At 70.4% G+C, this 115,343-nt stretch carries 90 protein-coding genes and 2 tRNA genes (2 of these 92 cut by a window edge); 58 read left to right on the top strand and 34 right to left on the bottom strand.

Annotated features, from left to right (window positions below; all coding sequences use genetic code 11):
- The 3 genes from AC0Z9V_RS10340 to AC0Z9V_RS10330 form a co-directional block, all read left to right on the top strand.
- A protein-coding gene (locus tag AC0Z9V_RS10340) for an NAD(P)/FAD-dependent oxidoreductase (protein ID WP_485141440.1) crosses the window boundary here: on the top strand, positions 1 to 206 show its 3' portion. Its footprint begins 1,234 nt before the window's first position; only the last 206 of its 1,440 coding nucleotides appear in the window; its start codon lies beyond the left edge, outside the window; the stop codon is at positions 204 to 206.
- 116 nt (positions 207 to 322) lie between these two features.
- A tRNA-Leu gene (locus tag AC0Z9V_RS10335) sits at positions 323 to 395 on the top strand.
- 240 nt (positions 396 to 635) lie between these two features.
- Positions 636 to 2,033, top strand: a complete 1,398-nt coding sequence (locus AC0Z9V_RS10330) for an ABC transporter substrate-binding protein (RefSeq protein ID WP_133081984.1) — start codon at positions 636 to 638, stop codon at positions 2,031 to 2,033.
- A 146-nt stretch (positions 2,034 to 2,179) separates the two neighbouring features.
- Here AC0Z9V_RS10330 and AC0Z9V_RS10325 read toward each other — a convergent pair whose 3' ends face one another.
- The 5 genes from AC0Z9V_RS10325 to AC0Z9V_RS10305 form a co-directional block, all read right to left on the bottom strand.
- Entirely contained in the window at positions 2,180 to 2,890 is a 711-nt protein-coding gene (locus AC0Z9V_RS10325; protein WP_459288336.1) for a hypothetical protein, read from the bottom strand.
- Positions 2,891 to 3,040: 150 nt separating this feature from the next.
- A complete protein-coding gene (locus AC0Z9V_RS10320; protein ID WP_133081986.1) occupies positions 3,041 to 3,784 on the bottom strand; it encodes an ABC transporter ATP-binding protein in 744 nt (247 codons plus the stop codon).
- Complete coding sequence (locus AC0Z9V_RS10315) at positions 3,781 to 4,761, bottom strand: ABC transporter ATP-binding protein (protein WP_133082266.1); 981 nt, start codon at positions 4,759 to 4,761, stop codon at positions 3,781 to 3,783. Before AC0Z9V_RS10315 ends, AC0Z9V_RS10320 begins: the two co-directional genes overlap by 4 nt.
- A 140-nt stretch (positions 4,762 to 4,901) precedes the next feature.
- On the bottom strand, positions 4,902 to 5,882 hold the full coding sequence (locus AC0Z9V_RS10310; RefSeq protein ID WP_133081987.1) for a branched-chain amino acid ABC transporter permease: 981 nt from the start codon (positions 5,880 to 5,882) through the stop codon (positions 4,902 to 4,904).
- Positions 5,883 to 5,891: 9 nt separating this feature from the next.
- Entirely contained in the window at positions 5,892 to 7,232 is a 1,341-nt protein-coding gene (locus tag AC0Z9V_RS10305; RefSeq protein WP_133081988.1) for a branched-chain amino acid ABC transporter permease, read from the bottom strand.
- Between the two features lie 293 nt (positions 7,233 to 7,525).
- Between AC0Z9V_RS10305 and AC0Z9V_RS10300 the strand changes: the two genes are divergently transcribed.
- Complete coding sequence (locus AC0Z9V_RS10300; RefSeq protein WP_133081989.1) at positions 7,526 to 8,380, top strand: Bax inhibitor-1/YccA family protein; 855 nt, start codon at positions 7,526 to 7,528, stop codon at positions 8,378 to 8,380.
- Positions 8,381 to 8,477: 97 nt separating this feature from the next.
- Here AC0Z9V_RS10300 and galK read toward each other — a convergent pair whose 3' ends face one another.
- From galK to AC0Z9V_RS10285, 3 genes are read right to left on the bottom strand one after another with little or no spacing between them, the layout of a single operon-like run.
- Complete coding sequence (gene galK / locus AC0Z9V_RS10295; protein WP_485141439.1) at positions 8,478 to 9,632, bottom strand: galactokinase; 1,155 nt, start codon at positions 9,630 to 9,632, stop codon at positions 8,478 to 8,480.
- Entirely contained in the window at positions 9,629 to 10,753 is a 1,125-nt protein-coding gene (gene galT / locus AC0Z9V_RS10290) for a galactose-1-phosphate uridylyltransferase (RefSeq protein WP_485141438.1), read from the bottom strand. The genes galK and galT overlap by 4 nt, the downstream gene beginning before the upstream one ends.
- The gene (locus AC0Z9V_RS10285; RefSeq protein WP_133081992.1) at positions 10,750 to 11,547 is read right to left on the bottom strand and encodes a DeoR/GlpR family DNA-binding transcription regulator; all 798 of its coding nucleotides are present in this window, start codon (positions 11,545 to 11,547) and stop codon (positions 10,750 to 10,752) included. Before AC0Z9V_RS10285 ends, galT begins: the two co-directional genes overlap by 4 nt.
- 126 nt (positions 11,548 to 11,673) lie before the next feature.
- Between AC0Z9V_RS10285 and AC0Z9V_RS10280 the strand changes: the two genes are divergently transcribed.
- The 4 genes from AC0Z9V_RS10280 to AC0Z9V_RS10265 are packed head-to-tail and all read left to right on the top strand — an operon-like array spanning position 11,674 to position 15,867.
- Positions 11,674 to 12,585 (top strand): aldose epimerase family protein, encoded by a 912-nt coding sequence (locus AC0Z9V_RS10280; RefSeq protein WP_133081993.1) that lies wholly within the window; start codon positions 11,674 to 11,676, stop codon positions 12,583 to 12,585.
- 34 nt (positions 12,586 to 12,619) lie between these two features.
- Complete coding sequence (locus tag AC0Z9V_RS10275) at positions 12,620 to 13,951, top strand: AI-2E family transporter (protein ID WP_485141437.1); 1,332 nt, start codon at positions 12,620 to 12,622, stop codon at positions 13,949 to 13,951.
- 41 nt (positions 13,952 to 13,992) lie between these two features.
- Positions 13,993 to 15,252: a threonine ammonia-lyase gene (gene ilvA / locus AC0Z9V_RS10270; RefSeq protein ID WP_133082267.1), complete on the top strand. Its 1,260-nt coding sequence runs from the start codon at positions 13,993 to 13,995 to the stop codon at positions 15,250 to 15,252.
- A gap of 12 nt (positions 15,253 to 15,264) precedes the next feature.
- On the top strand, positions 15,265 to 15,867 hold the full coding sequence (locus tag AC0Z9V_RS10265; RefSeq protein WP_485141436.1) for a rhomboid family intramembrane serine protease: 603 nt from the start codon (positions 15,265 to 15,267) through the stop codon (positions 15,865 to 15,867).
- Positions 15,868 to 15,873: 6 nt separating this feature from the next.
- Here AC0Z9V_RS10265 and greA read toward each other — a convergent pair whose 3' ends face one another.
- Positions 15,874 to 16,365: a transcription elongation factor GreA gene (gene greA / locus AC0Z9V_RS10260; RefSeq protein ID WP_133081996.1), complete on the bottom strand. Its 492-nt coding sequence runs from the start codon at positions 16,363 to 16,365 to the stop codon at positions 15,874 to 15,876.
- A 204-nt stretch (positions 16,366 to 16,569) separates the two neighbouring features.
- A complete protein-coding gene (locus AC0Z9V_RS10255; RefSeq protein ID WP_459267593.1) occupies positions 16,570 to 17,004 on the bottom strand; it encodes a DUF4307 domain-containing protein in 435 nt (144 codons plus the stop codon).
- Positions 17,005 to 17,074: 70 nt separating this feature from the next.
- Between AC0Z9V_RS10255 and mca the strand changes: the two genes are divergently transcribed.
- Together mca and AC0Z9V_RS10245 are read left to right on the top strand one after the other, a co-directional pair.
- Entirely contained in the window at positions 17,075 to 17,998 is a 924-nt protein-coding gene (gene mca, locus AC0Z9V_RS10250) for a mycothiol conjugate amidase Mca (RefSeq protein WP_485141435.1), read from the top strand.
- A gap of 82 nt (positions 17,999 to 18,080) precedes the next feature.
- Positions 18,081 to 18,398, top strand: a complete 318-nt coding sequence (locus AC0Z9V_RS10245) for a hypothetical protein (protein WP_485141434.1) — start codon at positions 18,081 to 18,083, stop codon at positions 18,396 to 18,398.
- Between the two features lie 27 nt (positions 18,399 to 18,425).
- Here AC0Z9V_RS10245 and trhA read toward each other — a convergent pair whose 3' ends face one another.
- The gene (gene trhA, locus AC0Z9V_RS10240) at positions 18,426 to 19,178 is read right to left on the bottom strand and encodes a PAQR family membrane homeostasis protein TrhA (protein WP_208740665.1); all 753 of its coding nucleotides are present in this window, start codon (positions 19,176 to 19,178) and stop codon (positions 18,426 to 18,428) included.
- A gap of 182 nt (positions 19,179 to 19,360) precedes the next feature.
- Here trhA and AC0Z9V_RS10235 point away from each other — a divergent pair, with 182 nt between their 5' ends.
- Complete coding sequence (locus tag AC0Z9V_RS10235; RefSeq protein WP_133081999.1) at positions 19,361 to 20,128, top strand: isoprenyl transferase; 768 nt, start codon at positions 19,361 to 19,363, stop codon at positions 20,126 to 20,128.
- A gap of 279 nt (positions 20,129 to 20,407) precedes the next feature.
- Positions 20,408 to 21,718, top strand: a complete 1,311-nt coding sequence (gene phoH2, locus AC0Z9V_RS10230; protein WP_485141681.1) for an RNA 5'-3' helicase PhoH2 — start codon at positions 20,408 to 20,410, stop codon at positions 21,716 to 21,718.
- A 91-nt stretch (positions 21,719 to 21,809) separates the two neighbouring features.
- Here the strand turns inward: phoH2 and AC0Z9V_RS10225 are convergent, their stop codons facing one another.
- On the bottom strand, positions 21,810 to 22,565 hold the full coding sequence (locus AC0Z9V_RS10225; protein WP_485141433.1) for a hypothetical protein: 756 nt from the start codon (positions 22,563 to 22,565) through the stop codon (positions 21,810 to 21,812).
- A 57-nt stretch (positions 22,566 to 22,622) separates the two neighbouring features.
- Between AC0Z9V_RS10225 and AC0Z9V_RS10220 the strand changes: the two genes are divergently transcribed.
- Positions 22,623 to 23,129, top strand: coding sequence for a prepilin peptidase (locus AC0Z9V_RS10220; RefSeq protein ID WP_459267597.1), 507 nt, complete (start codon positions 22,623 to 22,625; stop codon positions 23,127 to 23,129).
- Positions 23,130 to 23,134: 5 nt separating this feature from the next.
- Positions 23,135 to 23,605 carry an NUDIX hydrolase gene (locus AC0Z9V_RS10215; RefSeq protein ID WP_459267598.1) on the top strand — a complete coding sequence of 157 codons (471 nt, stop codon included), beginning with the start codon at positions 23,135 to 23,137 and terminating at the stop codon, positions 23,603 to 23,605.
- A 79-nt stretch (positions 23,606 to 23,684) separates the two neighbouring features.
- On the opposite strand, the gene AC0Z9V_RS10210 is transcribed toward AC0Z9V_RS10215, so the two are convergent.
- The 5 genes from AC0Z9V_RS10210 to AC0Z9V_RS10190 all read right to left on the bottom strand — a co-directional run bounded on the left by AC0Z9V_RS10210 (position 23,685) and on the right by AC0Z9V_RS10190 (position 29,027).
- Entirely contained in the window at positions 23,685 to 25,385 is a 1,701-nt protein-coding gene (locus tag AC0Z9V_RS10210) for an MDR family MFS transporter (RefSeq protein ID WP_459288320.1), read from the bottom strand.
- Positions 25,382 to 26,044 (bottom strand): TetR/AcrR family transcriptional regulator, encoded by a 663-nt coding sequence (locus tag AC0Z9V_RS10205; RefSeq protein WP_485141432.1) that lies wholly within the window; start codon positions 26,042 to 26,044, stop codon positions 25,382 to 25,384. Before AC0Z9V_RS10205 ends, AC0Z9V_RS10210 begins: the two co-directional genes overlap by 4 nt.
- Positions 26,045 to 26,150: 106 nt before the next feature.
- Positions 26,151 to 27,626 carry a class II fumarate hydratase gene (locus AC0Z9V_RS10200; RefSeq protein ID WP_133082006.1) on the bottom strand — a complete coding sequence of 492 codons (1,476 nt, stop codon included), beginning with the start codon at positions 27,624 to 27,626 and terminating at the stop codon, positions 26,151 to 26,153.
- Between the two features lie 22 nt (positions 27,627 to 27,648).
- Positions 27,649 to 28,263: a carbonic anhydrase gene (locus tag AC0Z9V_RS10195; protein ID WP_485141431.1), complete on the bottom strand. Its 615-nt coding sequence runs from the start codon at positions 28,261 to 28,263 to the stop codon at positions 27,649 to 27,651.
- A gap of 26 nt (positions 28,264 to 28,289) precedes the next feature.
- On the bottom strand, positions 28,290 to 29,027 hold the full coding sequence (locus AC0Z9V_RS10190; protein WP_459288316.1) for a DUF4245 domain-containing protein: 738 nt from the start codon (positions 29,025 to 29,027) through the stop codon (positions 28,290 to 28,292).
- A 153-nt stretch (positions 29,028 to 29,180) separates the two neighbouring features.
- Between AC0Z9V_RS10190 and glpX the strand changes: the two genes are divergently transcribed.
- Both glpX and AC0Z9V_RS10180 read left to right on the top strand, forming a co-directional pair.
- The gene (gene glpX / locus AC0Z9V_RS10185; protein WP_133082009.1) at positions 29,181 to 30,233 is read left to right on the top strand and encodes a class II fructose-bisphosphatase; all 1,053 of its coding nucleotides are present in this window, start codon (positions 29,181 to 29,183) and stop codon (positions 30,231 to 30,233) included.
- Positions 30,234 to 30,290: 57 nt separating this feature from the next.
- Positions 30,291 to 31,334, top strand: coding sequence for a lipid II:glycine glycyltransferase FemX (locus AC0Z9V_RS10180; protein ID WP_485141430.1), 1,044 nt, complete (start codon positions 30,291 to 30,293; stop codon positions 31,332 to 31,334).
- Here AC0Z9V_RS10180 and manA read toward each other — a convergent pair.
- From manA to AC0Z9V_RS10160, 4 genes are read right to left on the bottom strand one after another with little or no spacing between them, the layout of a single operon-like run.
- Positions 31,331 to 32,686 (bottom strand): mannose-6-phosphate isomerase, class I, encoded by a 1,356-nt coding sequence (gene manA, locus AC0Z9V_RS10175; RefSeq protein WP_485141429.1) that lies wholly within the window; start codon positions 32,684 to 32,686, stop codon positions 31,331 to 31,333. The two genes, AC0Z9V_RS10180 and manA, sit on opposite strands and share 4 nt — an antisense overlap.
- 49 nt (positions 32,687 to 32,735) lie before the next feature.
- Positions 32,736 to 34,340: an LCP family glycopolymer transferase gene (locus AC0Z9V_RS10170; protein ID WP_485141428.1), complete on the bottom strand. Its 1,605-nt coding sequence runs from the start codon at positions 34,338 to 34,340 to the stop codon at positions 32,736 to 32,738.
- On the bottom strand, positions 34,337 to 34,840 hold the full coding sequence (gene purE / locus AC0Z9V_RS10165; protein ID WP_485141680.1) for a 5-(carboxyamino)imidazole ribonucleotide mutase: 504 nt from the start codon (positions 34,838 to 34,840) through the stop codon (positions 34,337 to 34,339). Before purE ends, AC0Z9V_RS10170 begins: the two co-directional genes overlap by 4 nt.
- 23 nt (positions 34,841 to 34,863) lie before the next feature.
- Positions 34,864 to 36,057, bottom strand: coding sequence for a 5-(carboxyamino)imidazole ribonucleotide synthase (locus tag AC0Z9V_RS10160; protein WP_244186169.1), 1,194 nt, complete (start codon positions 36,055 to 36,057; stop codon positions 34,864 to 34,866).
- Positions 36,058 to 36,374: 317 nt separating this feature from the next.
- Between AC0Z9V_RS10160 and AC0Z9V_RS10155 the strand changes: the two genes are divergently transcribed.
- On the top strand, positions 36,375 to 36,935 hold the full coding sequence (locus tag AC0Z9V_RS10155) for a GtrA family protein (RefSeq protein WP_485141427.1): 561 nt from the start codon (positions 36,375 to 36,377) through the stop codon (positions 36,933 to 36,935).
- On the opposite strand, the gene AC0Z9V_RS10150 is transcribed toward AC0Z9V_RS10155, so the two are convergent.
- Positions 36,910 to 37,644 (bottom strand): TIGR03089 family protein, encoded by a 735-nt coding sequence (locus AC0Z9V_RS10150; RefSeq protein WP_459267607.1) that lies wholly within the window; start codon positions 37,642 to 37,644, stop codon positions 36,910 to 36,912. The two genes, AC0Z9V_RS10155 and AC0Z9V_RS10150, sit on opposite strands and share 26 nt — an antisense overlap.
- 228 nt (positions 37,645 to 37,872) lie before the next feature.
- Here AC0Z9V_RS10150 and AC0Z9V_RS10145 point away from each other — a divergent pair, with 228 nt between their 5' ends.
- The 3 genes from AC0Z9V_RS10145 to AC0Z9V_RS10135 are packed head-to-tail and all read left to right on the top strand — an operon-like array spanning position 37,873 to position 43,735.
- Complete coding sequence (locus AC0Z9V_RS10145; protein ID WP_485141426.1) at positions 37,873 to 38,463, top strand: WhiB family transcriptional regulator; 591 nt, start codon at positions 37,873 to 37,875, stop codon at positions 38,461 to 38,463.
- Positions 38,460 to 41,882 (top strand): glycosyltransferase, encoded by a 3,423-nt coding sequence (locus AC0Z9V_RS10140; protein ID WP_485141679.1) that lies wholly within the window; start codon positions 38,460 to 38,462, stop codon positions 41,880 to 41,882. Before AC0Z9V_RS10145 ends, AC0Z9V_RS10140 begins: the two co-directional genes overlap by 4 nt.
- Positions 41,879 to 43,735: a DUF5719 family protein gene (locus tag AC0Z9V_RS10135; protein ID WP_485141425.1), complete on the top strand. Its 1,857-nt coding sequence runs from the start codon at positions 41,879 to 41,881 to the stop codon at positions 43,733 to 43,735. Before AC0Z9V_RS10140 ends, AC0Z9V_RS10135 begins: the two co-directional genes overlap by 4 nt.
- A 15-nt stretch (positions 43,736 to 43,750) precedes the next feature.
- Here AC0Z9V_RS10135 and AC0Z9V_RS10130 read toward each other — a convergent pair whose 3' ends face one another.
- A complete protein-coding gene (locus AC0Z9V_RS10130; RefSeq protein WP_133082017.1) occupies positions 43,751 to 44,245 on the bottom strand; it encodes a metallopeptidase family protein in 495 nt (164 codons plus the stop codon).
- A gap of 124 nt (positions 44,246 to 44,369) precedes the next feature.
- On the opposite strand from AC0Z9V_RS10130, the gene AC0Z9V_RS10125 reads away from it, so the two are divergent.
- From AC0Z9V_RS10125 to AC0Z9V_RS10110, 4 genes are all read left to right on the top strand, one after another.
- Entirely contained in the window at positions 44,370 to 44,756 is a 387-nt protein-coding gene (locus tag AC0Z9V_RS10125) for a DUF3499 domain-containing protein (RefSeq protein WP_133082018.1), read from the top strand.
- A gap of 108 nt (positions 44,757 to 44,864) precedes the next feature.
- On the top strand, positions 44,865 to 45,056 hold the full coding sequence (locus AC0Z9V_RS10120; protein WP_133082019.1) for a Trm112 family protein: 192 nt from the start codon (positions 44,865 to 44,867) through the stop codon (positions 45,054 to 45,056).
- 56 nt (positions 45,057 to 45,112) lie between these two features.
- Complete coding sequence (gene ahcY / locus AC0Z9V_RS10115; protein ID WP_208740674.1) at positions 45,113 to 46,612, top strand: adenosylhomocysteinase; 1,500 nt, start codon at positions 45,113 to 45,115, stop codon at positions 46,610 to 46,612.
- Positions 46,613 to 46,763: 151 nt separating this feature from the next.
- Positions 46,764 to 48,080, top strand: a complete 1,317-nt coding sequence (locus tag AC0Z9V_RS10110) for a L,D-transpeptidase (protein ID WP_485141424.1) — start codon at positions 46,764 to 46,766, stop codon at positions 48,078 to 48,080.
- 31 nt (positions 48,081 to 48,111) lie between these two features.
- Here the strand turns inward: AC0Z9V_RS10110 and AC0Z9V_RS10105 are convergent, their stop codons facing one another.
- The gene (locus AC0Z9V_RS10105; RefSeq protein WP_485141423.1) at positions 48,112 to 48,912 is read right to left on the bottom strand and encodes an RDD family protein; all 801 of its coding nucleotides are present in this window, start codon (positions 48,910 to 48,912) and stop codon (positions 48,112 to 48,114) included.
- A gap of 181 nt (positions 48,913 to 49,093) precedes the next feature.
- Here AC0Z9V_RS10105 and AC0Z9V_RS10100 point away from each other — a divergent pair, with 181 nt between their 5' ends.
- Together AC0Z9V_RS10100 and AC0Z9V_RS10095 are read left to right on the top strand one after the other, a co-directional pair.
- Positions 49,094 to 50,083, top strand: coding sequence for a stage II sporulation protein M (locus AC0Z9V_RS10100; protein WP_485141422.1), 990 nt, complete (start codon positions 49,094 to 49,096; stop codon positions 50,081 to 50,083).
- A 106-nt stretch (positions 50,084 to 50,189) separates the two neighbouring features.
- Positions 50,190 to 51,395: a TIGR01906 family membrane protein gene (locus AC0Z9V_RS10095; protein ID WP_485141421.1), complete on the top strand. Its 1,206-nt coding sequence runs from the start codon at positions 50,190 to 50,192 to the stop codon at positions 51,393 to 51,395.
- A 19-nt stretch (positions 51,396 to 51,414) separates the two neighbouring features.
- Here the strand turns inward: AC0Z9V_RS10095 and AC0Z9V_RS10090 are convergent, their stop codons facing one another.
- Complete coding sequence (locus AC0Z9V_RS10090) at positions 51,415 to 53,250, bottom strand: AMP-dependent synthetase/ligase (RefSeq protein WP_485141678.1); 1,836 nt, start codon at positions 53,248 to 53,250, stop codon at positions 51,415 to 51,417.
- 39 nt (positions 53,251 to 53,289) lie between these two features.
- Positions 53,290 to 54,921 carry a dolichyl-phosphate-mannose--protein mannosyltransferase gene (locus tag AC0Z9V_RS10085; RefSeq protein ID WP_485141420.1) on the bottom strand — a complete coding sequence of 544 codons (1,632 nt, stop codon included), beginning with the start codon at positions 54,919 to 54,921 and terminating at the stop codon, positions 53,290 to 53,292.
- A 284-nt stretch (positions 54,922 to 55,205) separates the two neighbouring features.
- Between AC0Z9V_RS10085 and rsmI the strand changes: the two genes are divergently transcribed.
- Both rsmI and AC0Z9V_RS10075 read left to right on the top strand, forming a co-directional pair.
- Positions 55,206 to 56,027: a 16S rRNA (cytidine(1402)-2'-O)-methyltransferase gene (gene rsmI / locus AC0Z9V_RS10080; protein WP_485141677.1), complete on the top strand. Its 822-nt coding sequence runs from the start codon at positions 55,206 to 55,208 to the stop codon at positions 56,025 to 56,027.
- A gap of 150 nt (positions 56,028 to 56,177) precedes the next feature.
- Positions 56,178 to 57,659 (top strand): NAD-dependent succinate-semialdehyde dehydrogenase, encoded by a 1,482-nt coding sequence (locus tag AC0Z9V_RS10075; protein WP_133082024.1) that lies wholly within the window; start codon positions 56,178 to 56,180, stop codon positions 57,657 to 57,659.
- Between the two features lie 88 nt (positions 57,660 to 57,747).
- Here the strand turns inward: AC0Z9V_RS10075 and AC0Z9V_RS10070 are convergent, their stop codons facing one another.
- From AC0Z9V_RS10070 to AC0Z9V_RS10060, 3 genes are all read right to left on the bottom strand, one after another.
- A complete protein-coding gene (locus AC0Z9V_RS10070) occupies positions 57,748 to 60,183 on the bottom strand; it encodes a transglutaminase TgpA family protein (RefSeq protein ID WP_485141419.1) in 2,436 nt (811 codons plus the stop codon).
- Positions 60,180 to 61,694 (bottom strand): DUF58 domain-containing protein, encoded by a 1,515-nt coding sequence (locus tag AC0Z9V_RS10065; RefSeq protein ID WP_485141418.1) that lies wholly within the window; start codon positions 61,692 to 61,694, stop codon positions 60,180 to 60,182. The genes AC0Z9V_RS10070 and AC0Z9V_RS10065 overlap by 4 nt, the downstream gene beginning before the upstream one ends.
- Positions 61,695 to 61,760: 66 nt before the next feature.
- Positions 61,761 to 62,780: an AAA family ATPase gene (locus AC0Z9V_RS10060; RefSeq protein ID WP_133082027.1), complete on the bottom strand. Its 1,020-nt coding sequence runs from the start codon at positions 62,778 to 62,780 to the stop codon at positions 61,761 to 61,763.
- A gap of 186 nt (positions 62,781 to 62,966) precedes the next feature.
- On the opposite strand from AC0Z9V_RS10060, the gene AC0Z9V_RS10055 reads away from it, so the two are divergent.
- The 9 genes from AC0Z9V_RS10055 to AC0Z9V_RS10015 all read left to right on the top strand — a co-directional run bounded on the left by AC0Z9V_RS10055 (position 62,967) and on the right by AC0Z9V_RS10015 (position 75,492).
- Complete coding sequence (locus AC0Z9V_RS10055; RefSeq protein WP_485141417.1) at positions 62,967 to 63,944, top strand: TatD family hydrolase; 978 nt, start codon at positions 62,967 to 62,969, stop codon at positions 63,942 to 63,944.
- 400 nt (positions 63,945 to 64,344) lie between these two features.
- Entirely contained in the window at positions 64,345 to 65,232 is an 888-nt protein-coding gene (rsmA, locus tag AC0Z9V_RS10050) for a 16S rRNA (adenine(1518)-N(6)/adenine(1519)-N(6))-dimethyltransferase RsmA (RefSeq protein WP_485141416.1), read from the top strand.
- Positions 65,233 to 65,260: 28 nt separating this feature from the next.
- Positions 65,261 to 66,232: a 4-(cytidine 5'-diphospho)-2-C-methyl-D-erythritol kinase gene (locus AC0Z9V_RS10045; protein WP_459288281.1), complete on the top strand. Its 972-nt coding sequence runs from the start codon at positions 65,261 to 65,263 to the stop codon at positions 66,230 to 66,232.
- A 36-nt stretch (positions 66,233 to 66,268) separates the two neighbouring features.
- The gene (locus tag AC0Z9V_RS10040; RefSeq protein WP_459267620.1) at positions 66,269 to 68,089 is read left to right on the top strand and encodes an ABC-F family ATP-binding cassette domain-containing protein; all 1,821 of its coding nucleotides are present in this window, start codon (positions 66,269 to 66,271) and stop codon (positions 68,087 to 68,089) included.
- 33 nt (positions 68,090 to 68,122) lie between these two features.
- Positions 68,123 to 69,193, top strand: coding sequence for a glycoside hydrolase family 26 protein (locus AC0Z9V_RS10035; protein WP_485141415.1), 1,071 nt, complete (start codon positions 68,123 to 68,125; stop codon positions 69,191 to 69,193).
- A 556-nt stretch (positions 69,194 to 69,749) separates the two neighbouring features.
- Positions 69,750 to 71,099: a glycosyltransferase gene (locus AC0Z9V_RS10030; protein WP_133082033.1), complete on the top strand. Its 1,350-nt coding sequence runs from the start codon at positions 69,750 to 69,752 to the stop codon at positions 71,097 to 71,099.
- Complete coding sequence (locus tag AC0Z9V_RS10025; protein ID WP_485141414.1) at positions 71,096 to 72,937, top strand: right-handed parallel beta-helix repeat-containing protein; 1,842 nt, start codon at positions 71,096 to 71,098, stop codon at positions 72,935 to 72,937. The genes AC0Z9V_RS10030 and AC0Z9V_RS10025 overlap by 4 nt, the downstream gene beginning before the upstream one ends.
- Positions 72,934 to 74,004, top strand: coding sequence for a right-handed parallel beta-helix repeat-containing protein (locus tag AC0Z9V_RS10020; RefSeq protein WP_208740685.1), 1,071 nt, complete (start codon positions 72,934 to 72,936; stop codon positions 74,002 to 74,004). Before AC0Z9V_RS10025 ends, AC0Z9V_RS10020 begins: the two co-directional genes overlap by 4 nt.
- Before the next feature lie 78 nt (positions 74,005 to 74,082).
- Positions 74,083 to 75,492, top strand: coding sequence for a UDP-glucose dehydrogenase family protein (locus tag AC0Z9V_RS10015; RefSeq protein WP_208740686.1), 1,410 nt, complete (start codon positions 74,083 to 74,085; stop codon positions 75,490 to 75,492).
- Positions 75,493 to 75,562: 70 nt separating this feature from the next.
- Here the strand turns inward: AC0Z9V_RS10015 and AC0Z9V_RS10010 are convergent, their stop codons facing one another.
- On the bottom strand, positions 75,563 to 76,924 hold the full coding sequence (locus AC0Z9V_RS10010; protein WP_485141413.1) for a right-handed parallel beta-helix repeat-containing protein: 1,362 nt from the start codon (positions 76,922 to 76,924) through the stop codon (positions 75,563 to 75,565).
- A 291-nt stretch (positions 76,925 to 77,215) separates the two neighbouring features.
- Here AC0Z9V_RS10010 and AC0Z9V_RS10005 point away from each other — a divergent pair.
- The 5 genes from AC0Z9V_RS10005 (at position 77,216) to AC0Z9V_RS09985 (ending at position 85,587) form a co-directional block, all read left to right on the top strand.
- A tRNA-Gln gene (locus AC0Z9V_RS10005) sits at positions 77,216 to 77,287 on the top strand.
- A gap of 173 nt (positions 77,288 to 77,460) precedes the next feature.
- On the top strand, positions 77,461 to 78,888 hold the full coding sequence (gene glmU / locus AC0Z9V_RS10000) for a bifunctional UDP-N-acetylglucosamine diphosphorylase/glucosamine-1-phosphate N-acetyltransferase GlmU (RefSeq protein WP_485141676.1): 1,428 nt from the start codon (positions 77,461 to 77,463) through the stop codon (positions 78,886 to 78,888).
- Positions 78,885 to 79,865: a ribose-phosphate diphosphokinase gene (locus AC0Z9V_RS09995; protein ID WP_133082039.1), complete on the top strand. Its 981-nt coding sequence runs from the start codon at positions 78,885 to 78,887 to the stop codon at positions 79,863 to 79,865. Before glmU ends, AC0Z9V_RS09995 begins: the two co-directional genes overlap by 4 nt.
- 257 nt (positions 79,866 to 80,122) lie before the next feature.
- A complete protein-coding gene (locus AC0Z9V_RS09990) occupies positions 80,123 to 82,873 on the top strand; it encodes a LuxR C-terminal-related transcriptional regulator (protein ID WP_485141412.1) in 2,751 nt (916 codons plus the stop codon).
- Positions 82,873 to 85,587: a helix-turn-helix transcriptional regulator gene (locus AC0Z9V_RS09985; protein ID WP_485141411.1), complete on the top strand. Its 2,715-nt coding sequence runs from the start codon at positions 82,873 to 82,875 to the stop codon at positions 85,585 to 85,587. The genes AC0Z9V_RS09990 and AC0Z9V_RS09985 overlap by 1 nt, the downstream gene beginning before the upstream one ends.
- A gap of 448 nt (positions 85,588 to 86,035) precedes the next feature.
- Here AC0Z9V_RS09985 and AC0Z9V_RS09980 read toward each other — a convergent pair whose 3' ends face one another.
- Positions 86,036 to 86,422: a VanZ family protein gene (locus AC0Z9V_RS09980; RefSeq protein ID WP_133082042.1), complete on the bottom strand. Its 387-nt coding sequence runs from the start codon at positions 86,420 to 86,422 to the stop codon at positions 86,036 to 86,038.
- Positions 86,423 to 86,786: 364 nt separating this feature from the next.
- Between AC0Z9V_RS09980 and AC0Z9V_RS09975 the strand changes: the two genes are divergently transcribed.
- From AC0Z9V_RS09975 to AC0Z9V_RS09915, 13 genes are all read left to right on the top strand, one after another.
- Positions 86,787 to 87,437, top strand: coding sequence for a 50S ribosomal protein L25/general stress protein Ctc (locus AC0Z9V_RS09975; RefSeq protein WP_133082043.1), 651 nt, complete (start codon positions 86,787 to 86,789; stop codon positions 87,435 to 87,437).
- A gap of 14 nt (positions 87,438 to 87,451) precedes the next feature.
- The gene (pth, locus tag AC0Z9V_RS09970) at positions 87,452 to 88,039 is read left to right on the top strand and encodes an aminoacyl-tRNA hydrolase (RefSeq protein WP_133082044.1); all 588 of its coding nucleotides are present in this window, start codon (positions 87,452 to 87,454) and stop codon (positions 88,037 to 88,039) included.
- A gap of 198 nt (positions 88,040 to 88,237) precedes the next feature.
- A complete protein-coding gene (locus tag AC0Z9V_RS09965) occupies positions 88,238 to 90,877 on the top strand; it encodes a LuxR C-terminal-related transcriptional regulator (RefSeq protein WP_485141410.1) in 2,640 nt (879 codons plus the stop codon).
- Between the two features lie 5 nt (positions 90,878 to 90,882).
- The gene (locus tag AC0Z9V_RS09960; RefSeq protein ID WP_485141409.1) at positions 90,883 to 93,552 is read left to right on the top strand and encodes a helix-turn-helix transcriptional regulator; all 2,670 of its coding nucleotides are present in this window, start codon (positions 90,883 to 90,885) and stop codon (positions 93,550 to 93,552) included.
- Between the two features lie 460 nt (positions 93,553 to 94,012).
- Positions 94,013 to 95,503: a sugar transferase gene (locus AC0Z9V_RS09955; protein WP_459288255.1), complete on the top strand. Its 1,491-nt coding sequence runs from the start codon at positions 94,013 to 94,015 to the stop codon at positions 95,501 to 95,503.
- An 80-nt stretch (positions 95,504 to 95,583) separates the two neighbouring features.
- A complete protein-coding gene (locus tag AC0Z9V_RS09950; RefSeq protein ID WP_133082048.1) occupies positions 95,584 to 96,030 on the top strand; it encodes an FAD synthase family protein in 447 nt (148 codons plus the stop codon).
- Positions 96,031 to 96,086: 56 nt separating this feature from the next.
- Positions 96,087 to 97,265, top strand: a complete 1,179-nt coding sequence (locus AC0Z9V_RS09945) for a DUF1972 domain-containing protein (RefSeq protein ID WP_459269286.1) — start codon at positions 96,087 to 96,089, stop codon at positions 97,263 to 97,265.
- Positions 97,266 to 97,425: 160 nt separating this feature from the next.
- Positions 97,426 to 98,118 carry a DUF4352 domain-containing protein gene (locus AC0Z9V_RS09940; protein ID WP_485141408.1) on the top strand — a complete coding sequence of 231 codons (693 nt, stop codon included), beginning with the start codon at positions 97,426 to 97,428 and terminating at the stop codon, positions 98,116 to 98,118.
- Positions 98,115 to 99,377 (top strand): hypothetical protein, encoded by a 1,263-nt coding sequence (locus AC0Z9V_RS09935; RefSeq protein WP_485141407.1) that lies wholly within the window; start codon positions 98,115 to 98,117, stop codon positions 99,375 to 99,377. Before AC0Z9V_RS09940 ends, AC0Z9V_RS09935 begins: the two co-directional genes overlap by 4 nt.
- Positions 99,370 to 104,820 (top strand): PKD domain-containing protein, encoded by a 5,451-nt coding sequence (locus AC0Z9V_RS09930; protein ID WP_485141406.1) that lies wholly within the window; start codon positions 99,370 to 99,372, stop codon positions 104,818 to 104,820. Before AC0Z9V_RS09935 ends, AC0Z9V_RS09930 begins: the two co-directional genes overlap by 8 nt.
- A gap of 74 nt (positions 104,821 to 104,894) precedes the next feature.
- Entirely contained in the window at positions 104,895 to 105,638 is a 744-nt protein-coding gene (locus tag AC0Z9V_RS09925) for a CDP-alcohol phosphatidyltransferase family protein (protein WP_485141405.1), read from the top strand.
- Positions 105,629 to 106,975 carry a Wzz/FepE/Etk N-terminal domain-containing protein gene (locus AC0Z9V_RS09920; protein ID WP_485141404.1) on the top strand — a complete coding sequence of 449 codons (1,347 nt, stop codon included), beginning with the start codon at positions 105,629 to 105,631 and terminating at the stop codon, positions 106,973 to 106,975. The genes AC0Z9V_RS09925 and AC0Z9V_RS09920 overlap by 10 nt, the downstream gene beginning before the upstream one ends.
- Positions 106,968 to 108,206, top strand: a complete 1,239-nt coding sequence (locus AC0Z9V_RS09915) for an O-antigen ligase family protein (RefSeq protein WP_485141403.1) — start codon at positions 106,968 to 106,970, stop codon at positions 108,204 to 108,206. The genes AC0Z9V_RS09920 and AC0Z9V_RS09915 overlap by 8 nt, the downstream gene beginning before the upstream one ends.
- On the opposite strand, the gene AC0Z9V_RS09910 is transcribed toward AC0Z9V_RS09915, so the two are convergent.
- Positions 108,171 to 110,081, bottom strand: coding sequence for a right-handed parallel beta-helix repeat-containing protein (locus tag AC0Z9V_RS09910; protein WP_485141402.1), 1,911 nt, complete (start codon positions 110,079 to 110,081; stop codon positions 108,171 to 108,173). The two genes, AC0Z9V_RS09915 and AC0Z9V_RS09910, sit on opposite strands and share 36 nt — an antisense overlap.
- 232 nt (positions 110,082 to 110,313) lie before the next feature.
- Here AC0Z9V_RS09910 and AC0Z9V_RS09905 point away from each other — a divergent pair, with 232 nt between their 5' ends.
- The 3 genes from AC0Z9V_RS09905 (at position 110,314) to sufU (ending at position 113,361) form a co-directional block, all read left to right on the top strand.
- The gene (locus tag AC0Z9V_RS09905; protein WP_133082056.1) at positions 110,314 to 111,462 is read left to right on the top strand and encodes a glycosyltransferase family 4 protein; all 1,149 of its coding nucleotides are present in this window, start codon (positions 110,314 to 110,316) and stop codon (positions 111,460 to 111,462) included.
- 129 nt (positions 111,463 to 111,591) lie between these two features.
- The gene (locus tag AC0Z9V_RS09900; RefSeq protein WP_459269258.1) at positions 111,592 to 112,908 is read left to right on the top strand and encodes an aminotransferase class V-fold PLP-dependent enzyme; all 1,317 of its coding nucleotides are present in this window, start codon (positions 111,592 to 111,594) and stop codon (positions 112,906 to 112,908) included.
- Positions 112,909 to 113,361 (top strand): Fe-S cluster assembly sulfur transfer protein SufU, encoded by a 453-nt coding sequence (gene sufU, locus AC0Z9V_RS09895; RefSeq protein ID WP_133082057.1) that lies wholly within the window; start codon positions 112,909 to 112,911, stop codon positions 113,359 to 113,361.
- Here the strand turns inward: sufU and AC0Z9V_RS09890 are convergent.
- Both AC0Z9V_RS09890 and nhaA read right to left on the bottom strand, forming a co-directional pair.
- Positions 113,358 to 115,055 (bottom strand): ATP-binding protein, encoded by a 1,698-nt coding sequence (locus AC0Z9V_RS09890; protein WP_133082058.1) that lies wholly within the window; start codon positions 115,053 to 115,055, stop codon positions 113,358 to 113,360. The genes sufU and AC0Z9V_RS09890 overlap by 4 nt on opposite strands.
- A gap of 9 nt (positions 115,056 to 115,064) precedes the next feature.
- Positions 115,065 to 115,343: the final stretch of a Na+/H+ antiporter NhaA gene (gene nhaA, locus AC0Z9V_RS09885; RefSeq protein ID WP_459269260.1), read on the bottom strand. The gene runs 1,077 nt beyond the window's last position; only the last 279 of its 1,356 coding nucleotides appear in the window; the start codon falls outside the window, past its right edge; its stop codon occupies positions 115,065 to 115,067.

The following is a 115,343-nucleotide window of genomic DNA, read 5'->3' as shown; positions in this document are numbered from 1 at the left end:
CCATGTACGAGCGCAAGGCCCGCGTGATCGTCAACTGGAGCATGAGCTTCCTGTTCGGCCGCGACCTCGCCCCGATCTCGGACCTCCAGACGCCCCAGCGCCAGTTCCGCGAGGCGGCCACCCCGCCGCCGAAGAAGGACACGGCGCTGCAGAGCCAGCCGCCCACGCCGGCAGGCAAGGCCGCATCCGCCAAGGCTTCCGCCTGACGTAGCGCAGCACAGCACGAAGAACGACGGCGACCGCCTCCCCGGGGTCGCCGTCGTTCTTCGTGGAGCGTGTCCGGGAGGTCCGCGTGTCCGCGGTACGCTTGACCGGCTGGCCGGCCCCAGTAGCCCAATGGCAGAGGCAGCAGACTTAAAATCTGTTCAGTCAGGGTTCGAGTCCCTGCTGGGGCACTCCCCGTCCACGGCCCACCGTCCTGTTTCGAACCGCACGGCTGCCGTCCGTCGATAGGCAGTGGACTGAGTAGCGCCCGCTGTCAAGAGTGCGTTCCGCCTCCTGTGATGAGCGTTACAAGGATGTAACCCGATTCCCTTATCTCAGACACAAAATTGCATTAGTTTTTCCTACAAGCCAGGAACACCTGGCAATCGCGTCAAAGGCGGCAAGAGCCTTTCGGTCGAGGAGACTAATTAATGACTGCATCACGCAACTCCGCGCGGTTCGGCATCGGGGAGAATGCCCCGCGCGCGGCAAAGGTCGCTGCCCTGAGCCTGGGCATCGCGCTCTTTGCCTCCGGCTGCGGTGGCGGCGGGACCACGGGTTCCGAGGCCGAGGGTGGCGACACCGAGACCACCGCTGCTGCCGGCACTTCTGCACTGGCCTGTCCCGAGAGCGAGGGCGGCACCGGTGAGGAGCAGGGCGAGAAGGGTGATCCCGCAGCCGTACCGGCCAGCAAGACCACGAGCCCGGAGCCGCTCAAGATCGGCTCCATCCTGCCGACCACCGGCACCCTCGCGTTCCTCGGCCCGCCCGAGATCGCCGGCGTCAACCTCGCCGTCGAGGAAGTCAACGCCGCAGGCGGTGTGCTGGGCCAGGACATCTCGATCACGCACCGTGATTCCGGTGACACCACCACCGACATCGCGACCCAGTCCGTGACCGATCTGCTCTCGCAGAACGTCAGCGCTATCGTCGGTGCCGCATCGTCGGGCGTCTCGAAGACCGTCATCAACCAGATCACCGGTGCCGGCGTGGTGCAGTTCTCGCCCGCCAACACCGCCGCCGAGTTCACGACCTGGGACGACCAGGGACTGTACTTCCGCACCGCTCCCTCGGACGTCCTCCAGGGCCGCACGCTCGGCAACTACATCATGACCTGTGGCGCCCAGACCGTCGGCATGATCACCCTGAACGACGCGTACGGCACCGGCCTGCAGGGCACCATCCAGGAGACCGTCGAGTCGGCGGGCGGCCAGGTCGTCGCCAACGAGATGTTCAACACGGGTGACTCGCAGTTCTCGAGCCAGGTGGACGCGATCGCCGCGGCGAAGCCGGATGCGATCGTCCTCATCAGCTTCGACGAGGCCAAGAGCATCGTCCCGCTGCTCGTCGCCAAGGGCATCGATGCCAGCACGCTGTTCATGGTCGACGGCAACACCTCCGACTACAGCGCGGACCTCGACGCAGGAACCCTCGAAGGAGCCCAGGGCACCATCCCCGGCCCCTTCACCGGAACCGGCTTCCAGGAGAGCCTCGCGACGATCGACCCGAACCTCACCAGCTACGCCTACGCCGGCGAGAGCTACGACGCCGTGAACCTCATCTCGCTCGCCTCCGAGGCCGCGGGAAGCGTCGAGGGCACGGAGATCGCGAAGCAGCTCGAGTCCGTCTCGAAGGACGGTACCAAGTGCTTCGACTTCGCGGGCTGCGTCACGCTCCTGCGCGAGGGCGAGGACATCGACTACGACGGAGTGTCCGGTCCCGTGACCTTCGACGAGAACGGTGACCCCACCGAGGCCGCCATCGGTATCTACAAGTACGACGCAGAGAACAAGCCCCAGCCGAGCCGTTCCGAGGTCGGAAAGCTCTAGTCCGGGATTCCCTCCCGATCGGAAGACACACGCAGAAGGCCCCGGCCACCCTTCCCAGGAAGGCGTGGACGGGGCCTTCTCCGTGCACGGCGTGAGCCGAGGAGGCGCGGCGTCGACCGCGCGGCCCTGGGCAGGGCGGTGCAGGGTCAGGCGTCCCCCGGCCGGCGCCTGGAGAGGGCGTAGGAGGGCTCGCGGACCCTGCGGGCCCAGTCGTAGGTCCCGGCGCCGGCCAGGGGGTGCAGCACGGCGTCGAAGTGCAGGTCCTTCTCCTCACCCTGCAGGTCCAGGCGGAGCGTCAGGGTGCCGAAGTGCTGCCAGGGACCGCGCGGCGTCGCGAAGTACAGGCCGAGCTGCCACGGAGCAGCGCCCAGCGCCCGCTGGAACGCCCGCAGCGAGGAGGGCAGGCCCGAGGGGGTGAGCGTCCGGGCACCGAGCAGCACGGGGCCGTCCTCGCCGCGGTACGGCATCATCGTGGTCAGGGGAGCCCGTGAGGTGCGGAGCCGGGGGACCAGGGCGAAACGCGCAGGGAAGGACCACCCGGTCGAGGACAGCAGGACGTCCGAGAACGTCGACGGTGCCGGCGCGGTCTCCGGATGATGGATCCGCACCGCGAGGCCGACGATGTCCGGCAGCCCGTCCGGGGTCCCCACCGACCGCGAGAGGCGCGCCGTGGCCGGGCCCGTGCTCGGCTGGTCCATCCATGGGATCCCGCTGCGGAGGCCGTGGTCGTGCACCACGACGTCGCCGTCGAGCCTCAGACCGCGCGCATGGATGGGGCGGTGCCGGCGTACGTGCTTGATGCCGCGGAACAGGATCTCGAACCCTTTGCCGATCGTGGTGCTGGCCAGTCCTGCCATGTGTCCGGGGTCCCTCCGTCGTCCTGCCCGTCTCTCTTCCCCAACCTAGCGGCCATTAAACGGCGGTGGGCGGAGCCGCTGCCGGCTCCGCCCACCCCTTGCGCTCTGCGCCCGGATCACTCCCGTTCCCGGTGGATCACCGGACCCCGCTCAGGCGGTGTCCGCGAGCGTGCCGAGGTACAGCTGGATGACCTTCGGGTCCTTCATCAGTTCCCGGCCTGTACCCGTGTACGCGTCCTTGCCCTGGTCCAGCACGTAGGCGCGGTCGCAGATCTGGAGGCAGCGGCGCGCGTTCTGCTCCACCATGATCACGGAGACCCCGGCCCGGTTGATCTCGTGGACCCGGAGGAACGTCTCGTCCTGCTTGACGGGGGAGAGGCCCGCCGAGGGCTCGTCCAGCAGCAGGACGGCCGGGTCCATCATGAGCGCACGGCCCATGGCGACCATCTGGCGTTCGCCGCCCGACAGCGAGCCGGCCCGCTGCGCCTTGCGCTTGCCCAGTTCGGGGAAGAGTCCCGCCACGAAGTCGAAGCGTTCCTTGAAGTCCTTGGGCCGCTGGTACATGCCCATCTGGAGGTTCTCCTCGATGGTCAGCGTGCCGAAGACGTTGTTGTTCTGTGGCACGAAGCCGACGCCCCGGCTGACGAGCCGGTTCGCCTTCAGGCCCGTGAGGTCCTGTCCACGCACCACGACGGTGCCGGAGTGGACCTTCACGAGGCCGAACATCGCCTTCAGGAGTGTGGACTTGCCCGCTCCGTTGGGGCCGATGATGCCGATCAGCTCACCGCGCCGTGCCTCGATGCTGCAGCCGTTCAGGATATTCACGCCGGGGATGTAGCCCGCGACGAGGTCGGTGACCTTGACCACCGAGTCGCCCTCGAATTCCTCTCTCACTTCGTCTCCTCATCCTTGTGCGAGCCCGCAGCGTGTGCGCCGCCGACCTCCGTGACGCCGTGGCCGAGAATTCCCTCGTCCTCCGTGCCGACGACCGACTCCTCGTCCTGCGCGAGCTCCTCCTCGAGGCGTTCGATGCCCGTGGAGTCCCCGAGGTCGACGTCGTGGTGGGCGCCGAGGTACGCGTCGATGACGGCCTGGTCCTTCATGACGATGTCCGGCGGACCCTCGGCGACGACCTTGCCCTCGGCCATGACCACGACCCAGTCGGCGATGTGGCGCACCATGTGCATGTCGTGCTCGACGAAGAGGACGGTCATCCCCTCCGATTTCAGGTTCTTGATGTGGTCGAGGAGCGACTGCGTGAGCGCCGGGTTGACGCCCGCCATGGGCTCGTCGAGCATCACGAGCCGAGGCCGGACCATGAGCGCCCGGGCCATCTCGAGGAGCTTGCGCTGCCCACCGGACAGCGAGGCGGCGTAGTCGTCCCGCTTCGTGTCGAGCTTGAACTTCGTGAGCAGCACCTCCGCCTGCTGGGTGATCTCGCGTTCACGCCCGCCCCAGATCCCCTTGAAGAGGGCGCGGGCCAGGCTCTCGCCCGGCTGGTCCGTCGCGCCGAGCCGCATGTTCTCCATGACGGTGAGCTTGCCCATGACCTTGGTGAGCTGGAACGTGCGGACCATGCCCATCCGTGCCACCTTGTGCGAGGCGACCTTCGCCAGGGGCTTCCCGTCGAACTCCCAGTCGCCGCTGTTCGGCACGTCGAAGCCCGTCAGCAGGTTGAACAGGGTGGTCTTCCCGGCGCCGTTGGGACCGATCAGGGCCGTGATCTTGTGCCGGGGGATCTCGAGGTGCTCGACGTCGACGGCGTTGATGCCGCCGAAGCTGCGTGTCACGTTCCGGGCGACGACGATGGGGTCGCGCTTGCGGCACCCGGGGCCGGCCGCCTCGGTGGTGATCGGCTCGGAGTCCGTCATGTGGTCGTGCGGCACTCCCGCCGCGGGGGCCGGACCGCCGTCCGCCGGGACGCCTGCCGCGTGGGCACCGCCCGGACCGTCGGGGAGCCCGGCGGTGCTACCCGTCGCGCCGTTGCTGTTGCTGTCGCCGTGGTTGCCGGTCATGCGAACGCCAACTCCTTCTTGTTACCCAGGACGCCCTGCGGCCTGAAGACCATGAGCAGCATCAGTGCGACACCCACGAGGATGTAGCGCAGCTGACCCGCCTGCGAATTGGACAGGAACGTGATGGCGCCGACCTCGATCGCGCCGTACAGGAGTCCCTGCGTCAACGACAGCACCACCCAGAAGATCATCGCCCCGATGACCGGGCCGAGGACAGTGGCCATGCCGCCGAGGAGGAGGCAGGTGTAGAGGAAGAACGTCAGCTCGGTCGCGTAGTTCGCGGGCTGGACGGCACCGCGGGGCAGGGTGAAGATGATGCCGGCGAGCGAACCGAGGACACCGCCGATCACGAGTGCCTGCATCTTGTAGGCGTAGACGTTCTTGCCGAGCGAGCGCACCGCGTTCTCGTCCTCGCGGATGCCCTTGAGGACGCGGCCCCAGGGGCTGCGCATCAGGAGCCAGACGACGAGGCACGCGAGGATCACGACGGCCCAGCCGACGACGCGGATCCACAGGTCCCGTCCGCTCATGTCGAGGGGGCCGACTGCGTAGCTGTCGTTCCTGAACGGGTTGAGCGAGTAGAACCCGCCCTCGAACGCCGCGAGTCCGTTCGCGGATCCCGTGATGTCCGTGAGGCCGTTGGTCGTGACGATGTACCGGATGATCTCGGCCGCGGCGATGGTCACGATGGCCAGGTAGTCGGCGCGGAGGCGCAGGGTGGGGATGCCGAGCACGATCGCGAAGACGACCGATGCCAGCAGCGCCACCAGGACGGCCACGGGAAGCGGAGCGTTGAAGCTGAGCGTCGAGATGGCGTACCCGTAGGCTCCGACGGCCATGAAACCGGCCTGGCCGAAGTTCAGCAGGCCCGAGTAGCCGAAGTGGACGGCGAGGCCGAGTGCGGCGAGCGCGTAGGCGGCCGTCGTCGGGCTGATCAGTTCGCCGAACGCGTTGATGAGGATGTTTCCGAAGTCCATGGGGAGCCCCTAACCTATGCGCTCTCGGCGGCCGAGGATACCCTGCGGCCGGAACAGGAGCACGAGAATCATGATCAGCAGCGCTCCCACGTATTTGAGGTCTGCCTCAAGCCAGATGGTGGAGATCTCCACGAACAGCCCGACGATGATGGAGCCGACCAGTGCACCGAAGACGGTGCCCAGGCCACCGAGCGTGACGCCGGCGAAGATGAGCAGCAGGATCTGCTGCCCCATGTTGTAGGAGACGCCGGGACGGTAGTAGGCCCAGAGGATCCCGCCGAGGGCGGCGAGCATGCCACCCATGACCCAGACGATCCGGATGACGCGGTCCACGTCGATGCCGGATGCGGCCGCGAGGGCGGGGTTGTCGGCGACCGCGCGGGTCGCCTTGCCGATGCGTGTCCGCAGGAGCAGGAACGCGACCGCCAGGATGATCACGAGGCTCACGATCAGCGACGTCAGGTTGTTGCGCGAGATCGAGATGGAGCCGAGATCGATGATCTGGCTCTGCGAGCCGGGCAGCTGCTGCGTGGCGCCACCGAAGAAGAACTGGATGATGTACCGCAGTGCCAGCGCGAAGCCGATGCTGACGATCATCATCGGGACGAGTCCCGTGCCGCGCCGGCGGAGGGGCTTCCACAGCCCGGCGTCCTGGACGTAGCCGAGGAGTCCACCGCCTAGGACCGCGAGGACGATGGCGACCGCGATGGGGAGTCCGGCGGCCGCGAAGGCGAAGGCCAGGACCGCGCCGAGGGTGACCATCTCGCCGTGGGCGAAGTTGGTGAGCCCCGTGGTACCGAAGATCAGGGACAGCCCGACGGCGCTCAGGGCGAGCAGCAGGCCGAAGCTGAACCCGGCGAGTGCGCGTTCGGCGAGTGTCTCGAGGAAGGAGGTCTGCTGGGCGACGATCCCCTCGCCGAAGAGGAACAGCGTGGTGGCGCTGGAGGTGTTGGCGAAGGTGACCTGGCGGGGGTTCTCCTGGCCCTCGGCCAGGGCGATGCCTTCGGGAAGGGTCTCCTCGTCGATGGCGACCTCGTAGGTGCCCTGCTCGGGCACCCCGATGCTCCAGGCGCCGTTGGGGCCCGATGTGGCCTCCCCTTCGAATCCGTTGCCGGTGGCGGTGACGGTGACGTCGGCGATCGGACCGTCGGCACCGCGGAGCACGCCGCCGATCCGGTTGTCGAACTCCTGGGCCTGGACGGTGCCGGCGGTCCGGACCTGGTGCAGTGCCTGGTCGGGCAGCTGGGGAGACGCCTGCGCCGCAGGGGCGCCGAGCAGCACGGTGGCCAGGAGTCCGAGCACCAGCAGCAGGGACCTCCTGATCCGTGCAGGCGTCGATAGGGGAATCAAAATGGGAACCTCCACGGTGGGGGCAGGCCCGGCGGCGAGCCGACGGGATCAAGAGTTGTGACGAGTGTCACGGGCGTGGGGATCATGTTACTAGCGGCATGTTTCGTGATTTCGCAAAAGCATCGCGACGAGGTAGCGATTCGGTAACGAAAGTTTTACCAAGGGCCCTTGGTGTTGTAATTCCGGCTGCCATTCCTCCGTCCGGCCGGGCGCCCGGGAACAAAACCCCGGCCGGACCGTTGGAATTGGTAGGGTTTCAACAACACTCAGCCCCCCATTGGAGGACTACAGAAATGGCACTTGGCGGTAATCCGGTTTTCAACGGGAAGAATTTCCGTTCCGCTACGCGGGGCAACGCGGCTGCAGGCTTCGGCACCACGACCTACGCGGGTCAGACCGTCGCGAACCAGCAGCAGCTGGAGCACATGTACAACCAGCCGTCCGCCGGACCCGCGCAGACGGGCCGGATGACGTTCGACGACGTGATCGTCAAGACGCTCCTGTCCCTGGGAGTCGTCCTGGTGGGAGCCGCGATCCCTGCGTTCCTCGTTCCGGGCCTCGCCCTTCCCCTCATGGTGCTGGGTGCGCTCGGCGGTTTCGTGCTCGGCCTCGTCAACTCCTTCAAGCGTGAGCCGTCGCCCGCGCTGATCCTGGCCTACGCGGGTCTCGAGGGCCTCTTCCTCGGTGGCCTGACCATGTTCTTCGAGAGCATGTTCCCGGGCATCGCGCTGCAGGCGCTGCTCGGAACGCTGATCGTCTTCGGTGTCACCCTCGCCCTCTTCAAGAGCGGTAAGGTCCGTGCCACCCCGAAGGCCATGAAGTTCTTCATGATCGCGATCATCAGCTACGCGGCCTTCTCCCTGCTGAACCTCGGCCTCATGGTCTTCGGTGCCACCGATGGCATGTTCGGACTCCGCAGTGCTGACATCCCGGGGACCAACATCCCCTTCGGTCTGGTCATCGGGCTCCTCGCCATCGGGCTGGCTGCCTTCTCGCTCATCGTCGACTTCACCTCGATCAGCGAGGGTGTCCGGCAGGGTGCTCCCCAGAAGTACTCGTGGACGGCCGCTTTCGGCCTCACCGTCACGCTCGTGTGGCTCTACGTGGAGATCCTCCGACTCCTCGCGATCCTTCGGGGCGACGAGTAGCATCCGGACGCCCGGCCTGCCGGCCGGCTGAGGCGGATCACGAGCAGAGGGGCCCGCAACCGGGAGGTTGCGGGCCCCTCTGCATTCCTGGAAGCTCTCAGGCGATCCGGGCCGCACCCGCACCGGGCAGGACGCTGAAGATGACCGGTGCCCGGAAACCGGCCGCGGCGAAGGCGGCTTCGACGGCGTCCCGGATGGCCGGGACGTCACCGACCCGTGCCAGGGCGATCGCGGCACCGCCGAAACCGCCGCCGGTCATGCGGGCACCGATGGCTCCCGCGTCGAGCGCCGCGTCCACCGCCGTGTCGAGTTCTGCACAGGAGATCTCGAAGTCGTCGCGCATCGAGGCGTGGCTCGCCACGAGGAGCGGGCCGATCTCCGCGGGTCCCTTCTCGGTGAGCACCTTCACGGTGTCCTCCACCCGGGCGTTCTCGGTCACGATGTGCCGGACGCGCCGGAACGTCTCCTCGTCCAGCACGCCCGCAGCCTCGGCCAGGTCCCCGACCGACAGGTCCCGGAGCGCCGGGACCCCCATGAGCTCGGCACCGAGTTCGCAGGAGCGGCGGCGCGCCGCGTATCCACCCGTGGAGTGGGAGTGGCTGACGCGCGTGTCGATGACCATGAGCTCCAGTCCGGCGCCCTCCAGGTCGAGCGGCACGAGCCTCGACTCCGTGGTGCGGCAGTCGAGGAAGACCGCGTGCCCGGCCTCGCCGAGCAGTGATGCGGACTGGTCCATGATGCCGGTGGGTGCGCCCACCATGCGGTTCTCGGCGAGCTGCCCGATCGCTGCGAGCTCGCGCCGGGAGACCCCGGCACCCGACAGTTCGTTCGCGGCGACGGCGACGGAGCACTCGAGCGCGGCGGACGAGGAGAGCCCGGCGCCGACCGGCACGGACGAATCGACGAGCAGGTCCATCCCGGGGCAGCGGTGACCCGACTGCTCCAGTGCCCAGAGGACGCCGAGCGGATAGGCTGCCCAGCCCTGGACGCCCCCCTCCTCCAGTGAGTCGAGATCGGCGGTCACCGGAGCGTCATCGGGTGCGAACGTCGACGCGACCCGCACGATCCGGTCCGGACGCACCGCGGCCGCGACCGTCGTCGAGTGCTTGATGGCGAACGGCAGCACGAAGCCGTCGTTGTAGTCGGTGTGCTCGCCGATCACGTTCACGCGTCCCGGAGCGGACCAGAGGCCGTCCGGTTCGCCGCCGAAGCGGTCCGTGAAGGCTGTTGCGAGGTCGGTGGGGGAGTTCATGCGGGGTCCTTCCGGGTGGCGGGAGTGGCGCTGCGCAGTGCTTCCGCGACCTTCTCCGGGGTGGTGTCGTTGATGAAAGCCCCCATGGCGGCTTCCGAGCCTGCCAGGAACTTCAGCTTGTCGGCGGCGCGCCGGGGCGAGGTCAGCTGGAGGTGCAGATAGCTCGCGGGCCGGAGGGCGTCGTCGATCGGAGCCTGCTGCCACGCCGCGATGTACGGCGTGGGGGTGGGGTAGAGGGCGTCCAGCCTGCCCAGGAGCTCCAGGTAGACCGTGGTGAGCTCGTCCCGCTCCTCGCCGGTCAGGCCTGCGATGTCGGCCACCCGGCGGTGGGGGACCAGGTGCACCTCGAGCGGCCAGCGCGCCGCGAACGGGACGAAGGCGCTGAAGTGCTTCCCCTCGATCACCATGCGGTCCCCGGAGGCCCGCTCGGCGGCCAGGGCGTGGCCCAGGAGCGTCTGCTTCCCGCCGGAGGCCTCGAAGAACTCGGCCGCCCGGGCCACGAGGGTCGCGGCGCGGGGCGGGATGAACGGGTAGGCGTAGATCTGGCCGTGGGGGTGCAGCAGGGTCACGCCGATGTCCGCGCCGCGGTTCTCGAAGCAGAAGACCTGTTTGATCCCGGGCATGGCGGACAGCGCCTCCGTGCGGTGGGCCCAGGCGTCGATGACGGTCCTGGCACGCTGGGGGCTGAGGGAACCGAAGGAGCCCTCGTGCGCGGAGTCGAAGGCGACCACCTCGCACCGGCCGTACGCCGGCGCCGTCGTACCCCACTCGGGCGTGGCCGGGAGGTCGCCGAGATCCGGGCCGAAGGAGGAGAAGCGGTTCTCGAACACCACGACCTCGTAGTCGGTGGGGATCTCCGACAGGTTCGAGGGCGTCGTGGGGCACAGCGGGCACTGGTCCGCCGGTGGCAGGTGCGTCCGCGACTGGCGGTGCGCCGCGACGGCGATCCACTCGCCGGTCAGGGCGTCGTAGCGCGCGGTCCCGGCCGGCCCCCGCGGCGGGAGCCCGCGGGTGTCATGGGTGGCCGCCGCGTCGCGGTGCAGGGCGGCGCTGCCCTCGAGCGCATCGAAGTAGATCAGCTCTCGCCCGTCGGACAGGCGAGTCGGGGTGATGGAGGTCATGGGCGCTCTTCCAGGTGGGGGTCGGGGACGGGATCGCAGAGGATGCGGGTCAGGGCGGCGTAGTCGTCGTCGGGCTGCCGATCGGTGACCAGCACGGCAGCGGCATCGAGCGCGGAGACGCGGGCGAGGCTCACCACGCCGAGCTTGGTGGAGTCCGCGAGGATCACGAGCTTGCCGCAGGTGCGCGCGAACGCCCGGTTCGTGTCGGCTTCGGCGAGGTTGGGGGTGGTGATGCCGGCGGCGGTGTCGACGCCGTGGGCTCCCATGAAGCACAGGTCCGCGTGGAGGGACGCGATGGTGCTGGTGGCGAGGGGGCCGACGAGCGCCTTGGACGGGGTGAGCTGGCCGCCCGAGAGGAGGACCTGCGGGGCCTCGGCGGGCGAGGCCGCGTGCAGGCGGTGGAGCTCGTCCGCCAGGGGGAGCGAGTTGGTGATGACGGTCAGGCCCTGGACGCGCGACAGCAGGGGCGCCAGGGCATACGTGGTGGTCCCGCCCGTGATGGACACCGTCATGCCGGGGACCAGGAGCGAGACCGCCGCCGCCGCGATCTGCTCCTTCGCCCGTCCGCCCCTCGTGCGGTTGACGTCGAAGCCGGCCTCGACCGAGCTCAGGCTGCCGGGCCTGACCGCGCCGCCATGGACGCGGATCAGGGCGCCGCGGGCCTCGAGGGTGTCGATGTCACGCCGGACCGTCATCTCCGAGACGCCGAGTGCGAGCGCGAGTCCGCTGACCCGGACCGCGGGCTGGTGCGTGAGGCGCTCGAGGATGGCTGCGTGCCGTTCCGCTGCGAGCATGGTCCTCCTGCCTCACCCTGAGGACTCGAACGAGTCCGAACTAAAACGAACAAAACTTATCATAGGGGGACATGCCAGTGCCGGGAATCGATCGGAGGTCGCGACAACCGGCGGTAGCATCGCAGCATGACGCACTCCCGGCTCGCCAGCGGCACCAACCACATCCTGCGGGCCGGCTCCTCGACGGTCGTCGTCGCCAGCCTCGCCGCCGCCCTGCGGTCCTACGAGCGCGACGGCGTCGCCCTCACGGAGACCTGGGGCGACGGCGACATCCCGGCCGGGGGCGGAGGAATCCTCCTGGCGCCCTGGCCCAACCGCATCGCCGGAGGCCGCTGGACCCTCCACGGCAAGGAGCAGCAGCTCGACATCACCGAACCCTCGAAGGGCAACGCCAGCCATGGGCTCCTGCGCAACACGGGCTACCGGGCCGTCGATGCCGCTCCGTCGCGCGTGGTCCTGGAGGCGGAGGTGTTCCCCCAGCACGGCTACCCGTTCCACCTGGTGCACCGGGCCACCTACGAGCTCACCCAGGAGCAGCTCACCGTCACCCAGGAGCTCACCAACCTCTCGGACGACGCCGCCCCGTTCGCGCTCGGTGCCCATCCCTACCTCAGGATCTCCGGTGTCGCGACGGAGGAGCTCACCCTGACGGTGAAGGCGCACGAGATGTTCGAAGCGGACGACCGGTCCATCCCGACGGGGAAGGTCGCCGTCTCCGGGGACTCCGACCTGCGCGAGGGCCGGCGCGTCGGGGACCTCGGCATCGACACGGCCTTCACCGCCCTGGAGCAGGTCGGCGGCCGGCACGAGCATGTTCTCGCCGCGCCGGACGGCCGGCGCGTGACGCTGTGGGCCGACGCGTCGTTCGCCTACGCGCACATCTTCGTGAGCACGGTCTACCCGGGTGTGAGCACGGCCGTCGCGATCGAGCCGATGACGGCGCCGGCCGATGCCTTCAACTCGGGGGAGGGTCTTCGCTGGCTCGACCCGGGCGCGTCGTTCTCCGCCGAATGGGGCATACTGCCAGGTCTCGGATAGGGAGCGCCAGGGCCTTCTATGGAAAGATTGGCCCATGCAGCGTCTCCCCGGAGCGAATCCCCAGCGCGCCATCCAGCGCGCCGTGAGCCGCGGCGCCGCCGCGCTGCCCGACCCGCTGCCACGGCAGCCTGCTGAGCTCCGGCAACGCCCGCGACCCGACGACCGCAACGACGTCCCCTTCGCGCTGCGCGTGGCCGCGTCCTGGTCCTGGCGGCTGGGGCTCGTCATCGTCATCGGGGGCGTGCTGATCTACCTGCTCGGCAGGGTCTCCCTGCTCGTCATCCCGCTCATGATCGCAGGGCTCCTCGCCGCGCTCCTCCTGCCGCTGAAGAAGGCGCTCCAACGACGACGGGTGCCGGACGGCCTGGCCGTGGCGATCACCCTCGTCGGCTTCTTCGGACTCATCACGGCCGCACTCCTCCTCGTCGGACGGCAGCTGGCGCTGGGGTTCGGCAGTCTGTGGGGCGAGGCCCGCGCCGGCATCCAGCAGATGCTGGACTGGTTGGCGCAGGGACCCCTGCAGCTCACGGCATCGCAGATCGACCGGTACCTGCAGGACCTCGGCGACGCAGCACAGAACAACAGCGCCTCGATCCTCAGCGGCGCGCTGTCCTTCGGGACCACGGCGGGCCACGTCGCCGCGGGCTCGCTGCTCACGGTGTTCGCCCTCATCTTCTTCCTGCTCGACGGCGGGCGCATCTGGCGCTTCGTCGTCGGACTCGCACCCGTCCGCGCCCGGGCGGCCGTCGACGGCGCGGGTCGCAGGGGCTGGACGTCCATGGCCGGCTACGTCCGGGTCCAGATGCTCGTGGCCGGCGTCGATGCGATCGGTATCGGCGTCGGTGCGGCGATCATCGGTGTCCCGCTGGCCCTGCCGCTCGGCGTCCTCGTGTTCCTCGGGTCCTTCATCCCCATCGTCGGCGCGCTCGCCACGGGGTCCGTCGCCGTCCTGCTCGCCCTGGTCGCGAACGGCTGGGTCAACGCCCTCGTGATGCTCGCGATCGTCCTCCTGGTCCAGCAGCTCGAGGGGCACGTCCTGCAGCCCCTGATCATGGGACCGGCCGTCGCACTGCACCCGCTCGCCGTCGTCCTCGCGGTGGCCGGCGGCACGCTCCTCGCGGGCATCCCGGGTGCCCTCTTCTCCGTCCCGATCCTCGCGGTCCTCAACACCTCGGTGCGCTACATCGCCCAGCGGGCGTGGGAGTACGATCCGGTCGTCGCCCCGGGTGCCCTGCCGCGCAGCGGAGGGTCCGGCATTAGCAGGCCGGCGACGACGGAGGACATGCTCCCGTCGTCACCGGCCAGCACCCCGGAACCTCCCGCCGCCCAGCCGGCGACAGCCCTCCAGGAAGAGATCTCCCAGTGACCGAGCAGACCGTAGCAACCACCCCCACCGCGACCACCGTGCTGGACTTCCCCGACGGCACCGACCTCCCGGTGACCCTCGCCGACGTCGAGGCCGCCCAGCGTACCCTCGAGGGCGTCATCGCCCGCACGCCCATCGAGCAGTCACGGGCACTCGGACGGATCACGGGATCCAGCGTCTCGTTCAAGTGCGAGAACCTCCAGCGGGCGGGGTCCTTCAAGGTCCGCGGCGCGTACAACCGGATGGCGCAGCTCACCGAGGCGGAGCGCGCCCGCGGCGTCGTCGCCGCGTCCGCAGGCAACCACGCGCAGGGCGTCGCCGTGGCCGCCGCCCGGCTCGGCATCGCCGCCCGGATCTACATGCCCCTCGGGGTGGCCCTGCCCAAGCTCGCCGCGACGCGCGGGCACGGCGCAGAAGTGGTGCTGCACGGGCACAACGTCGACGAGGCGCTCGCCGAGGCCAAGAAGTACGCCGACGAGACCGGCGCCGTCTTCGTCCATCCGTTCGACAACGTGGATGTCGTGGCGGGGCAGGGGACGCTCGGTCTCGAGATCCTGGAACAGGTGCCCGACGTCGACACCATCCTGATGGGTGTCGGCGGTGGCGGCCTCCTCGCCGGCGTCGCCGTGGCCGTCAAGGCGCGTGCGAAGGAGCTCGGCCGGGAGATCCGCATCATCGGCGTGCAGGCCGAGAACGCGGCGGCCTATCCGCCCTCCCTGGCCGCCGATGCCCTCGTCCCCCTGACCAAGGTCTCGACGATCGCGGACGGTATCGCGGTCGGCCGCCCCGGCCAGCTGCCCTTCTCGATCATCCGGGAACTCGTGGACGACGTCGTGACCGTCAGCGAGGACTCCCTCGCGCGGGCGCTGATCTTCCTGCTGGAGCGTTCGAAGATGGTCGTCGAGCCCGCGGGCGCCGTGGGGGTGGCGGCCCTGCTCGACGGGAAGCTCACCGAGAACGGCGCACGACCCGGCAACACCGTCGTCGTGCTCTCGGGCGGCAACATCGATCCGATGCTCATGCTGAAGGTGATCCAGCGCGGACTCGCCGCGGCGGGCCGCTACCTCGTGGTGCGCATGCTGCTCGACGACCGGCCCGGCTCCCTGGCCACCATCTCCCGGATCATCGCCGAGTCGGACGCCAACGTCACCGGTGTGGACCACACCCGGGTGGGCGGATCCATCAGCATGGGCGACGTCGCGATCACCATCAACATGGAGACCAAGGGCGACGAGCACTGCGAACAGGTCCTCAGCAACCTGCGCGCGGAGGGCTTCCAGCCCCAGGTCATCCAGGGCTGAGGAGCCTCGACGATGACACCCCTCGCCCGGCGGGCCCGGACGGGGCTGGTCACCGTGGTTGGCCTCGTCGCCGTGATGTGGGCGGCGCTCCTCCTGGACGCGGCCCTCGGGAACGGCCTCGTGCGCACCCTCGGGATCGCACCGCGGCGGCTGGAGGGTCTCGACGGCGTGGTGTTCGCTCCACTGCTGCACTCCGGCGCGGGGCACCTGGCCGGCAACACCCTCCCGCTGCTCGTCCTCGGGTTCCTGGCCTTCCTCGAGGGCGCACGCCGCTTCCTCGTGGCGATCGGCGTCAGCTGGGTGGCCTCGGGCCTCGGCACGTGGCTCTTCGGCGGAGGACTGACGATCGGGGCGTCGGGCGTCGTCTTCGGCCTCTTCACCTACCTCGTCACGCGCGGGTTCTACAACCGGGACTGGAAGCAGATCCTCCTCGCCGTCGTCCTGTTCGCCGCCTACGGATCCATCCTGTGGGGCATCCTGCCGGTCGTCGGTACGAACATCTCCTGGCAGGCGCACCTCTTCGGCGCGCTCGGCGGCGTACTGGCTGCGTTCCTGCTCAGACGGGAGCGGCCCGTCCCCGGAGGGACGGACCGCTCCTGGTCCGGGCAGGGCTAGCCGGCCTCAGCCGACGTACGGGGTCGCCGAGATGATCTCGACGGTGATCTGCTTGCCGTTGGGCGCGGTGTAGGTGACGGTGTCCCCGGCCTTCGTGCCCTGGATCGCGGCGCCCAGCGGGGACTTCTCGCTGTAGACGTCGATATCGGTGTCGCCGGCCACCTCGCGGCTGCCGAGGAGGAAGTTCTCGACGTCGCCCGCGATCTTCGCGGACACCATCATGCCGGGCTCGACGACGCCGTCGTCGGCGGGTGCCTCGCCCACGTGCGCGTTGTTCAGCAGATGGGTGAGCTGCCGGATGCGTGCCTCGGCCTTGCCCTGCTCCTCCTTGGCGGCGTGGTAGCCGCCGTTCTCCTTGAGGTCGCCCTCGGAGCGGGCCTGCTCGATGCGGGCCACGATCTCGGTGCGGCCGGGACCGGACAGGTGCTCCAGCTCGCTCTTGAGTCGGTTGTAGGACTCCTGCGTGAGCCAGGCGACGGGTGCGCTGTGAGTGGACACGGGATATCTCCTTCGGTACGGCCTCCACCGGTCGGGGCGGGGCGTGTGGTCGCTTCACCGGGGAAGGGCGGGGCCGTCACCACCGGCAAGCAAACACCCCGCCTCCTGGGACCGGAAGGCCGGTGCACCGGTGAAGCGGGGCGATACGTATCCCTCCAGTCTAGAGGGGGGAGGGCCATAACCCAAGAAGGTCGGCTTCCGGGCTCAGTCCCCGACGATCCAGCAGGCGTTGACGCCACCCGAGACGGCAGGCGAATCGGTGCGGACATCGACGCGATGAGCGGTGGTGCCGCCGTCGTTCACGCCCTCGTCGGCGCTGTTCGGACCGATGGTGACCACCTTCCAGCCGACCACCGCGTAGTTCTCGCTCAGCACCTGGACGGCGCACTGGGCCGTGTCCGAGCGGTCCTTCGTCACTTCGAAGTCGACGCCGGCCCGGCCCTCCGAGGAGAGGGAGAACCCGACGTCCTTGGAGGAGACGGCGGGGCTCCCGGTGGTCAGGGCGACGGCGGCGACCGCGGCCACGGCCGCCAGGACCGCCGCGACGACCAGCATCCGCACGCGGCCCATCGGCTTCTTCGGCTTGGGGGTGCCGTAGCGATTGGCTACTCTTGGTGTTGGCGTATCGGCGGAGCTCACGCTGCCATTTTACCGTCCCCACGGCGGCCCCTCCGGCCGTCCCCTTCCCGCATCGAGCCAGGAGCACGTGTTGTCGAGCCAGGACCATCCCCGCGTGTCCCAGAAGGGCTTCCGCCTCCTCGCGGTCCATGCCCACCCCGACGACGAGTCGAGCAAGGGCGCGGCCATGATGGCCCGCTACGTCGCGGCAGGAGCGGAGGTGCTGGTCGCGACCTGCACGGGAGGCGAGCGCGGCGACATCCTCAACGCGGCGATGGACGACGACGCGCATGGCAAGCGCGACCTCCCCGGCCTGCGCCGGATCGAGATGGCGCGGGCCGTCGCCGAGCTCGGCGTGCAGCAGCGGTGGCTCGGCTTCACCGACTCCGGGCTGCCCGAGGGCGATCCGCTGCCCGACCTGCCCTTCGGCTGCTTCGCGCTCCAGCCCCTCGAACGCGCGGCGGCTCCGCTCGTGAAGCTCGTCCGCGAGTTCCGTCCGCACGTGATCATCAGCTACGACGAGAACGGCGGCTACCCGCACCCCGACCACATCATGGCGCACCGCGTGGCCGTCGAGGCGTTCGACGCCGCGGGTGATCCGGAGCGGTATCCCGGGACGGGTGAGCCGTGGGCGCCGGCCAAGCTCTACTACGACCGCGCCTTCAACCCCGAGCGCTTCCGTGCGCTGCACTTCGCGCTCGAGGAGGCGGGCCTGCAGTCGCCGTACGCCGAGCGGCTCGCGCAGTGGCTGGAGGCGGACGCCGAGGGCCACCAGCCTCCCGCCCCCGTGCACCCCACCACCACCCAGATCGACTGCGGCGACTTCTTCGGGCACCGGGAGCGGGCTCTCCTCGCGCATCGGACGCAGGTCGACCCGGAGGGCTTCTTCTTCGCCGTGTCGGTCGAGCTGCAGCAGAAGGTGTGGCCGTGGGAGGACTACTCCCTCATCACGTCGCGGGTCGGGTCCTCCCTGCCCGAGGACGACTTCTTCGCGGGCATCACGCCGGAGTCCTAGGTCCGCGGTCGACTTCTATCCCGCGTAGAATTGCTGGCGGCGGGCTGCTCGGCCCGCCGCGAGCTCCGAAAGTGGTGGATGCGTGTTCCCTTCCCTCAGCCTGGCTGCAGCGACGACGCCGTCGGGCGACCCGACGCTGAAACCGGGGCTGGATCCGTCCTCGGTGACGCCCGGCACACTGGGTTTCCTGGCGACGCTGTTCGTCGTCGTCCTCGTGATCTTCCTGATCCGGGACATGGTCAAGCGCATCCGGCGCGTCCGCTACACCGCGGAGGTGGAGCAGGCACGTGCGGAGCGCGGGAGGACGGACGGTACGCCCGACGGGGAGGCCCGGTTCCGGGGCCCGGACGACATCGGCCGCCCAGGGCCGGGCGGGACGCACGGCCCGGACAACCGCTGACGACGCTCGGGCAGGGCTGCGTGCCGGTCAGGCCCGGATCGGGTCCGTCACGGCGAGCATGATCGCGATGAAGTGGGCGGCGAAGGCCGCCACCGTGAAGGCATGGAAGAGTTCGTGGAAGCCGAAGAGGCGCACCGAGAAGTTGGGGCGCTTGATCCCGTAGAACACCGCCCCGGCGATGTACAGGACGCCGCCGACGCAGATCAGGACGGCCGCGGGCACGTTCGCGGCGAAGAAGTCGGGCATGTAGAACACGGACGCCAGGCCCAGGGCCACGTAGACCGGCACGTAGAGCCAGCGCGGTGCGTGGACCCACAGGTTGCGGAACAGGACGCCGGCGATCGCGCCGCTCCAGATGATCCACAGCAGCGTCCCGGCCTTGCCGCGCTCGAGCAGCGCCCAGGCCAGCGGCGTGTAGGAACCGGCGATCACGAGCATGATGTTCGTGTGGTCCAGCCGCTTCAGGACCACCTTGACGCCGGGACTCCAGCTGCCGCGGTGGTACACCGCGCTCACGCCGAAGAGCAGCACCCCGGTCAGCGCGTAGACGGCGGAGGCGATCCGGAGTCCCGGGGTCGGGGCCAGGACCACGAGGACGATCCCGGCCGCGACGGCCAGGGGGGTGGCGACGGCATGGATCCAGCCCCGCCAGAGCGGCTTGGTCGCGATCGCGTCCGCGAGGGGACCGGCCACCGCGTCCACCGCATTCCCGAGGGCCGTGTCAGGGCTGCCGGCGGGATCCGGCGGGCCCGGGACGGGGGCGGGACGGCGCGGGGTCATGCCTCGGATTCTAGCCGATCCGAAGCTATGTTACCCACGGGTAACCTCTGGTCCACGGGCACCGAACGTCCCTGGTCGGCCTGGTGTCAGGCAACTGCCGGTACGGTAGGAGGGGGCACAGGGAGCCCGCATCGAGAATCTCCTCCGGCCGGGCCGGAGCCGACCAGGGGAGGCAGCCGGGCGTGACGTGGAAGTTCCCCGAGGTCGGCTACAGCTTCTACGAGCGCAGGCTGCAGCGACACCTCGCGCCCGAGCGCATCCCGCACCACATCGGCGTCATGGTGGACGGCAACCGTCGGTGGGCGAAGCTCGCGGGTGCGCCGACGAGCCACGGGCACCAGGCCGGCGCGGACAAGATCCACGAGTTCCTGGGCTGGTGCGAGGAACTCGGCGTCGACGTCGTGACGCTGTACATGCTCTCGACGGACAACATGGGCAGGCCCCAGGAGGAGATCGACCAGCTCCTCGACATCATCGCGAACACCCTGGACCGGCTCGGCGAGAGCAACCGGGTGCGGGTGCAGCCCGTGGGCGCCCTCGACCTCCTGCCCGACGACCTCGCGGAAAAACTCGTGGGCCTCGCGGCATCGACCGAGAAGATCGACGGCCTCCACGTCAACGTCGCCGTGGGGTACGGGGGCCGGCGGGAGATCGTCGACGCCGTGAAGGAACTGATGCGCGACGCCGCGGCGAAGGGCATGTCCCTCGAGACCCTCGCCGAGGAGCTGACGGACCAGCACATCTCGTCCTTCCTCTACACGCGCGGCCAGCAGGATCCGGACCTGGTGATCCGGACGTCCGGCGAGCAGCGGCTCTCCGGGTTCCTGATGTGGCAGAGCGCGTACAGCGAGTTCTACTTCTGCGAGGCGCTGTGGCCCGATTTCAGGCGCGTCGACTTCCTGCGGGCGCTGCGGGACTTCGGCCGCCGCCAGCGCAGGTTCGGGTCCTGAGAGTTCACCGGACCGTAATGATCGACATGCCGGAGAGACCTGCGCCGCGTCTCCGGACGGCGTAGGGTCTAGCCATCGGGTGGCGTTCAGATCCCCCGATGGAAGGCCGCTGATGACGCCGACGGTGCTGACAGGCATCTCGTACGAGTCGGGGAGGCCGCGACCGGCCTCCGGGCCGGATCGTCCACCCCACCCTACGAATTCGGGGTGTGCGCACCCCGGAGCGGAGTTTCTGTGGCTACAACCACCACGTCCCGCCAGGACGCGACCACCGGGACCATCGACACGGCCGCGGCGGCCGGCCGTCACAGCTTCGTCCTCGACACATCGGTCCTGCTGTCCGACCCCCGTGCGATCCTGCGGTTCGCCGAACACGAGGTGATCCTGCCCGTCGTCGTCATCTCCGAACTGGAGGGGAAGCGCCACGACCCCGAGCTCGGGTACTTCGCACGGAAGGCCCTTCGGCTGCTGGACGACCTCCGGGTGGAGAACGACGGACTCGACAGGGAGATCCCCATCGGGGACGAGGGCGGGACGCTGCGCGTCGAACTCAACCACGTCTCACCCGAGGTGCTGCCCGTGGGTTTCCGCAGCGGTGACAACGACTCGCGGATCCTCGCCGTGGCCAAGAACCTCGCCGTCGAGGGACGGGACGTCACGGTGGTCTCGAAGGACCTGCCGATGCGCGTCAAGGCGTCCGCGATGGGCCTGCGGGCCGACGAGTACCGCAACGAATTCGTGAAGGACTCCGGCTGGACGGGCGTGGCGGAACTCGAGGCGACGGTCGAGGAGGTCAACGCCCTGTACGACCACGCAGCCGTCTTCACCCCGGGAGCGGCCGAGCAGCCGGTGAACACGGGCGTGATCATGCTCTCCCCGCGCGGCTCCGCGCTGGGACGGGTCGGGACGGACAAGCAGGTACGGCTCGTCCGGGGCGACCGTGACGTCTTCGGGCTGCACGGGCGTTCCGCCGAGCAGCGCCTCGCGATCGACCTGCTGATGGACCCCGAGGTGGGGATCGTCTCCCTGGGCGGCCGGGCGGGTACCGGCAAGTCCGCCCTGGCCCTGTGCGCGGGCCTCGAAGCGGTCCTCGAACGGCGGGAGCACCGCAAGGTGGTGGTCTTCCGCCCCCTCTACGCCGTGGGCGGGCAGGAACTCGGGTACCTGCCGGGCAGCGAGAACGAGAAGATGAACCCCTGGGCGCAGGCGGTCTTCGACACGCTCGGGGCCCTGGTGTCGCAGGAGGTCGTCGAGGAGGTGATGGACCGCGGCATGCTCGAGGTGCTGCCGCTCACCCACATCCGGGGCCGCAGCCTGCACGACTCCTTCGTGATCGTCGACGAGGCGCAGTCCCTCGAGAAGAACGTGCTGCTCACGGTGATGAGCCGCATCGGGCAGAACTCGAAGATCGTCCTGACCCACGACGTCGCGCAGCGCGACAACCTGCGCGTGGGACGGCACGACGGCATCGCCGCCGTCGTCGAGATCCTCAAGGGCCACCCCCTCTTCGGGCACGTCACCCTGACGCGGTCCGAGCGTTCGCCGATCGCGGCCCTCGTCACCGAGCTGCTGGAGGGCTCGGAGATCTAGGCACGCAGGACCGGGCGTCCGCCGGCGTCGTCCCGCCGGCGGACGGAGGTCCGGTCCGGGCAGGGGAACCGGTGTGGACCCCGGAAGGGGTTCAGCCGACGACCCAGGGGACGTGCCGGCTCACGTCGCTGAGCTCCGGGGGCGCGGCGCGGAAGTAGTCGTCCGTCAGGTACTCGTCCACCCCGAGGATCTGGAGGTCGTGGCCGGCGCCCCGCGCCGGTCCGTCGAGGGCCGTCGTCGAGACGCAGACCGCCGTGCCGAGGTCGATGGCGACACGCGTCGCGCCGGGCCCCACGAGCGGCCTGCCCGGAGCGGCGGACACGTACGAGGCGTTCGGCCGGACGGTCGCGGTGAGGACGGGCCGGCCGGCGAAGCTCCCCTCGGCGAGGTCCTCCACCTGCACGCGCTCGGCGCCGGGGAACGCCATGGCCACCGGGGCGTTGCCCGCGAGCTCGACGGGATCGAGCATCGACGACCAGCGCGGATCGGCGAACACCGCCTCGCCGTAGGCCGCCTCGGGCCGGCGCCGCACCAGCCCGGCGTCGTCGTACACGGGTGTCACGAGGCGCGGCGCCAGGAGCCACGACTTCCGGGTCGCGCTGACGTAGAGCGCGTCGCGGGAGGTCTCGTTGCCCGTCGTCGAATGCAGCAGCGAGCCGTCCGCGGCTTCCACGCGGAGCGCCGCGGGCCGGCGGAGCCAGGCCTTCAGGGGTGCGGGGGTGTCGAGGCCCTGCTCCGACGGCGCGCGCCACGTGATGGTGAACCGGAGGGTCTCCCAGCGCCAGGGGGAGGAGCGGCAGAGCGAGCGGAACGTCTCCTCGGAACTGGAACTGTGCTGGGCCGACATTGCCACAGTCTAACCGGCTGCCCCTCCCGGGATCAGGGGGTCGCGTAGCGTGGGGGCGTGATCGTCGTGCTCAGCGGATACCTGGGGGAGGAGCCCGTCGCCTTCGCGTTCCTGGCCCTCGCACTCGCGGCCTTCGTCGTCGTCGGCCTGCGGCTGGGCGTGATCGACTGGCGCACGCACAGGCTCCCGGACCGGATCGTTTTGCCCGCCTATCCCGCGGCCGTCGCCCTGCTCGGGGCAGCGGCGGGGACGGCAGGGGAGTGGTACCGGATCATCGGGATGGGAGCGGGCGGAGCCCTGCTGTGGGCCGCCTTCGCAGCGCTGCACCTGCTCTTCCGGCGGGGGCTGGGTCTCGGCGACGTGAAGCTCGCCGGACTGCTGGGCCTCTATCTGGGGTTCGCGGGCTGGCCGGGACTGTGGTGGGGACCCGTCGTCGCCGTCGTGCTGGCCGGGGCCTGGAGCCTCGCGCTCGTGGCGTCGCGCCGGGCGACCCTCCGCAGCTCCGTGCCGTTCGGGCCCTTCCTCATCACGGGAGCGGCCCTGGCGCTCGCCGTACTACGCTGAAACCCGTGGCCACCCCGGAATTCGTCCTCGCCCTGCGCAGCAAGATCGGCCACGACCCGTTGTGGCTGCCCGGCGTCGGCGGCGTGGTGTTCGACGACGCAGGGCAGGTGCTCCTCGGCCGGCGCGCGGACAACGGCCGGTGGGCCATCATCACGGGCATGGTCGATCCGGGCGAGCAGCCGGCCGTCGCGCTGCGCCGGGAGGTGGAGGAGGAGACCGGCGTCGTGGTCGAGGTCGAGCACCTGCTCGCCACCGGCGTCGACGGTCCCGTCACCTTCCCCAACGGCGACGTGTGCACCTTCCTGACCCTCGACTTCCGGTGCCGGTGGGTGAGCGGCACCGCGCGCGTCAACGACGACGAGTCCCTCGACGTCCGCTGGTTCCCGCCGGACGCGCTGCCGCCCCTCACGCCACGGCACCTCGCGCTGATCCGGCAGGCGGAGGCGTTCGACGGGCTGACCCGCTTCGTCCGCTGACGCCGCTGACGACGCCGGCCCGGCAGCCCTCCGTCCGAGGGGCTGCCGGGCCGGTGAGGGGCTCGGGTGCGTGCGCGGGTCAGGACCCGGGCCGCTCCGAGGAGGTGTCGCGAGGCACCCCGAACTGCGGGTCCGACGGCGTGGCGGCGACGGCCACCCCTGACGAGCGTCCAGCGGACGCCGCCGCGGCACGCTCCCGCTCCAGGCGGTCCGCTTCCTCCCCGCCGATCGCCTCCCCGCGGGCGACCATGCCCGAGGTCTCGGACAGCGGGATCTCCCGCAGCAGGAGCGCGAGCACCAGGGCGATCACGAGGAACGGCACGAGATAGAGGAACACGGGGGCCAGGGACTCCGCGTAGTCGCTCACGACGGCTTCCCGCAGCTGGGCGGGCAGTGCGTTCAGGGCCGCCGGGTCGAGGGTCGAGGTCGCCTCGCCGGCGGCCTCGGGGCTGGCGCCGGACGCCGCGAACGTCTCCCGCAGCCGCTCGGAGAGGCGGCTGGTGAAAATCGCCCCGAAGACGGCGACGCCGAGCGACGCACCGACCTCGCGGAAGTAGTTGTTGGTGCTCGTCGCGACACCGACCATGGTCGGCGCCACCGAGTTCTGCACCACGAGGACGATGACCTGCATGATGAGGCCGAGCCCCGCACCGAAGAAGAACAGCATGGTGCAGATGACCCAGATGGGGGTGTCGGCGGTGAGCGTGGACATCCAGAGCAGCGTTCCGAGCGTCAGCGAGACACCGATGATCGGGTACTTCCGGTACCGGCCGGTGCGGGAGATCGCGATGCCCGAGAAGATCGACGTTCCCATGAGACCGACGATCATCGGGACGAGGAGCAGGCCGGAGACGGCCGCCGAGGTGCCCGACGCCATCTGGAGGAAGGTCGGCATGAAGGCCAGGGCGGCGAACATGCCGAGGCCGAGGGTGAGCCCGATCCCGGTGCTGGTGACGAAGGTGCGGTTGCGGAAGAGCCCGAGCGGGATGATGGGATCCTCCGCGCGGCGTTCCACCAGGACGAAGCCGACCGCCGCGAGGACCATGCCGGCGCCGAACGTCCACGTGAGCGGTGAGGTCCAGCCCTCGGCGGCGTCTCCGCCGAAGTCCGTGAAGAAGATGAGGCAGGTCGTGGCGACGGACAGCAGGACGACGCCGGGGATGTCGATCCGCCGGGTGGCCTTCTTCGACGGCAGTCGCAGGGTGAACCAGGCGATGGCGAAGGCGGCGATCCCGACCGGGATGTTGATGTAGAAGGCCCAGTTCCAGGTGAGGTGGTCCACGAAGTAGCCGCCGAGGAGGGGGCCGGCGACGGCGCTGAGGCCGAAGATGCCGCCGAGGGGTCCCATGTACTTGCCACGCTCGTTGGCGGGGACGATGTCGGCGATGATCGCCTGGGAGAGGATCATCAGGCCGCCACCGCCGAGGCCCTGGATGGCACGGAAGACCACGAAGGCCCAGAAGTCGGTGGCGAAGGCGCATCCGACGGAGGCGATCGTGAAGAGTGCGATGGCGAAGAGGAAGAGGTTGCGCCGTCCGAGGACGTCGCCGAACTTCCCGTAGATCGGCATCACGATGGTGGTGGCCAGCAGGTACGCCGTCGTGATCCACGTCTGGTGCTCGACGCCGCCGAGCTGGCCCACGATGGTGGGCATGGCCGTGGAGACGATGGTCTGGTCGAGGCTGGAGAGCAGCATCCCGGCGATGAGCGCCGAGAAGATGATCCAGATGCGCTTCTGCGTCAGGAGGAGCGGGCCGTCCGGCGCCGTCGTTGTACTCATGCTGGTTCCTGGTTCTGCGAGAGATCGGGAGTGGGGTCAGGGGAGGGGAAGAGGTAGCGCAGGCCGTCGACCATGCGGGAGAACACCTGCGCGTAGGTCGACTCGTTGCCCTCGGCGAAGAACTCGTCGAGGGACCGGCGGGCGAGCTCGCCGAGGACGACGGTCGCGACACGGGCGGTGGGATGACCGGCGGGCAGGCCCTCGCGCGTGGCGATGAGCTCGGTCAGGAGCTGGGACTTCGACTCCGCCCGCGCGAACATCCGCGCCAGGAGCTGTGGCTCCCGATGGAGCACGGCGGACATCGTCGCGTACTCCTCGCGCGAGATGCTGATGCGGCTGCCGAAATCCACGAACAGGGTGGTGAGGGCCTCGAGGAGGGGGACCGGCGGGGTGGTCCGGCCGGAGTCGACGAAGTCCGCCAGCAGCTCCTCCGACAAGCCCTCGTCCGCATGCCCGAGGACGGCGTCCTCCTTGGAGGGGAAGTAGTTGAAGAACGTCCGGCGGGAGATGCCGATCTCCTCGCACAGCTGCTCGACGGTGAACCCGTTGAGGCCGTGCTCGAGGGTCAGGCGGCGGGCGGTGGCGACGAGCGATGCCCGGGTCCGGCGGCGCTTGCGCTCCCGCAGTCCCATGCCGTCACTTCTTGCACTGACACTCATGGAGTACATATTTGCACTCGCATGCGAATGGTGCAAATTGACGACGGGCAAGGAAAAGGGGCGCACCACTGCGTGGTACGCCCCCGGTCCTCCGACCTGCTGCGGGTCAGGCCTGCGGCGGCCGCGTCATCGACAGCACGTCGAGGGCCGAGTCCAGCTGCTCCTCGGTGAGCTCGCCGCGCTCCACGAAGCCGAGCGCGACCACGGCCTCACGCACCGTGAGCCCCTCGGCGACGGCCTTCTTCGCGATCTTGGCCGCGTTCTCGTACCCGATGTGCTTGTTGAGCGGTGTGACGATCGACGGCGACGCCTCGGCCAGGAAGCGGGCCCGCTCGACGTTCGCGGTGATGCCGTCGATCATGCGGTCGGCGGAGACCCGCGTCGAGTTGCTGAGCAGGCGGATGGACTCGAGCACGTTGCGGGCGATCACGGGGATGCCGACGTTGAGCTCGAAGGCGCCGTTGGTGCCGGACCAGGCCACCGTGGCGTCGTTGCCGACGACCTGGGCGCAGACCATGAGCACCGCTTCGGCGATGACCGGGTTGACCTTGCCGGGCATGATCGAGGAGCCGGGCTGCAGGTCGGGGAGGGCGATCTCGCCGAGGCCCGTGTTGGGCCCGGACCCGAGCCAGCGCAGGTCGTTGTGGATCTTGGTGAGCGAGACGGCGATGGTCCGCAGCATGCCCGAGACCTCGACGAGGGCATCGCGGTTCGCCTGGGCCTCGAAGTGGTCGCGGGCCTCGGTGAGCGGCAGCCCGGTGTCCTCGGCGAGGAGCTCGATGACGCGCGCCGAGAACCCCGCGGGGGTGTTGATGCCGGTCCCGACGGCGGTGCCGCCCAGGGGCACCTCGGCGACGCGGGGCAGCGATGCCTGGATACGTTCGATCCCGTAGCGCACCTGCGCCGCGTAGCCGCCGAACTCCTGGCCGAGCGTGACCGGCGTGGCGTCCATGAGGTGCGTCCGGCCGGACTTCACGACGGTGCTGAACTCCTCGGCCTTACGCTCCAGCGCTTCGGCGAGGTGCGCCAGGGACGGGATGAGGTCCTTGACCAGTGCGGAGGTCGCCGCGACGTGGACCGAGGTCGGGAAGACGTCGTTGGAGGACTGCGACGCGTTGACGTGGTCGTTCGGGTGGACCGACGTGGTGCTGCCGGCCGCTTCCAGCGCCCGGGTCGCAAGGGTCGCGATGACCTCGTTGGCATTCATGTTCGACGACGTGCCGGAACCGGTCTGGTAGATGTCGACGGGGAAGTCGCCGTCGTACCTGCCGGAGGCCACGTCCTCCGCTGCCGCCTCGATGGCCCGGGCGCGCTCCTCGTCGAGCACGCCGAGTTCGGCGTTCGCCGTCGCCGCGGCCTTCTTGATGCGGGCGAGGGCCTCGATGTGGGCCCGCTCGAGCGTGGTGCCGGAGATCGGGAAGTTCTCGACGGCACGCTGCGTCTGTGCGCGGTACAGGGCGTCGACCGGGACGCGCACCTCGCCCATCGTGTCGTGTTCGATGCGGTACTGCGCATCCTCCGTGCCGGGCGTCGCGCCGGTCGTGGAGCTGGAATCAGGGCTGGCTGCAGGCGTTGGAGTCATGCGGCAATTCTCGCCTTCTCCGCTACAGTGCGCCAAATCCCGACACGAGCACGGCCTTGCCCTCGTCGAGGCGGTAGGAGACGCCGATGACGGCGACGGAACCGTTCTCCACGGCCTCCGCGATGACCCGCGAGCTGTCGACGAGCCGCCCCGAGGTCTGCTTCGTGTGCTCGATGACCGTCGCGTTGATGTCGGTGATGCCCTCCCTGCGCGCCGTGAGGACGGACGGCGTGATGCGCTCCACGAGGTCGCGGATGAATCCGACGGGCATGTCCCCGGTCTCGACGGCGTTCATGGTCGCCGTGACCGCCCCGCAGCTGTCGTGGCCGAGGATGACGATCAGCGGCACGCCCAGGACGCTGACGCTGTACTCGAGCGAACCGAGGACGGCGTCGTCGATCACCTGGCCGGCCGTCCGCACCACGAAGACGTCGCCGAGGCCGAGGTCGAAGATGATCTCCGCCGCCAGGCGCGAGTCCGAGCAGCCGAAGATGACGGCGAACGGGTTCTGGTCGTTCACGAGGGCCGTGCGGCGGGAGGCGTCCTGGTTGGGATGGGAGACGTCGGAGGCGACGAAGCGCGCGTTGCCCTCCTGGAGTCGGAGCCAGGCCGCGGCGGGCGTCAGTAGCTGAGTCACGCCGCCCACTGTACTGGTCCGGTCCGTCACGATCCGTCCGTGTCGGAAGATGACAGGCGCTCGGCCTCCTCGACCGCGTTCTGCCGCACGTCCTCGATCACCGCACCGCCGAGGGTGTCGAACTCGGTGAGGGACGCCTCGCCGTTCAGGACCACCGTGGCGCCGTCGACCTCGGACGTGAGCACGGTGTCGCCGTCCGGCGCGTCGAGGAGTTCCCACTCCAGCCCGCCGATGGACCGCGTGCCCGACACCTGGGCATCGCCCACGCGCTGCGCCAGCCAGGTGGGGTTGGCGTCGTCGGTCTGGGTCAGCTGGATGAAGCCGCTGTCCGCCGTGAGGAAGCCGACCTCCCAGAAGTCGACGCCGTCGCTGCGGCCGGTCACCCAGCGGGCGTAGTTCGAGGACCAGCCGTCCGGGAGCCCCGGCGAGGCCGGCAGGTAGCCAGCGTCACCCGCGGCCTGCCGCGCGACGGTCGCGACGTCGACGTCGCGCCGGTAGGTCTCGGCCGTGTAGGTCGGATTCAGGAAGTAGACGGGCAGGACGACGGCGATGGTCGCCCCGGTCGCGATCAGCATGCCGCGGGCCGTCGAGCTGGCACGCTTCGCCTGGTTCGGCGTCAGGGTGATCGGGGGAGCGTCGTCGTCCAGGTCGTCGACGGACCGCGCGTCGCCGCCGGGCCGCGGCCCGCCCGGTACGGCCGCCTGCGCGCCGGAGGGGCGGGTCTCGGGGTCCGGGGTCGTCCGCTCATCGCTCGAATCGCTCACCCGTCCATTTTCGCTGATGCCCGGCGCCCCGCCTAACCGGAAGGGCCGCGCGGACGCGTACGTATGCAGCGTCACAGGTCCGGGGGCGCCGGGCCAGCCTATGATGACAGCACGGAACTGATACGTCCGCGTACTGCCTGACCACCTTCGACGATGAGGATAGCCGTGTCCCAGAACGCAACGAATGCCCAGTACTCCACACTGTCTCCGGCGCTGGCCGTCGGGGACGACGAACCGGACCGGAACCTCGCGCTGGAACTCGTCCGCGTGACGGAGGCCGCGGCGATCGCGGGCGGCCACTGGGTCGGCTTCGGGGACAAGAACCTCGCCGACGGCGCGGCGGTGGACGCCATGCGCTCCCTGCTGCAGACCGTCCACTTCAACGGCGTCGTGGTGATCGGCGAGGGCGAGAAGGACGAGGCGCCCATGCTCTTCAACGGTGAGCGCGTGGGTGACGGCAGCGGACCCGAGTGCGACGTCGCCGTCGACCCCATCGACGGCACCCGCCTGACGGCGCTCGGCATCAACAATGCGCTGGCCGTGCTCGCGGTCGCCGAGCGTGGCTCGATGTTCGACCCCTCGGCCGTGTTCTACATGGAGAAGCTCGTCACCGGCCCGGAGGCCGCGGACATGGTGGACCTGCGCCTGCCGGTCAAGCAGAACCTGCACCTCATCGCGAAGGCGAACGGCAAGAAGGTCAGCCAGCTCAACGTCATGATCCTGGACCGGGACCGCCACAAGCCGCTCGTGGAGGAGATCCGCGCCGCCGGTGCGCGCACGAAGTTCATCATGGACGGCGACGTCGCCGGGGCCATCGCGGCCGCCCGGGAGGGCACCGACGTCGACGCCCTCATGGGCATCGGCGGCACTCCGGAGGGCATCGTGGCGGCGTGTGCCATCAAGTCCCTCGGCGGCGTCATCCAGGGCAGGCTCTGGCCCACCAGCGACGAGGAGAAGCAGAAGGCCCTCGACGCCGGCCACGACCTCGACCGGGTGCTCTCGACCAACGACCTCGTCACGAGCGACAACTGCTACTTCGCCGCCACCGGCATCACCGACGGCGACCTGCTGCGCGGCGTGCGCTACAGCAAGGACAAGGTCCTCACGCAGTCCATGGTCATGCGCTCCAAGTCCGGCACCATCCGCGTGGTCGACGGCGAACACCAGGCCCACAAGTGGGAGACCTACGCCCGCATCAAGGACTAGCGCCGCGGGCGCGCGGCCGGCGCGGGAACCGCCCGTGCGCCCCTATAGGCTGGTCGGATGAGCCTTTCCGTAACGCCCTGCTCCGACCGCGCCCTGTGGGACACCACCGTCGAATGGCTGGGAGGCCATCCCCAGCAGCTGTGGGGCTGGGGCCAGACGAAGGCGGCGCACGGCTGGAGCGTCGACCGGGTGCTCGTCGCCGAGGACGGTGCGGTCATCGCTGCAGCGCAGATCGTCCTCAAGTCCCTGCCGCTCCCGCTGCGGAACCTGGCCTACATCCCGCGCGGTCCCCAGACCGATCCGGGGCGGGAGGTCGAGGTCCTCGAGGCCGTCGCCGGGTACGTGCGTGCCGCCCACCGTTCCGTCGCGCTCTCCATCGAACCGGACTGGGACGCCACGAGCGGCGCCGTCCTCGCCCTGCCCGCCGCAGGCTGGAGGCCGAGCACGAACACCATCCTCATCGGGCGCACGCTCATCCTCGACCTGCACCGGTCGGAGGAGGAACTCCTGGCGGACATGAGCAAGAAGCACCGCCAGTACATCCGCAAGTCCGGGCGGGAGGGCCTCGGGATCCGGCGGGTCGTCCGCAGCGAGATCGCTGCCTGCCTCGACGTCTACCGGCTGACGGCGGAGCGCGCGGGGTTCGGGATCCACGAGGACTCCTACTACCTGGACATCTTCGACAATCTCGGCGACGCCTCGCCGGTGTACGCGGCCTTCCACGGCGAGGACGTCGTCGCGTTCCTGTGGCTCTCCTCGACGGACACCACGAGCTTCGAGCTCTACGGCGGCATGACGGACGAGGGCGAGCGGCTGCGCGCGAACTACGCGCTGAAGTGGTTCGCGATCTCCGAGATGAAGGCGCGCGGGGTCCGGCGCTACGACTTCAACGGACTGCTGAACGACGGCGTCTCCCGCTTCAAGATGGGCTGGGCGCACCACGAGGACCAGCTCGCCGGCACCTGGGACCTGCCGCTCTCGCCGTTCTACCCGCTGTTCAGCCGTGCGCTGCCGCTGGCGAAGCGCGGCATGCAGGTGGCGCGCCGGCAGGGCGGTCGCCTCCTCGGCAGGGTGCGGCAGGTGCGGGCGGGACGTTCCTAGCGGGCAGGCGTCCCGCCGGCCGTCACGGCGAAGGCCAGGACGGGGCCGCCGGTGGCCCCGTGGGCGTCGGCCGCAGGGCGGACGACGAGCGGCGCCTCCGATGCGGCGACGAAGGCGCTGCCCCCGCGGGGGACCGACAGGGTCGAGTTCGGGGTGTCCAGCAGGATCGGTCCACTGACCGCGAGGACCACCACGGGCCCGTTCTGGACCACCGGCACATGGGCGGGAGCGACACTCGCGCCGGCCGGCAGTGGGCTGTCCGCGCGGTCGTCGTCGCCCCCTGATCCGCCCGCGGGATCCGCAGCGGGGTCCGCCAGGACGATCCGCTGGAGCTGGAACTCGTCGAAGGGCGGGCGGTACAGCTCCTGGTCGAGCAGCGAGTACTCGGGGGACAGGGACGGCGGGGCGAGGGGCTCGAAGACCACGGTGGACAGCAGTTCCGCGGCGTCGACGTGCTTGGGCGTGAGTCCTCCGCGGAGGACGTTGTCCGACGACGCCATGACCTCGATGCCCAGTCCGCCGAGATAGGCGTGGATGTTGCCGGCCGGCAGGTAGAGGGCTTCCCCGGGCCGGAGCGCCACGCGGTTGAGCAGCAGCGCCACGAGCACACCCGGATCTCCGGGGTACTGGGCCGACAGCTCGCGGACGGTGGCGATGTCGCCGTCGAACCCATCGGCCCCGTCGGCCCCGGCCGGCCCTCCGCTCGCCCGGTCGGCCACCGCCGCCTCGACGTCCGCCACCACCTCCTGCGGCGCCTCGAGCAGCAGTGTGAAGGCCGTCCGCAGAGCCTCGCCGCTTCCTGCTGCGAGCTGCGCGGCCACCGTGTCGAGCAGGTCCTGCGCGGCAGAGCCGGGTCCGACGGCCGAGGCCAGGAACGTGAAGATCCCCACCGCCTCCGGCAGCGGGCGGAAGCCGCAGAGCGCGTCGAAGGACGTCAGCGCGAAGATCAGCTCCGGCTTGTGGTTCCGGTCGCGGTAGTTGCGGTGCGGAGCATCCTGCGGGACGCCGGCGGCCTCCTCGGCGTCGTACCCCGCCGCAGCCTGCGCCAGACTCGGGTGCACCTGCAGTGACAGCGCGGAACCGGCCGCGAGCACCTTGAGGAGGAAGGGCAGTCGCCCGTCGAAGCGTGCGGCCACGGCCTCGCCCAGGAGCCTGTCCGGGTCGTCGGCGATGAGGTCGTGGAGGCTGGTCCGGCCCCCGTCGGGCTGTACCACCTGCGACGGCGAGTCCGGGTGGGCGCCGACCCAGAGCTCGGCCTCGGGTCCACCCGAGGGTTCCCTGCCGAGCAGGTCCGCGATGGCGCGTTCCGAGCCCCAGGCATACGGGCGGAGGGTGTTCTCCAGGAGGTACATCGTTTTCCGTCCTTCGGCTCGGGGTGGTCGTCGGGCTCGCCGCAATGGGTCAGGCGGGGGAGCACTCGCCGTTGTCCGACAGCAGCTCACCGAGGGTGAGGTCGTCGCCGATCGTCGCGAGTTCCTGCAGGTATTCCTCCGTGATGCCGTCGTCCGTGGTCTGCGCCGGGACCCGGGCCGGAGTGTGCGCGGTGCTGTGCACGGGGGTCCGTGAGACGACGCCGGCGCGGTCGAGCTGCAGCACGCCCGCTGCCGCGGGGTCCGCGGCGCCCTGGGCGAACATGTCCTGGACGCGGCTGTGGATGACGTCGAACTCCGGGTAGGTGACGAAGTTCTCGGCGGGCGTGCCGAAGTCCGGCGGGCCGATGGTCAGGCGCCGGGTCTCCTGGTCCTTCGCCTTCAGTCCGAGGTCCACGAAGCTCGCCAGCTGGTCCTGGGGGATGTCCGTCTCGACGATCTGCGTCCCCGCCGCGGCGATCGACTGGAAGCGGGTGAGCACGGTCGCGGGATCGAGCTGGGCGATCATGGCCTGCTGGACGCACTGCTGCCGTGCGATGCGGTCGTAGTCGGTGACGAATTCCCGCGACCTCGCGTACCAGAGGGCGTGGTACCCGTCGAGGGTCTGGACGCCGGGGCGGATCCAGCCGTCGGGCGGGTAGTGGCGGATGGGATCCGTCCCGGGGATCTCCGCAGCGGTGATCGGCACCCAGCCGCCGGCATCGATCCGGATGCCGCCCATGGCGTCCACGAGCTGCTCGAACCCGCCCATGTCGACGAGGAGGTAGGCCTGCACCTCGATGCCCAGGACCCCGCTCGCGGCATCCATCATCGCCTCGGCTCCTGGATCCTCGGCGTCGGGGTACAGATCCGCATAGTTCTGCGTCACGTCCGTGTACAGGCTGTTGATGATGCAGGGATCACCGCAGTTGTACCCGTCCGGGTAGATCTCCCAGAGCGGGGAGTCCTCGGAGAACAGGGCGTTCTGGAAGTTGCGCGGGATGCTGAACGTCACGGTCGCGCCGGTCTCGGCGTCCACGCTGATCACGGAGATGCTGTCGGGCCGCCGGCCGGTGCGGTCCTCGCCGGCGTCGCCCCCCATGAGGAGGAAGTTGTAGCGCCCGTCCACGGGGTCGAAGGCCGGACCGGACTGGAAGATGGCCCCGACCGTGGAGCGGCCGACGCCGAGGACGTAGGCGCCGTAGGCGAGGGACCCGCTGGTGAGAACCATGAGGAGCGCCAGGGCGCCGGCGACCAGGGGACGGACGCCGCGATCCAGGAGGGGCATCCGGATCAGCCGCAGGGTGTTGACGAACAGCAGCGCCCAGGCGAGCGCGATACCGAGCAACGCCGCGATGAGGACGAGGGACCACCAGCGGTGGGTCAGGACGCCGACCACGAGGGTGCGGTTGGTCAGGGCCAGGACCAGGCCGGCGAGGACGAGCGCCCAGCAGGTGAAGGTGGTCCGCAGCGCACGGCGCCCGAGCCGGCGGTCACCCGCGACGACCTGCGCGGAACCCGGCAGGACGAGCGTCATGGCCAGCAGGACGAAGGCGCGCTTGGTGCGCATCGCGGGCGGCGCCACCTGCGGGTACCGCACCGGATCGGTGAGCTCGGGAGCCCGCCGGCCGCCGCGGACGTGCGCACCGGTCGTCATGCGTCGCCCGCCATCGACGCCGCGATCCGGGACCGGAGGGCGGCGCCCTTGTCCTCGGCCGTCTCGCGGAGCGCGTCCGCGAACTCCACGAGCCGGCGGCGTAGTTCCTGCGCCTGCGGGTCGGTGCCTGCCGCGAGCATGCGGACCGCGAGGAGGCCCGCGTTCCGTGCGCCGCCGATGGACACGGTCGCGACCGGGACGCCCGCGGGCATCTGGACGATCGACAGCAGGGAGTCCATGCCGTCGAGGTAGCGCAGGGGCACCGGGACCCCGATCACGGGCAGGGGTGTGACCGATGCGAGCATCCCGGGGAGGTGCGCCGCACCGCCCGCGCCGGCGATGATGACCCGCAGGCCACGCTCGTGCGCGGCCCGCCCGTAGTCGATCATGGCCGCGGGCATCCGGTGGGCGGACACGACGTCGGCCTCGTAGGGGATGGAGAACTCGGCCAGGGCCGCAGCGGCGGCCTCCATGACCGGCCAGTCCGAGTCCGAGCCCATCACAAGGCCTACCTGGGCGTTCGTCACTGCGTTCCCTTCGGTGATTCCTGGTCGGCGGAGGGCTGGTCGGTGCCGTTCCGGAGTATCGCGGCGACCCTCGAGGCCCGGGCGCGGACGTCGGCGAGGAGCTCCCCCGGAGCTGCCAGCGCGTTCACGTGGCCGATCTTGCGGCCCGGACGCACGTCCTTGCCGTAGAAGTGCACTTTAGCCGATGGGCCTGAGGACAGCGCCGACCGGTAGGCGCCGTAGATGTCGGTGTTCGGGCCTCCGAGGACGTTCTTCATGACGGTGGAACGGCTCACGGGGTCGGTGGCACCGAGGGGGAGGTCGAGGACGGCCCGCAGATGCTGCTCGAACTGGCCGGTGATGGCCCCGTCCATGGTCCAGTGCCCCGAGTTGTGGGGGCGCATCGCGAGTTCGTTGACCAGGTAGCCTGCTCCGGCTCCGGGGGTCTCGAACAGCTCCACCGCCATCACGCCGGTCACGCCCAGCGCCTCGGCGAGGCGCAGGGCCGCAGCGGTGACGGCGTCGGCGAGGTCGTCGGACAGCTCCGGCGCCGGCGCGATCACCTCGTCGCACACGCTGTCCACCTGGATGGACTCCACGACGGGCCAGGCAGCGGCTTCCCCGGACGGGCGCCGGGCCACCAGCACCGAGAGCTCCCGGCTGAAGGGCACGAACTGCTCCACCAGCAGCTCCCCGCCCGTGAACCAGGTGTCCGCGGCGGCAAGGGCGGCGGCGTCGCGCAGGACCAGGACGCCCTTGCCGTCGTACCCGCCGCGGGGGGTCTTGAGCACCACGGGCCAGCCCGTGGCGGCCGCGAAGTCCTCGACCTCGGCAGGGTTCCTGACCGCCCGCCAGCGGGGATTGGGCAGGCCCAGGTCCTCGACCGCCCGCCGCATCACCAGCTTGTCCTGGGCGTGGCGGAGCGCCGCCGGTGCGGGATGGAGGGACACGCCCTCGCGGGCAAGCTCCTCGAGGAGCTCGCCCGGAACGTGCTCGTGGTCGAACGTGACGACGTCGACGCCCGCTGCGAAGGCGCGCAGCACCTGCGGGTCGCGGTAGTCACCCACCTGGGCATGGGCCACGGCGGCCACCGCGGAGACGTCGGGTCCCTCCGCCAGGACGCGGAGCTCGAGTCCGAGTTCCACTGCTGGTCCGGCCATCATGCGAGCGAGCTGGCCGCCGCCGACGACGCCTATCACGGGAAAAGTCACCATCACAGGGTACCTACGGCCTGGGCGGACCCGGTCATCGGTGTACGTACGGGTCCCCGTCGACGGTGGTCCGGGGACCGGGGAGGGGCGGCGCGATCAGCCCACGTCCAGGCGTCCTGCCAGCGGGCCACCAGGGGTCTAACAGGACGGCGTCGGTCCCGAGACCGTAAAATGGGTCGAAACACGCCATGCAAAGGTCAGCCGGGGTGGCTCGCTCTGCTGGCCGCTGTCGCGGTCGGTCCTGGAACCGCGGGGAATCCCGTCCCGCGGTGCACGGTGTCCATCCCCAGACCGCGGAGGTTGCAGTGGCAGGACTCATGGATCGGATTCGGGGCCTCGCATCCCTCTTCTGGCGCGAAGTCGCGAAGTTCGGCGCGGTCGGTGGAGTGGCGTTCGTCATAGACAACGGGCTGTACTGGTACCTGATCCACGGACCGATGAGCGGCAGCGAGGTCAAGGCACGCTTCGTCTCCGCCGGTGTCGCCACGGTCTTCGCCTGGGTCGCCAACCGTTACTGGACCTTCCGGCACCGGCGGCAGCCGAATGCCGCCCGCGAACTCGTCATGTTCGTGTTCATCAACGTGATCGGCATGGGCATCGCGGCGGGCTGCGTCTGGGTCGCCAAGTACGTGTTCGACATCACCGAGCCGAGTCCGCTGTTCCTCGTCGGGATCTTCGGCACCGTGCTCGCCACCTTCGTCCGGTTCGTCGCCTACCGGTTCTGGGTGTTCAACGTGGAGCTCGACGACGAGCCCGAGTTCAGCCACGACCAGGAGCTCCTCCACCCGCGGAGCACTCCCGCAGAACCCGGCGGGCAGGGGAGCCGCATCTCCGGTGGGGGCGGCGAACCGGTCAGGCAGTCCCCAGCCGGCCCGTGACGCGCTCGCCGGCCAGCAGGCGCTCCGTCACCGGGACACCCTCCTCCACGAGGACCAGCGTGCCGTCCTGCTGCCAGACGGCAAGGGCAGCAGCGAGGGCGCGGAGGAGATCCGCTCCCGGTTCGAGCAGCACCGTCGGCGCCTGACCGGCACCGGCGGGCAGGACCACCGACCGGTCCAGGTCGTCGCCCGTCAGGGCCCGCCCGTCGGCCCGCAGGAGAGGCGCGGCCGCGTCGGCGTCCGCGCCGAAGAAGGCATCACCCTGCGAGCGCACCTCCGCGGCGAAGTCGACGGCGCCACGCGGCAGCGGGCCGTCCCACCCGAGGGCGAGGGACCCGAGTGCCACGCACACGAGCTGTCGTGGCGGTTCCACCGGCGCGGAGGCGTCGGCGGACAGGACGATGTCGGCGTCGTCGGTGCCGAGGCCCGTCGCCGGGCCGCCCCCCGGCAGGACGACGAGGCAGCCGGTCCGCCAGCAGGCGAAGGCGAGGGCGAGCGACTTCCAGTGGACCGGCAGGTCGACGGCGACCGTGGTCCCGTCGGTCGCATCGAGTTCGTCCGCCAGCAGGTTGGCGCTCTTGGCCACCCAGTTGTCGAAGACACGGCCCGAGAGCTCGATCCGACCCTCCTGTCCGTGCCAGACGAGGCGGGGGGAGGAGGAGCTGACCGAGCGCATGCGGGCGAGGATCCCTGCGGGTGTCTGTGGCATGATGCTTCTTCCGGTTCCGGGGGCGGTACTCGCGACGCGCCGATGAAGACAGGTAGTCGGCGCGGCGTGGCGCACGTGATTGTGCGTCTCCGACTGTATAAGATTCCCGCCCCCGCTTGACGTTCCTCGACTTACACCGGTGTAATTAGGCATCGGATTTGTTCCAGCAGCGGGGCGCGAGGGTCGACCCATGCTGATGTTGGAACGGCAACACCGGGAAGGCTCACCATGGGGCAGGCAGAACGCATTCAGGAACAACCGGACATCGCAGCGCAGGCCTCGGCCCGCTACGGTTCGCGGGGCGTGCCCGCGGACTGGTTCCTGGATCCTGCCGACCCCCTCGCGGGGGAGCGGTATCGCGAGCGGACCTCCTCGGCCCTCGAGGACCAGGCGACCGCCTTCCTCGCCGCCCACGAGGCCCTCGCCGGTCTCCCCGATGTCGACGAGCGCCCGAGCAGCCTCCTCGTCCTTCCCGCCCTGAACCCCGAGCTCCCGGGCGTCCTGCCGGACGTGCAGGACGATGGACGGCACCAGTCGGCGTCGACCCAGCCCGTGTGGATCGGTCTGCCGCTGGCGCCGGGGAACGTCGACGACGACGGCGAACTGTCCTGGCAGGCCGACGCACTCTGCGCCCAGACCGATCCCGAGGCCTTCTTCCCCGAGAAGGGCGGCTCCACCCGCGACGCGAAGAAGGTCTGCGGCGCGTGCATGGTGAAGTCGGAGTGCCTCGAGTACGCGCTGGAGAACGACGAGCGGTTCGGCATCTGGGGTGGGCTCTCCGAGCGCGAGCGGCGCAGGTTGCGGAAGCGAGCGGTCTGATTCCGCCCCACCTCCGCGTCACCGCCGTCGTCGTAGCCCACAACGGCGCCGAGTACCTTCCACGCACCCTCGAAGCCCTCGCACGCCAGACCCGCCCGGCTGATTCCTGCGTCGGTGTCGACACCGGCTCCTCCGACGACTCCGCATCCATCCTCCAGCTCCGGCTGCCGGCGGGAAGTCCCGTGGTGGGGGCTCCCGCCCGTGCCGGGTTCGGGGCGGCCGTGCGAGCCGCCGTGGCGGAGATCCCCGCCGTACGGGACCCCCGGGTGGGTAGCGGCCAGGACTGGCTGTGGCTGCTCCACGACGATTCCGCGCCCGAGCCGGAAGCGCTCGCCGAGCTGCTCCTCGCCGTCGAGCGTGCTCCCTCGGTCACCGTGGCGGGTACGAAGCAGGTGGCCTGGGACGACCGCCGCGAACTCGTGGACGTCGGGCTCTCCATCAGCAGGTGGGCCGAGCGGCTGACCCTCATCGACCTGGACGAGCACGACCAGGGCCAGTACGACGCCCGGAGCGACGTGTTCGCCGTCAACTCCGCCGGCATGCTCGTGCGCCGCGACGTGTGGGATGCCCTCGGCGGCTTCGACCCGGCCCTTCACGGCGTGGGCGACGACGTCGACCTGTGCTGGCGGAACCGCCTGGCCGGCCACCGCGTGGTGGTGGTCCCGGGCGCCGTCCTCCGCCACGCCGGATCGAGGCCGCATCCGCTCTCCACGCCGCATGCCGCGCGTGCCGCCGAGGTGTACCTGAGGCTCAAGCACGCCGCTCCGTGGAACGTCCCCCTGCTCGCCGTCGGCGCGGTGCTGGGCGGATTCGCCCGCCTGCTCCTCGGACTCCTGGCGAAGGACCCCGGCCATGGCACCGACCAGCTGCTCGGCAGCCTCGCCGGGGTGGCCCGCCCCCTGCAGCTGTGGCGGTCCCGCCGCTCCGTCGCGCGGAGCCGCCGGCGCCCGCGCTCGATCGTGCGGCCCCTCGTCACCTCCCGCCGCGAGGTCTGGTCCCACCGGAAGTCGGTGCTGGACGCCTTCACGTCGCGCGGCTCCGATCCGGAAGGGTTCCCGCCGGCGGAGGAGTACGTGCCGTCCGGGAACAACGACGACGACTTCGCGGCCCTCGCCCCGCCCGCCCGTCCATGGGGCGGCGCCGGCGCCGTGGTCGCCCTGGTGCTGCTCCTCGCTGCAGCCCTCCTCGGGCTGCACCGGCTCGTCGGGGCAGCGGCGCTGGCAGGCAGCGCACTGGTACCGGTGGCCGAGACGCCACGGGCGGTCTGGGACAGTGCGACGGTCTGGTGGACAGGCCTCGGTACCGGATTCGCCGCCCACGGGTCGCCGTTCGCCTACGTCCTGTGGCTGCTCTCGCTCCTGGGGTTCGGTTCGGCGAACACCGCCGTCGTCGTCACCGTGGTCTGCGCCCTGCCCCTGGCAGGGCTCTCCGCATGGATCGCCGCGGGCGCCCTCACCCGGTCGCGCGGGCTGCGGCTGTGGGCCGCACTGTTCTGGGGAGCGGCGCCGGCCCTGCAGGTAGCCCTCGGCAGCGGGCGCCTCGGCGCGCTGATCGCCCACATCCTGCTGCCCCTGGCCCTGCTCGGAGTCGTCCGGGCGGTCGGAGGTGCCCTCCCGGCGCGCCCCCTGCCGGACGGCGTCATCATTCCGGGCATCGGTGGGACGCGCAGCTGGACGGCGGCGGCCGCCGCCGGCCTGGTGCTCGCGGTCGCCTGCGCGTCCGCGCCGTCCCTCCTCCCCGTCGTGATCCCCGGCGGGCTCCTCGCACTGGCGCTCGGCCGGCGGCGTACCCTTACGCTCTGGTGGACGCTGCTGCCGATCCTGGCGGTCCAGCTGCCCTACGCCCTGTCCGCACTGCAGGATCCGCGGGGATTCCTCGGCGATCCCGGGGTGCCTGCTCCCTTCGACCCGGGCGATCCCTGGCAGCAGCTCCTCGGCTTCCCGGTGTCCTTCGATCCGTTCCTCCCGCCTGCCGCGGCCGGCTTCCTCGGCGCAGGTCCCTGGGCGCTCGTCGTCGCCGTCGTGATCGGCGGGCCGGTCCTCGTCCTTGCAGCCTTCGCGTTGTTCGTCCCGCGCGGGCGCGGACGGATGGTGCGATCGTCCTGGCTGGTGGCGGTCCTCGCGCTCGCCGTCGCGGCCGTTCTGCCGCTGATGCCCGTCGCGGTGGGCACGTCCGCCCTGATCCAGGTGTTCCCCGGTCCGCTCGTGTCCGCCGTGTCGCTGTGCCTGCTGGCCGCGGCCCTCTCGGGGATGCCCGGGGCGCAGCACGCCGGTGTTGCGCCGGCCCCGCCGCGCCGGCGCCTCGCCGGGTTCGCCGGCGGCCTCGTCCTCGCGGTCGGCCCGCTGGTCGGCCTCGGACTGTGGCTCGTTCCCGACGTGGCGAGCCCGCCCCCAGCCTCGGCCGAGCCCGTGGTGATCCCGGGCGCTCCCGTCGAGGAGGCCGCGGACGCGCCCGCCACCACCGACCTCGGTACCGGTATCGGGCTGCGGCCCGTCGCGGAGCGGCCGCTGCCGGCCACGGCGGCCGACCGCGGCACGGGGCCGGAGCAGATCCGGACGCTCGTGATCACCGTCGACGACGAGGACGACGTCACCGCCGCACTCATGCGCGGATCCGGCACCACCCTCGACGACCTCAATCCGCTCTACGCCGCCCGCGTGGTGGGACCCGGTGGCGCGGTGCTGGACGACAGCGGATCCGCACGCACCCTGCGCACCACGGCCGCCGTCATCGTGGGCGCCACCGGTGCCGATCCACGGGCGGACCTGCGCGACCTAGGGGTCGGGTTCGTGGTCCTCCGGCAGCCCGAGACGGCCGGGGAGTTCCTCAGCAGCCGCATCGACTCCGTCCCCGGCCTCACCGCGGTCGGTGACACGGACGCAGGGCGGCTGTGGCGCGTGTCCTCCGCGACGCTCGACGACGGCACGGAGGACACCGGCGAGCGCACCGCCCGGGTCCGGGTGGTCGCCGCCGACGGTCGGACGGAGGCCGTCATCGCGTCCGGAGCGGTGGACGCCGCCGGGAGCATCCCCCCGGGTGGCGAGGGCAGGACGCTCGTCCTCGCCGAGCAGGCGGATGCCGGCTGGCAGGCCACGCTGGACGGCCGCAGGCTCGAGGCGACGTCCGAGGGCTGGCGGCAGGCATTCGTGCTTCCCACGACAGGCGGCGCGGTGGCTGTCTCGTACGTCAGCCCGTACCGGCCCTGGGTGGAGGCGGTCCAGGCGGTCGTCCTCGTCCTGACGATGCTCCTGGCCATCCCCGTCCCGTCCCGGCCCCGCGTCGTCCGTCCCCAGGGTGGCGGACGCCCGCAGCCGGGTGTCCGCCGTCGCCCGGACGGGACCGACGCATGGGACGCCGGGACGGACGACGTGCACGCCGACGACCCCCAGCCCGTGACGAGTGGAAGAGGCCCGATGTGATCCGGGGACGCAGGCGCGACACCACGGCGGAGGGCACGCAGGACCGGGCCCGCACGGGGAACGGAACGTCGACGGACAGCCCGGAAGCCGGCGAGCAGGGCGGGATCCGCCCCGACGGGAGCGGTACGCCGGTTCCCGGGACCGGCGACTCCGAGCGCCCGGCGGGCCCACCGGCGTCGGATGCCGCCCGGGCCGCCGTCGCCGCCCGGGCCGTCGCCCGCGACAGGGCTGCCGGGACCGGCACCGCCGCACGCCGCCGCGCCCGCCTGGGCACGGCAGCGGCCGCGGCCACGGGCGTCGTCCTGCTCGCGGCGACAGCCGCGATCGCGGCGGGCGTCGCCGACCCGCTGGTCGGGCGGCCGGGCGTGGCCGTCGCTGTCCCCCCGGCGGTCGTCCCTGCGGGGGATCTCACCGCGGTCTGCCCCGCACCGCCCCGCCTGCTCGCATCGGCCGCCGGAGAAGCCGACCCCGAGTTCGGCCCCGCCTCCGCGACCGCCAGGACGACCGTGAGTGCGATGGTCCTCAGCGACCTCGGCGCGACCCTCACCGGAAGCGGCCTCCTGCCGGTCGGTGGGGGTGCCCCGCTGGCGCTGATCGAGGACTTCGCCCCCGAGGTGTCGCTCGGTTCGAGCGGTCCGGCCAGCAGCAGCGAGGACGGCCTGACCAACCGCCTGGCGGGTGTCTCCCGCGGCGTGCGGGTCGATGCCCCCTCCGTGTTCCGGGCGCAGCCGCAGGGCGGCCTCGTACCCGTCGCCGCTGCCACCTCCACCTACACGGCCACCGACGGCGACCTCCGCGGCCTCGCCGCGACGGGCTGCCAGGTGCCCTCCAGCGACTTCTGGCTCCTGGGGGCCTCGACGACCGCCGGGCAGTCCGCGATCCTCACCCTCACGAACCCGACCGGCACGGCGGCGACCGTCACCCTCGAGCTGTACGGGCAGGACGGTCCGATCGAGGCGGCCGGGACGCGGGGGCAACTGGTGGCACCGGGTGAGACCCGCCAGATCGTCCTCGCCGCACTCGCCGCGAACCAGGAGCGCGTCGCCGTGCGGGTCCGCAGCGACGGGGGACGCATCTCCGGCGTCGTCCAGCAGAGCGTCCTCAGGGGCCTCACGCCCGGAGGGGTCGAACTGCTCTCGCCGGCCGTCGCGGCCGGGACCACGCAGGTGGTGCCCGGCGTCGTCGTGCAGGACGCGGCGACGGCGCGCAGCATCCGCGAGCAGGAGGGGTACGGTGCCGCCGCCCCCGAACTGCAGGTGCTCGTCCCCGGGTCGAGCGACGCCGTGCTGGGCATCACGGTCTACGGGCGGGACGGCGAGGTCGCGCTTCCCGGCGGGGGAGTCGTGACGGCCGCCGCCGGCTCGGTGACGGCGATCCCGCTGGACGCCCTGGCCGAGGGCAACTACACCGTCGCCGTGACCTCGGACGTCTCGGTGGTCGCGTCGGCACGCGTCGTCCGGGGGACCGACGACGGGAAGCCGGTCGACCTCGCCGGTGCCCCCGCTGCCGCCAGGCTGGGCAACGACTCGGCGATGGCCCTCGCGGAGGGCGTCGACACCTCCCTGGTCCTCGGTGCACCGAGCGGCAGGAGCGAGGTGACGCTGACACCCGTCGCGGCCGACGGCGCGCTCGGCGAGCCGGTGGTGATCGGCATCGCGGGAGGGACCTCCGTCACCGTGCCGTCGTCCTCCCTCGGCCGCAGCCCTGCGGCCGTCCTCGTCGATGCGACGGGGGATCCTGCCTACGGAGCGCAGGTCATGGTCCTGCCGGGAGCACGCGCCGGGATCTCCGTGGCGAGCATCCCGGCCGGTGTCACGGCCCCGCAGAGCATCGCGGTGGAGCTGGGCTACTAGGCCGGTCTGCCCGGACTAGGCCTGCGAGCGACCGTAGGCGGGGTCCACCGCCTCCGGGGCGAGTCCCATGAGTTCCGCGGTCTGCTCGACGACGACGTCGTGGATGAGTTCGTTCACCGGCATGAGTGCCCTGGCCGCCATGAGGATCGGGTGACGGTAGATCGTGATGACCGCCGGCCGACCGGGCGCCGCGGGGGAGCAGGAACCGAGGAGGCCCCGCAGGGTCTCCGGCGTCATGTCCTCCAGGCCGTCCGGGATCTCCTGCACCACGATCTGCAGGTCCTGGATCCGCTCACCCCACAGGCGCTCGAGCCGTTGCGCCGACTCCATCACCCAGTCGTCGAACTGCTCCGACCTGGACCGCGAACCGGGGAGGTGCTGCGGCAGCACCTCGCCACGCATCCCGCGTCCCCTGCGATTACGCCGGCGTTCGTAGAACGACCGCGCCGGGCGCCCCTCGGAGGACGTCGGATCGGTCAGCTCGACCGAAAAAGTGGAAGCATCCTGCATGTAAAGACTGTAAGCCTTCGACACCGCGCCCGCACGCCCGGAAGCCCGGATCCGAGGGGATGCACACGGGCGGGAAGCGCGTCCTGACGGCCGCCGCACCCAAACCCCGGTAGGCTTGCCGATCGTGGGATCACTCCGTCAATGCTCCAGATCAGCCTGCCAGCGGCCGGCGGTGGCCACACTCACCTATGTCTACGGGGATTCGACCGCGGTGCTGGGTCCCCTCGCGACCTACGCCGAACCCCACACCTACGATCTCTGCTCCGTCCACGCGGAGCGCCTGACGGTGCCCCGTGGCTGGGAGGTCGTCCGCCTCACGCTGCCGGACGCCGTGCCGGAACACAACTCCGACGATCTGCTGGCCCTGGCCGACGCGGTCCGCGAAGCGGCCGCCGAACCCGCTCCGGACCAGCCGACCCCCGGGCAGCGCGGCAGCAGGCCGCCCATGGAGCCCCCGGCCGGCGTCACCGGTCCCCGCCGAGGGCACCTGCGGATCCTGCGGGAGCCCTGACGCGGCGCCCTGACGCCGATCGTGCGGAGGTGCGTTCTTCCGGGCACGCCCCGCGGGCGCGGTAGACTCGTACCCACGATCCCCCTCCTCCCGAGCGAAAGCTTCCCCATGGCGAACCTTCCAGCACGGCTGCTCGACGTCCTCCGCTGCCCCGTCACCGGGTCGACGCTCGAACAGGACGGCGCGGTCCTCCGATCGACGGCCCCGGGACCCGGCGGCGAAACGCTCACGTACAGGCTCGACGAGGGCATCCCGGTGCTCCTCCCCGCCGAACTCCCCGGTGCCGCCTCCGCCCCGTAGGGCCGGAGCCGACGCCCTCCCCCGAACCTCCGAACTCCAGCTAGGAACAGCACACCATGACGTTCGACTACAAAGTTGCCGACCTCTCGCTCGCGGAGGCGGGCCGCCACCAGATCCGGCTCGCTGAGCACGAGATGCCCGGGCTCATGGCGCTGCGCCGCGAATACGCGGACGCGCAGCCCCTCGCCGGAGCCCGTATCGCCGGCTCGCTGCACATGACCGTCCAGACGGCCGTCCTCATCGAGACCCTGACATCCCTCGGGGCCGAGGTCCGCTGGGCGTCCTGCAACATCTTCTCCACGCAGGACGAGGCCGCGGCGGCCGTCGTCGTGGGCGACGGCACCGTCGAGGAGCCCGCCGGGGTCCCCGTCTTCGCCTGGAAGAACGAGACGCTCGAGGACTACTGGTGGACCGCCACCCAGATCCTGACGTGGCCGCGCCAGGCCGAGGGCCTCGGCCCCAACATGATCCTGGACGACGGCGGCGACGCCACGATGCTCGTCCACAAGGGTGCCGAGTTCGAGGCGCTCGGAGCGGTGCCGGCAAACCCGCAGGAGGGCGACGCCGACTACTCGCACGAGTACACGGTCTTCCTCGACACCCTCCGCTCCACGATCGGATCCGAGCCACTGAAGTGGACGACCATCGCCGCAGGGATCAAGGGCGTCACCGAGGAGACGACGACGGGCGTGCACCGCCTGTACCAGCTCGCCGCGCAGGGCAAGCTCCTCTTCCCGGCGATCAACGTGAACGACTCGGTCACGAAGTCGAAGTTCGACAACAAGTACGGCATCCGCCACTCGCTGCCCGACGGCCTGAACCGGGCCACGGATGTGCTGATCGGCGGCAAGGTCGCCGTGGTCTGCGGCTACGGCGACGTCGGCAAGGGTGCGGCGGAAGCCCTCCGTGGCCAGGGGGCCCGCGTGATCGTCACGGAGATCGATCCGATCTGCGCGCTGCAGGCCGCCATGGACGGCTACCAGGTCGCCACGCTCGAGACCGTGCTCGGCCAGGGCGACATCTTCATTACCACCACCGGGAACAAGGACGTCATCATGGCCCGTCACATGGCGGGCATGAAGCACCAGGCGATCGTCGGCAACATCGGCCACTTCGACAACGAGATCGACATCGCCGGGCTCGCGCGGATCCCCGGCGTCGAGAAGATCGAGATCAAGCCGCAGGTCCACGAGTGGGTCATCCCGGCCGGCGAGGCCGAGGGTGTGGAGAAGCACTCGATCATCATGCTGTCCGAAGGCCGCCTGCTGAACCTCGGCAACGCGACCGGTCACCCGTCCTTCGTCATGAGCAATTCCTTCGCGAACCAGACGATCGCCCAGATCGAACTCTTCACCAAGTTCGAGCAGGAGGACGCCGAGGGCAACCGCGAGTACGAGAACGAGGTCTACGTCCTGCCCAAGATCCTCGACGAGAAGGTCGCCCGCCTGCACCTCGACGCCCTCGGTGTCGAGCTCACGGAGCTGACCAAGGGGCAGGCCGAGTACCTCGACATCGATGTGGCCGGCCCGTACAAGTCCGAGCAGTACCGCTACTGAGGCCTGCGGACGCCCGATCTCCCGGCCGCTGCCGGCGCCCTGACGGGTACCGGCAGCGGCCGGATCGTTGTCGAACTGCATCCGGGGTACGCCGGGAAATTCGGCCTGTCGCGTAAAATCGCTTGGGGCAGCAACGTCGAGGGGCAGGGGCATGCGCATGAAGCAGGAGTCGAGCAGGGCCGGTGCGCACCGGAAGGGCTGGAAGATCGCAGCCATCGGTGCAGCGGCGGTCGTCGTCGTCGGAGGCGGTGTTGGCATCGCCACGGCATCCCCGTGGAACGATCCTGCCGCCGGGTCCACCCCTGCCCCGTCCTCCTCGTCCCCGTCCTCCTCGTCCCCGGTGGCGGCCCCGGCCGCTGATGGGACATCGTCCGCCGCCCCGCGGCCGACGGTCTCCGCTGCCCCGGACGGCGACTACACCGTCGGCGTCACCCCCACCGACAAGGCCTATGCGGTCAACCCCGCGACCGTCGCGGCCGTGAGCGTCGAGGGGGCGACCCTCGACGCCGTCGAACTGGTGCCCCGGGAAGGCGGCACGCCGATCGCCGGGACCCTGTCCGACGACGGCACGCGCTGGACCGCCACCGAACGGCTCGCCTTCGACACCGAGTACGAGTTCTCCTACACCGTGCTCGACGCAGCGGGAGACCCACAGCGGGCGACATCGACGTTCGCCACCGTCGAACCCGCCAACGAGGCCGACGCCGCGATGTTCCCGCTCGACGGCAGCACCGTCGGCACGGGCCAGCCCCTCGAGTTCACCTTCAGCGAGCCGGTGACCAACCGGGACGCGGTGGAGAAGGCCGTCACCGTCACCAGCACGAGCAACCAGCCCGGAGCGTTCTACTGGTTGTCCGACACCAAGGTCCGCTACCGTCCCGAGGAGTTCTGGGCCCCGAACAGCACCATCACCGTCGAGCTGAACCTCTTCGGCGTCGACCTCGGCAACGGCATGATCGGGAACGCCGACAGGACATTGACGATGAGGACGCACAACACGCGCCTCGCCGTCGTCGACAACGACACCAAGATGATGAACGTCTACCTCGACGGCAGGCTGGACCGCACGTTCCCCATCACGCTCGGCACCGACGAGTGGCCCTCCACCGAGGGCTACATGGTGGTGATGGAGCACTACGAGTCCACCCAGTTCCGGGCCGAGTCCATCGGCCTGGAGCCCGGCGACCCCGCCTACTACCCGCCGACGGTCGTGAACCACGCGAGCAGGCTGAGCAACGGCGGTGCCTTCGTCCACGAGGCCCTGCCGGCGGCCCAGGTGGCACTGGGCAGTTTCAACGTCTCGCACGGCTGCATCGGCATGTCCCCCGAGGGCGCGGAGTACTTCTACAACACCTTCGGCCCCGGCGACGTGGTACAGATCCTGAACACCGGTTACGGTCCCATGTACGTCTGGGACGGCTTCGGCGACTGGAACGTGCCCTGGAACGAGTGGACCGACCAGCCGTAGGCACCGGCCGATCCCGGACAGGCTCCGCAGGCTAGCCGAAAGGCAGCGTGTGGAGCCTTTTCGCAGTCGCCTCGGTGCGTTCGCGCTGGCGCATCATCACCGCATAGTCGCGGTCCCGCCGCGATGCGATGACCGCGTGCAGGAACTCCTCCGGAGAGGTGTCCGCGGGCGGAGGCGGTGAGACGTGCCGGCTCGCCTCGGACGCGAGGTCGACGGACAGCGCGTACCGCGCCTGGGGGGTGAGCTTCGGCGCCTGCGCGAGGAACGTCGACATCCGCCGGGCCAGGGCGTCGGGGAGGCGCCCGATGTCCGCCGTCCCGGACCAGGTACGGAGCCTCGGCGGCATGACGGCGAGTGCCCGCGGTTTCGCGACCACGCGCTCGCGCATGGCGTAGGTGCCGGCGAGCAGATCGCCGAGCCGCTTGGACCTGTCGTTGAAGAGGGACACGAGGAAGGCGAGCGATCCGCCGAGGAGGTAGATCTCCAGGATCGCCAGCATGCCGCGGATGAAGGCGTGCCGGAAGCGGATGGCCCCACCGTCGTCGCGCACGATCCGCAGGCCCATCACGAGCCGTCCCAGCGACTTGCCGCGCGTGAGGGTCTCGACGGTCACCGGGACGACGACGAGCAGGAGCACCACGACGACGAGCAGGAGGGCCGTGGTGAGCGCCGGATCGAGGGCTCCGCCGAACACGTTGCCGATCAGCAGCGCGAGGAGGATCCCGATCCCGAACTGTGCGACGACGTCGATCAGGATGCTCAGCCCCCGGGCGGCGAACCCGGCCGGCCTGAGTTCGAGGACGACGGCCTCGCCGGTGACGATCGAACTCATGGTGACCCCCTGGACGCGTGCTGCTGGAGCGTTGCGGCGCACGCCGCGCTGCGGCGCCGCCGGGCCCAGCCTATCGCTGCGCCACCCCCGAGGGGCGTCGTCGGGCCGCGGAACCGGGAGGGTGTCCGCAGGGTGCGTCGGGGCGGGCGCTCCGGTCCGCGGGGACTATAGGGTTGGGCGCATGGACGTGGACGCATTCATCGCCGTGCACCGCGGCGACTGGCAACGCCTGGACGAACTCGTCGGTCGCCGCCGGCTCGACGGCGCCGAATCCGACGAGCTGCTGGTGCTCTACCAGCGCGTCTCCACGCACCTGTCCATCATCCGTTCCGTGGATCCCGAGAGCGCCCTGTCGGGGTCGCTGTCCACGCGCCTCTCACGAGCCCGCACGCGGTTCACCGGCGCGAGGTCCAACACCCTCGAGGACATCGCCACCTTCTTCGTGTTCGCCCTGCCGGCCGCGTTCTACCGCATCCGGTGGCTCACGGTGTCGGTGGGGGTGCTGTTCCTCGCCGTGACCTCGCTGTACGCCCTCTGGGTGGGGACGCCCGGGGTCATCCAGGCCCTGGGCCCGGAGGAGGACCTCCGGCGCTACGTGGAGGAGGACTTCGTCGACTACTACTCCGAGAACCCGGCGGCGTCCTTCGCGGGGCTCGTCTGGACGAACAACGCCTGGATCGCGCTCCAGGCCGTCGCCTTCGGCGTGACGGGCATCTGGCCGGTCTTCATCCTGTACCAGAACGCACAGGGCCTGGGTATCGCCGCGGGCACGATGGCGTCCTACGACAAGTTCGACGTGTTCCTGCTCTACATCCTGCCGCACGGCTTCATGGAACTCACCGCCATCTTCATCGCGGCGGCCGCCGGCCTGCGGATCTTCTGGTCTTGGGTGGCTCCCGGACGGCGCTCCCGGTCCGTGGCCCTGGCGCAGGAGGGGCGTGCCCTGATCACGGTGGCGCTCGGACTGGTCCTGGTGCTGCTCGTCTCCGGTCTCGTCGAGGGTTTCGTGACGCCGAGCGGGCTGCCCCCGTGGCTCCGGCTCACCATCGGCTTCCTGGTCCTCGCCGCCTACTGGGCCTACACCCTGATCCTCGGGCGGCGGGCGGTCGCGGCGGGGCACCGCGGCGACCTCGGCGCCGTCGACCGGGGGGACGCCGTCATCACGGCCTGAACCCGCGATCGCCGGCGTGCGGGGAGTCTCCCGGGCGGGCCCGCGTCCGGCCGGTAGTGTCGAAGACGCCGGACCAGGGCCGGCGGCACCAACCGAGGAGACATCGATGGCCGAGACCGACAGCACCCGTTCAACCGCCTCCACCGGGCACGGCCCGGACCACGACGGAACGGCCCCGCGCCCTTCCGCTCCGGGCGCGGAGGACGCCGTGCGCGACGACGCGACGGCATCGGACGGCGCGGAACCGCCCACCCGGATGATCCCGGCGGTGCAGGACGGCCCCACCGGCCACGGGACCGGCTCGCATCCGGACGGCTCCGAGGCGGATCCCGAGGCGACGGACGCCGAGGCGACGGACCCCGAGGCGCACGGCCCCGGGGCCGCAGGCGGGACGGCCGTGGACGACGCCCCCGGGACGCCGTCCGGTACCCACCCGTTCCACGGTGCCGATCGGACTCCCGGGGACGGGAGCCGCGCGACCCCGGCCGCCGGGGAGCCGTCGACGGACACCGCGGCGCTCTCGGTGCGCCCCACCGACACGGAAGCGGCACGGCGTGCGGCCGTCCGCGACCAGGCGGTAGCGGCGAAGCCCGCCCTGGCGCGCTTCCTCCAGGTCGTCGTCGCCCTCTTCTTCCCCGTCATCGTCGTGGCGGCCGCAGTCCGCGCCGTCGCGTCGTCGTCCTTCCTGTGGCTCGAATACCACCGGCCGGGCTTCCCCGCGGACGCGTACGGCTTCTCGCTGGACGACCGCATGACCTACGGCTCCTACGCGCTCGACTACGTGCTGAACTTCGCTCCCGCGCGCTATCTCGGCGGCCTGGTGACGGCCGACGGCGAGCCCCTGTTCCTCGAGTCCGAAGTCGGCCACATGGCGGACGTGAAGGGCGTGCTGGGCCTGTCCTTCTTCGTGGCCCTCGTGCTCCTCGTGCTGGCCGTCCTGGCCTGCGTCTACCTCGCGCGGCGGTACCGGGGCGGAATCCGGCGCGCGCTGTTCTCCGGCGCCGTCCTCACGCTCGTCGGCATCGCGGTCCTGACGGTCCTCGCGGTCCTCGCATGGCAGACGTTCTTCACGCAGGTCCATGCCCTGTTCTTCGCCGACGGCTCGTGGACCTTCCGGGTCGACGACACCCTGATCAGGCTCTTCCCCGAACAGTTCTGGACGGACTCGGCGCTCACCGTCGCGGTACTCGTCCTGGCGGCGACCGTCCTCACCCTGGTCCTGACCTGGCCCACGAAGGCCCGGCGGGAGCGCTCGATGCTGGCGCAGGACGCCCTGAGGTCCCGCTACCAGGACGCCCTCGACGCGTCCTAGCGGGATCTGCGAGGCGCCGCTAGCGCTTGGCGTACAGCCCCTCCAACGCCTCCGCGTGGTCGGCGACGACGGCGGCCCGCTTCAGCTTAAGGGTGGGCGTGAGGTGGCCCGACTCCACGGTGAACTCCGCGTCCAGCACGGCGAATCGCCGGATCTGTTCGGCCTGCGACACCGTGGCGTTCGCGGCGTCGACGGCCCCCTGCAGTTCGGCGAGGACATCGGCGTCGGTCACGGCCTGCCCGGCGGTGAGGTCCGGCTTGCCGTGGGCTGCCGCCCACGGACCGAGCGCCTCGCGGTCGAGGCTGAGGAGGGCGCCGATGAAGGGCCTGCCCTCGCCGACCACCACGGCCTGCGACACGAGCGGGTTCTCCCGCAGTGTCTCCTCGAGGGGGCCGGGCGCCACGTTCTTGCCGCCCGCCGTCACCAGCAGGTCCTTCTTGCGGCCCGTGATGGTGAGGAAGCCGTCCTCGTCGAGGGAGCCCAGGTCGCCCGTGCGGAAGTACCCGTCGGCGGTGAAGGCCTCCGCCGTCGCCTGCTCGTTGCGGTAGTACCCGGCGAAGATGCCGGTACCGCGGACCTGGACCTCGCCGTCGTCCTCCAGCCGGACGCTCGTGCCCGGCATGGGGATGCCCACCGAGCCCACCCGTGTGAGCGGAACGGTGTTGACCGTGCACGGCGCCGTGCTCTCCGTCAGGCCGTAGCCCTCCTGCACCAGGATGCCGGCACCGCGGAAGAAGTGCGTGAGGTGCTCGCTGAGCGGGCTGGCGCCGGAGACCGTGTAGGTGACCTCGCCGCCGAACACGCTGCGCAGCCGGGGGTAGAGGATGCGGTCGAACACGGCGTGCGAAGCCCGCAGGACGGCCGAGGGCCCGCGGCCCCCGCGTGCGCGGGCATCGACGGCGCGGGAGTAGGCGACGGCCGTGCGCTCCGCCGCGGCGAAGAGCCGGCCCTTGCCCGCCTCGGCGGCACGCTGCCCGGCCGTCGCGTGGATCTTCTCGAAGATGCGGGGGACGGCGAGGAGGAACGTGGGCCGGAAGGTCGTCAGGTCCTCCAGCAACTGCGCGGCGGAGCCGGAGTGCGCCAGCTTGATGCCGCCGGTGAAGCAGACCACCTGCACGGCGCGCGCCAGCACGTGGGCGAGCGGCAGGAACATCAGCGTCCTCGCGTTCTCCTGCTGCAGGAACTCGGGCAGGAACTCCAGGGTGTTGACGGCGAAGAGCGCGAAGTTGCCGTGCGTGATCACACAGCCCTTGGGCCTGCCGGTGGTCCCCGAGGTGTAGACGATCGACGCGGCGTCGACGAGGCCCCGGGAGGAGCGTGCAGCCTCGAGCGCCCCGTCGGACACGGCCTGACCGGCGGCGCCGAACGATGCGAGGGTGGCCTCGTCGCCGAGGTCCTCGGTGGTCAGGCGCACCACCGTCGTCGCATCGGACCGGCCCGCCCGGGCTGCGGCGTCACGCACGATGTCCGCCTTGTGCCCGTCCTCGACGAAGACGACGGCGGGCCGGGCGTCCTCGAGGATCCACGCCACCTGATGCGCGGAGGACGTCTCGTAGATCGGCACGGTCACCGCTCCGGCGAACCAGATGGCGACGTCGGCGACGGTCCACTCGTAGCGGGTCTTCGACATCACGGCGACGGCGTCGCCGGGCTGCACGCCGCGCGCCATCAGCCCCTTGGCCAGCGCGGACACCTGCGCCAGGAACTCCGAGGCCGGGACGTCCCGCCACCGCCCGTCGGATCGCAGGGCGAACAGGGCCCTCGCCGGGTCGGCGTCGTGGGTCCTCAGGAGGAGGTCGGTGGTGTTGCTGGTGGCCGGGAGGTCGACCAGGAGTTCCGTGATGGCTTCGCGCACCATTGCTCGCTTTCGTTCCGGTGGCCGGGAGGTCCCGGCCTAGATCCAGCTCGGCAGCCACATGCGCATGCGCCACTGGTCGTAGGGGATGATCTCTGCCGTCCAGATGGGCAGGAAGTACGCCGAGAGGGCCACGGCCGCAGCCAGGAACACCCCCACGAGCACGATACCGCGCCGTCTCCGGGCGGCATCCGCGGCAGGGCTCCCCAGCACGAGGCCGAGGCAGTAGACCAGCGCCAGCACGAGATAGGGCTCGAACGCCACCGCGTAGAAGTAGAAGGTGGTGCGTTCCGGGTACAGGAACCAGGGCAGGTAGCCGGCGGCCACGCCGGTGAGGATCGCGGCGGCACGCCAGTCGCGGCGGCCGAGCCAGAAGAACACGAGCACGAGCAGGGACAGGGCCGCGGCCCACCAGATCAGCGGGTTGCCGAGCACGGTGACGGCCTGCGAGCAGGCGTCCTCGCCGCAGCCGGCCGGCTTCTCGTAGAAGAACGACGTCGGGCGTCCCATCACGAGCCAGGACCACGCGGACGCCTCGTAGGGATGGTCGGAGCCGAGGCCCTGGTGGAACGTGAACGCGCTGCGGTGGTACTCCGCGAGCGATCGCAGCGGGTCGGGCACCCAGCCCCACTGCTCCGACGGGTTGCGCTCGGCCCACCTGCGGTCGTACGCATCCTCCGAGAGGAACCAGCCCGTCCACGTGCCGAGGTACGTCAGCGCGGCCACCGGCACGAGGCAGGCGAAGGCGAGCAGCCCGTCCTTGACCGCGCCCCCGAGGAACCAGTGGTGCACTCCGGCGATGCGCCGGGCGCTCATGTCCCACGCGACGGTCATCAGGCCGAACGCCGCGATGTACGGCAGGGCCGACCACTTGGTGCCCAGGGCCAGCCCGAGGCAGATGCCGGCGGCGAGGCGCCAGGGCCGGAGGCCGAGGAAGGGGCCCCAGGACAGCTGGGCGGGGGTCGCCCTCCCGTCGTCGTTCCGCGCGACGATCGAGGCCAGGCGGCGGGCGAGGCGCCGTCGTCCGTCGTCCCGATCCAGGAGGAGCGCCGCGAACGCGGCCAGGAGCCAGAAGCTCAGGAAGATGTCGAGCAGAGAGGTGCGTGATTCCACCAGGTGGTGGCCGTCGACGGCGAGGAGCAGGCCGGCGGCCGCACCGAGCAGCGCCGAGCCGAACATCCGCCGGGCCACGACGGCGAGCAGGAGGACGGACAGCGTTCCGACGGCGGCGGCGGAGAAGCGCCAGCCGAACGGGTTGTCGGAACCGAACAGCAGCATGCCGAAGGCGATCATCCACTTGCCCACGGGCGGGTGCACCACGTAGTTCGGGGCGTCGAGGAGGACGCCGGGGTCGCCCGCGTTGAAGGAGTCGTCGGCGTCCTCCGGCCATTCCCGCTCGTAGCCCGACTGCAGCATCGAGTAGGCGTCCTTGACGTAATAGGTCTCGTCGAACACGAGGGATCCCGGCTCACCGAGCCGGGCGAACCGCAGGACACCGCCGAGCAGGGCCATGGCGAGGGGAAGGATCCAGGCCACCGACCCGCCCGGGACGGCAGCGCCGAGGAGGCGGGCGGCCAGGGCGTCCCGCGAGAAGGCGCGCGCCGGCGCGACCACCCGGGCTCCGCCGAACGTCGGACTGTCCCCTCGGGGGCGGACGGCGGTGTGGCTCACTCTGTCATGCTACCGGCGGTGCCCCCGCGTGCTCGGCAGGCCCGGCGGGCTGTCCAGGATGGCTCGGGTACTGCGGCGGCTAGGCTGGTCCGGTGAGCCAGCCACGCGACGACGCCCCCGACCTGACCGAGGAGGACCCCGCCGGGTCCGAGGACGGGTACCCGGAGGGGACCCCGGACGACCGGGGGTCCTCCGAGGTGCTGCCGGACAGCGCCGGCGAGGAACCGGCGCGTGCGTCCGCCGCCTACCGGGGCACGGCCGGGGACGGCAGCGGGCGCGGACGTATCGTCCTCGCGGCGACCCCGATCGGCAACATGGGGGATGCGACGGAGCGCCTGATCGGACTGCTCCGGTCGGCCGATGTCGTCGCGGCCGAGGACACCCGCCGCCTGCACCGCCTGGTGCAGGCACTCGGAGTCACGGTCACGGGCCGGGTCATCAGCTACCACGAACACAACGAGGTGGAGCGCACGCCCGAACTCCTCGACCTGGTGCGGGACGGCGCCACGCTGCTGATGGTGACGGACGCGGGGATGCCCTCGGTGTCCGATCCGGGTTACCGGCTCGTCGAGGCGGCGGTCGGGGAGGGGCTCGACCTGACGGCTGTGCCCGGAGCCTCGGCCGTCCTCGCGGCCCTCGCCCTGTCCGGCCTGCCCACGGACCGGTTCTGCTTCGAGGGGTTCCTGCCGCGGAAGCCCGGCGTGCGCGCGGGGCGCCTGGCCGACCTGGCGTCGGAGCGCCGCACCATGGTGTTCTTCGAGGCGCCCCACCGCCTCGAACCGATGCTGCGCTCGCTGCAGCAGGCCTTCGGCTCGGACCGCCCGGCAGCAGTTGCCCGCGAGCTGACGAAGGTGCACGAACAGGTGGTCCGCGGTTCGCTCCTCGAGCTGCTGCAGTGGGCCCAGGACAGCGAGGTGCGGGGGGAGATCGCCGTCGTCGTCGCAGGTGCGCCGGAGGCGCCGCCGTCGCGCCCTGAGGACCACGTCGCGGAGGTCAACACGCTGATCGGGGGCGGGATGCGCCTGAAGGACGCCGTGGCCGCAGTGGCCTCCGACAGCCGGGTCAGCAAGCGGGAGCTGTACGCGGCGGTGATCGCCGCCCGCTGAGGATACCCGGACCGGGGTTTGTGCAGTCGACCAAAGCCGGTGGCATGTGGTCGTGCAGCCTTCACTGGACACCCTTTCTCCGCCGGGTCTAGCGTGAACGGGAATGTCCCCCTCGGGACGCGCCCCAAACACTTCGCGAAGGAGCTAGGTATGGCTGTCACCGCCGACCAGGAGAAGGCAGTACTCGACAAGGTGCCCACCGGGCTCTTCATCGGCGGGCAGTGGCGGGCGTCGTCGTCCGGTGCCACGTTCGACGTCGAGGACCCGGCCACCGGGCGCACCCTCCGGACCCTCGCGGATGCGACGCCCGAGGACGGTATGGCCGCGCTCGACGCAGCAGCCGCGGCCCAGGCCGACTGGGCCCGGACCGCGCCGCGCGAGCGGGGGGAGATCCTGCGACGGGCCTTCGACCTGGTCACCGCGCGGGCCGACGAGTTCGCGCTGCTGATGACCCTCGAGATGGGGAAGCCGCTCGCCGAGGCCCGCGGCGAGGTGACCTACGGGGCCGAGTTCCTGCGCTGGTTCTCGGAGGAGTCCGTCCGCATGTCCGGCCGGTACTCGACCTCCCCCGACGGCAGGTCCCGGCTGCTCGTGAGCAAGAAGCCCGTGGGGCCGTGCCTGCTCATCACGCCGTGGAACTTCCCCCTGGCGATGGCCACCCGGAAGATCGCCCCCGCGATCGCCGCCGGGTGCACCATGGTGCTCAAGCCCGCGAACCTCACGCCCCTGACCTCGTCGCTGTTCGCCACCGTGCTGCAGGAGGCCGGCCTCCCCGCCGGAGTCCTCAACATCGTCAACACCACCACCGCGGGGGCCGTTACGGGTCCCCTCATCGAGGACCCGCGCCTGCGCAAGCTCTCCTTCACGGGTTCGACGCCGGTGGGCCGCAGCCTCCTCGCGGCCGCCTCGCAGAACGTGCTGAGGACCTCCATGGAACTCGGCGGCAACGCGCCGTTCCTGGTGTTCGAGGACGCCGACCTCGACGCGGCGGTCGACGGTGCGATGCTCGCGAAGCTGCGGAACATGGGCGAGGCCTGCACGGCGGCCAACCGGTTCATCGTGCACGAGTCGGTCGCGGACCGCTTCGCAGCCGCGCTCGCCGAGCGCATGGAGGGCATGACCCCCGCACGCGGCACGGAGGAGGAATCCACGCTCGGCCCCCTGATCGACCAGAAGAGCCGGGACAAGGTGCACGAACTGGTGAGCGCAGCGGTCGGGGGCGGCGCACAGGCCGTCACGGGCGGATCGCCCGTGACCGGCGACGGCTACTTCTACCAGGCCACGGTGCTCACGAACGTGCCCCGGTCCTCGCGGATCCTGCAGGAGGAGATCTTCGGGCCGGTGGCCCCCATCATCACCTTCAGTACCGAGGACGAGGCCGTGGAGCTCGCCAATGACACCGAGTACGGGCTCGTGGCCTACGTCTTCACGCGCGACCTCAACCGCGGGCTGCGCATCGGGGAACGCCTCGACACGGGGATGCTGGGGCTCAACGCCGGTGTCGTGTCCAACGCCGCCGCCCCCTTCGGCGGCGTCAAGCAGTCCGGTCTCGGCCGTGAGGGCGGCGCCGAGGGGATCGAGGAATACCTGTACACGCAGTACGTCGGCATCGCCGATCCCTACGCCTCCTGATCCGGGAGGTCCCGGGCACGATCCGCACGAGAGCAGCGAGGGCCGGCACCCGTCGGGGTGCCGGCCCTTCGTGCGTCCGCGGCCCGGGTCAGCGGCGCACGGTGCCCCGGAAACGGTTCAGGAGCGACTGCGGGAACAACCGTGCCCTGACCCTGGTGGGCCACGAGCTCCCGCTGCGGAGCGCGCGGGTGACGGTCTCGACGTCGTCCCACCGCGGAGCCGCCACGGGTCGGGCGAGCATCGCCACCGGGAGGGAAGTCCCGCCGCGTCCCCCGGCGTACCCGTCGACGGGACGGATGACGTCGGCGTGCTCGGCGTACTCCTCGTACTCGTAGGCCGTCCGGAGCCTGGCGAGCGACGCCACGGGGGAGCCGGCCAGGCGGGCGTCCCGGCCGAGGCGGCCGGCGAAGGTCCGGGGGGTGTCCGTCGGCTCCAGCGGGTAGCCGTAGTCGCCCGCCAGCTCCGTCGTCTCGGCCCACGCCGCGGTGGCTGCCCCGGTGCCGTCCGGGGTGTCCGCGGCCACCGACCTGCGGCGGGAGCGGGTCCTCGCCGAGCGGAGGAGGAGCGGCAGGAGGGCGAACAGCGCGATGCCGGCGACGGCGAGCAGGCCTGCGACCGGCTGCGCCTCGTCCTGCGCCCCGCCGGCCTGCGTACCGTCCTCGGCGCCGGCGGTCTCCTCCGCGGAGCCGGTCCGTCCGCCGGCGGGAAGCCCGCCGGGGTTCAGGGCGTCCGTGTCGTCCGCACGCGGTCCCACCGGCGCGAAGGCCTGCTGGGCATAGGTGGGTACGACGCCGCGTGACGGCGTGGGTTCGAACTGGACCCAGCCCACACCCTCGAAGTACAGCTCCGGCCACGCGTGGGCGTTGCGGGAGTCGACCACGAATTCCCGGAGCTCGGTGCCGGCGGGCCCCTGCTCCGTGTCGCCCGTGGGACTTCCGGGCGTGTAGCCGACGGCCACCCGGCTCGGGATCCCTGCCGCCCGCGCCATGACGGCCATCGTTCCCGCGTAGTGGACGCAGTACCCGGATTTGGACTCGAGGAAGCGCGCCATCACGTCCATGCCGCTGCCGTCGTAGCCGCCGTCGACCGGCGCCTCCACGGAGTAGGTGAACTGGGGGCCGCGGAGGTAGTTCTGGATCGCGAGCGCCTTGTCGTACGGGTTCACGAAGTCACCGGCGACCTCGTCCGTGGTGGTGCGGACGATGTCCGGGGTGTCGTCCGGCAGCTCGGTGAACACCTCGGGCACGGAGTCGGACTCGGAGGGGCGGATGGAGCCCAGGCCCTCGCGCGTGAGGGCGGCCGATCGGCTCTGCACCAGGTAGCTCTGGCGTGCCGTCGAGCCCCCGTCCGTGGCGAGGATGGAGAGATTCGCCGGATCCCAGGCCCACCTGCCGGACAGGTCGGTGACGCCCTCGGGTGCGTAGGGGGACAGGAGCCATGGACTCGCATAGCTCTGCGTCGTGATCCTGGTGAAGACCGTGGTGCCGTCGGGGACGGATTCGGGTGCGCCCTGCTCCGCCCCGATGTCGCGGACACCGCTCTCGCGCCCGTCGAGCCTCTGGTCCGGCTCCCACCGCCGGCCGCTGAAGTCCTCGAGGGTCACCGCCCGGAGGTACAGGGGGGTGTCCGAGTTCGTCGAGTAGGCGATGCGCCCGAACCCTGTCGGGTTGCGCAGGTCGTTGCCGAGGGTCACCGCCGGGTTGAGCCCGGTGGCGTTGCCCCACACGTTCATGCGCGCACCCTGCGGGAAGGCCCCGGAGGTGAAGCCGGGCACGAACAGCGGCAGGATCACGGTCACGGCCAGGGCCGAGGCTCCGATGATCACGCTCCGCCCCGCGAACCCCGAGGACGCCCGCGCGCCGCCCGACGCGAGCCGGTTCTCACGCCACTGCGCGAGGGCCAGGAGCAGCAGGTACGCCAGTGCGGTCACGAGGAAGGCGGACATCCCGACGCCGTTCGGCTTCACGACGGCCGGTGCGATCAGGACGGTGAAGAGCGCGAGCCCGCTCGCGGCGGGCATGCGCAGGGTCGTGGCGCAGACGTCCACGAGGATCGCGATGAGCCCCAGGGCGGCGCACACGATGAGGAAGATACCGGCGCCGGGTAGCACCGGGGCCACCTGGGAGACGACGGTCTCCTCGGCCTGCGCGAGGAGGCGCTGGAGCTCGAGCGAGGTGCCGGGACCCGGGACGATCGCGAGGATGCTCTGCCGCGGGAAGAACTGGGCGGTGAGGGACCCGACGAGCGCCAGGACGCCCACGAGAGCCGACAGCACCCCGCTCAGGCGGAGCGTCCGGGTCAGCGCCATGGCGAGGAGTACCGGTACGAGCGTGCGCACCACGGGCAGGAACCAGGTCCACGCGTCCACGACCCCGTTGAGGCTCGTCGCCGCGGCGAGCACGGCCAGGAGGGAGGCGCCCGTGACGGCCCAGTGCCATGGATCGGGAAGGGACGGCCGTGCTGCGGCCGACGCCGTCGGAGCAGGCACGTCTGCGGCGGCGGGGCGGTCGAGTGTCGAGGTCATGCTGGTCCCCTGGTGGTGTCGCGGGAAGATCGGTGCGGCGCGGGTGGACGGGTCGCGGTGGGGGAGGTCCCGGCCGGCGCAGGGCCGTCCGCGGTCCCGAGTCCGGCCCATACGGTCGGCAGCTGCGCCACGGGGGAGGCCGCGGTCGCGTGCCAGCCGGCATCGCGCAGGATGGCGAGTTGCCGCTGCGCATCGGCGGGCCGTTCGGACGCGATGATGGCGTAGGACGCCGATCCGTAGTCCGACGCGGAGGCGAGTGCCCTCGCCTCCTCGATGGTGATGACGCCGAGGACCGCGACGAGCGGCCCGCGGTGGCGTGTGGCGGCGAGCTTGTCGAGCAGGTCGTCACCGAAGGCGGAGTGCTGTGCGTGCTGGGGTGCTTCCGGTGCCGAGCGGCGGATCCGGCGCGCAGCATTGCGCGCCGCCTCGCCCGCCCGCACCACGCTGCTGCCGGCGCGCTCCTCCAGCTGCTGGCGGCGTCCGGCCTCCGGGGCGAGTTCGAGGGCCGCGAGTCCTTCCGCGATACCGGCGACCGCACCCGGTCCCTGGTGTTCCTCGTCGGTCGGGAACGGTGCGGACCGTGAGTGCAGCAACGCGGGCGCACCCTGGTGGTCGAGGAACCGCAGGGCGTAGTTGCGTTCGAGCAGGTGGGCGCTGACCGACATCGCGGCGGTGACGGCCCACTCGAAGGTCGGGGAGGTGGACAGCCCGTTGCCGGCGACCCCGTCGAAGACCGTGCTGAATCCGGTGCCGAAGCTCGAGTGCCGCTGGTCCAGGAGCAGTGTGGCCTGTGGTGTGGTCACCGATTCCTCCTGCCGCACCATGAGCTCGTTGTGGCGCGCCGTCGCGGCCCAGTGGACCCGGCGCAGGGAGTCCCCGTGCCGGTACTCGCGCGTCATGACGTCGTCGTCGCTCGGATTCGCCTGCCGGCGTGTGGCCGCCATGCCGTCGCTGCCGCGGGACCCGGCGAGGGTGGTGCCCAGCAGTTCGAGGGGTGCCGGTGTGACCACGAGGTCGTCCGCCCCGCCGAGGACGTGCCGCGACTTCCCCAGGCCGAAGGGATCGGTGAACTCCGCGGTCACGGGCCCGATGGGGTAGACGCCCCGCGACGCGGACCGGAGCCGGTACTCGTACACCGAGGTGCCCTCGCGCGTCGGGTTGCGCGAGGGGTAGGTGAACCGGGGGGCCTGGCCGAAACGGGCCGGGAGCAGCTCCTCCATCGCGATGCTCGCACCCCCCGCGACGATCGCCGCGAGGGAGAGCGTGACCGTCGTCGTCGACCCGATCTCCATGGACTGCGGCTGGAAGCGGCGGCTCACCGTGAAGCGGGGCTTGACGAGCCGGAGCACGACGATCGACGCCAGCGGCAGCGCCAGCAGGAGCACCCCCACGTACAGGAGGTCGCGGCGTCCGAGGACCTGCGCGGCCAGCAGTGCGACGACGGCGGTGGCGACGAAGCCCCACCCGCGCACCGTCAGGATGCGTGAGGGGAGCGTGTCGAAGAGGGCCATCAGGATTCCGTCGGTGCTAGGAGGGGAGGAAGCGGGAGGAGGGCGGGATCGGCGACGTCGGCACGGTCACCGCCGCTGCACCTCGCGGGCCACCGGCACCCGCGCGAGGACGTCCTGCACGATCGTCGATGCCGTCTCCCCGGCGCTGGTGGCCTTGCGGTCGAGCAGGAGGCGGTGGGCCAGGACGGCGTCGGCGATCGCGGCGACGTCGTCGGGCAGGACGAAGTCGCGGCCCTCGAGCGCCGCTCCGGCCTTCGCGGCGCGCAGGAGCTGCAGCAGAGACCGGGGACTCGCGCCGAGCCGAAGCCGCGGGTGGTCCCGCGTGGCACGGCCGATCGCCACGGTGTAGTCCTTCACCGCGGGCGAGACGTACACACCCCGCACCTGGCGCATCATGCCGGCGATGTCCGTGACGCTCGCGACCGGGCGGATCGCCTCGAGCGGCGACACCGACTGATGGGTCTCGAGCATGTCCGCCTCCGCGCGGGCGTCCGGGTAACCCATGGAGATCCGCGCCATGAAGCGGTCGCGCTGGGCCTCGGGAAGCGGATAGGTGCCCTCCATCTCGATGGGGTTCTGCGTCGCGACCACCATGAACGGCTCGCCGAGGGCATGGGTGTGCCCGTCCACGGTCACCTGGTGCTCCTCCATGCATTCGAGGAGCGAGGACTGCGTCTTGGCCGAGGCGCGATTGATCTCGTCGCCGATGACGATGTTCGCGAACACGGGCCCCGGGCGGAACTCGAACCGCCGGGAATCCTGGTTGAAGATCGACACGCCGGTCACGTCGGAGGGCAGCAGATCGGGCGTGAACTGGATGCGGTTCACCGTGCAGTCGATCGTCCGGGCGAGCGTCTTGGCGAGCAGGGTCTTGCCGACACCCGGCACGTCCTCGAGCAGGAGGTGCCCCTGGGCGAGGAGGACGGTGAGGGCGAGCCGGGCGGCGTCGGGCTTGCCGTCGATGACCGTGTCGATGGAGGAGAGGATGCGGGTGCTGATGTCGTGGAAGGTCGCGCCGGGCACGTCCGCCGGTGCCGCCAATCGTGGATCCGCTGCTATCTCGGCGATGTTGTGCTGTACGTCCATGGGCACCTTCCATGCGTGCGGCTGCGGCGGCAGGCGGCGACCGGGACGGCCGGGCAATCGACACGCAGGTGACAGCCGTGGCCGGTCCGGCTCGGGGCAGGACAGACCCGGTTGAATGATTCAACAGATTACTAGCTCAACTTGCTCCCCGGGGGATAAGTTCCGCGCCGGAACTAGGCTTGAAGCATGTGTACCAGTGCAGCAGCCGTCCGTCACCCCTACGCGGCCGGGGAGACACCACCGGCCTATCGGGAACAGGACACCCCGGGCGCCTCGGCCGCCGCGGACGACGGCACGGCCGATCCGGACGCTCCGGCCGTCCGGCGGCGGCGCAAGGGCGGCTACCCGCCGCTGCCGGAGCCGCTGCCCGTCCCCGTCCTCGACAACCACACGCACTTCGACTTCCGCGAGGGGCCCGTGCAGGTGACGATCGCCGAAGCCCTGGACGCTGCCGAGGCCGCCGGGGTCAGGGGCGCGGTGCAGGTCGGCACCGACCTCGCGTCCTCCCGCTTCACCGCCGCCGTCGTCGAGCAGGACCGGCGGCTCCTCGGTGCCGTGGCCCTGCACCCCAACGACGCTCCGCTGCTCGCCGCGGAGGGGGCACTCGATGCCGCGCTCGAGGAGATCGAGCACCTCGCCGCCGGCCCGCGCATCCGCGCGCTGGGGGAGACCGGGCTGGACTACTTCCGGACCGGCGAGGACGGGCGCGGCAGCCAGCTCGTGTCCTTCCGCAGCCACATCGACATCGCCAAGCGGCTCGGCAAGGCACTCCAGATCCACGACCGCGACGCACACGACGACGTCGTCCGGACGCTGCTCACCGACGGAGCCCCCGACCGGGTCGTCCTGCACTGCTTCTCGGGGGACGCGGACCTCGCGCGGACCTGCAACGAGCACGGCTGGTACATGTCCTTCGCCGGGACGGTGACCTTCAAGAACGCCGACACCCTGCGGGAGGCCCTGCTCGTCGCCGACCCGGCGCTCGTCCTGACCGAGACCGATGCGCCGTTCCTGACGCCCCACCCCTACCGCGGCCGGCCCAACGCCTCCTACGCGGTGCCCTACACGGTGAGGGCCATGGCGGACATCCTGCGGACCGACCTCGACGCCCTCTGCGCCCGGCTGACGGCGAACACCGAGGCCGTGTACGGCAGCTGGACCTGATCCGGCAGCCGGGTTCACCGGCCCCCGTGTCGGTGCCAGGTAGCGGGAGCGGGTAGTACCGGGGCCGGTTTCCGAGTACCCCTTCCGCGAAGTCGGGTGGAGGGCACTCGTGCCCTGCGGCGTCCTTCTTCGTAATGTTCTCGACGGGGAGCATCGCCCGCCCGCCATCGCGCCGTGGCCGGCATGCCCTTCCAGCACCGTCCTTCTCGTGAGACCGGAAGACGGCGGTGTGCCCGACGGCTTCCCTCCCCAGCCGGGAAGCCGTGCCTCCGCGGGTCGGTGGCGCCGGAACCCTCCTGAGACCAGGGTTCGCACGAGGCGTCGCCGGCCCGCGGGGCGGACGACGCCGGCCGGGAGCCGCGCAGCGGGGACCGGGCTCCCGGACCGATACGATTGCACGGTGACAACGCCCCCCGCCGCACACCAGCCCGCGCCCCTCTTCGGAGCCGCAGACATCCGGCGACTGGCGGCCGAGGTGGACATCCGTCCCACGAAGACCCTGGGGCAGAACTTCGTCATCGACGGCAACACCATCCGCCGTATCGTCGCGGCCGCGAACCTCGATGCGGGCGAGACCGTCCTCGAGGTGGGCCCGGGACTCGGGTCCCTGACGCTCGGCCTGCTCGACGCCGCAGAGCGCGTCGTCGCCGTCGAGATCGATCCGGTCCTGGCCGGGAAACTGCCCGACACGATCGCCCGCTGGCGGCCCGACCGCGCGGCTGCCCTCGACGTCGTCCTCGAGGACGCCCTGCGCGTGACGGAACTGCCGCACCCGCCCACGGCGCTCGTCGCCAATCTGCCGTACAACGTCGCCGTCCCCGTGGTCCTCAACCTCCTCGAGCGTTTCCCGTCCCTCCGGCACGGGCTCGTGATGGTGCAGGACGAGGTGGCCGACCGGCTCGCTGCTCCTCCCGGCTCGAAGACCTACGGCGTACCGTCCGTCAAGGCGGCCTGGTACTCGAGCATGGCGAAGGCGGGGGTCGTGGGCATGAACGTGTTCTGGCCGGCACCGAAGATCGCCTCGGGCCTCGTCCGCTTCACGCGCAGGGAGCCGCCCGCGACAAGCGCCACCCGGGAGCAGGTGTTCGCCGTCATCGACGCCGCGTTCGCCCAGCGCCGGAAGACCCTGCGGGCGGCGCTCGCAGGCTGGGCGGGGAGCCCCGTCCTCGCGGAGGAGGCGCTGCGCGCCGCCGGCGTGGACCCGACCGCCCGCGGCGAGGTCCTCGACATCGTGGCGTTCGCGCGCATCGCGGAAGCCCGCGCGATGGCCGCGGACTCCCCGGCATGAACTGAGCGGGTGGGTTAGGTTGGTGGGTATGGTCCCGGGCAGAACAGTCGACAAGCGCTCCGGTGCCCGCTCCGTCCGCGTGAAGGCCCCCGGGAAGATCAACGTCGCCCTCCGGGTCGGTCCTCCGCGCGAGGACGGGTACCACGGGATCGCCAGCGTCTTCCTCGCGGTCTCCCTGTACGAGGAGGTCACCGCCACGGAGGTCCCCGGCGACGGCATCAGCGTCACGGTGAACGCCGCGGGTACCCTCAACCTCCCCGCCGACTCGATCCCGCTCGACCGGACCAATCTCGCGGTCCGCGCCGCGGAGCTCCTGGCCGAGGTCAGTCCGGGCCGGTCGGGGGTCCACCTCGACATCACCAAGCGTGTCCCCATCTCCGGCGGGATGGGCGGTGGCTCCGCCGACGCCGCTGCTGCCCTCCTGGCCTGTGACGCCCTGTGGGGGAGCGGCTTCTCGCGCGACGAGCTGGCCAAGATCGCCGTCGACCTCGGCGCCGACGTGCCGTTCGCGCTCGTCGGCGGCACCGCCGTCGGGCTCGGCGTGGGCGACCAGCTCACTCCCGCCATCTCCAAGACGCCCCTGCACTGGGTGCTGGTGACCTCGGACTACGGGCTGTCCACACCCGAGGTCTACCGGCGGCTCGACGACATCCGGCTCCGGAACGGGGTGGAGCCCGATCCCCAGCCGTCCATCGATGCCGCGATCCTCGGGGCCATGCGTGCCGGGGACGCCCTCGGACTGGCCCCGCTGCTCCACAACGACCTCCAGCAGGCCTCCCTCGAACTCGCTCCCGGGCTGGGCGATATCCTTGAGAGGGGCAAGGCCGCGGGCGCGCTGGCCGGGATCGTCTCCGGCTCCGGACCGACGATCGCCTTCCTGACGCAGAGTTCCGGCCACGCGGCCGAACTCGAGTCCCTCCTCGGCACCGAGGGACTGCAGGCGTCGTCCGTGCACGGCCCGGCACACGGGGCGCGCATCGCCACAGATTTCGCGGCCTGACCGCGCCCTCCCGTTCCAACCGAAAGCAGCATCTCCTTGGCACACCTCCTCGGCGCGGAAAACCTCAGCGTCGCCTTCGTCACCCGCACCATCCTCGACAACGTGTCCCTCGGACTCGAGGACGGCGACCGCATCGGCATGGTGGGTCGCAACGGCGACGGCAAGTCCACCCTCATGCGCCTGCTCGCCCAGCGGAGCGCCCCCGATTCCGGCCGTGTGACCAAGCGGCGCGACGTCTCCGTCGGCTATCTGGACCAGTCGGACGTGCTCGACGGCGACCTCGAGGTGGGGCAGGCCATCGTCGGCGACCAGGCGGACCACGAGTGGGCCTCGAACCCGAAGATCCGCGACGTCATGGGCGGGCTCGTCTCCGAGGTCGACTGGCACGCCAAGGTGTCCTCGCTCTCCGGCGGGCAGAAGCGGCGTGTGGCCCTCGCCAAGCTCCTCATCGGCGACGACGACGTCATCATGCTCGACGAGCCCACCAACCACCTCGACGTCGAAGGCGTCGCCTGGCTGGCGCGGCATCTCCAGCAGCGCTGGCGGGCCACCGAGGGGGGCCTGCTCGTGGTGACCCACGACCGCTGGTTCCTCGACGAGGTCTGCAACCACACGTGGGAGGTGCACGACGCCATGGTCGACGATTTCGACGGGGGCTACGCCGCCTACGTCCTCGCGCGCGCCGAGCGTGACCGCATGGCCGCCGTCGTCGAGTCCAAGCGCGTGCAGCTCGTGAAGAAGGAGCTGGCCTGGCTGAGGCGTGGCGCCCCCGCCCGCACCGCGAAGCCGAAGTTCCGGATCGAGGCCGCGAACGAACTGATCGCCGACGTGCCGGAACCGCGGGACTCCCTCGCGCTCAGCAAGATGGCAATGTCCCGCCTCGGCAAGGACGTCCTCGACCTCGAGGACGTCAGCCTCACGATCGACGACGGCGAGGGTTCCGAACGGCGGCTGTTCGACAGGATCACGCTCCGGCTCGCCCCGGGCCAGCGCCTCGGACTGGTGGGCGTCAACGGGTCCGGCAAGACCACGCTGCTGCGGCTGCTCAACGGCGAGCTGCAGCCGAGCGCCGGCAAGGTCAAGAAGGGCAAGACCGTGCAGACGGCCGTGCTCTCGCAGGAGGTGCGCGAACTCGACGATGTCAACGACAGCCGGGTCATCGAGGTGATCGAGTCCGAGAAGCGCGTCTTCGCCGTCGGCGGCAAGGAGGTCTCGGCGAGCCAGCTCGTGGAGCAGCTCGGGTTCACCAACGAGAAGCAGTGGACGCGCGTCAGCGAACTCTCCGGCGGCGAGCGCCGCCGCCTGCAGCTGCTCCGGCTGCTCGTGGGGGAACCGAACGTCCTGATGCTCGACGAGCCGACCAACGACCTCGACACCGACACGCTCTCGGCGATCGAGGACGTGCTGGACGGCTGGCCCGGAACACTCGTGGTGGTCTCGCACGACCGCTATCTGCTCGAACGCGTGACCGACAGCCAGATGGCGCTGCTCGGCGACGGACGCCTGCGCGACCTGCCCGGCGGCGTGGACCAGTACCTCGACCTGCGCAACGCCGCCGGCCCGATGACCGCGACGGGAAGCGCCGCGTCCCCCGCCGTGAGCGGTGGTTCCTCCTCGGGATCCTCGGAGGCGGAGCTGCGGCAGGCCCGCAAGGACCTCGCCCGCATCGAACGGCAGATCACCAAGGTGGACGCGCAGAAGGGCAGGCTGCAGGAGCAGATGAACGCCGCCGGGGCGAAGCCCGACGCCGATTTCGAGCACATCGCGGGACTCAACGCGCGCCTGCAGGAGCTGCAGTCGGAGATCGAGGACCTCGAGGGCCAGTGGATGGAAGCCGCCGAGGTCCTGGGGGAGTAGGGCTCCGCGGTGGGGACGACGGGAGGAACCACGATGGGTCGGAAGGCCGTCCTCGCCCTGGTGGCGGTGCTCGTCGTCTGCCTCGGCGTCGTGCTGTTCCTGCCTCGTCCGGCAGGCACGCAGGCCGGACACGGGCAGGGCGACGTCCAGGCGGATGCGTGCGGGAACGTGCGGTCGGGAGAGATCGCACCGGCCGCCCGGTCCCTGCCGGCCTCCGGCGGCCCGGCCCCCGCCGGTCTTCCGCCCATCAGGGGCGAGCGTCCCGCCCTCGGCCTCGCGACGGAGGGCGGATTCGGCTCGCCGGCGCAGTGGGACGAGGCCGCCCGGGCCCTGGGCGAGAGCCCGTCCCTGATCATGGCCTACTCCGATTTCACGGCGCCCCTACCGGTCGCGGGCCTGGAGGCCGTCGCCGCGCGAGGGGCCACGCCGGTGCTGACGTGGGAACCGTGGGAGCCCGCAGCCGGTCCGGGCCAGACGCGCTTCGCGCTGGCCGGCATCGCGGCCGGCCACCACGACGCCTACCTGCAGCAGTGGGCCGCGAGCATGCGTTCCTACGGGAGACCCGTCCTGCTCCGCTTCGCGCACGAGATGAACTCCCCCTGGTATCCGTGGGGCGCGGGTACCAACGGCAACACGCCCGCCGACTACGTCGCCGCGTGGCGCCACGTGCACGGCCTGTTCGACGCCGCCGGCGTGGACAACGTCTCATGGGTCTGGAACCCCGAGGCCCCGGACTGCGACTCTCCGCCCCTGTCGGCGTTCTACCCGGGGCACGACTATGTCGATGTCGTCGGCCTGGACGGGTACAACTGGGGCACCTCCCGCGAGAACGAGACGTGGCGGACCCCCGAGGAGATCTTCGCCGAAGGGCTGCACCAACTGCGCCGGCTGGCGCCCGGCAGCTCCGTTCTGATCGGGGAGACGGCCTCGACCGACGAGGGCGGTTCGAAGCCGGCCTGGACGGAGGAACTGGTGGAGTACCTCGCCGCCCAGCCCGATGTGCAGGCCTTCGTCTGGTTCGACCACGACAAGGAGTCCGACTGGCGCTTCGCCAGCAGCGACGCGTCACGCGAGGCTCTTCGCGCTGCTCTCGCCTCGCGGTGATGCCGCTGGTGGCGATCGCCCTGCCGTCCCCCGCCGTCGGCACACGCGCCCCATGAACGTCGAGTTAATTCTGGTCACATCCGTGCCACGGAGCTTTGCCCCCAAGTAGCGGTCGCGCTTCGCGTGCCGGCTTCGTCCCCGGCACCCGGACACCACCTCCGTCCGGCGCTGCCGCGCAACCCGTCCCGGCGGCTCCCTGCAGCAAACGCGCAGGTCAGGCCGCGGATGACTGCCGGGGGCGGGGTGTCCCTCGACGCCGGGGGATCCTGACCCGGCCCTACCGGGCGTCGTCATCGGTGGTGGCTCACGGGTCCCGACAGGCGGACGGACTCGCAGGAAAACGCAGGTAGGACCAAGTAGGAGCGGCATTTTTTCGGGTAGCACCCGGGTAGCACAGGGGCTGTCAGATCGCCCTACCCTCGAAAGAGAAGGGTCCTGATGATTCGCCGGGACCAGGCGCCCCGTCTGCACGTGGTCCAGCTGCTGCAGGACGGAGGACGCCCCTCGCCCGATGACGTGCACTCCGCCAGCCGTCCGATCCTGCCCAAGGACACCCATGCACCTTCCGTATGCCGTCAGCACCGCCTCCGCCCCCGAGGTGGGTCTCGATGCCCTCCGCACCTCCTGGTCCGCCTGGACCGCCAGCCTCGACTGGACGGATGTCAGCGCCTTCTGGGCCGAGGTCTCCCCCTACTTCCCCGTCGCCGTCGCCGGGGCCATCGTCTGGGGCCTCTGGCTCTACCGGTTCATCCTGTCCCATCGGGCCAGGCCCATCGTCACCGACCACCGGGCGACGACGTCCGTGGTGGTGCCGTCCTTCCACGAGGACCCCGACATCCTCATGAGCGCCCTCGAGTCGTGGCGAGCACAGCACCCCGACGAGATCATCATCGTCCTCGACGTCGAGGACCTCGATGCCTACGCCCGCATCGAAGCCCTGCAGGACCCCACGATCACGCCGATCCTCTTCCACCACGTGGGCAAGCGGTCCGCCCTGGGCGCAGGGATCCGCCTCGCGAAGCACGACATCCTGGTGCTCACCGACTCGGACACCTGGTGGCAGCCGGATCTCCTGCGGAACGTCCAGATGCCCTTCATCGATCCGCTCGTCGGTGCGGTGGGCACCCACCAGACGGTCTATATGCGGGAGACGAGCGTCTGGAGGCGCATCGCCGACTGGCTCGTGAACCTCAGGTACCTCGACTACGTCCCCGCCATGGGTGCGGCCGGCGCCGTCCCGTGCATCTCCGGCAGGACGGCCGTCTACCGTCGATCCGCCGTCCTGCCCGTCCTCGAGCACCTCGAGAACGAGTACTTCCTCGGGAAGCGCTGCATCTCGGGCGACGACGGACGGCTCACCTGGCTCGTCCTCGCCTCCGGCTACAAGACCGTGCACCAGTCGACGGCACGCGCGCTGTCCATGTTCCCCGCCAGCTTCCGGGCCTTCGTGAAGCAGCGCGTGCGGTGGAGCCGCAACTCCTACCGCTGCTACCTGACCGCCATCGGCACGGGCTGGCTCTGGCGGGTCCCCTTCATCACGAAGGTGACGGTCCTGCAGATCCTGCTGACGCCGGTGACCATGGGCCTGACCATGTTCTACCTGATCTTCAACCGCCTGGACTTCACCGTGCTCGGCGTCTCGGCCGCGGTGTGCTGGCTGCTCCTCGGCCGTGGGATCCGCGGCATCTCCCACCTCCGCCGCCACCCCCGCGACATCCTCATCCTGCCGGTGCTCGCCTTCGCGGTCATCCTCGTGGCCCTGCCCATCAAGCTCTACGCCTTCGCCACCATGAACAAGCAGGGCTGGCTGACGCGGCACGCGAACCAGATCGGCGGCGACGGCCAGGACGCCGTCAGCCTCGAGACCGGGACCGCCGCCAAGAGCGGACAGGAGATCGTGGCATGAGCAGCAGGAAACCCGTCCTCCTCAGCCTCCTCGCCCTCGTCTTCATCGCGCTCGTCGGCGCCGGCTTCATCGCGGCGGGCAATCTGTGGAAGAAGTCCGAGGCCGACGCCGTCGGGCGGAACGAGATCGCCGCCAACGGCAACATCCAGGGCGAACTGTATACGGGCGACCCCCGCAGCGAGGCCAGGATCGTCCAGAGCGAGGAGGAGCGCCTCGTCTACGTCCGGACCATCGCCTCCGCGGCGCGGTGGCGCGTCGACGGCCTCGAAGGGCCGTACCGCCTCCACACGGGAGCCACCAATACCCTCGTCCTGCCGGCCCGCACCATCCCGTACACCGCGGCGGACCTCCTGCAGCTCGCACCCGACACCTTCAAACAACTGGCATCGTCCACGTACATGCTCACCGAGAACATCGTGGTGCTTCCCGGCGCGACGCTCTCGTTCAGCGGGGGAGAGGGCATCACGGTCCGCCTCGAGAGCAACAAGGACGCGTTCGTGTCGATCGTGGCGCTCGGAGGGTCGCTCGCGGTCGCGGGCACCGAGGAGTCGGACGTCGAGATCACCAGCTGGAACGGCGCCGGAGCGGACACCGACACGGCCGACGGGCGTGCCTACGTTCGCGTCATCGGCGGCCACGCCTCGTTCTCGCACGCCACCGTGTCCTCGCTCGGATTCTGGAGCGGCAACACGGGCGGCCTCGCCCTGACCGGGACGGACACGGCCGGCACCTTCCAGGACTCGCCGGCGACGGCGGAACCGGCCGCGCCCGCCGGTGCCCGCCTGCTGCCGGAGGAGGACCTCAAGTCCCTCGCCGACCAGACGGACCTCGACTACAGCGTGGTGACGGCGGGCATCGACAACCTGACCGTCCGGGACAACGCCTTCGGCCTCTTCGTCACCAACGCCCGCGACGTCGCCATCCGCGACACTGCCATCAGCGGGAGCCTCGTCGACGGCCTGGTGCTCCACCGGTCCGTGACCGATGCGACCATCACCGGCACGACGTCCTCGGACAACGCGGTCGACGGCATCAGCGTGGGACGCTCCAGCACGCGCGTCCAGCTGCAGGACGTGACGGCGAGCGGCAACGGCCGGAACGGGGTCTCCCTCGACGGACAGCCGCTCGCGGACGGCCCGAACGCCGTCGGGACCGCCGTGGTCACCTACGGCGGGAACCGTGTGGTCAAGAGCACCGTCGTCGACAACGGCCGCTACGGCATCGAGGTCAGCGGCGGCAACAACCTGCGCGTGACGGGCAATGCCATCCGCGGCAACGAGGTCGGCGTGGTGGTGAACTACGGCGCCACGGGCGTGAGCATCATCGACAACGAGATCCGGGACCAGGAGCTGCAGGGCGTCGCCGTCCGCGACACGGGTGCGACCGCCGACATCCGCCGGAACACCATCTCGGGCGGCGATACCGGCGTGTACATCCGGGACGCGTCGGCCGCGGTCAGCGGCAACACCATGTCCTCGCTGTCCGGACACGGCGTCTCCCTGGTCGGCAGCGTGCCCGACACCAAGGTCAGCGGGAACGACGTCGGCGGCTACGGCACGGTGGCGATCTGGGACGAGACCTCCACGGGCGCCGTCGTGGAGGAGAACGAGCTGCTGAACTGGCACCCGGCGCCCACCGTCCACAGCGTGGTGAACTCCGTCTTCCAGCCGCTCACCTTCGTCTGGCTGCTGCTCGGGGCCCTGCTCGTCGCGACGGCCTTCACCCGCAAGAGGCACCTGCGGGTCCGCACCATCCGCAATCCCTACGAGGAGCGGGTCCCGCTCACGGCCCTCAGCCGCGGGATCGTGCGCATCGACGACGTCCGGCGCACCCGGTGAACCGCCGAGGAAGGATCACCGCGCTGGTCCTCGCCGCCCTGGCGCTCGTCGTGGCCGCCGTCGTCGTGGTCGTGGGACTGAACGGGTCCGGTGGCAAGGGGGTCGGCCGCGACCAGGACCCGCGGCCCCGGCCGACCGTGGATGCTCCTCCAGCGCCCGCGCCGATCGAGACACCGGCGGAATGCCCGGAGCCGACGGTGCGGGTGGCCAACTCGACGGATCTCGGGAACGCGCTCGACGCCGCGCGGCCGGGCGACGTCATCGGCCTCGCGGCCGGCGTCTACACCGGCAATTTCACGGCGACCGCCACCGGGACCGCCGAGGAGCCCATCACCCTGTGCGGTGACACCGAAAGCATCCTCGACGGCGGCACCACCGACGACGGCTACGTGTTCCACCTCGAGGACTCCGCCTACTGGGTGCTGCAGGGGTTCACTGTGCGCAACGGCCAGAAGGGGGTCATGGTGGACCAGAGCACCAACACCCTGATCACCGGACTCACGGTCACCACGACCGGGGACGAAGCGATCCACCTGCGGAAGTTCAGTACCGACAACCGCGTGATCGGCAACACGATCAGCGACACCGGTCTGCGGAAGCCCAAGTTCGGCGAGGGCGTCTATGTCGGCACCGCCGAGAGCAACTGGTGCGACATCAGCAACTGCGAACCGGACCGGAGCGACCGCAACGAGATCTCCGGGAACACGATCTCCGGCACGACCTCGGAGAACGTGGACATCAAGGAAGGCACGTCGGACGGGATCCTGCGGGCCAACAGCTTCGACGGCTCCGGGATCGTCGAGGCAGACTCCTGGGTGGACGTCAAGGGCCGGGGCTGGATCATCGCCGAGAACACCGGCGCCGACTCGCCCCAGGACGGGTTCCAGACCCACGAGATCGTGGACGGCTGGGGCACCGAGAACGTCTTCCGCGACAACGTGGCCCAGGTCAACGGGCCCGGCCTGGGCTACTCGCTGAAGCCCGTGCGCGACAACGTGGTCGAGTGCAGCAACACCGCCGCCGGTGCAGGAGAAGGGCTGTCCAACGAACCCTGCACATCCGGCTGACCCGGCTTCCGTCCCGCACCGCTTCCCTCCCGTATCCACCGACAATCCGCGCTATTCCTACCGGAAAGAGGACCAACGATGAACAGTTCCCACGAGAACGACCAGCCCGCACCCCGCGTGACCGTGATCGGCACCGGCTACCTCGGGGCGACCCACGCCGTCTGCATGGCCATCATGGGCTTCGACGTCCTGGGCGTCGACGTGGACCAGCGCAAGATCGACATGCTGTCCGCCGGCAAGGTGCCGTTCTTCGAGCCGGGGCTGCCCGAGAAGCTCGAGGAGGCGCTCGCGTCCGGCCGCCTGCGCTTCAGCACCGACTTCGACGAGGCGGCGTCCTTCGGCGACGTGCACTTCGTCTGCGTCGGAACGCCGCAGGCGCCCGACTCCTCCGCAGCGGACCTCCGCTACGTCGATGCCGCGTTCACTGCGCTGGCCACGCGCATCGACCGGAAGGCCCTGCTCGTGGGCAAGTCGACGGTGCCGATCGGTACGGCCGCGCGCATCACGACGATGGTGCAGTCCATCTCACCGCTCGGCGCCGAACTCGAACTCGCCTGGAACCCCGAGTTCCTGCGCGAGGGCTTCGCCGTCCAGGACACGCTCTTCCCTGACCGCCTCGTCTTCGGCGTCAGCTCCGACTGGGCCGAGCAGCAGCTCCGCCGGGTCTTCGAGCCCATCCTCGACCTCGACACGCCGCTGATCGTCGCGGACCTGGCGACCTCCGAGCTGGTCAAGGTCGCGGCCAACTCCTTCCTCGCCACGAAGATCTCCTTCATCAACGCGATGGCGGAGATCTGCGAGGCCACCGGCGCCGACGTCAACCACCTCGCCAAGGCCCTCAGCCTGGACGACCGCATCGGCGGCCGCTTCCTCAAGCCGGGACTAGGATTCGGCGGAGGCTGCCTGCCCAAGGACATCCGGGCCTTCAAGCACCGCGCCGAAGAGCTGGGCGTCGGACAGGCCGTCAGCTTCCTGGGGGAGGTCGATTCGATCAACAACCGTCGCCGCGTGCGCACGGTGGACCTGATCCGCGAACTGGCCGGCGGATCCCTGGCCGGCGTCCGCGTCGCGGCCCTCGGTGCGGCGTTCAAGCCCAACTCCGACGACGTCCGTGACGCCCCCGCCCTGGACGTCGCCCGCCTGCTGTACCTGGAGGGCGCGATCGTCTCCGTCTACGACCCGGAGGCGAACGCGAACGCCCACCGTGCCTACCCCGACCTCAACTACGTCGGCTCCATGGCCGAAGCGGTGGACAAGGCCGACGTCGTCGCCCTGCTCACCGAGTGGTCGGAATTCCGCAATGCGGATCCGGACACCCTCGGCGCCCTCGTCAGCCACCGCCGGATCCTCGACGGGCGGCATGCGCTGAACGCCAACGACTACACGTCGAAGGGCTGGCAGTACCGGGCCCTCGGACGGCCGGCGCAGGCCGCGACGGTGGAACTCGCGAGCGACGTGCGCGACGAGACGCCGACGCTGGCCGGGTAGGCGCGAGCGACGGAACGGCCGGGGCCGGGTGGGGAGATCCCTACCCGGCCCCGGTCGTTCCGCCGCGCTGCTAGCGGCAGGCGATGTTGCTCAGCCCGCGGGCCGCACCGCTCGACGCGCACGCGATCGTGGTGTTCAGTGACGCCGACTGGACCCAGACCTCGTAGCCCGGCACGCCACCCTGCACGGTGTTGCCCCTGAAGACGTTGCCGGTGCCCCAGCCCGCGAGGACCGAGTGCACCTGGAACGCGTCGAGCCTGGTACCGAGGCCGGAGTTGCCCTCGATGCGGTATCCGTTGCCCTTCACGTCGATCCAGGAGTCCGCGTAGTTCGCGCCGGACATGCCGGAGTTGGTGAACACGTTGCCGGCGATCACGCCACCCGTGGTCCCCTCCTTGATGTCGACGCCCTCGGCGGAGGTGTTGGTGATGCGGTTGCCGCGCACCGTGATGCGGTCCGACCGGTCGGGAGCGCCGGCGGTCCAGTTGCTCTTGGCGCTGCCCAGGTAGACGCCCTCGCCGTACTCGGGCTGCTTCAGGCCCGTGTCGTGGATGAAGGAGTCGACGATCGCGCCGTCGGCGCTGCCGGACCGGAAGTGCACTGCTTCGGCGCCGATGGTGCCGACGTCGACCCCACTGATGACCGTGTTCTTCGAGCCGTCGAGGACGATGCCCTTCGCCGAGGACGCGACCGAGATGCCGGTGATGCGCCAGTTCGAGCCGGTGACGTGCAGGCCGTAGCCGGACGCCGTCGAACCCGTGGAGAGGACCGCGTTGCGCGATCCGCGCAGCGTGATCGGGGCCGCCGCCGTACCCGAGGCCGACGCCGTGAAGGCGCCGATGTAGCGTCCGTCGCGCAGTTCGATGACCTGGCCGGGTCGCGCGGACGCGAGGGCGGACTTGAGGGCGGCTGCGGTCGAGACCTGCACGACGCCGGCCGGAGCGGCAGGCACCGGCTTCGGGGCGGGCGCCGCGGGCTTCGGGGCGGGCGTCGACACGACGGGCTGCGCGGGCTTCACGGGCTTCGGGGCGGGCGTCGACACGACGGGCTTCGCGGGCTTCACGGGCAGGGCTGCGGCCGCGACGGAGAAGGACACGGTGGCCTCCTGTCGTCCGGCGGGCGTCTCCCACCGGGCATTGAGCTTATGCTTTCCGGCTCCCGTGGTCACGGGCCAGGAGTAGGGCGCGGTCCTGTCCTGGCCGAGGTAGGTCCCGTCGAGCTTGAACTTGACGGTGGAGCCGGCCGGGGCGTCGACGGTCGCCGTGAAGCTCCCGTCCGGCTGGACGGTGCCGACCAGGGCGGCACCGTCGGCGAGGACCGTCGCCGGGGCGGCGTGCGCGGGAAGAGCGAGGACGGATGCGGCGATAGCGGCGATGGCTGCGCCGGCCGCGGTGCGCGCGGCGACGGCGCGCAGCATGGAGGAGGAGTTCATGCGGTTCTTTCTGGTGAGACCTACCCGCACTCCGCGGGCCAGTGCAGCGAGGCTATAACCCGCGCACCGCGGCCCCTACCGTTCGGCGCCGGTCCTTGCAAGAAATTCCGCATCCTTCGCAAAAGCTTGCAATCCCTTGTGACCCGGGGGCGGAGGTCTTCGAGAAGCGGTCGATCCGGCCTCCGTGTCGGCCCCGGTGCGTGCCGAGGGGAGTCGCCCACGTCCCGGGAGCATGGCAAACTAGATAACCGTGCGCAGGTGCCCCTCCCCGGAGGTGTCACCTCCGCACGGTCCGCCCTGGTGTAACGGCAGCACCCCAGCCTTTGGAGCTGTGGAGTATAGGTTCGAATCCTATGGGCGGAACGGCGCAAGCCCCGGCACGGCGTTCCCCGAGGGGACGCGGCGCCGGCCACGAGACCACAGGTAGGAGTGCCCGCTTCGTGAGCCACCAGAACGAAGGAACCCCCGTGACGTCCCAGGACATCCTGAACCAACCGGCGGCGGTCATCGTCCTGGCGGCCGGGGCGGGAACGCGCATGAGATCGCGCACGCCGAAGATCCTCCACACCCTCGGGGGGCGCTCGATGGTGGGTCACGCCCTCGCCGCGGTCAGGGGCCTCGCTCCACGCGAACTGGCCGTCGTGGTGCGCCACGAACGCGACCTCGTCGCAGGTCACGTCGCCGCCATCGATCCCGCAGCCCTGCTCGTCGACCAGGACGAGGTCCCCGGTACCGGACGCGCGGTACAGGTGGCGCTCGAGGCGCTCGACGCGAGCAGGGGGACCATCGAGGGCACCGTCGTCGTCACCTACGGGGACGTGCCGCTGCTGGAGGCGTCCACCCTGCGGGATCTGATCGGCGCCCACACGCAGGGCGGGAACGCCGTCACGGTCCTCACCGCCGAGCTCGACGACGCCACGGGGTACGGACGCATCGTCCGTGCCGAGGACGGCTCCGTGCTCGGGATCGTGGAGCACAAGGACGCCGACGACGCCCAGCGGTCGATCCGCGAGGTCAACTCCGGCATCTATGCCTTCGATGCCGCCGTGCTGAGGACCGCGCTGGGTCGGATCGATGCGAGCAACGCCCAGGGCGAGCTCTACCTGACGGACGTCCTCGGCGTCGCCCGCGCCGACGGCGGACGCGTCGCCGGCCTCCTCGTGCAGGACCGCTGGCAGGTCGAGGGCGCCAACGACCGCGTGCAGCTCGCCCACCTCGGGGCCGAGCTCAACCGAAGGACGCTCGAGCGGTGGATGCGTGCCGGCGTCAGCATCCTCGACCCGGCCACCACCTGGATCGACACGGCGGTCGAACTCGACGAGGACGTCACCGTGCTCCCCGGGACCCAACTGCACGGCGCCACCGTCATCGCACGCGACGCCGTCGTCGGGCCCGACACCACGCTGACGGATGTGGTCGTGGGGGAGGGTGCCCACGTCGTCCGGACCCACGGCAGCGGCTCGCGGATCGGAGCGGGAGCGAGCGTCGGCCCCTTCACCTACCTGCGGCCCGGGACCGTCCTCGGCGAGGACGGCAAGATCGGCGCGTTCTACGAGACCAAGAACGTCACGGTGGGCCGGGGCTCCAAGCTGTCCCATCTCGGCTACGCCGGTGATGCCGAGATCGGCGAGTACACGAATATCGGCTGCGGCAACATCACGGCGAACTACGACGGCGTGGACAAGCATCGGACCGTCATCGGATCCCACGTCCGGACGAGTTCCAACACCGTCTTCGTCGCCCCCGTCACGGTGGGCGACGGCGCCTACACGGGCGCCGGGGCGGTCGTCCGGAAGGACATACCGGCCGGAGCCCTCGGACTGAGCATCGCCCCACAGCGCAACATCGAGGGTTGGACCGCAGCGAAGCGCCCCGGCACGGCGGCGGCGGAGGCAGCGGGCTCCACCACGTCGCGGACCCCCACACCAGACGCACACGAACCACAGGAAAGCGGTCAGGCATGAGCGAGATCACGGCACGCGGCGAGAAGAAACTGGTCCTGGCATCAGGGCGTGCGCACCCCGAGCTGGCGGAGGAGATCGCGTCATGGCTCGGCACCGAGCTCCTCCCGGTGTCGGCGTACGATTTCGCGAACGGCGAGATCTACGTGCGGTCGGGTGAGAGCGTCCGCGGTACCGACGTCTTCGTCATCCAGGCGCACCCGGCTCCCCTCAACAACTGGCTCATGGAGCAGCTCATCATGGTCGACTCCCTGAAGAGGGCGTCGGCGAAGCGCATCACCGTCGTCTCCCCGTTCTACCCCTACGCGCGCCAGGACAAGAAGGGCCGCGGCCGCGAGCCCATCTCCGCCCGCCTCGTCGCCGACCTCTACAAGACGGCCGGCGCCAACCGCCTGATGTCGGTGGACCTCCACACCTCCCAGATCCAGGGATTCTTCGACGGGCCCGTGGACCACCTCATGGCCATCCCCCTCCTCGCGGACTACATCCGTACGCGGGTCGACGCGGACAACGTCACGGTCGTCTCGCCGGACACGGGGCGCGTCCGTGTCGCCGAGCAGTGGGCCGAGCGGCTCGGCGGCGCGCCACTGGCCTTCGTCCACAAGAGCCGCGACCTCACGGTGCCGAACCAGGCGGTCTCCAAGCAGGTCGTCGGACAGGTCGAGGGGCGCACCTGTGTGCTCATCGACGACATGATCGACACGGGCGGGACGATCTCGGGTGCCGTCCAGGTCCTGAAGAACGCCGGCGCCAAGGACGTCATCATCGCCGCGACGCACGCGGTCTTCTCCGACCCGGCGGCACGGCGCCTGTCGGAGTCCGGCGCACGCGAAGTTGTGGTGACGAACACCCTGCCGATACCATCGGAAAAGCGTTTCCCGCAACTGACGGTCCTCTCGATCGCCCCGCTGATCGCTCGTGCCATACGCGAGGTGTTCGACGACGGATCGGTGACGAGCCTGTTCGACGGGAATGCCTGACCGGTTCGCCCGGGCCCTGATACCCGGGTCCCGCTACGCGTTCGGCGGGGCCCGCGGGAGAGCGGAACACCCGCACGGTCACTCCGGTTCCCCGAGTACTCGTGCAGGGGAAAGCGAGTAGTGAACCCGCACCGCAGGTACGAAATTCAAGTAGAAGCCCCCGTGAATCCGTAGCGGCCACTCGTGCCGCGTCCCCCTTCCCTTCCTAGGCTGACCTTCAGACACCTGTTCAAAAGCTGGGAAGAAGTAGGTCCTCAATGCGGTCTCACAGTCTCGTCGAATCCCGTCCCGTCCCGCCTGTCGCGTCGCCGCTCCTGCCGGGAACCGCCCGGTCGGGCCAGGCGGCAGCGCACACGGCCTTCATCGGCCGCGCCGGAGAGACCGCGAGCATCCTGCGGGCCGTGCGGCAGCCGGGATCGGCAGGGGCAGTGGTGGTAGGGGCCGCCGGCATCGGCAAGACAGCCCTGCTGCATCACGTGCAGCGCTCCCTCGCCGAGAACTACCTCGTCCGGGTCCGCGGGCTCCGCTCTGCCACATCCTCCCCCTTCCGTGCGCTGAGCTTCCTGCTGTCGGAGCTGCCCGGCACGGTCACCCACCCGGCGCTCGTGTTCACTGCGGTATCGACGTACCTCCGCGCGGAGGCGGGCGGTCGCCGGGTGGTCTTCGCCGTCGACAACGCCGAGCACCTGGACAGATCGTCCTCGACGCTGATCGGACAGCTCGTCGCGGCGAACGTGGCCTCCGTGGTCCTGACGGTGACCGACTTCGCGCAGGCGGATCCCGTCTTCATGACGATGTGGCGCGCTGCCTCGCTGCGGCGACTGGACCTCGCCCCCTTCACCTTCGAGGAGACCCGGCTCTTCGTCGAGTCCGAGCTCGACGCCCCCGTCAGCAGGGAGGGCCTCGAGGCCCTCTGGGCTGTCGGCGGAGGCAACCTCCCGGCGACGCGTGCCGCCCTGAGGGGCTATGTGCAACGCGGGACGCTCGCACGGCGCGGTGCGGCGTGGGTGCTCCTGCCGGGCCGGCCGGTGGGCCAGGACCTCGTCGCCCACTCGCCACTGCTGCTCCAGCTCGCGCCCAATCAGCGGAGCGTGGTGAACCTCGTGGCCCTCGCAGGGACGCTCGACTGGTCCGACCTCGCACGGGGTACCGACTCCGCCGACCTCGACGCGCTGCAGGATGCCGGCATCCTCGTCATCGACACCGGGGTGGAACCGCGTGCCCGCCTCGCGACGCCCGGATTGTCGGCAGCCGTGGCCGAAGCCGTCGGCGCCTCCGAGGCGAGCGACCTCTACCAGCATCTCCAGGGACTCCGGGCAGCGCCCCGTCAGCTCGCCGCCGACCCGGCCCGCCTGGTGGCTTGGTTGATGCGCGCAGCGCACCCGGTCAGCGAGGACCAGGCGGTGGCCGCTGCGGCTGCCCTGAACGACGACGGCCGCTATTCCCGCGCGGCAGAGCTCCTCGCCGCGCTGGATCTCCCCGACTCGGACCGCCTGGTGTACCAGGCCGTCCGGGCAGCGCTCGGCCAGGGATCCCTCAGGACTGCGACGCTCCACCTGTCGGCCCTCGCCGACCGGGAGGACCGGCTGGATCGCACCACGTGGACGCTGTCCAGGATCGCGGAGTCCAGGATGCGGCGCCTTCGGCCGGTCGTCGACGCCCCGGAACCGATCGCCGAGGCCTCGGAGCGGGTGGCCGCCTGGCAGCAGCAGGCGCTGGAAGCAGGAGACGACGGAGCGGTGGCGGAGCTGGCGCGGCTCGAGCGCCGGCTGTTCGCCGAGCGTGCTGCGCTGGCTTCGTTCTCCGGGCGGTACAGCGACAACCTCGGACGCCTGGCGGGTGTCGTCGACACCGACCTCGCAGCGTCCGCGGGTCGCGAGGAACTCGAGTTCCAGGTCGAGGTCCAGTCACTGCTCCTCGAGGCGCAGGTCGTCGTGGACGACCGGTCGCTGAGCCACGACCTGGCGCGATCGCTGGCACGCCTCCTCGTGCATCCCGACGTACCCTACGGGGTCGCGGACGCCGCGCTGCTCCGCGTCGAGGTCGCCCTCCTCATGACCGGTGGCTGGAGCGACACGGCACGGCTCCTCGGGTCGATCAGGCACTCGAACGCCCGGTGGTCGTTCAGGAGCGGGTCACTCGCCCAGCTCTTCGAAGGCCTGACGATGATCGCCCTCGGCCGCGCGCGCGATGCCGGCCGCGCCCTCGAACCGGTGGTCGAGCAGCTGCGCATCGCGGATCCGCACGGGATCCTGCCGCTTGCGGCAGCAACGCTCACGTTCAGCCATGCGCTCGCCGGACCACTGGAGCAGGTCATCGCGCACCTGCCCCTGTCCGAGCCGGGCCGGGGCAGTTCATGGGCGGTGCGTCGTGCTGCCCGCCACTACCAGCTCCTGGCATCGGCGCGCACCGAGAATCGCGGGGAAGCCGCCCGCCGACTGCAGGATCGAGCCTCGAGCGACCTGCAGCAGGGCGCGCGCGTCTGGGCCCTCGTGAGCCTGGCCGCTGCCGTGCGCCTCGGCCGCCAGGAAGCCGTGGCCGACCTCGGCGCACTCGCCGCCACGGTGCGTGGACCGCTGGCGCGAACGTGCTCCCTGTACTCGCGGGCACTCCTGGACTCCGACGTCGGGTTGCTCATCGAGGCGATGGAGTGCGCGGCCGCGTCGGACGACTACCGGCTCGTGGCGGACATCGCGCAGTCCGGGATCAACGCCACGACCCGGAACCAGGACAGGACGGGACTGCGCGTCATCCAGCGGCGGCTGAGGGAGCTGCTGCCCGACGCGCCCCAGGCCGACGCCGGCGGTGTCGACCTCGACTCCCTCACCGCCCGCGAGCGTGAGGTCGCGGCACTGGCGGCAGCGGGCAGGAGCAACCGGGCGATCGCCCAGAAGCTGGTGGTCTCCGTCCGGACGGTCGAGGGCCACCTGTACCAGGTGTACTCGAAGCTCAGCGTCAGCACGCGGGCGGAACTCGCAGAACTCGTCCCCGCGGAGAGCGGCCTCTGATGTTCTCCGCACTGTCCGGGGATGTTCCACTCGTCGGCCGCAGTGCACTGCTCTCCTCCATCGAGCGCGCGCTCGAGCGGGACGACGTCTATGGGACGTTCATCTACGGGGACACCGGGACCGGCAAGAGCGCCCTGGCACGACACCTCCTCAAGCACCTGCAGGGCGAGTCCGTCCCCTTCCTGGTATCACCCGCCCCCGCACTGGGAGCCATCCCGTACGGCGCGCTCGCTCCCTTCCTCACGGACGCGACACCGGAGGACATGGGTTCCCCGCTCTCCGTCCTCCGCATGGTGATGTCCTTCTTCCGGAGCAGGGCGAACGGCCGCTCGATCGTCGTCGTCGTGGACGACGCGCACCTGCTCGACGACGACAGCAGCCACCTGCTGGCGCAGCTCGTCGCGTCGCGGACCGTAGGGCTCGCCGCGTTCTCGCGATCCGTCACCCCGGTGTCCGACGAGCTCGTCTCGCTCTGCCGTGACGGCCTGCTCGAGAGGTTCGACGTGGGCCCCCTGAACTACGCGGAAGCGCTGGACCTGTGCGAGCAGGTGCTCGGCTCGGGCATAGTCCGCGGGGCGAGTGACCGCCTGTGCGACGAGGCCTCCGGGAACCCGCTGTTCCTCAAGGCGATCCTCGACGAGGCGCTGATGAACGGGAGCCTGACCAGGCCCGACGGCGTGTGGACCCTGGCCGACGGTGAACTCAGCATCCCGGCCGCCCTGACCGACCTCGTGCGCGCCATCCTGATGGAGTTCGACGACGTCCAGCGCAAGGCGTTCGAGGTGCTCGCCCTGGGCGAGGTCGTCGCCTTCGCCGACCTCGTGAGCGTGACCAGCGAGGAGGCGGTGTCCGCGCTGCTGACGGAGGGCGTCATCCGGAGCCTCCCCGACGATCCGGCTTTCGCCGTCCACACCCATGGCCTGTACGCGCGCATCGCCCGCACGCTCATCCCGCTGGGCCGCAGCGCCGCGATGCACCGCGAACTGGGGTCGTCCAGCCACGGACTGCCTCTTCCGCCCCGGGCCAGGATCAGGAACGCCCTGTGGAGCCTGGACTGCGGCGAACCCGTCGAGGAGGATCGGCTGCTCGACCTGGCGCCCCTTGCGCTGACCCTGCTGGACCCCCGCTCGGCCCTGAGGTTCGCGGACGCGATCCGGGGAGAGCACCTCGCCGCGGCCGCGCGGACGCACCGCGCGACGGCCCTGCTCGAGCTGTCCCGGATCGAGGATTCCCGAAACCTGTCCAGGGGGCTCCTCGAGGAGACCGGCACTCCCGAGCTGATCGCCGCCGTGGGTGTCCTCGAGGTGAGGCTGCTGCTCGCAGCAGGCGAGGACGTCGCAGGGACGGAGGCGATCGTCACGCGCTGGTCCGCTGCCCTGGCTGCCCTTGCGCCGGGCGGCAGCCGGACCTCCGACGCCGGACCGGGGACGGGGAGCGGAGGTGGCCCGGCTGCCGGCCTCGTCGACAGCGAGCAGTGCCGCGTCGTCGTCCAGGCTTTCGGGTGGAACCTCGCCGGGCGGTTCGGCGAGACGGTGCGTGTCCTCCGGCCCCTTCTCGGGACCAGCACGAATCCGCGCGTGACGGCACTGGGGCATGCCGTTTTGGCCGAAGCACTCGGTGCGCTCGGCCGGAGCTCGGAAGGGCGGAGCCACAGTGCCGCCGCCCTCGCGCTGACGGCGTCGGAGGTGCATCCCATGCCGGACCTGCATCGGGTGGCAGTCCTTCGCCATGTGAGCCTGCTCGTGCACAGCGGAGAGTTCGAGGCGGCCGACCAGGCGACGGCTGCCTATGCGCCCCCCGCGGGCCGTGACTACTCGTTCACCAGTGGGAGCCTCGCCGTGCTCGACGCAGCGACCGATGTGCGCCGTGGACACTTCTCCAGCGGGCTGGCGAAGCTCCGCCCCGCCCTGGCCTCGCTGCGCGCGTCCGATCCTGATGCTCTGCTGCCGTACGCCCTCGGTGTCACCGGCTGGGCTGCTGCCGCCCTGGGGGAGGCGGACCTCGTCGACCAGTGTTCCGGAGAGCTCACTGCCACGCAGCAGCGCGGGAGCCGCCCGTACGCACTCCTCGGCAGGGCCTTCGACGACGCTGCCCACACGCTCCTCCGCAGGGGCGCCAGGCATTCGGCGCTCCTGCAGTACGCCGCCGAGGCGCGGCGGAACGAGTGGTTCTGCTGCGAGAAGGACGTCCTCGAACTCGCGACGGCGCTCGCCGACGAGCAGTCGGCCGGACTGCTGGCGCGCGCAGCCGACACGATGGAGGGAGCGGAGGCCGCCATCCTGCACGACTATGCCGCGGCCCTGATCGCCCATGATGCCGCTGCCATCGCGGAGGCAGGTGACCGTGCCGAATCCTTCCAGAAATACCTGCTTGCCACGGACGCCTGCCGCCGGGCGATGGAGGTCTATGCCGAAGCGGGGGATGCGAGGTCGCAGCGCGCCCTTGCGGCCGTCGTGCGCCGTCGCCGCGGCCTGATCGACGGGGGCCTGCTCGTGGAACCGGTCGAGCCCGAGGGCCTGTCCCCGCTCACGTCGAGGGAACGTGAGATCGCCACGCTCGCGCTGCAGGGGCTCTCCAACAAGGACATAGCGCGGAGCCTGACGGTGTCGACCCGGACCGTCGAGGGCCACCTCTACCGCATCTACGTGAAGCTGGGGATCGGCCGACGTGAGGAGCTCACGACCGAACTCGAGGCACTCCTGCGAGCCACGTAGCCCCGCTGCCAGGGCTAGGTAATCCTGGTACCGATCTAGGTAGTCCGGGGTCCGATTAGGGTCCGTACTACTCGTGATCGCCCCCGACGAGCAGCCTAGAGTTGTAGACGTCGGAGACGGTGCACCGGGAATCCGGACACCATGCACGGCCCACGAGCTGGGTCGGCGGCGTAGGAGTTCTCTTGAGACCAGGACTTCGTCCCCAGCCGCCGCCGACCCTCACCCCTGTCAGCCCCCGGGATTCCGGGAGCAGGGACACCGGATCGGCCCTTCACCGCGAGGTGGGGGGCCGATCTGTTCTTGACGGCACAGTGCGGCACGAGCCGGCCCACCCGCGGACAGCCCGGACGCCAGGCGCGGACAGCCCGGACGCCAGGCGCGGACAGCCCGGACGCCAGGCGCGGACAGCCCGGACGCCAGGCGCGGACAGCCCGGACGCCAGGCGCGGTCAGCGCCGGTGCCGCCGAACCCTCAGCATGGTCCACGCGAGGAGTGTCCCGGCAGTGGCGCCGATCGTATTGGCCGCCACATCGTAGGGGCTGGCGACACGCTGTGACAGCGCGACCAGCTGGACGGCCTCGATCAGCGCTGACAGACCGAAGGCCACGACCGGTCCGAGCCAGCGCCAGCCGCGCGGAGCGAGGAGGAAGAAGAACAGGCCCAGGGGGAGGAACATCAGGGCGTTCGCGGTGAATTCGACGAACCCGTAGTCGAACCACCCGGGCACGCCGTACCCCTGCACGAAAGCCAGGACCCGGCGCAGGAGATCGCCCGCATGGCGGTCGACGGGCAGGGGCGAGAAGACGATGAAGCCGACCCCCAGGAGCCACAGCATGCACAGTGCGAGCGTGACGAGGCGGTAGCGCGGTGACGGCAGGGGTGCGGTGCTCAGGAGGGATCCTTGGGGTGAGGACGGGCGGCGACGGCTTCGACGCGGGCGACAACCCCAGTATCGTCGACGCGGCACCCCGTGCTGTAGGATGGACGGCGATGCCTAGGCGAGGGAGCGGCCTGGATCCCCGGTGAATCGGGAATCCGTGGTGAACTCCGTGATCGACGGTGGCTAGCGAGGTTTCCCGGTCTGCCCTCCAGCAGCGAGGGCGGTTTCCTGGACCGGATCGTCACGCGTTCCTCCCGCCCCGGCGACGTTCCCGTCGTGGCCGCATCAGCGGCCGCCCACCCGTTACCAAGGAGAAACCATGTCCGAGCAGAAGCTCGCCGCACACGTCCGCACCGAGTTCGGCAAGGGGGCGGCCCGTCAGGCCCGCCGCGCCAACATGATCCCCGCCGTCGTGTACGGTCACGGTGCCGACCCCATCCACGTCCTGCTGCCCGCCAAGGCCACGACGCTCGCGGTCCGCACCGCCAACGCCCTGCTCACCCTGGACATCGACGGCGAGGACCACCTTGCGCTCGTCAAGGACATCCAGCGCAATCCCCTCAAGCAGATCGTCGAGCACCTCGATCTCCTGACCGTCCGCCGCGGCGAGAAGGTCCAGGTGGACGTCGCCATCCACGTCGAGGGCGAGCCCGCCGCCGACGTCGTCTCCAACCTCGAGGCGAACACGGTCCTCGTGGAAGCCAACGCGACCGACCTTCCCGAGACGCTCACGGTCAGCATCGAAGGCCGCACGGTGGGTCAGCACGTCCACGCCTCGGATATCGTGCTGCCCTCCGGTGTCGTCCTCCTCGTGGACGCGGACACCCTCATCGTCAACCTGTCCGGCGAGACCGAGCAGGACCTCGGCGAGACCCCTGAGTCGGACGCCGACACCGAGGGCACCTCCGAAGGCGCGACGGCGGCTGACGCCGACGCCGACGCCGTCATCACCGACGCCGACGAGCAGTAAGCAGGCACTGCACGGTGTCCACTGACACCTGGCTCGTAGCCGGGCTCGGGAATCCCGGGCCCGGCTACAGCGGCAACCGGCACAACGTGGGACAGATGGTCCTGGATCTCCTCGCGGATCGTCTCCGTGGCCGGTTCACGACATCGAAGGCGCAGGCCGTCACGCTCGAGGGACGGCTCGGGATCGGCGGGCCGCGGCTCGTGCTGGCCAAGCCGCTCACCTACATGAACACGACGGGCGGGCCGGTCTCGGCGCTCGCCCGTTTCCACGATGTGGCTCCCGACCACGTCATCGCCGTCCACGACGAGATCGACATCCCCTTCAACACCGTCAAGGTCAAGCTCGGCGGGGGAGAGGGCGGCCACAACGGACTCCGCGACATCAGCAAGGCCCTCGGCACCAAGGACTACCACCGCGTGCGGGTCGGCGTCGGTCGCCCGCCCGGACGTCAGGACCCGGCCGACTTCGTGCTGAAGGATTTCGGTACGGCGGAGAAGAAGGACCTGCCGTTCCTGCTCGACGACGCCGCCGACGCCGTGGAGCAACTCATCACGGAGGGTCTGCTCGCGGCACAGCAACGCTTCCACGCGCAGAGATCGTGACGAGCCGCGCAAATCTTGAGCAGACCCTGCCGATCACCGCGCCGGGATCGACGGGTTCGGGAGCGGCCTGCCTGTAAAGTGGGCCGCTAGGACAAGCGTCGTGGGGCGGAACTTCATGCAGGAGTGCAAACGTGGGTCCGGCTCCGGGCCGGCGCCGTCGGTCATCGAACCGGGACCGGGCGCGCTCGGGTGTACTCCATGACCGTGGTCGACGGTCGCTGGCCCTTCGCCGGTCGCGACACGGATGTCGCACGGATCCGAGCCGTCCTCGGCGAGGAGCCCGCGCGCGGCGTCGTCCTCGTGGGTCCGTCGGGCATCGGCAAGACGATGATCGCCCAGCAGGTCGTCGGCGGACTCGCGCGGAACGTCGACACCATCTACCTGCGCGGGTCGGCAGCCCACGCCACCACCCCGTACGGTGCCCTCAACGTGCTGCTCGCGGAGCTCGACGAGGACACCGCCCGGAACCCGCTGCTGGTCCTCAGCGCACTGCAGCGCATGTTCGAGGAGCACCCGGCCCACCGTCGGACCCTCATGCACATCGACGGTGTCGAGGAGATCGACGAACTCTCGGCGACGGTGATCGCTCATCTGGCCCGCGTCGGGGCGGTGCGCCTCCTCGTCACCTGCGAGGACCTCCTGCGCGCCCCTGCGGAGCTCTTCGATCTGTGGAAGGACGAGTTCCTCGAGCGGTTCGACATCCAGCCCCTCACGCTCGACGACGCGACCGGGATGCTCACCACCGCCCTGGGCGCCCCCGTGTCGCGGTCGGCCGCCCAAGAACTGTGGGCCTCCAGCGGCGGCAACCCGAAGTACCTCCAGATCGCGACGAAGACCGACGTCGCCTCCGGGCACCTGCTCCAGTGCGACGGCGTCTGGGTGTCCCGCGACGTCCCGCGCCCGGACTCCGGCCGTTCCCTGACGGATTGGGCGGCCGCCAACCTCGCTGCGCTGCCGGCGGAGGACCGGGTGATCGTCGAGGTCCTCGCCGCGGCCGGCCGGGTCCCCCTGACCGTCCTGCTGAGCGCCGTCTCCGCGACGTCGCTCGACGCCCTGCAGAGCGACGGCGTCGTCACGCTCGACCGTGAAGGCGTCCCGCTGGCGAGGCTCACCCACGAGGTGTTCGCGGACGTCGTGCGCGCGCAGTTGCTCTCGGCCGGCGGCAGGGCGGCGTTGAGGTCCGTCAGCACCCTGCGCAACGATCCCGGCATGCCGGTGCAGGCACGGCTGGCTCTCGCGGCCTGGGCGCTCGTGGAGGGTGACTCCTTCGACGCAGCCGAACTCGTGGTGCTCGCACGCCTCGCGAACGACGCAGGGATCGACGGCGCCGCCGAGCGCTTCCTCGACGCCCTCCCGCCTTCGCAGGTCGACTGCACCGCACTCCTGGAACGCACCCGGCAACTCTCCATGGACGGTCGTGTGGCGGAGGCACTCGTCACCGTGGAGAACGCTCTCGCGTCCGGGCTGTCGGAGGATGCCCCGCTCGAGGACTGGGTCGATGCACGCCTTCTCGCCGCGCGGCTCAGGGCCCGCACGAACGGCCAGGAGAAGGACTCCGGGGAATTGCTCGACGCCGTCGCCGCGCGTCTCGCGGCCGAGCCCGCTTCCGAGGCCACGGCGGACCTGACGGGCAAGGCGGAGATGGCCCGGATGCAGGTGCATGTCTTCGAGGGGGAACTCGACCGGGTATGCGCGAGCGCCCCCGCGGTGCTCGCCCGGGGCGGGGATTCCACGCGCTGGAGTACCGGGATCAGGAGCCTCCTCAGCTTCGCCCGGGCGGTGATGGGCTCGCAGGAGCAAGCCGTCGCCGCCGCCAGGAATGTCGACGCGCGCGCGGCGAGTGCGCCCTCCGCTCCCTTCGAGCGGGAGCTCACCTCGACCCACCTGTACACGGTGCTCCTCCTGGCGGGCTACTGGACGGAGTGCCTGGACCGGGCGGGGGCGGACGGCGACCTCCCGCCGGTGCTCCCGGCGGGCGGGTCACGCTCGGAATTCGCCGAGGGCGTCCTGCTCGCCTACCTGGGCAGGAGCGGCGAGGCCCTCGAGAAGCTGCTTCCCGCCATCAGCCAGTTCCGGACCCGGGACAGGCACGGCTTCCTGCCGCTCGCCGAAGCGGCCGCTGCCTATGCGCAGGTCCTCGAGAACGCCCCGGATGCCGCCGAGGACCACCTGCGCGCCATCGACCTCTCCGGGCAGCGCTATCCGTGGCACCTCCGGGAGGCGGTGCAGTACTTCCGGCTGCTGGCCGAAGCCTGGCTCGGGACCCCGGATGTCGTCGCGACGGAGTTCCTGGAGCATGCCCTCGTCCTCGGCAGCAGGGGGTACCACGGCGTCGAGCTCTTCTTCCTCAACCAGGCCGTCCAGCTCGGACAGCACGAAGCGGCGGATCTGCTGGCCACCTCCGCCGCCGCCGTCGACGGGCCGTACGCGCGCCTCAGCCGCGACTTCGCCCAGGGGCTGGTGGCACAGGACCCGGGCGGACTGAAGGAACTCGCCCGACGCGCACTCGACAGCGGGAACTACAACCTCGCCGGGGACATCGCGGCACTCAGCATCGAGCACCTCACCGAGACCGATGACCCGATGATCCGGGTGCACGCGGAACAGATCCTGCGCAAGACCTCCACACCGGCCCGGCGCCATGTGCGACGGAGGGTACTGAGCGAACGGGAGCGGGCCATCGCGCGCATGGTCGCACAGGGAGTGCCGAACAAGGAGATCGCGCAGCAGGAGCACATCTCGCCGCGGACGGTGGAGGGCCACGTGCACCAGGTCATGTCCAAGCTCGGCCTGTCCACCCGCAAGCAGCTCGCCCTCATCTTCGGACAGCAGCAATGACCGACATGGGAACGACCATCGACCTCGTCGGCCGTGCTCGGCTCGTCGAGGACATCGTTGCAGCACTCGACGAGTCGGGCGGATTCGGCGTGATGATCGTCGGCGCGGCCGGCATGGGGAAGACGGCGGTCGCGCGGTCCGTCCTGAAGCGCCTGAACTGGACAGCCCCGGTGCTGCGCATCACGGGAGGCCCCTCCCTGCGCAGCATCCCGTTCGGGGCGCTGGCACCCTACCTCCACACGCTGTCGGTGGCGGACGCGGAATCACCCGTCGCCGTCCTCCGCGCGGTGCTGGGGCACCTGACGGGTGAGAGCACGGGCCGGACGCAGCATCCGCCCCTCCTGGTGATCGACGACGCCCATGAACTCGACAGCAGTTCGAGTGCTCTCCTCGCCCAGCTGGTCAGTGCGCGGCGGGCCAAGGTGCTCGTCATGAGCCGCGATGTCACGACCGCCCCCGTCGAGTTCCGCAGTCTGGGCGCCGATGGCCTCCTGGCACGCTTCGACCTCGCGCCACTGGATCCCGATGCGGTGAGTGCCCTGAGTTCGCAGCTGCTCGGCGGGCCGGTCCTGACGGGCACCGCGCACACGCTCGCGCTGACGACGGGCGGAAATCCGCTGTTCCTCCGCGCATTGCTGGAGCAGGGTCCCGGCGAGGGCTACCTCGGCCGGCACGACGGCGTCTGGCGTCAGGTCACCGAGCGGCCGATGCTCTCCCCGCGACTCCGGGACCTCGTCCGCTCGCAGCTCCGACTGCGCAGCGCAGCTGACCTCGAGGCACTGGAAACCGTCGCCCTTGCGGAACCCATCGCCCTCGACACCGTGGTCCGATGCGTGGACGCCGATGCCCTCAACCGTCTGAGGGACGATCGCCTGATTGCCGTCGGACCCGGACCGGGCGCCCCCGTCTCGGTCGAACACCCGCTCCACGGCGAAGTCCTCCGCAGCCAGGTCCCTGCTGCACGCAGTACGGCGATCCGCCGGAAGGTGCTCGCTGCCGCCGAACCCGGATCGCAGTCCCTCGAAGGTTTCCTCCGGATGGTGGTCTGGGGACTCGACTGCGGTGTCCCGTCCGACGACCGGGAGCTCCTCGAGGCCGCCACCGTCGCCAACGGGCTCCGGGACTCCGACGTCGCCCTCCGGACCGCCCGCGCCGTGTCCGCGCCAGGACTCAGGGGGCGTGCCCTCATCGAGATCGCCCGGGTGCATGCCCGCAGGGGCGACCTGGCGTACGCACGGGAGGTCGTGGACGACGCACTGCGGCGCTGCACGGACCTGCGTCTCGCGAAGGACGCCACGCTGCTGTCCCAGGAGCTCAAGCTGAGCTCCCTGGCCTCCTACGAGGACCTGCGCGAGGACGTCGACCGCTGGAGGTCCCTCATCGCCCGGGTGGAGCTGCAGGAGGGCGCTCGCCTTCCGGCCGAGGAGGTCGCCCGGGCGCAGCTCGGCTGCAGGATCCTCGAGTGTCGCGTCCTCGTCCTGCAGGGGCGATTCGCCGGTATCGAGGACGAACTGCGTGACCTCATCGCTGGTTCCCGAGGCACGCCCGAGACCCACGTGGGGGCGATGATCGTGCTCGCCGAGCTGCTCGGCAGCACGGGCCGCCCGGTCGACGCCAGTGCCTTCTCGGCGGCTGCGCTGGACCGCATCGACGCCGCGGGAGCAGCCCTGCTGGGATACCGCGAGTTCGCCGCTGCGCAGCACGTCCTGGCGCTGTGCGGGCGTGGGCAGGAGGCAGAGGCGAAGGCGGTCCTGCAGGCGTACTCGCGGGTCCAACCGTGCAGCATCGTGTATCTCGCAGGCTGGAGCGATGTCATCGACGGCCACACCGCACTCCGGGAGGGCCGGAACCGGGAAGCCCGGAGCAGGTTCCTCCTCGCGCTCCAGGCACTCCGGGGAAGCGATGCCACGCACGTGACGACACTGCTGACGGGCCTTGCGGCGTACGCCTGTGCGCTCGCCGGTGATACCGCCGGCGCCGCCGCACTCGTCGACGCGTTCGAGGGGACGCCGGAGCAGGGGTCCCGGGCGATGATCGTGGGTGGGCGCATCTTCGTGACGGCGACCGCGGCCCTCCTGGGAGATGTCCCCGGTGCCACCGCGGAGCTGGTCGGCATCGCCGCGGAGGCCGAGGCCGCCCAGATGAAGCAATGGGCGGTCACCGCACTTCGGCTCTCGCTCCTGCTGGGGAACACGGATTCCGTGGGCCCTCTCACCGATGTCCTCCAGGACTTCCAGGGCGCGTGCACCACAGGCCTGCTCGATTTCGCGGTGGCGGCCGGAACGAAGGACGCCGACGCCATGGTCGCCGCAGCCACCGCGGGGGGAGCGAACGGGGACGTGGCCTTCGAATATGCGGGTCTGTCCGTCGCCCTGCAACTGGCAGGGGAGCAGGGCTCGAGTCGTTCGGCCCGTGCGATCCAGCGACGGCTGGTGACGCTGGGCAAGCGGTGGGAGGGGCCCGTGCCGCCGGCGCTGGTCTCGGCATCTGCCGCGGAGACCACGTCCCGTCTCACGCCCACGGAGCGCACGATCGTCGCACTCGTCAACGAGGGCTATTCGAACCGTGAGATAGCGGACGCCAAGAATGTCTCGGTCCGGACGGTGGAGGGCCATCTGTACCGGATTTTCGCCAAGCTCGGCGTCAACCGCCGAGAGGATTTGCGGGAGTCCTGAGGCGCCACCACACGTAGGGCTAAGTGTCCTACGTACTGTTCACGAGTAGTTCACGCGTAGTCCTACGTAAGGACCCCGGACCGATCGCGTAGGTCCTACTCGTGTGCCGATAAACCCCTCTCTCTAGGATTTCGACAAGAGCTCGCAGGCAGGGCTGGGGAAATTCTTGAAGAATCGGGTCTCATTCATGGGTCGTTCATTTTGCGGCATTCGCCACCCGTCAGGGGAAGGCGCCCACTCTATATTTCCTCCGAGTTCCGGCCGACGGCATTCCACCGAATCCGTCGTCCTGAATCATTTGCAGACCGGTTGCCGCGGAAGCGGCACCCGGGTCGCATCCACGATCGGAGCCGGCGATGTCAGGACCTTCTGAGACCAAGGTCCGTCCCCAGCCGTCGTCGGCTCCCCAGTTCAACCCGTCGTGCAGCACTGGCGCTGCATCCTCGAAAGGGGGCACACGATGACGCAGATGCAGAGCTCACCCGGCAGATTCGCCACGGTCCCGAGAACCACAGCGGCCTCCAGGTCGATCGCCACCTCGGGCACGGCGTGGCGCCGCCGCTACCAGGTCTCGCTGATGGCCACCGATTCCGTGCTCATCCTCGGGATCCTGCTGCTGACCGTGAATGTCCTGACACTCGACGACAGCAGCCGGCGGCTGACGGAGGTCCTCCTCCTCGGCGGCGCGATCGCCGCCGGATGGGTGACGGCGATGTCGCTCTTCCGGACGCGGGACTCCCGCATCGTGGGCACCGGAGCCGGTGAGTACAAGAAGGTGGTGCGCGCGAGCCTCGCCACCTTCGCGGCCGCCGCCGTCGTCGTCGCTCTCCTGGATCTCGATCACTTCCGGAGCCTGCTCGTCCTCGCCCTGCCGTCGGGCACGGCGCTCCTGCTGTCGAGCCGGTGGTTGTGGCGCCAGTGGCTGCTGCACCAGAGCCACCTGGGACACTATCTCTCGAAGGTCGTCGTCGTCGGTCAGCCCGCCGACGTCCGCTATGTCGCAGCCCAGCTGGCCAAGAAGTCCGGTGCGGCGTACACCGTCGTCGGCGCCGTCTACGAGGGCAGGTCCAACCCGGCGGCCCTGCACACGGGCGAGCGGATCGTCCCTGTGGTCAGCGGTCTCCGGAAGATCGAGGACTTCGTGGCGTACACGGGGGCGGATGCGGTCATCGTGGCCGGTCATCTCCACAAGGGCAGTTCCTACATCCGGGAACTCGGGTGGCGCCTCGAGGAGTCCTCGACCGAACTGGTGCTCGCGTCGGCGCTCACCAATGTCGCCGGTCCGCGCATCACCATGCGGCCCGTCGAAGGACTGCCCCTCATGCACGTCGAACTGCCGCAGTTCACCGGCGGGCGCCACATCCTGAAGAGGGCCCTGGACATCGTCGTCTCCGCCACGGCACTGCTCATCCTGGCGCCGGTGTTCCTCGTGCTGGTGATCGCCATCCGGCGGGACACCCCGGGAAACGCCTTCTTCGCGCAGGAGCGGGCAGGCAAGAACTCGGCGGTCTTCAGGATGTTCAAGTTCCGCTCCATGGTCGTCACGGCCGAGGACGAGCTCGAGGTCCTGCGGGAGCGGAACCAGGGCAACGGTGTGCTGTTCAAGCTGCGCGACGACCCACGGGTGACCCGGATCGGACGGATCATCAGGAAGTACTCCCTCGACGAGCTTCCCCAGTTCTGGAACGTCCTCCGCGGTGAGATGTCCCTCGTAGGACCCCGACCCCCGCTCGTCAGCGAGGTCTCCGGGTACGAGGAGCACACGCACCGCCGGCTCCTGATCAAGCCAGGGCTCACCGGCCTGTGGCAGGTCAGCGGACGGTCGGACCTCGACTGGGAGGAGAGCGTGCGGCTCGACCTCTACTACGTCGAGAACTGGTCGGTCACCGGTGACCTCATCATCATCTGGCGCACCTTCAAGGTGATGCTCAAGCCCGTCGGTGCCTACTGATGCGCCCCTCTCCGCCGGCAACCGGGATCCCGGCACCGGCAGCCACGCCCGCGGTCGCGGCCACCAGCGAAGGAAGCCCCATGGGAATCAGGATCGGATATGCCGCCGGTGCGTTCGACCTCTTCCACGTCGGCCACCTCAACCTGCTCCGTCACGCCAAGAGCGAGTGCGACTTCCTCATCGCAGGCGTCGTCTCCGACGAACTGCTGGAGAAGAACAAGGGGAAGAGACCGGTCATCCCCCTGATCGAACGGCTCGAGATCGTCGAGAGCGTGCAGTTCGTCGACCGCGCGGTCGCCGAGACCGCTCCGACCAAGCTCGACATGTGGAAGCAGCTCGGCTTCAACGTCTTCTTCAAGGGCGACGACTGGAAGGGCACTCCCCAGGGGCTCGCCCTCGAGGAGTCCTTCGCCCGGGTCGGCGTCGAGGTCGTCTACTTCCCGTACACCGTCCACACCTCGAGCACCTTCCTGCGGCGGACCCTGGAGCTCCTCAACGCTCCCGAGGTCCAGCAAGCCGCCCTCTGACACAACGATCCGTGCACCCGCCCCTTCGAGGGGTGCGCAGCAACTGGGAGCCCATCATGTACCTGCCGTCGTCCCGCTCGACACCCCTTCGCATCGCCCTGGTCGGAACCCGCGGGGTGCCGGCCCGCTACGGGGGGTTCGAGACCTGCGTCGAGGAGGTCGGGCAGCGCCTGGCCGCGCGCGGCCATGACGTCGTCGTCTATTGCAGGACGTCGGACGACACGGATCCCGCCGAGAACGAGTACAGGGGGATGACCCTCGTCCACCTGCCCGCCCTCAAGCGACGGTCGCTCGAGACGCTCAGCCACACCGGGCTCTCGGCCGCGCACCTGTTCGTCAAGCGTGCCGACGCCGCCATCGTCTTCAATGCGGCCAACTCGCCGTGGCTGCCCGTCCTGCGCGCAGCAGGCATACCCGTCGCGACGCACGTCGACGGGCTCGAGTGGAAGCGTGCCAAGTGGGGACCCCTGGGCAAGAGGTACTACCGGGTCGCCGAATCACTCGCGGTCCGCTGGTCCGATGCCCTCATCGCGGATGCCGCCGGCATCCAGGACTACTACCGCCAGGAATTCGGCGTCGACAGCACCTACCTGGCCTATGGTGCTCCGATCCTCGAAGGCGGAGCGTCGCACCGGCTCGCGGAACTGGACCTCACCCCCGGCGGCTACCACCTGGTGGTGGCCCGGTTCGAGCCGGAGAACCACGTCCATGTCATCGTCGAGGGGTACGTCCGCAGCAACGCGGAGCTGCCGCTGATCGTCGTCGGCTCCGCCCCCTACTCCGACGACTACACGCAGCACGTCACAGCGCTGGGCGACGAGCGGGTGCGCTTCATCGGCGGGGTGTGGGACCAGGAACTCCTCGACCAGCTGTATGCCAACGCACGGATCTACTGGCACGGCCATTCCGTCGGCGGCACCAACCCGTCGCTCCTCCGCGCGATGGGGGCCGGCGTCGCGACCAACGCCTTCGACGTGAACTTCAATCGCGAGGTGCTGGGGACCAACGGCGAGTACTTCGCCGACGCGGCCGCCATCCCGGCGCAGGTGCATGCAGCGGAGGCCTCGGCGTCGGACACCGTGCTCCGCGGCAAGAAGTCCCAGGTGGATGCCCTGGCGTACGACTGGGATCGCGTGGCGGAGGGTTACGAGCGGTTGTGCCTCGAGCTCGCCGGCCGCCGCGGTGGCCGCGGACGTCGTTCCGGCGCCTTCCCGCTCACCGAGACGGCTCCCTGAGGCGGCACGGCCGGACCACCCGCCGATGGGGATTCCGAGTGGTCCGGACAGCGGTTCCGGAAGGCTACAGGTAGTCGCTACTCGTGTTTTCCGATCCGCAGGATTCTACGGTTTAGCCAGCTTATCCGTCCTCCCCGGACGTACTGACGATTGGTCTCATATGAACAACCGATACCTGACCCACGGACGTGCCAGGTCGCTCCCATGGCGGGCCGCGAGCGCGTCCCTCCTCGTCGCTGTCATCGTCTTCACGGCCGGTTGCAGCGACGCTGCCGGGAACAGCGGGACGGCGGTGGAACCGGCCGGTCCGAAGGCGTCGGCGAGTCCGGCGGACCCGAAACCCGGCCCCGACCCCGGCGAGTCCGGCGGACCGGCCGGTGGACCGGCGTTCGAGCCGGCGTCCGCTGGTGCACCGGAGGTGAGCCGTGGAGGCGGGGCAGCGACCCGCGGAGCGGAGGTCGACCCCGTGTCCTTCGCGGAGGAGGCGGCCTGGGACGACGGGCTGGAGGCGACGACGGGGGGATTCTCCCGGGGGACCATCACGGCCACCGGAGCCGGCGCCATCGCCGGGGCAGCCTACGTCACCATCGAGGTCGAGCTCCGGAACGGGTCGGCGGACGCCGTGGACCTGAACACGGTGGTGGCCACCCTCATGACCGGCGAGGAGCCGGTCCCCGCTGCTCCGACCTACGACGTCGACGGCGTCTCGGATCTCTTCGGGACGCTTGCTCCGGGTGAGACGAGAACGGGGACCTACGCGTTCCAGGTCGGCGCCGACACCACCACGGGGACGTTCTACCTCGACGTCGACGACGAGCACGCGGTCGCCACGTTCGACGGCGCCTTCCAGTGAGAGCTCGCATCCGGCGCTTGCTGCCGGCGGGGCTGGCGGCGCTCGCCCCGTGCACCCAGGCCGTCGGCAGCATGCTGCTGATCCTGGTCGCCAGCAGGACCATGGACCTGGCCGACGTCGGTCTCTTCAGCCTCCTGTACGGCTTCTTCGTCCTCGGGTCCGGACTGGTCAGCGGCTTCGTCGGAGACAGCCTGACGGTGCTGGACCGCGGCGCGTCCAGCATCCGGGGAGCGCTCCAGGCGTGGTTCCTGCTCCTGGCCGGCCTCGCCGCAGGGCTCATCGCGGTGGCCGGTCTCCTCGTCGGCGTCACCGGTCCCACACAATCGCTCGTCGTGGGCCTCGCGGGGTTCGCCTTCGTCAGCGAGGAGATCATCCGGCGCCTGCTGATGGTCGACCTCAGGTTCGGGCGCGTCACGCTGGTCGACCTCGCGATGATCCTCGGCACGGCCCTGAGTCTCCTCGCCGCTGCCGGCGACGGCCTGCACCTCCTCGATTTCGTCGTCTCGGTCCTGGTGGGACAAACGGCCGGAGCGCTCGCCGGGGTGCTCCTGCTCCCCAGGTCCGAGCGGTACCTCGTGTCGATGCGGAGATCCTCCCTCCGCCAGGTGGCAGCATTCGGGAGCTGGCGGGCCGCGCAGCAGAGCCTGCGGCCCGCGTTGCTGGCGGGAATCCGGTTCGTGGTGATCCTGTTCGTCGGCCTTGCCGCGGCGGGCGAACTGGAGGTCGCGAGGGTGTACGCCGCCCCGGCCCTCCTCCTCATCGGCGGCCTGTCGTCGTTCCTCTTCTCCTCCTACGCGCGGGATTCGTCCAAGCCGCTGCAGGAACTCGTCCACCGGGCCGACCGGGCGGTGACCGCACTCGTCGTCCTGGCCATCGTCGGCTCGGCCGGCGCACTGCTGCTGCTGCCCGTGGCCGGGCCCCTGCTCACGGGGCGGATGCCGGATCCACTCGCCGTGACCGGCTGGTTGTGCCTGTCCCTGGGTATCGGTGTGAGCATCCCCTACGGCTCACTGGCCGCGGTACGGGGCAAGGCAGCCACGGTGTTCGGCGTCCGTCTGGGCGAGAGCGCCCTGTCGCTGGCCCTCGCCGTCGTGGCCGTCGCGCTGTCGGACACCTTCGTCCTCGCACCCCTGTGCTGTGCCATCGGCTCCCTGATCGGCGCCATCTGTCTTCGCCTGGTCGTCCTTCGACCCAGGCGCGTCACCTCCTCCACCCCATCCTCCGCTCCGCAGAAAAGGCGGTTTGAGACGCATGTCTGAACCCACGACAACACGCCCGAGTTCGTCCCGCCCCTGGCTCGTGTCCCGACTGGCGAGGGCGATCGCGACGATCTCCGTGACCGTGGTCCTCGCCGCGTCCTTCTCCGCGGCGCCCGCCCTGGCGGAGGAACCAGCGGGTGCCGCCACTCCTGCATCGCTTCCCGCGACGGTCAGTGCCGACCTCCTGGTGGCGCCGCAGATCAACGGAGTGGTCTGGTCGACCGCGGTCGACGGCAACACGGCGTACGCTGTCGGCAGCTTCACCCGGGCGCGCCCGGCGGGAGTGCCGGCCGGAGGTGCGGGAGAAGTGGTGCGCAACAACGCCATGGCCTTCAACATCGACACGGGAGCGATCCTGTCGTGGAACCCGAACCTGAACGCCCAGGCGCGCGTCATCGAACTGACGAGCGATCGCAGGCAGCTCTTCGTCGGAGGTGACTTCACCACGGTCAGCGGCCAGGCCCGGAGCAAGATCGCCTCCTTCACGACGGCCACGGGTGCACTCGACGCCACCTTCAGGTCGTCCGCCTCGGGAAGTGTGTACGGCATCGCGGTGACAGCGGACCGGGTATTCTTCGGCGGCTCCTTCGCGACCGCCGGCGGGAGCGCACGATCGAACGTGGCAGCCGTCGCCCGGACCACCGGTGCGCTGCTGCCCTGGGCTCCGGCTGCGAATGGGATGGTGCAGTCGATCGTGGCGGCGCAGGACAACAGCCGCATCGTCCTGGGGGGACGGTTCCAGGAGCTGAACGGTGCACGCACGATCGGTATCGGAGCGGTCGACGGCGTCAGCGGAGCCAGCCAGGCGTGGTCCAGCACCCCCATCCCTGCGGCGGCAGGCACGAGTTCCTCCTGGGTGACGCAGATGATCCTCCGGGACGGCGTCGTCTACGCAGGAGCCAACGGAGACGGAGGGCACTGGTTCGACGGGCGCTTCGCCGCCGACTTCGCGACGGGTGACCTTGTCTGGCTCGACAACTGCTACGGGTCCACGAGTGACGTCTCGGTGATGGGCGAGATCATGTACTTCGTCTCCCACGCCCACGACTGCGCCTCCGTCGGGAGTTTCCCGGAGGAGAACCCGACGATCTGGCGCCGGCTCATGGGCAATACGATCTACGCGACGGGAACCGACCAGGCGCCGCCGGGCAGCAACAGCTCGTACTCGGGCCAGCCCGTGCCCACCCAGCTCCACTGGTACCCGTCGATCAACACGGGGTTCTACACCAACCAGTTCCAGGGTGGCTGGGCCATGGACAACAACGGGACGAAGATCGTCGTCGGCGGGGAATTCACCACCGTCAACGGCGTGGCCCAGCAGGGTCTCGCGGTCTTCGGGTCGAAGGCGGTAGCGCCGAACAAGGTCCGTCCGGAGTACACGACGGCCCTGAAGCCGACCGCCGTCTCCCTGGAAGCCGGTGCAGTACGCGTCGCGTGGCCCTCCACCTGGGACTACGACGACGAGAAGCTCACCTACGAACTCCTGCGGGACAACAGCCTGACCGCGATCACGACGATCACCGAGGCCTCGAGCTGGTGGAAGGTCAAGACGCTGGGGTACTTCGACACATCGCGCACCGCCGGAGCGACCCACACCTACCGGGTCCGGGTCAAGGATGCGGCCGGCAACGAGTACATCGGTCCGAGGTCGGATCCCGTGACGGTGGGAACGGGAACCCGCAGTGCCTATGCCGACCTCATCGCGAAGGACGGTGCTTCGGCGTACTTCCCGCTGAACGAACAGTCCGGCAGCTCCTTCGTCGACAACATCGGCTTCAACGATGCGGTCGCCGGCACGGGGCTGACCCGCGGGGTGGACGGCTCGATGCCGTCGACGACGGCCACCCGGTTCGACGGGACCGCCGGCGCGTTCGGCGCGACCCGGACGGTCGAGGCGGGCCCGAACACCTTCACGGTCGAGGCGTGGGTCCGCACCGAGTCGACGACGGGAGGCAAGATCATCGGGTTCGGCAACGCGAAGACCGGTGATTCCGGCAGCTACGACCGGCACGTCTACATGTCGAACGACGGCCGCATCACGTTCGGCGTGTACAACGGTGCGACGTCGACCCTCCGCACCGCCGGAGCGTACAACGACGGCAAGTGGCACCTGATCACGGCGTCGATGGGCGCGGACGGCATGACGCTGTACGTCGACGGGCTGCGCGAGGCGGCACGGGCCGATGTCACCGCCGGGCAGGCCTACAAGGGTCAGTGGAGGATCGGCGGGGACACCGTGAACGGGTGGCCGAACGCGCCCAGCTCCAGCCGGTTCGCCGGTGACATCGACGAAGTGGCGCTCTACCCTGCCGTCCTGGACCGTCGCGTGGTGCTCGATCACTTCACCGCCAGCGGCAGGACCGCGGCAGTGCCTGCGCCGGCCACTGATGCCTACGGCAAAGCGGTCGATGCGGACGATCCGGCCCTGTTCTGGCGCCTCGACGACTCGGGTTCGGGGAACGCTGTCGATTCCTCCACCTCGCGGACCGACGGCCTGGTGAGCGGCAACGTCACCCGCGAGGCCGCGGGCGTCGTGAAGGGGGTCGCCACCAAGGCGTTCGCCTTCGACGGAACCAGCGGCATGACGGCTGCGACGAAGTCCGAGGCCAACCCGCGCGTCTACAGCATGGAGGCCTGGTTCAGGACGGACACCTCCCGCGGCGGGAAGATCATCGGCTTCGGCAATGCCGACACGGGCCTGTCCGGGAGCTACGACCGGCACGTCTACATGGAGGATTCGGGGAAGCTGATCTTCGGGACGTACACGGGCCAGACGAATACGATCCAGACGCCGCTGGCCTACAACGACGACACGTGGCACCACGTCGTCGCCAGCCAGTCACCGCAGGGGATGAAGCTGTACGTCGACGGAGCACTGGTCGGGACGAATCCCCAGACGGGCGCGCAGTCCTACACCGGTTACTGGCGCATCGGGGGGGACAGGACCTGGGGCTCCAGCAGCGCCTTCTTCGAGGGCTCCATCGACGAGGTCGCGGTGTACTCCCGGGAGTTGACCCAGGAGCGGGTGAAGGCACACTACGACATCGTCGTCCCCGCGAACCAGCTCCCGGTGTCCGCCTTCACCTCGGAGGTCGACGACCTCAACATCGTGCTCGACGGCGGTGGCAGCACCGACCCCGACGGCACGATCACCGGGTGGACCTGGTCCTTCGGGGACGGCACCACCGCGGAGGGGGCCCGGGTGCAGCACGCCTATCCGAAGGCCGGTGCGTACGAGGTGTCGCTGACCGTGACGGACAACCGCGGCGGGAAGGCGACCACCACCAGGACGGTGTCGGCCAGCGCGCCGAACGCCCTGCCCGTCGCGGACGTCCAGGCCACGCAGGCCGGTCTGTCCGTCGGGTTCGACGCCTCCGGCTCCACCGATGCCGACGGCTCGATCGCGTCGTACAGCTGGGACTTCGGTGACGGTGCGACGGCGGAGGGAGCGGCGGCGACCCACCTGTTCGGCCGGGACGGCACCTATCCCGTGACGCTGGTCGTCGTCGACGACCGCGGTGGCCGTACCAGCCTCGAGCGCCAGGTCCAGGTGAGCAACGCGGTGCCGACGGCCACGTTCGAGGGAACGAGTTCGGGACTGGACGCGCGCTTCGACGGAACCGGCTCGACGGATGTCGACGGGACGGTCCGCTCCTACAGCTGGGACTTCGGGGACGGTTCCACCGGATCCGGTGCGGTCGCCGATCATCGGTACGCCGCGGCCGGTTCGTACGATGTCACGCTGACCGTCACGGACGACAAGGGTGGGACGGGCGGCTTCGCATCGACGATCGACGTCACGAAGACCAACCAGTCACCGACGGCCGGTTTCCAGGTCACGACGGCGGACCTGCTCGTCCAGGTGGACGGTTCGGAAGCCGCCGACACGGACGGCACCATCACGGCCTACGCCTGGACGTTCGGGGACGGGGCGACCGCCACCGGACGCACCGCCCAGCACGGCTACGCCTCAGCGGGATCCTACGACGTGACGCTCACGGTGACGGACAGCGATGGTGCATCGGCAACGGTGACGAGGACGGTCACGGTGCAGGTCGCACCGCCGGCCAGCCCGACAGCCTCCTTCACGGCGCGGACCGACGATCTCACCGCGACGTTCAGCGGCGCGGGAAGCTCGAGCCCGAACGGGGCCGTGACCACCTACGCATGGTCCTTCGGTGACGGTACGACCGCCACGGGTGTCTCACCCTCCCACGCCTACCGGGCGGCAGGAACCTACGAGGTCGTGTTGACCGTGACCGACGTGCGAGGCGCCACGGCGTCGACGACCCAGACCGTGTCGGTATCGCCCCAGCTGGTCGCGGCCTTCGAGGCGACGACGCAGGGCAGGCTGCTCTCTGCCGACGCCGGCACCTCCGGCGGGACCGTCGTCGCCCACGCCTGGGACTTCGGCGACGGGACGACCGCGGCCGGCGCGACGGCCGGCCACCGGTACACCGAGGACGGCACGTTCGTCGTCGTCCTGACGGTGACCGACGCCGCGGGCCGCACGGCCTCCACCAGCAGGACGGTCACGGTCGCCAACAGCCTCCCGACCAGCTCCTTCACGCCGGTGGTGTCTGGGCTGGACCTGTCGGTGGACGCCACCGCGTCCAAGGACCTGGAATCGCCGGCGCTCACCTACAGCTGGGCGTTCGGGGACGGCACGACGGCGAGCGGCCGGACCGCCACCCACACCTATGCTGCTGCGGGTACCTACACGGTGGCGCTCGTCGTCCGCGACGAGGACGGCGGGGAGACCCGTTCCGAGCAGCGGCTCCTCGTCGAGAAAGCGGTCACGGAGCCACGCATCCTCGCCGGCGACGCCTTCTCACGGATCCTCGCCTCGGGCTGGGGAAGCGCGGACACCGGTGGGGCGTACTCCTACTCCGGCACCCTCTCCAACTTCTCCGTGGCGAACGGCAAGGGGCAGCTCCGGATGGGCTCCGCCGGAGCCGGCCCCTCGGCCTACCTGAACTCCGTTTCGTCCACCGACACCGAGGTCCGCGCGAGCATCTCGGTCGACAAGGCGGCCACCGGAGGAGGCGTGCACCAGTCGTTCCTGCTGCGCGATGTGACCGGCGCAGGTGCCTACACGGCGAAACTGCAGTTCCAGCCGAACGGATCGGTCACGGCCTTCCTGCTGCGGAAGGACACGATCCTCGTGAACCAGACCGTCATCTCCTCGCTGAACTACGCGCCGGGGAAGGAGCTGATGGTCCGGGCCCAGGCGGTCGGTACCGCGCCGACGGTCATCCGCATGAAGGTGTGGGCGGCGGGCACCGCCGAACCCGCGAGCTGGCAGCTCTCCACGAGCGATACGGCCGTCGATTTCCAGAAGGCGGGGCGGATCGGCTTCACGTCCTACCTCTCCGGATCGGCGACGAACGCTCCGGTGGTCGTCCGTTATGACGACCTGTGGGTGGGGGAGGCGCGCCAGTAGCGGCTGGGCCTAGTAGTATCCGGCACTAATCGATCGGACTGCATTTCGGAGTCCGCAGAATGAGAAGGACCGTCATGACAATGCGACCTGGGGCGCAATTGGATTTCCGAGAAGCACTGAACTCTCTCGCCAGTGCACAGAAGACGTCGAAGGGGGCACCTGCCTACTCGAGATACATCAACAGGAGACTGGGAAGGGTCTTCGCGGCGGCAGCGTACTCCCGCGGTCTCACCCCCAACCAGGTCACGCTCATCAGCGCCCTCGCCACCTTCTCCGGGCTGGCGCTGCTGATCCTGACGGATCCGACGACAGGCACCGCCCTCCTGGTGACCACGCTGCTGGTCCTGGGCTACGCGCTGGACTCGGCGGACGGCCAGCTCGCGCGCCTGACCGGAACGGGATCCGCGGCCGGGGAGTGGCTGGACCACACCGTGGATGCCTTCAAGGAGGGGAGCCTGCACCTCTGCGTCCTCATCTGCTGGTGGCGCTACCTCGATCTCGAGACCGCATGGTTGATCGTGCCGATCGTGTTCCAGGTGCTCGCGACGGTGCACTTCTTCTCGTCGCTCCTGATGGACCAGTTGAGGCGGGCCCGCCGCACCAGCAGCAGCACGACGGTCGCGGAGCCGGCGACGTCCTCGGCCCTGTATTCCCTCGCCGTCCTGCCGACGGACTTCGGCCTGTTGTGCGTCCTGTTCGTCCTGTTGCTCTTCCCCGCCGTCTTCGTGGGTGCGTACAGCCTGCTCATGCTCGCGAACGCCGCGTTCCTGGTCCTGGCCCTGCCGAAGTGGTACCGGGAGGTGAAGACGTGGAGCTGAACGAATACGGGCGCATCTTCCGCCGCCGGTGGGTCCTGATCCTCGTCTCGACCCTGGTCGGCCTGCTGCTCGCGGGCATCGCCTCGGGACTCGCCGACCGCACCTACGAGGCGAAGGCGGACCTCTTCATCCGAGCCGATTCGGAGGCCAGCTCCAGCTTCGAGAACTCGCAGTTCGTCCTGCAGCGCGTGAAGTCCTACCCGGACCTGGTCAACAGTCCCCAGGTCCTCACGCCGGTCCTGCAGGAACTGGACTCGTCCATGACCCTGGCGGAGATCAGGGAGAAGGTCAGCGCGAGCAACCCGCCCGAGACGGTCTACGTGAACGTCACGGCCTCGGCCGGCACGGCGGAGGAGGCAGCCGCCCTCGCCAACTCGGTCGCCTCCAACCTGCGCGACGTCATCCGTCAGCTCGAGGGCGGGGACACTGCGAGGAATGCGGCCGTCGAGGCCTTCGTCACCACGCCTGCCGTCGCCCCCACCTCGGCCTCCACTCCCAACACCGTCCTCAACCTGGCGATGGGCCTGCTGGTCGGACTCACCGTGGGGCTCATCGCCGCGGTCGTCCTCGGGGCCGGGCACCGGAGGATCCGCAGCAGCGGGGATCTGCCCCGCTCGGTCGATGTGGAGGTGCTGGGAGCCGTTGCCGGAGGTGCATCCCGCAGTTCCGGGGTCCTCGCCCAGGAGACGGCGCTGCAGTACCGGGAGTTGATGACCGCACTCCTGATCAAGCGTGGCGGGCAGCTCCCGAAGCTCCTCATGGTGACGTCGGTGGGACAGCGCAATGATGCCCAGGAAGCGTTCGGGTACCAGTTCGCCGGCTTCGTCGGGGACTCCGGTGCCCGCACGTGTGTCATCGATGCGACACAGCAGCAGATGCTGTCCGATGGAGCGGTCGCCGGACAGGCCGGTACGGAACTGGGTTTCTCGGACGTGCTCGTCGGTGAGGCCACACTCAACGACGTCCTCGCCGCCACCGAGTGCGGTGCGTACCGGATCCCCATCGGTACCTCCACCGACAGGATCAGCCGTTCCCGCGCGGCGCGGCAGGGTGCGAGCATCCTCAAGGAACTGGACGACGCCTTCGATGTCACGCTCGTCAAGACCGCGTACGACTCGCACCCGCTGACGACGTGGACGGTCGCACCGGTCGCCGAGGCCGCGCTGGTGCTCGTGTCGTGGGGTACGTCGGCCGCGGACCTGGAGGACTCCATGCGGGAACTCCAGGCGGTGGGCGTCGAGCCGCTCGGCCTGGTGCTCCTCGGTGGACCGCGGCGGTCAGGGGGTCGCGCATCAGGGCGTGCCCACCTGAAGGTCCGGACCGCCGGCCGTGGGTGAGTCGAGGGCCCGCACAGCGAGCGCCGTCCTCATCTGGATCATCCTGATCGTCAGTGTCACGGCGTGGCGGAAGGGAGTCTACTTCGAGGGGTCCTTCGACGCCGTCGTTCTCGCCAAGGCAGCACTCCAGGGAGCCGCCTTCGCGATGGTCCTGCTCCTGAAGCGGGCGGCTCCCGTGGCACACCCCGTCGCCGGCGGGCCGCTGCTGGCGATCCTCGCAGTGCTGGCCGTGTCGATGATCGGCGCCCTGGACGCCGGGAACACCACGGCTTCAGCGGTCCTCGTCGTTCGGACTGTCCTCCTCGCGGTCACGGTGGTGCTGATGGTCTCCGCCTTCCCGCGGGACGAGGTGCTCATGCACCTGGTCGTCGCCGTCGGGATCGTCGGCGCGCTCCTCGCGATCACCGGTGTCGGTACCATCGCATCCGGTGGGCGCCTGGAAGGCACTCTCCTCCCGATCAGCCCGAACGGCCTCATCGTCCTCTGCGCGATCCCGGCACTCGCCGCGATCCAGCGGGTCATCTCCGGTCGTGCCACGATCGGTGCCGTCGTCGCGGCCTGCTTCTTCACCCTTGCGTGTCTCGCGACCCAGTCCCGCACGGCGCTGCTCGGCATGGCCATAGCGGTCGTCGTCCTCATCATGAGCATCCGCACCATCCAGCGGTACGTCGCCGTCGTCCTCGCCGCGGCCGTTCCGGCGCTGTTCGCGGTCGCCGTGTACACCACCTTCTTCGGGGCACTCCTCAACAGGGAGGGAAGCGCCTCCAACTTCACCCTCAACTCACGTACCATCGCGTGGCAGGTCGTGCTGCAGACTCCCTTCGAATCCCTCCAGAAGTGGGTCGGAGCAGGACTCTCGGTGAAGACTGTGCATGTGCAGGGCCAGTACTGGAACGACCAGGTTCTGGACTCCAGCTGGATCTCCGCCCTGGCCCAGACGGGACTCGTGGGGACTGCTGTCCTCGCCGTGCTCGTCACGGTGGTCCTGATCGCCAACATCAGGGGCGGACGGCGGAACGCCCTGCCCGTGGCACTCCTCGTCTTCCTGCTCATCAGATCGTTCCTGGAGACGGGACTGCTCGACGCCAGCGTCACCTTCATGGTCCTCACCGCCCTCGCGTCCGCCTTCGTCCCGCGGTCAGGGGCGCCATCGGGCGGTCAGGGGCCGTCGGGCATCAACGCGAGGCCACGAGCATCAGCCGGCGACAGGTCCTACCAGCAGACTCCCTGAGGGGACGCGGAGCAGGGCTGCGATCCGATCGGGGAGGGGCTCGGCGACGACCGACGACCGCACGGTGTCGCTCACCCGGAACGTCGTCGGATCCGCGATGGCATCCCCGGTGAGCTCCATGTCATGCTTCGCCTGTCCTGTCGCATTCCGGAAGCGGCCGAGGGTGGTGAAGACGGCCGGTTCCTCCCGTCCGCGCGACCAGATCACGAGCCAGGCCGGGCTCGTCCCCGAGGATCGGTGGAAGACGTTGCCGGACGTCGCGATCTCCATCTCTTCCGCCGACATCTGGTGCGAGTAGTCCTCGACGCACAGGAGACAGTTCGCCGTGGTGCCGGTGATGACGTTGTTCCGGAGATCGATCGATCCGTTGATCCACGTCATCAGCGGGTCCGGAAAATGCTGGCGAGGGTCGTGCCCGGGTGTGCGGCGGTCCGAGGCGCGTCGTGCGTCCTGCACGATGTTGATCGGACGCCCATTGCTGATGAACGAGTTGTTCCAGACCTCGACGTCGCTGGTGTTGTTGATCTTCAGGCCATGGCCCGTGTTCTCGGCGACGACATTGTCCGCGACGACGACACGGGCGGAGATCTCGACGGACAGCCCATGACCGCTGTTCCCCACGATCTCGTTCCCCGACACGGTCAGGTCGAACGAGGACTCGTCGAACCAGAGCCCGGTGCCGTTGTTCGCCGAGAAGTTGCTGTCCCTGATGTGTACCGTCCGGGTCCGCCCGATCTTGACGCCACCGGCCGCCGGGGAGTGGTTGAAACCCTCGGTGTTGTTGTCCGTCACGTCGAGATTGGTCGCGGACAGCCCGTCCGCGTACGTCGCGGACGCGCCGAGCATGCCGTTCTGCGTGAGCGTGATGTTCTCGAGCCGGGCGTTCGTGCCGGACACGGCGAGCCCGGTCGTGGAGGTCTGCTCGATGATGACGTTCTCGACCGCGATGTCACTGCTCTCCAGCGTCACCGCGGCCATGTGCGGCACGGAGGGGGAGAACCGGCGGACACCAATTCCCTTGACCGCCGACCCCTCGGACTGGATGGAGATCGCCTTGGCGAGGGAACTCGCGCGGACATCCTTGCCGGCCGGGTCCGAGCCGAGGAACAGCCGGTTGCCGTCGTAGTCGACGTAGAAGGAGTCCGCGCCCAGTTCGCCGAGGGACCCTACCTGGCGCTGCGCCGTGCCGTCGATCCACACCTGGTCGGGATGGGAGGCCATCGGATACGCGGGGTCGACGAACGTCCAGCCCGGTGTCGTGCCGTCCTCGTTGCCCCACGAATACGTCGGACTCGCGTCGAACTCGGCGGTCCAGCCGTCCGCCACGAACGCGGGGCCGTCCTGCTCGAAGTCGAACACCGGGACACTCCCATCGAGCCATACCTCTTCCTGGGGGAAGGCCTGAAGGGTGATCTGTTTCGTCGTGGGGATCTTCACCGCTTCGGGGTACGTACCGCCCCGGAGGACGACGGTCTGTCCGCTGCGGGCCTGGGAGATGGCGGCCTTGATGGTCTTCAGTGGCGCGTCCTGCGTCCCGCGGGAATCGTCGTTGCCGTTGCCGGCGACGAAGATCGCATCCCCAGGCACTGCGTAGGACGTCGTGCCCAGAGGCGCGGCACCCGCCGTGGGTGCTGATGTCGCCGGCGATGATCCTGCCTGGAACCCGAGCGATTGCGTGAAGAAACTGTCGGACGTCGATGCCACGCGGCCGCTCGACACCCAGATGCCGCCGGTACCCGCGGCACCGGGCACGACAGCGCCGGACGGGTCCTGTGCCGATGGAAGCACACACGCTGACAGCAGCACGACCGAACCGAGTGCAACAGCGCGGCAGGTGAGCCGTCGGCCGCTCAGTGGCCGATTCTGCTCCATCATGAATTCCCTCTTGGCATCCGATGTGACGGCATGGAACGGACCGTGGTCGATGTGACCGCCGCCACCCCAGCCTAGCCTGCAGAATGGTTCGAGGGAACGGTGCCGCCCGGTGCTCGTCCCCGGGAGGACCCCCTGCCCGCGCCGGTCCGTCGGCTTATCATGAGGACCACCGGCCGAGGGACCCGTTCCCGACGACGCCGGATCGTCCCCGACACTGCTAGCGAAGGCTCCCATGGACTTGACCGGACAGAAGATCGTCATCGCTCATCCCTCGGCGGACCTCTATGGCTCGGACAGGATGATGCTCGAGACCCTCGAGGGGCTGTCCACCTCGGGTGCGGACGTCGTCGTCGTCGTGCCGAACGACGGACCGCTCCTGGCCCGTGTGAGTGCCCGACACGCGGTCCCGGTGATCGTGCCGAGCCTCGTGCTGCGGAAGAGTCTCCTCTCCGCGAGGGGGGTCCTGTCGCTGGTCGCGGGGAGTGCGCAGTCCATCGTCCGGATCTCCGTGTTCCTCGCCCGGAACCGGCCGGACATCGTCTACGTGAGCACGCTCAGCATTCCCTGGTGGCCCATCATCGCGCGCCTGGCCGGATGCCGGGTCCTGGTCCACATCCACGAGGCGGAAGGCCATGTGCGCCCGATCATCCGGCACCTCCTGGCCCTGCCGCTCCTCTTCTCGTCGGAACTGATCGCCAACAGCCGGTACACCGTGAAGGTCTTGGGCCAGTCCTTGCCGCGGACGGCCGCCCGGGCGCAGGTCGTGTACAACGGCGTCGCCGGACCCGCGTCCGTGAGGCGCCCCCGGGAGGAGCTCTCCGACCCCGTCCGGCTCATCTACTTCGGTCGGATCTCGCACCGCAAGGGCGTGGATGTCGCGATCGACGCCGTGGCCGAACTGAGGCGCAGGGGGCGGGTGGCTCGCCTGGACGTCGTGGGGGCGGTGTTCGGCGGCAACGAGGACTACGCACGCGAGCTCGAGGACAGGATCCAGCGCACGGGACTGCAGGACTCCGTGCGGATGGTGGGCTTCCGCGAGGACGTCTGGGCATCGCTCGACGACGCCGACATCGTCCTGATCCCGGCGCGGCTCGACGAGTCGTTCGGGAACACCGTGGTCGAGGCCATGCTCGCGGCCCGTCCCGCTGTCGTCTCCGCGATGCCCGGACTGCTCGAGGCGGGGGACGGGTTCGGCAGCGTCCATTTCGTCGAACCGGACGACGTCGGTCGGCTCGCATCGGCCATCGAGGCGATCGTCGACGACTGGGCCCGGTGGAGCGGGCTCGCCGTCCAGGACAGGCTCCGAGCGCAGGAGCATCACGCGCCGGGCAAGTACCGGGACGAGGTCGTCGCGTCGATCGTGGAGTCGGGGGACTCCTGATGCCGCACACGTCAGGGGCTCCGTAGTTAGGTAGCACTGGGATGCCCCAACGGGCCCCGAGGTGGGACGATTAGGGCAGAGAATCCTTGCGTAATTGCCGCAGGAGATACCCGATCCGAGGAGCTCGACGTGCCCGTGGTTGAAACACCCGTCACACTCACCCCGTCCGATGCCGGGCTGACCGATGCCGAGGTCCACCGCATCCGCAACGACTTCCCGATCCTCGGCACCGAGGTCAACGGCCGGCCGCTCGTCTACCTCGACTCCGGCGCCACCTCCCAGAATCCCGTGAGCGTGATGGAGGCGGAGCAGGAGTTCTACGAGCAGCGCAACGCGGCTGTCCATCGTGGTGCCCACACCCTCGCGGTCGAGGCGACCGATGCCTACGAGGACGCCCGTGCCGCCGTCGCCCGGTTCGTCGGCGCCCGCGCCGGTGAGCTCGTCTGGACCTCGAACGCGACCGAGGGCATCAATCTCGTGGCCTACGCGATGTCCAATGCAGCCCTCGGACGGGGCGGCGCGGCGGCCCGGCGCTTCGCCGTGGGCCCGGGCGACCGCATCGTCGTCACCGAGATGGAGCACCACGCCAATCTCGTCCCGTGGCAGGAGCTCGCCGCCCGCACCGGGGCCGAGCTCCACTTCCTCCCGGTCGGTGACGACGGGACGCTCCGGCTGGAGGACGCCGCTGCGGTGATCACCCCCGCGACGAGGCTCGTCGCATTCTCGCATGCCTCGAACGTCCTCGGCACCATCAATCCGGTCCGTGAGCTCGTCCAGCTCGCCCGGTCCGTGGGGGCGCTCACCCTGCTCGACGCGTGCCAGTCGGTGCCGCACCTGCCCGTGGACGTGAAGGCCCTCGACGTCGACTTCCTGGTGTTCTCCGGCCACAAGATGCTCGGTCCGACCGGGATCGGCGCGCTCTACGGGCGCGCCGAGCTGCTCGACGCCATGCCGCCCTTCCTGACCGGCGGCTCCATGATCACCACGGTGACGATGGAGCGGGCCGAATACCTCCCGTCGCCGAACCGCTTCGAGGCGGGTACGCAGCGCATCTCGCAGGCCATCGCCCTCGGTGCCGCGGCGAACTACCTCGCGGAGACCGGCATGCGACGGATCGAGGCATGGGAGGGAACCCTCGGAGCCAGGCTCGTCGAAGGTCTCGGCTCCATCGACGGCATCCGTGTGCTGGGTCCGGGCGCGGGCCTGCCGCGCATCGGACTGGCCGCGTTCGACGTCGACGGCGTGCACGCGCACGACGTCGGTCAGTTCCTCGACGACAAGGGCATCGCCGTCCGGGTGGGGCACCACTGTGCCCAACCGCTCCATCGGCGGTTCGGCCTCACGGCGACCACGCGCGCCAGCACGTACCTCTACAACACGACGGACGAGGTGGACGCGTTCCTGGACGCCGTCGCGCAGGTCCGTCCCTTCTTTGGAGCATCCTGAATGAGCACCGGCCTCGAACAGCTGTACCAGCAGATCATCCTCGACCACGCGAAGGCGCGGCACGGTTCCCCGCTCCGCGAGTACGACGGCGCGGGCCGGTCGGGGGAGTCCCACCAGCTGAATCCCGTGTGCGGTGACGAGATCACCCTCCGGGCAGGGGTGGCCGACGGCACGGTGATGTCCGTGAGCTGGGACGGGGCCGGCTGTGCCATCTCCATGGCCTCGGCCTCCGTCCTCACCGATCTGGCGCAGGGACTGCCGCGGGACGAGGTGATCTCCCTCGTGGACTCGTTCCGCGAGGTGATGCGCTCGCGTGGTCGGATCGAGGCCGACGAGGAAGTGCTCGGCGACGCCGCGGCATTCTCCGGTGTCTCCCGCTTCCCCGCGAGGGTCAAGTGCGCCATGCTCGCGTGGGTCGCGCTCGAGGAATCGCTCCTGGCCGCCAACGCCTAGCCCGGACTCCCGGCCGTTCCCGGACCGGCTTGGGGCAGGAGCATCGTGAAGCACGTCCCCTGCCCGGGTTCGCTCGTGACGGTGATGGATCCGCCGTGCTCGCTGACGATGCTCTTGGTGATCAGCAGGCCGAGTCCCACGCCCGGCACCGCCGAGGTACGGACCGAGGGCGAGCGGAAGAAGCGGTCGAACACCTGGTGCAGCTCCTCGGCCTCGATCCCGATGCCCGTGTCCGCGACCTCCACCCGCACGCCGTCGTCGTCCAGCGATGCGTCCAGTGTGATGCTGCCGCCCCGCCTGTTGTACTTGATGGCGTTGGTGAGCAGGTTGTCCACCGCCTGGGCGAGCCGGATGGGATCCACCACGGCCTTCAGCGACGACGGTGCGTGGTTGACGAGATGCAGTCCCGCGCGGGAGGCGCGCACGTAGGCGGACGACGCCGCCTCGGCGAGGGTCCTGCCGATGTCGGTCGTCACGGGGTGGACCTCGAAGGTGCCCGCATTGATGGCCAGCAGGTCCTCGACCAGTTGCTCGAGCCGCACGGCGTTGCGCCGCGCCACCTCGATGTACCCGGTGACATCCTCCGGCAGGGACTCGCCGAGTTCGAGGCTCAGCTCGAGGTACCCGAGGATGGAGGTCAGCGGAGTACGGAACTCGTGCGAGACGTTCGAGAGGAAGTCGTCCTTCGCCTGGAGCGCGAGCACCAGTTCCGTCACGTCGTTGAAGGACACCACCGTCCCCGCGAACCCACCGTCGTCGTCGTACATGGAGTGCGAGAAGATGCTGAGGGCCCGCTGGGAGCGGGGAGGACCCACCCAGACCTGCTCGGATTCGAGATCCTCGCCCCTGATGGCGCGGGCCACGGGACGGTCCTCCGGAGGGAGGGGCGTCACGCGGTCCGGACCGAAGATGAGGAGCTCCGCCTCGTTCGGATCGTCGTTGCCGTCGGGAGCCGCCCCGGAGTGTGCTTCCCGCTGCCGGGCGTTCATCAGGATGTCGTGGCCGTCCGCATCCACGGCGAGGAGTCCCACGCTGACGGTGTCCAGCACGGTTCCCAGCAGGCGCTCGCGCCGCCGGCCGGCCTCGACGCTCTCGCGCAGCGCTGCCTGCGACGCACGCAGTGCTTCCTGCCGCCGCCGGTTGTCCTTGGTGAGGGCACTGACGAACAGTGCCAGGCCCGTGAGCATGATGGGCAGCAGGATCGGCTGGATGAAGGAGTCGAGGGCCACCGGTGCGGGCTGGAGCAGCAGGGGGAGCCAGACGATCGCGAGGGAGGCGACGACGGTCACCGAGGCTGCCGTCACGGTCCGCACCCGGGAGGCCGCGATCCAGACCACGGGGAATGCTGCCAGGAGTCCCACGCCGGAGAGGCTCTCGCCGGCCGCTGCACGCGCGAGTCCGACCGCCACGAAGTCCGCCAGGGGGACGAGGATGACCCACCTGTTCGGGATACGGAACCAGGGCACAACGCAGCAGAGCACCAGGACGAGCACGTTGAGGGCCCAGCCGGCGAGGAAGGCCTCGGCCGATGCCAGATCGTCCCGCTCGAGGAGTCCGAGCGCCACGCAGAGCGTGAACGTGACGGTCAGCGCGAGTTCACTCAGGATGATGCGCCGGCCGTGCCGCTTCCGTACGGTGACCCGGCCGGACTCCGTCAGGTCCCCGCTCCGAGCTGCCTTCCCCCGATCGGCCATGGCAGGATCCTAGTCCTCGCGGTCCTCGAAGAGGTCGGGGACGCCGTCGTGGTCGGTGTCGACGGTCTCCTGTTCCTCGATGCGGCGGTAGTGGCGGTTGCGGGTCCTGAGCACCACGCTGGAGAGCAGGGCCGCGGTGAGGGACGCGGTGAGGATGGCGACCTTCGCATGGTCGTCGTGCTCCGTGCCGGAGCCGAAGCTGAGGTCGTTGACGAGCAGGGAGACGGTGAAGCCCACGCCCGCGAGGAGGCCGACGCCGAACAGGTCCCACCAACTCAGGCCAGGGTC

The sequence above is a fragment of the Arthrobacter sp. UYP4 genome, assembly GCF_057291175.1.
The sequence above is the reverse complement of the archived record's forward strand: the minus strand, read 5'-3'. Positions and strand labels throughout refer to the sequence as shown.

Excerpts from the sequence above, each read along its gene's own strand:
- AC0Z9V_RS10070 (WP_485141419.1), bottom strand. The coding sequence starts at position 60,183 with ATGACCTCGACACTCGACCGCCCCGCCGCCGCAGACGTGCCTGCTCCG.
- AC0Z9V_RS10025 (WP_485141414.1), top strand. The coding sequence starts at position 71,096 with ATGAGCAGCAGGAAACCCGTCCTCCTCAGCCTCCTCGCCCTCGTCTTC.
- AC0Z9V_RS10150 (WP_459267607.1), bottom strand. The coding sequence starts at position 37,644 with ATGCCACAGACACCCGCAGGGATCCTCGCCCGCATGCGCTCGGTCAGC.
- AC0Z9V_RS10015 (WP_208740686.1), top strand. The coding sequence starts at position 74,083 with ATGAACAGTTCCCACGAGAACGACCAGCCCGCACCCCGCGTGACCGTG.
- AC0Z9V_RS10100 (WP_485141422.1), top strand. The coding sequence starts at position 49,094 with ATGGACGTGGACGCATTCATCGCCGTGCACCGCGGCGACTGGCAACGC.
- AC0Z9V_RS10265 (WP_485141436.1), top strand. The coding sequence starts at position 15,265 with ATGACACCCCTCGCCCGGCGGGCCCGGACGGGGCTGGTCACCGTGGTT.
- AC0Z9V_RS10300 (WP_133081989.1), top strand. The coding sequence starts at position 7,526 with ATGGCACTTGGCGGTAATCCGGTTTTCAACGGGAAGAATTTCCGTTCC.
- AC0Z9V_RS09990 (WP_485141412.1), top strand. The coding sequence starts at position 80,123 with ATGCGGTCTCACAGTCTCGTCGAATCCCGTCCCGTCCCGCCTGTCGCG.
- AC0Z9V_RS10325 (WP_459288336.1), bottom strand. The coding sequence starts at position 2,890 with ATGGCAGGACTGGCCAGCACCACGATCGGCAAAGGGTTCGAGATCCTG.
- AC0Z9V_RS10285 (WP_133081992.1), bottom strand. The coding sequence starts at position 11,547 with ATGCTCGCAGCGGAACGGCACGCAGCCATCCTCGAGCGCCTCACGCAC.
- AC0Z9V_RS09980 (WP_133082042.1), bottom strand. The coding sequence starts at position 86,422 with ATGCTGTGGCTCCTGGGGGTCGGCTTCATCGTCTTCTCGCCCCTGCCC.
- AC0Z9V_RS09960 (WP_485141409.1), top strand. The coding sequence starts at position 90,883 with ATGGGAACGACCATCGACCTCGTCGGCCGTGCTCGGCTCGTCGAGGAC.
- AC0Z9V_RS10155 (WP_485141427.1), top strand. The coding sequence starts at position 36,375 with ATGGATCGGATTCGGGGCCTCGCATCCCTCTTCTGGCGCGAAGTCGCG.
- ahcY (WP_208740674.1), top strand. The coding sequence starts at position 45,113 with ATGACGTTCGACTACAAAGTTGCCGACCTCTCGCTCGCGGAGGCGGGC.
- purE (WP_485141680.1), bottom strand. The coding sequence starts at position 34,840 with ATGGGCTCGGACTCGGACTGGCCGGTCATGGAGGCCGCCGCTGCGGCC.
- AC0Z9V_RS09995 (WP_133082039.1), top strand. The coding sequence starts at position 78,885 with ATGAGCGAGATCACGGCACGCGGCGAGAAGAAACTGGTCCTGGCATCA.
- AC0Z9V_RS09975 (WP_133082043.1), top strand. The coding sequence starts at position 86,787 with ATGTCCGAGCAGAAGCTCGCCGCACACGTCCGCACCGAGTTCGGCAAG.
- AC0Z9V_RS10210 (WP_459288320.1), bottom strand. The coding sequence starts at position 25,385 with ATGAGTACAACGACGGCGCCGGACGGCCCGCTCCTCCTGACGCAGAAG.
- AC0Z9V_RS10170 (WP_485141428.1), bottom strand. The coding sequence starts at position 34,340 with ATGACGACCGGTGCGCACGTCCGCGGCGGCCGGCGGGCTCCCGAGCTC.
- AC0Z9V_RS10315 (WP_133082266.1), bottom strand. The coding sequence starts at position 4,761 with ATGACGGACTCCGAGCCGATCACCACCGAGGCGGCCGGCCCCGGGTGC.
- AC0Z9V_RS10145 (WP_485141426.1), top strand. The coding sequence starts at position 37,873 with ATGGGGCAGGCAGAACGCATTCAGGAACAACCGGACATCGCAGCGCAG.
- AC0Z9V_RS09905 (WP_133082056.1), top strand. The coding sequence starts at position 110,314 with ATGGACTTGACCGGACAGAAGATCGTCATCGCTCATCCCTCGGCGGAC.
- AC0Z9V_RS10120 (WP_133082019.1), top strand. The coding sequence starts at position 44,865 with ATGGCGAACCTTCCAGCACGGCTGCTCGACGTCCTCCGCTGCCCCGTC.
- AC0Z9V_RS10225 (WP_485141433.1), bottom strand. The coding sequence starts at position 22,565 with ATGTCGGCCCAGCACAGTTCCAGTTCCGAGGAGACGTTCCGCTCGCTC.
- AC0Z9V_RS09965 (WP_485141410.1), top strand. The coding sequence starts at position 88,238 with ATGACCGTGGTCGACGGTCGCTGGCCCTTCGCCGGTCGCGACACGGAT.
- AC0Z9V_RS09930 (WP_485141406.1), top strand. The coding sequence starts at position 99,370 with ATGTCTGAACCCACGACAACACGCCCGAGTTCGTCCCGCCCCTGGCTC.
- AC0Z9V_RS09925 (WP_485141405.1), top strand. The coding sequence starts at position 104,895 with ATGACAATGCGACCTGGGGCGCAATTGGATTTCCGAGAAGCACTGAAC.
- AC0Z9V_RS10180 (WP_485141430.1), top strand. The coding sequence starts at position 30,291 with ATGAGCCTTTCCGTAACGCCCTGCTCCGACCGCGCCCTGTGGGACACC.
- galT (WP_485141438.1), bottom strand. The coding sequence starts at position 10,753 with ATGACCTCCATCACCCCGACTCGCCTGTCCGACGGGCGAGAGCTGATC.
- AC0Z9V_RS10330 (WP_133081984.1), top strand. The coding sequence starts at position 636 with ATGACTGCATCACGCAACTCCGCGCGGTTCGGCATCGGGGAGAATGCC.
- sufU (WP_133082057.1), top strand. The coding sequence starts at position 112,909 with ATGAGCACCGGCCTCGAACAGCTGTACCAGCAGATCATCCTCGACCAC.
- AC0Z9V_RS10010 (WP_485141413.1), bottom strand. The coding sequence starts at position 76,924 with ATGAACTCCTCCTCCATGCTGCGCGCCGTCGCCGCGCGCACCGCGGCC.
- AC0Z9V_RS10055 (WP_485141417.1), top strand. The coding sequence starts at position 62,967 with ATGTGTACCAGTGCAGCAGCCGTCCGTCACCCCTACGCGGCCGGGGAG.
- AC0Z9V_RS10075 (WP_133082024.1), top strand. The coding sequence starts at position 56,178 with ATGGCTGTCACCGCCGACCAGGAGAAGGCAGTACTCGACAAGGTGCCC.
- AC0Z9V_RS10200 (WP_133082006.1), bottom strand. The coding sequence starts at position 27,626 with ATGACTCCAACGCCTGCAGCCAGCCCTGATTCCAGCTCCACGACCGGC.
- AC0Z9V_RS10130 (WP_133082017.1), bottom strand. The coding sequence starts at position 44,245 with ATGCAGGATGCTTCCACTTTTTCGGTCGAGCTGACCGATCCGACGTCC.
- AC0Z9V_RS10045 (WP_459288281.1), top strand. The coding sequence starts at position 65,261 with ATGGTCCCGGGCAGAACAGTCGACAAGCGCTCCGGTGCCCGCTCCGTC.
- manA (WP_485141429.1), bottom strand. The coding sequence starts at position 32,686 with ATGTACCTCCTGGAGAACACCCTCCGCCCGTATGCCTGGGGCTCGGAA.
- AC0Z9V_RS09940 (WP_485141408.1), top strand. The coding sequence starts at position 97,426 with ATGAACAACCGATACCTGACCCACGGACGTGCCAGGTCGCTCCCATGG.
- AC0Z9V_RS10105 (WP_485141423.1), bottom strand. The coding sequence starts at position 48,912 with ATGAGTTCGATCGTCACCGGCGAGGCCGTCGTCCTCGAACTCAGGCCG.
- AC0Z9V_RS09950 (WP_133082048.1), top strand. The coding sequence starts at position 95,584 with ATGGGAATCAGGATCGGATATGCCGCCGGTGCGTTCGACCTCTTCCAC.
- AC0Z9V_RS10095 (WP_485141421.1), top strand. The coding sequence starts at position 50,190 with ATGGCCGAGACCGACAGCACCCGTTCAACCGCCTCCACCGGGCACGGC.
- trhA (WP_208740665.1), bottom strand. The coding sequence starts at position 19,178 with ATGACCCCGCGCCGTCCCGCCCCCGTCCCGGGCCCGCCGGATCCCGCC.
- AC0Z9V_RS10205 (WP_485141432.1), bottom strand. The coding sequence starts at position 26,044 with ATGAGTGTCAGTGCAAGAAGTGACGGCATGGGACTGCGGGAGCGCAAG.
- AC0Z9V_RS10110 (WP_485141424.1), top strand. The coding sequence starts at position 46,764 with ATGCGCATGAAGCAGGAGTCGAGCAGGGCCGGTGCGCACCGGAAGGGC.
- galK (WP_485141439.1), bottom strand. The coding sequence starts at position 9,632 with ATGAACTCCCCCACCGACCTCGCAACAGCCTTCACGGACCGCTTCGGC.
- AC0Z9V_RS10275 (WP_485141437.1), top strand. The coding sequence starts at position 12,620 with ATGCAGCGTCTCCCCGGAGCGAATCCCCAGCGCGCCATCCAGCGCGCC.
- AC0Z9V_RS09955 (WP_459288255.1), top strand. The coding sequence starts at position 94,013 with ATGACGCAGATGCAGAGCTCACCCGGCAGATTCGCCACGGTCCCGAGA.
- AC0Z9V_RS10280 (WP_133081993.1), top strand. The coding sequence starts at position 11,674 with ATGACGCACTCCCGGCTCGCCAGCGGCACCAACCACATCCTGCGGGCC.
- AC0Z9V_RS09945 (WP_459269286.1), top strand. The coding sequence starts at position 96,087 with ATGTACCTGCCGTCGTCCCGCTCGACACCCCTTCGCATCGCCCTGGTC.
- AC0Z9V_RS10035 (WP_485141415.1), top strand. The coding sequence starts at position 68,123 with ATGGGTCGGAAGGCCGTCCTCGCCCTGGTGGCGGTGCTCGTCGTCTGC.
- glmU (WP_485141676.1), top strand. The coding sequence starts at position 77,461 with ATGAGATCGCGCACGCCGAAGATCCTCCACACCCTCGGGGGGCGCTCG.
- AC0Z9V_RS09890 (WP_133082058.1), bottom strand. The coding sequence starts at position 115,055 with ATGGCCGATCGGGGGAAGGCAGCTCGGAGCGGGGACCTGACGGAGTCC.
- AC0Z9V_RS10065 (WP_485141418.1), bottom strand. The coding sequence starts at position 61,694 with ATGGCCCTCTTCGACACGCTCCCCTCACGCATCCTGACGGTGCGCGGG.
- AC0Z9V_RS10310 (WP_133081987.1), bottom strand. The coding sequence starts at position 5,882 with ATGGACTTCGGAAACATCCTCATCAACGCGTTCGGCGAACTGATCAGC.
- AC0Z9V_RS10030 (WP_133082033.1), top strand. The coding sequence starts at position 69,750 with ATGCACCTTCCGTATGCCGTCAGCACCGCCTCCGCCCCCGAGGTGGGT.
- AC0Z9V_RS09985 (WP_485141411.1), top strand. The coding sequence starts at position 82,873 with ATGTTCTCCGCACTGTCCGGGGATGTTCCACTCGTCGGCCGCAGTGCA.
- AC0Z9V_RS10060 (WP_133082027.1), bottom strand. The coding sequence starts at position 62,780 with ATGGACGTACAGCACAACATCGCCGAGATAGCAGCGGATCCACGATTG.
- glpX (WP_133082009.1), top strand. The coding sequence starts at position 29,181 with ATGAGGATAGCCGTGTCCCAGAACGCAACGAATGCCCAGTACTCCACA.
- AC0Z9V_RS09910 (WP_485141402.1), bottom strand. The coding sequence starts at position 110,081 with ATGATGGAGCAGAATCGGCCACTGAGCGGCCGACGGCTCACCTGCCGC.